The organism is Avrilella dinanensis, from assembly GCF_002807015.1.
In the GTDB taxonomy this organism is placed as follows: Bacteria; Bacteroidota; Bacteroidia; order Flavobacteriales; family Flavobacteriaceae; genus Flavobacterium; species Flavobacterium dinanensis.
This window is the reverse complement of the sequence record NZ_NIPO01000001.1, coordinates 689,992-805,334: the sequence shown is the minus strand read 5'-3', so window position 1 is coordinate 805,334 and position 115,343 is coordinate 689,992. Positions and strand designations below refer to the sequence as shown.

The 115,343-nt window shown below is 38.6% G+C and carries 102 protein-coding genes and 1 pseudogene (2 of these 103 only partly in view); 66 read left to right on the top strand and 37 right to left on the bottom strand.

The features are described from left to right. Together CDL10_RS03900 and CDL10_RS03895 are read right to left on the bottom strand one after the other, a co-directional pair. A protein-coding gene (locus tag CDL10_RS03900; RefSeq protein ID WP_100677329.1) for an aconitate hydratase crosses the window boundary here: on the bottom strand, positions 1-707 show its 5' end (the start). 1,552 nt of this gene lie to the left of the window's left edge; the window shows 707 of its 2,259 coding nt (coding positions 1-707); the start codon lies at positions 705-707; the stop codon falls past the left edge of the window. Positions 708-1,039: 332 nt separating this feature from the next. Beyond that, positions 1,040-2,392, bottom strand: coding sequence for a peptidylprolyl isomerase (locus tag CDL10_RS03895; protein WP_133119452.1), 1,353 nt, complete (start codon positions 2,390-2,392; stop codon positions 1,040-1,042). 282 nt (positions 2,393-2,674) lie between these two features. On the opposite strand from CDL10_RS03895, the gene CDL10_RS11370 reads away from it, so the two are divergent. From CDL10_RS11370 to CDL10_RS11345, 25 genes are all read left to right on the top strand, one after another. Next, positions 2,675-2,908 (top strand): DUF2683 family protein, encoded by a 234-nt coding sequence (locus CDL10_RS11370; protein ID WP_133119451.1) that lies wholly within the window; start codon positions 2,675-2,677, stop codon positions 2,906-2,908. Next, positions 2,884-3,108 carry a Txe/YoeB family addiction module toxin gene (locus CDL10_RS03885; protein WP_100677326.1) on the top strand — a complete coding sequence of 75 codons (225 nt, stop codon included), beginning with the start codon at positions 2,884-2,886 and terminating at the stop codon, positions 3,106-3,108. The genes CDL10_RS11370 and CDL10_RS03885 overlap by 25 nt, the downstream gene beginning before the upstream one ends. Before the next feature lie 90 nt (positions 3,109-3,198). After that, positions 3,199-3,891 carry an SMUG2 DNA glycosylase family protein gene (locus CDL10_RS03880; protein ID WP_100677325.1) on the top strand — a complete coding sequence of 231 codons (693 nt, stop codon included), beginning with the start codon at positions 3,199-3,201 and terminating at the stop codon, positions 3,889-3,891. Positions 3,892-3,972: 81 nt separating this feature from the next. Beyond that, the gene (locus CDL10_RS03875) at positions 3,973-4,458 is read left to right on the top strand and encodes a YkgJ family cysteine cluster protein (protein ID WP_100677324.1); all 486 of its coding nucleotides are present in this window, start codon (positions 3,973-3,975) and stop codon (positions 4,456-4,458) included. 34 nt (positions 4,459-4,492) lie between these two features. Further along, positions 4,493-5,575, top strand: coding sequence for a hypothetical protein (locus CDL10_RS03870; RefSeq protein WP_100677323.1), 1,083 nt, complete (start codon positions 4,493-4,495; stop codon positions 5,573-5,575). Between the two features lie 54 nt (positions 5,576-5,629). Beyond that, the gene (locus CDL10_RS03865; RefSeq protein ID WP_100677322.1) at positions 5,630-5,830 is read left to right on the top strand and encodes a dodecin family protein; all 201 of its coding nucleotides are present in this window, start codon (positions 5,630-5,632) and stop codon (positions 5,828-5,830) included. Between the two features lie 104 nt (positions 5,831-5,934). Next, positions 5,935-6,681 (top strand): 23S rRNA (guanosine(2251)-2'-O)-methyltransferase RlmB, encoded by a 747-nt coding sequence (rlmB, locus tag CDL10_RS03860; RefSeq protein WP_100677321.1) that lies wholly within the window; start codon positions 5,935-5,937, stop codon positions 6,679-6,681. Between the two features lie 57 nt (positions 6,682-6,738). Further along, positions 6,739-7,332 (top strand): outer membrane beta-barrel protein, encoded by a 594-nt coding sequence (locus CDL10_RS03855; RefSeq protein WP_100677320.1) that lies wholly within the window; start codon positions 6,739-6,741, stop codon positions 7,330-7,332. Positions 7,333-7,354: 22 nt separating this feature from the next. Further along, positions 7,355-9,511: a S46 family peptidase gene (locus tag CDL10_RS03850; protein WP_100677319.1), complete on the top strand. Its 2,157-nt coding sequence runs from the start codon at positions 7,355-7,357 to the stop codon at positions 9,509-9,511. A gap of 447 nt (positions 9,512-9,958) precedes the next feature. Continuing rightward, entirely contained in the window at positions 9,959-10,612 is a 654-nt protein-coding gene (locus tag CDL10_RS03845) for a hypothetical protein (protein WP_100677318.1), read from the top strand. Between the two features lie 161 nt (positions 10,613-10,773). After that, entirely contained in the window at positions 10,774-11,346 is a 573-nt protein-coding gene (locus tag CDL10_RS03840; RefSeq protein ID WP_100677317.1) for an adenylate kinase, read from the top strand. Between the two features lie 61 nt (positions 11,347-11,407). Continuing rightward, a complete protein-coding gene (locus tag CDL10_RS03835; RefSeq protein WP_100677316.1) occupies positions 11,408-12,694 on the top strand; it encodes a hemolysin family protein in 1,287 nt (428 codons plus the stop codon). Beyond that, positions 12,694-13,695 (top strand): GTPase ObgE, encoded by a 1,002-nt coding sequence (obgE, locus tag CDL10_RS03830; protein WP_100677315.1) that lies wholly within the window; start codon positions 12,694-12,696, stop codon positions 13,693-13,695. The genes CDL10_RS03835 and obgE overlap by 1 nt, the downstream gene beginning before the upstream one ends. A gap of 179 nt (positions 13,696-13,874) precedes the next feature. Then, complete coding sequence (locus CDL10_RS03825; protein ID WP_100677314.1) at positions 13,875-14,429, top strand: 30S ribosomal protein S16; 555 nt, start codon at positions 13,875-13,877, stop codon at positions 14,427-14,429. Positions 14,430-14,443: 14 nt separating this feature from the next. Further along, positions 14,444-14,971, top strand: coding sequence for a ribosome maturation factor RimM (gene rimM / locus CDL10_RS03820; RefSeq protein WP_100677313.1), 528 nt, complete (start codon positions 14,444-14,446; stop codon positions 14,969-14,971). A gap of 24 nt (positions 14,972-14,995) precedes the next feature. Beyond that, positions 14,996-15,709, top strand: a complete 714-nt coding sequence (locus CDL10_RS03815) for a tRNA1(Val) (adenine(37)-N6)-methyltransferase (RefSeq protein ID WP_100677312.1) — start codon at positions 14,996-14,998, stop codon at positions 15,707-15,709. Between the two features lie 395 nt (positions 15,710-16,104). Then, the gene (locus CDL10_RS03810) at positions 16,105-17,379 is read left to right on the top strand and encodes an O-acetylhomoserine aminocarboxypropyltransferase/cysteine synthase family protein (RefSeq protein ID WP_100677311.1); all 1,275 of its coding nucleotides are present in this window, start codon (positions 16,105-16,107) and stop codon (positions 17,377-17,379) included. A gap of 12 nt (positions 17,380-17,391) precedes the next feature. Next, entirely contained in the window at positions 17,392-18,561 is a 1,170-nt protein-coding gene (locus CDL10_RS03805; protein ID WP_100677310.1) for a trans-sulfuration enzyme family protein, read from the top strand. After that, positions 18,539-19,516 (top strand): alpha/beta fold hydrolase, encoded by a 978-nt coding sequence (locus tag CDL10_RS11480; protein ID WP_243389282.1) that lies wholly within the window; start codon positions 18,539-18,541, stop codon positions 19,514-19,516. The genes CDL10_RS03805 and CDL10_RS11480 overlap by 23 nt, the downstream gene beginning before the upstream one ends. 3 nt (positions 19,517-19,519) lie before the next feature. Continuing rightward, complete coding sequence (thrA, locus tag CDL10_RS03800; protein WP_243389281.1) at positions 19,520-21,922, top strand: bifunctional aspartate kinase/homoserine dehydrogenase I; 2,403 nt, start codon at positions 19,520-19,522, stop codon at positions 21,920-21,922. Positions 21,923-21,939: 17 nt separating this feature from the next. Continuing rightward, a complete protein-coding gene (locus CDL10_RS03795) occupies positions 21,940-23,136 on the top strand; it encodes a trans-sulfuration enzyme family protein (protein ID WP_100677309.1) in 1,197 nt (398 codons plus the stop codon). A 42-nt stretch (positions 23,137-23,178) separates the two neighbouring features. Further along, a complete protein-coding gene (locus CDL10_RS11555; RefSeq protein WP_262483253.1) occupies positions 23,179-23,301 on the top strand; it encodes a hypothetical protein in 123 nt (40 codons plus the stop codon). Between the two features lie 290 nt (positions 23,302-23,591). Further along, entirely contained in the window at positions 23,592-24,596 is a 1,005-nt protein-coding gene (locus CDL10_RS03790) for a DUF1852 domain-containing protein (protein ID WP_207760135.1), read from the top strand. Positions 24,597-24,625: 29 nt separating this feature from the next. After that, the gene (locus CDL10_RS03785) at positions 24,626-25,657 is read left to right on the top strand and encodes a methionine synthase (protein WP_100677308.1); all 1,032 of its coding nucleotides are present in this window, start codon (positions 24,626-24,628) and stop codon (positions 25,655-25,657) included. A gap of 289 nt (positions 25,658-25,946) precedes the next feature. Continuing rightward, complete coding sequence (locus CDL10_RS11345; RefSeq protein WP_117615780.1) at positions 25,947-26,126, top strand: methylenetetrahydrofolate reductase; 180 nt, start codon at positions 25,947-25,949, stop codon at positions 26,124-26,126. A gap of 70 nt (positions 26,127-26,196) precedes the next feature. On the opposite strand, the gene CDL10_RS03780 is transcribed toward CDL10_RS11345, so the two are convergent. Beyond that, positions 26,197-26,802 carry a superoxide dismutase gene (locus CDL10_RS03780; protein WP_100678627.1) on the bottom strand — a complete coding sequence of 202 codons (606 nt, stop codon included), beginning with the start codon at positions 26,800-26,802 and terminating at the stop codon, positions 26,197-26,199. A gap of 101 nt (positions 26,803-26,903) precedes the next feature. Here CDL10_RS03780 and CDL10_RS03775 point away from each other — a divergent pair, with 101 nt between their 5' ends. The 5 genes from CDL10_RS03775 (at position 26,904) to CDL10_RS03755 (ending at position 35,604) form a co-directional block, all read left to right on the top strand. Further along, on the top strand, positions 26,904-30,023 hold the full coding sequence (locus CDL10_RS03775; RefSeq protein WP_100678626.1) for a UvrD-helicase domain-containing protein: 3,120 nt from the start codon (positions 26,904-26,906) through the stop codon (positions 30,021-30,023). A gap of 21 nt (positions 30,024-30,044) precedes the next feature. Next, positions 30,045-31,238 (top strand): glycine C-acetyltransferase, encoded by a 1,194-nt coding sequence (gene kbl / locus CDL10_RS03770; protein ID WP_100677307.1) that lies wholly within the window; start codon positions 30,045-30,047, stop codon positions 31,236-31,238. Positions 31,239-31,329: 91 nt separating this feature from the next. Continuing rightward, on the top strand, positions 31,330-32,814 hold the full coding sequence (locus tag CDL10_RS03765) for an OmpA family protein (protein ID WP_100677306.1): 1,485 nt from the start codon (positions 31,330-31,332) through the stop codon (positions 32,812-32,814). Positions 32,815-32,994: 180 nt separating this feature from the next. Further along, positions 32,995-33,993: a pyruvate dehydrogenase (acetyl-transferring) E1 component subunit alpha gene (pdhA, locus tag CDL10_RS03760; RefSeq protein ID WP_100677305.1), complete on the top strand. Its 999-nt coding sequence runs from the start codon at positions 32,995-32,997 to the stop codon at positions 33,991-33,993. Between the two features lie 3 nt (positions 33,994-33,996). Next, a complete protein-coding gene (locus CDL10_RS03755) occupies positions 33,997-35,604 on the top strand; it encodes a pyruvate dehydrogenase complex dihydrolipoamide acetyltransferase (RefSeq protein ID WP_100677304.1) in 1,608 nt (535 codons plus the stop codon). Between the two features lie 73 nt (positions 35,605-35,677). Here the strand turns inward: CDL10_RS03755 and CDL10_RS03750 are convergent, their stop codons facing one another. Then, entirely contained in the window at positions 35,678-38,278 is a 2,601-nt protein-coding gene (locus CDL10_RS03750; protein WP_133119450.1) for a T9SS type A sorting domain-containing protein, read from the bottom strand. Between the two features lie 375 nt (positions 38,279-38,653). Between CDL10_RS03750 and CDL10_RS03745 the strand changes: the two genes are divergently transcribed. The 5 genes from CDL10_RS03745 to CDL10_RS03725 are packed head-to-tail and all read left to right on the top strand — an operon-like array spanning position 38,654 to position 42,548. Beyond that, positions 38,654-39,055 (top strand): hypothetical protein, encoded by a 402-nt coding sequence (locus CDL10_RS03745; RefSeq protein WP_100677302.1) that lies wholly within the window; start codon positions 38,654-38,656, stop codon positions 39,053-39,055. 52 nt (positions 39,056-39,107) lie between these two features. Then, complete coding sequence (locus CDL10_RS03740) at positions 39,108-39,788, top strand: SDR family NAD(P)-dependent oxidoreductase (RefSeq protein WP_100677301.1); 681 nt, start codon at positions 39,108-39,110, stop codon at positions 39,786-39,788. A 1-nt stretch (position 39,789) separates the two neighbouring features. After that, the gene (locus tag CDL10_RS03735; RefSeq protein ID WP_100677300.1) at positions 39,790-40,389 is read left to right on the top strand and encodes a SprT-like domain-containing protein; all 600 of its coding nucleotides are present in this window, start codon (positions 39,790-39,792) and stop codon (positions 40,387-40,389) included. A gap of 2 nt (positions 40,390-40,391) precedes the next feature. Beyond that, entirely contained in the window at positions 40,392-41,453 is a 1,062-nt protein-coding gene (locus CDL10_RS03730; protein ID WP_100677299.1) for a mannose-1-phosphate guanylyltransferase, read from the top strand. Positions 41,454-41,456: 3 nt separating this feature from the next. Further along, positions 41,457-42,548 (top strand): DUF2891 domain-containing protein, encoded by a 1,092-nt coding sequence (locus tag CDL10_RS03725; RefSeq protein ID WP_100677298.1) that lies wholly within the window; start codon positions 41,457-41,459, stop codon positions 42,546-42,548. Here CDL10_RS03725 and CDL10_RS03720 read toward each other — a convergent pair. From CDL10_RS03720 to CDL10_RS03710, 3 genes are read right to left on the bottom strand one after another with little or no spacing between them, the layout of a single operon-like run. Then, positions 42,539-43,039: a hypothetical protein gene (locus CDL10_RS03720; RefSeq protein ID WP_100677297.1), complete on the bottom strand. Its 501-nt coding sequence runs from the start codon at positions 43,037-43,039 to the stop codon at positions 42,539-42,541. The genes CDL10_RS03725 and CDL10_RS03720 overlap by 10 nt on opposite strands. Position 43,040: 1 nt before the next feature. After that, positions 43,041-43,805 (bottom strand): ABC transporter ATP-binding protein, encoded by a 765-nt coding sequence (locus CDL10_RS03715; protein WP_100677296.1) that lies wholly within the window; start codon positions 43,803-43,805, stop codon positions 43,041-43,043. Further along, positions 43,805-44,545, bottom strand: coding sequence for an MlaE family ABC transporter permease (locus CDL10_RS03710; protein WP_100677295.1), 741 nt, complete (start codon positions 44,543-44,545; stop codon positions 43,805-43,807). The genes CDL10_RS03715 and CDL10_RS03710 overlap by 1 nt, the downstream gene beginning before the upstream one ends. Positions 44,546-44,708: 163 nt before the next feature. Between CDL10_RS03710 and CDL10_RS03705 the strand changes: the two genes are divergently transcribed. Together CDL10_RS03705 and CDL10_RS03700 are read left to right on the top strand one after the other, a co-directional pair. After that, positions 44,709-45,341 (top strand): hypothetical protein, encoded by a 633-nt coding sequence (locus CDL10_RS03705; RefSeq protein WP_100677294.1) that lies wholly within the window; start codon positions 44,709-44,711, stop codon positions 45,339-45,341. 71 nt (positions 45,342-45,412) lie between these two features. Next, complete coding sequence (locus tag CDL10_RS03700; protein ID WP_100677293.1) at positions 45,413-46,024, top strand: outer membrane beta-barrel protein; 612 nt, start codon at positions 45,413-45,415, stop codon at positions 46,022-46,024. 61 nt (positions 46,025-46,085) lie between these two features. Here CDL10_RS03700 and CDL10_RS03695 read toward each other — a convergent pair whose 3' ends face one another. From CDL10_RS03695 to CDL10_RS03685, 3 genes and pseudogenes are all read right to left on the bottom strand, one after another. Continuing rightward, complete coding sequence (locus CDL10_RS03695; RefSeq protein WP_100678625.1) at positions 46,086-46,424, bottom strand: 2Fe-2S iron-sulfur cluster-binding family protein; 339 nt, start codon at positions 46,422-46,424, stop codon at positions 46,086-46,088. Positions 46,425-46,435: 11 nt separating this feature from the next. After that, on the bottom strand, positions 46,436-48,025 hold the full coding sequence (locus tag CDL10_RS03690) for a peptide chain release factor 3 (RefSeq protein WP_100677292.1): 1,590 nt from the start codon (positions 48,023-48,025) through the stop codon (positions 46,436-46,438). A gap of 110 nt (positions 48,026-48,135) precedes the next feature. After that, a pseudogene (locus tag CDL10_RS03685) lies at positions 48,136-48,333 on the bottom strand (transposase); the annotation flags it as partial. Positions 48,334-48,514: 181 nt separating this feature from the next. Between CDL10_RS03685 and CDL10_RS03680 the strand changes: the two are divergent. The 3 genes from CDL10_RS03680 (at position 48,515) to CDL10_RS03670 (ending at position 61,865) form a co-directional block, all read left to right on the top strand. Beyond that, positions 48,515-50,221 (top strand): T9SS type A sorting domain-containing protein, encoded by a 1,707-nt coding sequence (locus CDL10_RS03680; RefSeq protein ID WP_100677291.1) that lies wholly within the window; start codon positions 48,515-48,517, stop codon positions 50,219-50,221. Between the two features lie 89 nt (positions 50,222-50,310). Continuing rightward, on the top strand, positions 50,311-61,383 hold the full coding sequence (locus tag CDL10_RS03675; RefSeq protein ID WP_165772977.1) for a SpvB/TcaC N-terminal domain-containing protein: 11,073 nt from the start codon (positions 50,311-50,313) through the stop codon (positions 61,381-61,383). 11 nt (positions 61,384-61,394) lie between these two features. Continuing rightward, the gene (locus tag CDL10_RS03670; protein WP_100677289.1) at positions 61,395-61,865 is read left to right on the top strand and encodes a hypothetical protein; all 471 of its coding nucleotides are present in this window, start codon (positions 61,395-61,397) and stop codon (positions 61,863-61,865) included. Positions 61,866-62,819: 954 nt separating this feature from the next. Here the strand turns inward: CDL10_RS03670 and CDL10_RS03665 are convergent. Continuing rightward, positions 62,820-63,548, bottom strand: coding sequence for a lysophospholipid acyltransferase family protein (locus CDL10_RS03665; protein WP_100677288.1), 729 nt, complete (start codon positions 63,546-63,548; stop codon positions 62,820-62,822). 123 nt (positions 63,549-63,671) lie between these two features. Here CDL10_RS03665 and trpS point away from each other — a divergent pair, with 123 nt between their 5' ends. After that, on the top strand, positions 63,672-64,643 hold the full coding sequence (gene trpS / locus CDL10_RS03660; RefSeq protein ID WP_100677287.1) for a tryptophan--tRNA ligase: 972 nt from the start codon (positions 63,672-63,674) through the stop codon (positions 64,641-64,643). A gap of 42 nt (positions 64,644-64,685) precedes the next feature. Here trpS and CDL10_RS03655 read toward each other — a convergent pair whose 3' ends face one another. After that, positions 64,686-65,432, bottom strand: coding sequence for a uroporphyrinogen-III synthase (locus CDL10_RS03655; protein ID WP_100678624.1), 747 nt, complete (start codon positions 65,430-65,432; stop codon positions 64,686-64,688). 13 nt (positions 65,433-65,445) lie between these two features. After that, positions 65,446-66,111: a DUF4271 domain-containing protein gene (locus CDL10_RS03650; protein WP_100677286.1), complete on the bottom strand. Its 666-nt coding sequence runs from the start codon at positions 66,109-66,111 to the stop codon at positions 65,446-65,448. A gap of 47 nt (positions 66,112-66,158) precedes the next feature. On the opposite strand from CDL10_RS03650, the gene trmB reads away from it, so the two are divergent. From trmB to CDL10_RS03610, 8 genes are all read left to right on the top strand, one after another. Beyond that, positions 66,159-66,830, top strand: coding sequence for a tRNA (guanosine(46)-N7)-methyltransferase TrmB (gene trmB, locus CDL10_RS03645; RefSeq protein WP_100677285.1), 672 nt, complete (start codon positions 66,159-66,161; stop codon positions 66,828-66,830). Further along, complete coding sequence (locus CDL10_RS03640) at positions 66,831-67,460, top strand: hypothetical protein (RefSeq protein ID WP_100677284.1); 630 nt, start codon at positions 66,831-66,833, stop codon at positions 67,458-67,460. Next, complete coding sequence (locus CDL10_RS03635) at positions 67,460-67,777, top strand: MGMT family protein (protein ID WP_100677283.1); 318 nt, start codon at positions 67,460-67,462, stop codon at positions 67,775-67,777. Before CDL10_RS03640 ends, CDL10_RS03635 begins: the two co-directional genes overlap by 1 nt. A gap of 11 nt (positions 67,778-67,788) precedes the next feature. After that, positions 67,789-68,760 carry a succinylglutamate desuccinylase/aspartoacylase family protein gene (locus CDL10_RS03630; RefSeq protein ID WP_100677282.1) on the top strand — a complete coding sequence of 324 codons (972 nt, stop codon included), beginning with the start codon at positions 67,789-67,791 and terminating at the stop codon, positions 68,758-68,760. Next, positions 68,753-69,319 carry a 5-formyltetrahydrofolate cyclo-ligase gene (locus tag CDL10_RS03625; RefSeq protein ID WP_100677281.1) on the top strand — a complete coding sequence of 189 codons (567 nt, stop codon included), beginning with the start codon at positions 68,753-68,755 and terminating at the stop codon, positions 69,317-69,319. Before CDL10_RS03630 ends, CDL10_RS03625 begins: the two co-directional genes overlap by 8 nt. Before the next feature lie 203 nt (positions 69,320-69,522). Beyond that, positions 69,523-71,034: a glutamate--tRNA ligase gene (gene gltX, locus CDL10_RS03620; RefSeq protein WP_100677280.1), complete on the top strand. Its 1,512-nt coding sequence runs from the start codon at positions 69,523-69,525 to the stop codon at positions 71,032-71,034. Between the two features lie 168 nt (positions 71,035-71,202). After that, positions 71,203-71,658, top strand: a complete 456-nt coding sequence (locus CDL10_RS03615) for a hypothetical protein (protein ID WP_165772976.1) — start codon at positions 71,203-71,205, stop codon at positions 71,656-71,658. A 10-nt stretch (positions 71,659-71,668) separates the two neighbouring features. Then, the gene (locus tag CDL10_RS03610) at positions 71,669-72,634 is read left to right on the top strand and encodes an SPFH domain-containing protein (protein WP_100677278.1); all 966 of its coding nucleotides are present in this window, start codon (positions 71,669-71,671) and stop codon (positions 72,632-72,634) included. Positions 72,635-72,698: 64 nt separating this feature from the next. Here the strand turns inward: CDL10_RS03610 and CDL10_RS03605 are convergent, their stop codons facing one another. Continuing rightward, a complete protein-coding gene (locus CDL10_RS03605; protein ID WP_100677277.1) occupies positions 72,699-73,850 on the bottom strand; it encodes an ATP-binding protein in 1,152 nt (383 codons plus the stop codon). 286 nt (positions 73,851-74,136) lie between these two features. Between CDL10_RS03605 and CDL10_RS03600 the strand changes: the two genes are divergently transcribed. Next, on the top strand, positions 74,137-74,460 hold the full coding sequence (locus tag CDL10_RS03600) for an arsenate reductase family protein (protein ID WP_100677276.1): 324 nt from the start codon (positions 74,137-74,139) through the stop codon (positions 74,458-74,460). Between the two features lie 30 nt (positions 74,461-74,490). Here CDL10_RS03600 and pepE read toward each other — a convergent pair whose 3' ends face one another. Beyond that, positions 74,491-75,198: a dipeptidase PepE gene (gene pepE, locus CDL10_RS03595; RefSeq protein WP_100677275.1), complete on the bottom strand. Its 708-nt coding sequence runs from the start codon at positions 75,196-75,198 to the stop codon at positions 74,491-74,493. A 110-nt stretch (positions 75,199-75,308) separates the two neighbouring features. On the opposite strand from pepE, the gene CDL10_RS03590 reads away from it, so the two are divergent. The 4 genes from CDL10_RS03590 to CDL10_RS03575 are packed head-to-tail and all read left to right on the top strand — an operon-like array spanning position 75,309 to position 77,683. Next, positions 75,309-76,001 carry a hypothetical protein gene (locus CDL10_RS03590; RefSeq protein WP_100677274.1) on the top strand — a complete coding sequence of 231 codons (693 nt, stop codon included), beginning with the start codon at positions 75,309-75,311 and terminating at the stop codon, positions 75,999-76,001. Next, positions 75,991-76,731, top strand: coding sequence for a hypothetical protein (locus CDL10_RS03585; protein ID WP_100677273.1), 741 nt, complete (start codon positions 75,991-75,993; stop codon positions 76,729-76,731). Before CDL10_RS03590 ends, CDL10_RS03585 begins: the two co-directional genes overlap by 11 nt. A gap of 35 nt (positions 76,732-76,766) precedes the next feature. After that, positions 76,767-77,126: a Sec-independent protein translocase subunit TatA/TatB gene (locus tag CDL10_RS03580; protein WP_100677272.1), complete on the top strand. Its 360-nt coding sequence runs from the start codon at positions 76,767-76,769 to the stop codon at positions 77,124-77,126. Next, a complete protein-coding gene (locus CDL10_RS03575) occupies positions 77,126-77,683 on the top strand; it encodes a phosphatase PAP2 family protein (protein WP_100677271.1) in 558 nt (185 codons plus the stop codon). Before CDL10_RS03580 ends, CDL10_RS03575 begins: the two co-directional genes overlap by 1 nt. A gap of 27 nt (positions 77,684-77,710) precedes the next feature. On the opposite strand, the gene CDL10_RS03570 is transcribed toward CDL10_RS03575, so the two are convergent. From CDL10_RS03570 to CDL10_RS03550, 5 genes are all read right to left on the bottom strand, one after another. Continuing rightward, entirely contained in the window at positions 77,711-78,874 is a 1,164-nt protein-coding gene (locus CDL10_RS03570) for a sigma-54-dependent transcriptional regulator (RefSeq protein WP_100677270.1), read from the bottom strand. 4 nt (positions 78,875-78,878) lie between these two features. Next, positions 78,879-80,177 (bottom strand): ABC transporter permease, encoded by a 1,299-nt coding sequence (locus tag CDL10_RS03565; RefSeq protein WP_100677269.1) that lies wholly within the window; start codon positions 80,175-80,177, stop codon positions 78,879-78,881. Further along, on the bottom strand, positions 80,174-81,094 hold the full coding sequence (locus CDL10_RS03560; protein WP_100677268.1) for an ABC transporter ATP-binding protein: 921 nt from the start codon (positions 81,092-81,094) through the stop codon (positions 80,174-80,176). Before CDL10_RS03560 ends, CDL10_RS03565 begins: the two co-directional genes overlap by 4 nt. Before the next feature lie 167 nt (positions 81,095-81,261). Further along, a complete protein-coding gene (gene dnaJ / locus CDL10_RS03555; RefSeq protein WP_100677267.1) occupies positions 81,262-82,386 on the bottom strand; it encodes a molecular chaperone DnaJ in 1,125 nt (374 codons plus the stop codon). A 7-nt stretch (positions 82,387-82,393) separates the two neighbouring features. Beyond that, positions 82,394-82,942 (bottom strand): nucleotide exchange factor GrpE, encoded by a 549-nt coding sequence (locus tag CDL10_RS03550; protein WP_100677266.1) that lies wholly within the window; start codon positions 82,940-82,942, stop codon positions 82,394-82,396. A gap of 559 nt (positions 82,943-83,501) precedes the next feature. Here CDL10_RS03550 and CDL10_RS03535 point away from each other — a divergent pair. Next, positions 83,502-84,212, top strand: coding sequence for a Dph6-related ATP pyrophosphatase (locus CDL10_RS03535; protein ID WP_100677264.1), 711 nt, complete (start codon positions 83,502-83,504; stop codon positions 84,210-84,212). Here CDL10_RS03535 and rpe read toward each other — a convergent pair. Further along, positions 84,202-84,861, bottom strand: coding sequence for a ribulose-phosphate 3-epimerase (rpe, locus tag CDL10_RS03530; RefSeq protein ID WP_100677263.1), 660 nt, complete (start codon positions 84,859-84,861; stop codon positions 84,202-84,204). The two genes, CDL10_RS03535 and rpe, sit on opposite strands and share 11 nt — an antisense overlap. A gap of 58 nt (positions 84,862-84,919) precedes the next feature. Then, on the bottom strand, positions 84,920-85,519 hold the full coding sequence (locus tag CDL10_RS03525; protein ID WP_100677262.1) for a thymidine kinase: 600 nt from the start codon (positions 85,517-85,519) through the stop codon (positions 84,920-84,922). Positions 85,520-85,617: 98 nt separating this feature from the next. On the opposite strand from CDL10_RS03525, the gene CDL10_RS03520 reads away from it, so the two are divergent. The 4 genes from CDL10_RS03520 (at position 85,618) to CDL10_RS03505 (ending at position 89,817) form a co-directional block, all read left to right on the top strand. Then, entirely contained in the window at positions 85,618-86,319 is a 702-nt protein-coding gene (locus CDL10_RS03520) for a hypothetical protein (RefSeq protein WP_100677261.1), read from the top strand. Further along, positions 86,319-87,011: a 16S rRNA (cytidine(1402)-2'-O)-methyltransferase gene (gene rsmI, locus CDL10_RS03515; RefSeq protein ID WP_100677260.1), complete on the top strand. Its 693-nt coding sequence runs from the start codon at positions 86,319-86,321 to the stop codon at positions 87,009-87,011. The genes CDL10_RS03520 and rsmI overlap by 1 nt, the downstream gene beginning before the upstream one ends. A 68-nt stretch (positions 87,012-87,079) precedes the next feature. Next, positions 87,080-88,786 carry a single-stranded-DNA-specific exonuclease RecJ gene (recJ, locus tag CDL10_RS03510; RefSeq protein ID WP_100677259.1) on the top strand — a complete coding sequence of 569 codons (1,707 nt, stop codon included), beginning with the start codon at positions 87,080-87,082 and terminating at the stop codon, positions 88,784-88,786. A 41-nt stretch (positions 88,787-88,827) separates the two neighbouring features. Continuing rightward, entirely contained in the window at positions 88,828-89,817 is a 990-nt protein-coding gene (locus tag CDL10_RS03505) for an aspartate-semialdehyde dehydrogenase (RefSeq protein ID WP_100677258.1), read from the top strand. Here CDL10_RS03505 and CDL10_RS03500 read toward each other — a convergent pair. Then, entirely contained in the window at positions 89,805-91,334 is a 1,530-nt protein-coding gene (locus CDL10_RS03500) for an alanine/glycine:cation symporter family protein (RefSeq protein ID WP_100678623.1), read from the bottom strand. The two genes, CDL10_RS03505 and CDL10_RS03500, sit on opposite strands and share 13 nt — an antisense overlap. Positions 91,335-91,699: 365 nt before the next feature. On the opposite strand from CDL10_RS03500, the gene CDL10_RS03495 reads away from it, so the two are divergent. From CDL10_RS03495 to CDL10_RS03475, 4 genes are all read left to right on the top strand, one after another. Then, positions 91,700-92,002 carry a hypothetical protein gene (locus CDL10_RS03495; RefSeq protein ID WP_100677257.1) on the top strand — a complete coding sequence of 101 codons (303 nt, stop codon included), beginning with the start codon at positions 91,700-91,702 and terminating at the stop codon, positions 92,000-92,002. Positions 92,003-92,034: 32 nt separating this feature from the next. After that, a complete protein-coding gene (locus CDL10_RS03490; protein ID WP_100677256.1) occupies positions 92,035-94,383 on the top strand; it encodes a TonB-dependent receptor in 2,349 nt (782 codons plus the stop codon). A 19-nt stretch (positions 94,384-94,402) separates the two neighbouring features. Continuing rightward, positions 94,403-94,861 (top strand): DUF4625 domain-containing protein, encoded by a 459-nt coding sequence (locus CDL10_RS03485; protein ID WP_100677255.1) that lies wholly within the window; start codon positions 94,403-94,405, stop codon positions 94,859-94,861. Between the two features lie 326 nt (positions 94,862-95,187). Further along, positions 95,188-96,399 (top strand): ATP-binding protein, encoded by a 1,212-nt coding sequence (locus CDL10_RS03475; RefSeq protein WP_100677253.1) that lies wholly within the window; start codon positions 95,188-95,190, stop codon positions 96,397-96,399. 482 nt (positions 96,400-96,881) lie between these two features. On the opposite strand, the gene CDL10_RS03470 is transcribed toward CDL10_RS03475, so the two are convergent. The 11 genes from CDL10_RS03470 to CDL10_RS03420 all read right to left on the bottom strand — a co-directional run bounded on the left by CDL10_RS03470 (position 96,882) and on the right by CDL10_RS03420 (position 109,652). Continuing rightward, positions 96,882-98,447 (bottom strand): S41 family peptidase, encoded by a 1,566-nt coding sequence (locus CDL10_RS03470; protein ID WP_100677252.1) that lies wholly within the window; start codon positions 98,445-98,447, stop codon positions 96,882-96,884. Beyond that, complete coding sequence (locus CDL10_RS03465; RefSeq protein ID WP_100677251.1) at positions 98,448-98,882, bottom strand: deoxycytidylate deaminase; 435 nt, start codon at positions 98,880-98,882, stop codon at positions 98,448-98,450. It lies immediately after the preceding gene. Between the two features lie 176 nt (positions 98,883-99,058). Beyond that, positions 99,059-100,600, bottom strand: a complete 1,542-nt coding sequence (locus CDL10_RS03460; RefSeq protein WP_100677250.1) for a glycine--tRNA ligase — start codon at positions 100,598-100,600, stop codon at positions 99,059-99,061. 138 nt (positions 100,601-100,738) lie between these two features. After that, positions 100,739-101,488 carry a tetratricopeptide repeat protein gene (locus CDL10_RS03455; protein ID WP_100677249.1) on the bottom strand — a complete coding sequence of 250 codons (750 nt, stop codon included), beginning with the start codon at positions 101,486-101,488 and terminating at the stop codon, positions 100,739-100,741. Between the two features lie 4 nt (positions 101,489-101,492). After that, on the bottom strand, positions 101,493-103,304 hold the full coding sequence (locus CDL10_RS03450; protein WP_100677248.1) for a BatD family protein: 1,812 nt from the start codon (positions 103,302-103,304) through the stop codon (positions 101,493-101,495). A gap of 3 nt (positions 103,305-103,307) precedes the next feature. Beyond that, positions 103,308-104,063, bottom strand: coding sequence for a tetratricopeptide repeat protein (locus CDL10_RS03445; RefSeq protein ID WP_100677247.1), 756 nt, complete (start codon positions 104,061-104,063; stop codon positions 103,308-103,310). Positions 104,064-104,066: 3 nt separating this feature from the next. Then, positions 104,067-105,101, bottom strand: coding sequence for a VWA domain-containing protein (locus CDL10_RS03440; RefSeq protein WP_100677246.1), 1,035 nt, complete (start codon positions 105,099-105,101; stop codon positions 104,067-104,069). Positions 105,102-105,103: 2 nt separating this feature from the next. Next, complete coding sequence (locus CDL10_RS03435) at positions 105,104-106,105, bottom strand: vWA domain-containing protein (RefSeq protein WP_165772975.1); 1,002 nt, start codon at positions 106,103-106,105, stop codon at positions 105,104-105,106. Beyond that, positions 106,102-107,700: a BatD family protein gene (locus CDL10_RS03430; protein WP_100677245.1), complete on the bottom strand. Its 1,599-nt coding sequence runs from the start codon at positions 107,698-107,700 to the stop codon at positions 106,102-106,104. Before CDL10_RS03430 ends, CDL10_RS03435 begins: the two co-directional genes overlap by 4 nt. A 2-nt stretch (positions 107,701-107,702) precedes the next feature. Further along, complete coding sequence (locus tag CDL10_RS03425) at positions 107,703-108,566, bottom strand: DUF58 domain-containing protein (protein ID WP_100677244.1); 864 nt, start codon at positions 108,564-108,566, stop codon at positions 107,703-107,705. 81 nt (positions 108,567-108,647) lie between these two features. Beyond that, positions 108,648-109,652 carry an AAA family ATPase gene (locus tag CDL10_RS03420; RefSeq protein WP_100678621.1) on the bottom strand — a complete coding sequence of 335 codons (1,005 nt, stop codon included), beginning with the start codon at positions 109,650-109,652 and terminating at the stop codon, positions 108,648-108,650. A 170-nt stretch (positions 109,653-109,822) separates the two neighbouring features. On the opposite strand from CDL10_RS03420, the gene CDL10_RS03415 reads away from it, so the two are divergent. The 3 genes from CDL10_RS03415 (at position 109,823) to CDL10_RS03405 (ending at position 111,842) form a co-directional block, all read left to right on the top strand. Beyond that, positions 109,823-110,557 (top strand): metallophosphoesterase family protein, encoded by a 735-nt coding sequence (locus CDL10_RS03415; RefSeq protein WP_100677243.1) that lies wholly within the window; start codon positions 109,823-109,825, stop codon positions 110,555-110,557. Between the two features lie 34 nt (positions 110,558-110,591). After that, the gene (locus tag CDL10_RS03410; RefSeq protein WP_100678620.1) at positions 110,592-111,149 is read left to right on the top strand and encodes a DUF3575 domain-containing protein; all 558 of its coding nucleotides are present in this window, start codon (positions 110,592-110,594) and stop codon (positions 111,147-111,149) included. A gap of 144 nt (positions 111,150-111,293) precedes the next feature. After that, a complete protein-coding gene (locus CDL10_RS03405) occupies positions 111,294-111,842 on the top strand; it encodes a hypothetical protein (RefSeq protein ID WP_100677242.1) in 549 nt (182 codons plus the stop codon). Here CDL10_RS03405 and CDL10_RS03400 read toward each other — a convergent pair whose 3' ends face one another. The 3 genes from CDL10_RS03400 to CDL10_RS03390 all read right to left on the bottom strand — a co-directional run. Continuing rightward, positions 111,843-112,523 (bottom strand): LysE family translocator, encoded by a 681-nt coding sequence (locus CDL10_RS03400; RefSeq protein WP_100677241.1) that lies wholly within the window; start codon positions 112,521-112,523, stop codon positions 111,843-111,845. A 105-nt stretch (positions 112,524-112,628) separates the two neighbouring features. Then, positions 112,629-114,809: a ribonuclease R gene (gene rnr, locus CDL10_RS03395; protein ID WP_100677240.1), complete on the bottom strand. Its 2,181-nt coding sequence runs from the start codon at positions 114,807-114,809 to the stop codon at positions 112,629-112,631. 120 nt (positions 114,810-114,929) lie between these two features. Further along, on the bottom strand, positions 114,930-115,343 hold the end of the coding sequence (locus tag CDL10_RS03390; RefSeq protein ID WP_100677239.1) for a glutamine--tRNA ligase/YqeY domain fusion protein. It continues 1,275 nt past the right edge of the window; only the last 414 of its 1,689 coding nucleotides appear in the window; the start codon falls outside the window, past its right edge; it ends in the stop codon at positions 114,930-114,932.

The window sequence follows — 115,343 nt, the reverse complement described above, 5'->3', positions numbered from 1 at the left end:
AAGTATTCCACAATCGCACCTGTTCCTCCTTTTACAGTAAGGATATCGGCTACTTTCAGGATAACGTCTTTCGGTGCAGTCCAGCCGTTTAGTTTTCCGGTTAATTTTACTCCGATTAGTTTCGGGAATTTCAATTCCCAAGCCATTCCTGCCATTACGTCCACCGCGTCGGCACCACCAACACCGATAGCAATCATTCCCAATCCGCCTGCGTTTACCGTATGCGAATCGGTTCCAATCATCATTCCGCCCGGAAAAGCATAGTTTTCCAAAACGATTTGGTGGATAATCCCGGCTCCGGGTTTCCAGAAACCAATTCCGTATTTGTTAGATACAGACGACAAAAAGTCAAATACTTCTCTGGATTGTTTGTTAGCTACTGCCAAATCGGTTTCGGCACCAACTTTAGCCTGAATCAAGTGGTCGCAGTGAACGGTAGTCGGTACAGCAACCTGAGATTTTCCGGCGTGCATAAACTGCAAAAGAGCCATCTGAGCTGTTGCGTCCTGACAAGCAATTCTGTCTGGTGCAAAATCAACATAATCGCGACCTCTTTCGTATTTTTGTGTCGGTTGTTCTTCCCACAAATGGGCATACAGTATTTTTTCTGACAGCGTAAGAGGTTTTCCCACCACTTCACGTGCTTTATCCACACGCTGAGGCATTCTCTCGTACACTTTTTTAATCATTTCAATATCAAAAGCCATATTTCAAATGTTTTAGTAGATTTCTTTAAGTCGTGCAAATTTAATAAACGATTTTCATTTTTGAAAGTTTTTAATAAAACCTTAAATATGAGAAACATTTATTTATAATTATTCTATTTTACAAAGGAATAGTCATCATTACCAAACAACACCACAAAAAATGATTATATTTTTAACAAACAAACAATTAATCCAACACTCTAATTATCAATAATTATTGATTTTAGCAAAAAAATATACAGAAAATTTTTGATTTTTTATTTGGTTAGAATAGTTTTTCAACAAAAAAACCACCTGAAAAACAGATGGTTTTGTGTTTTACTTCAAACAAATTACTGCACCCAGGAATTAGAGAATTTACAGTTTTTGTACTGGTCATCAACAAATATATAGGTTTGCCCGATTTTTTTATCAATCCACTCACCCAGCTTGTCTCGCTTTTTATTATCGAGAGCGATACGCTGAATTGCCACAAAATCTTTGGAAAAATCTGCTTTGTGACTGTCAATCTTATCCAAAACTTTAATAATCTGATAACGGGCGTTATCTTTATAATTATAAGCAATTACGGGCGATATTTCTCCTTTTTTCAGATTGTAAATTGAGTTGTACAGGTTTCTGTCGGTAATTGAGTTGAGCTCAAAACGAGTATCTCCCGTACTTGGGTGCATCATGATACCGTTACTGTTTTTGTTGGTTTTGTTGGTAGAATATTTCATTACCGCCTCTTCAAAAGTCATTTCGTTATTCAGGATTTTCATTCGTACCTCATCTGCCAGATTCCGGGCTTCCTGTATAGCTTCTGCAGTAGGTTTCGGCGAAATCAGAATGTGTCTGACATCATATTTTTCGCCTCGTATCTTTTCAAGATAAACGATATGATAGCCATAATCCGTTTTGAAAGGTTCGGAAACCTGCCCTTCTTTTAAGGAAAAAGTCGCATCTTTAAACTCTTTTACAAAATCACTGTTTTTGTCGATTGAATATAATCCTCCACTTTTCACAGAGCCCGGGTCTTCCGTATAAAGATACACCTTACTACTGAATGAAGAACCGTCTTCTACTTCTTTTTTTATCTGATTCAACTGGTCAATAACCTTTTGCACCTGTCCTTCGGATATTTCAGGTTCTATCAGAATTTCTGCCAACTCCATCTGGTCGCCAATAATCGGTAATTCTTCTTCCGGAAGGCTGTTAAAAAACTGGCGAACCTCCTCGGGTGTGATTTCTACACTAGTGGCAACCGTATTTTGATACTGACTGATTTTCAGGTTATTTTCGATAATTTCTTTCAAATATTTACTTAATTCTTCAAAACTGCTTTTGCCATAAAATTTTACCACTCCGTCAATCGATCCGGTAGCCTGAACCGCCTGGTCTAACTGAGCCTGCAAGTTTTGCTCTACCATTTCGGGCATTACCTGAATACTATCTAATTCAGCATGGTACAAAAACAATTTTGATTCCATCAGCGAACCATAAACCATGCATTCGTCAAAATCCATCGGTCTGTCTTTCCTCGACATAATATCCAGCAAACTTTTCTGCACATCAGATTCCAGAACGATTTTATCGCCAACCATACCGACAATTCCGTCAATTCGTTTGTTGTCAGAAGTTTGCGACCAGGTTGTTTGCATCGTGCAAAGCAATATAGTAAAAAGGAAATAGTGTAATATTTTCATGTGTTTATTTTTATTGTTTTTCAATGGTCACATGTAACCTTTGATGTTTAAAATAATCATTTCGCTGTATGTTTAATAATTATTTTAAACATGTCGGTTTCATTTTTTGATAATAATTAATGTGGCAAAGATACTATTCTGTACCACAAAGCGTTGATTTTTATTTTAATTTTAAGATTTACCAACGCCAAAGATAAACAAAATCAGCTATTTTCTTCGTTTAATCGAAAATACAATTCGGGATATTTTTTGTATCTTTATGATTATAAAACGTGTAAAGCTATGACAACAATCACTATAAAAATAAACGAACGTACCAAAGCAGGCAAAACATTAAAGAGCCTGATTGAGCTTTTCTCGAAAGAAAACAACGGCGTTGAAATTATTTCCGACAAAAAAAGTCCATACAGCAAAGAATTTGTTGAAAAAATAAAAAGAGCGGAAAAAGATATCGAAGAAGACAATACAATTACTATAAATCCAGACGATATATGGGGAAGTATTTTGTCGAAATAACCTCTAATGCTCAGAAAGATTTACAAAAGCATTATAAGTCTGGGAATAAATCGGTAATAAAAAAGATTGAGAAAATTCTTTTTCAATTAGCAGAAACACCTTTTTCCGGAGAAGGAAAACCGGAACAACTAAAGCACGATTATCAAGGCTATTGGTCGAGAAGATTAAATCAGAAAGACCGGATTATATATCGTGTTTAAGAAGAAATCGTTATGGTTTTTGTCGTATCAGCAATGGGACATTACGAAAACAAATAAACGCTTTCGAAAAATCATCGTATTTTTAACCTTATGAATCCAAAAACTTTCGCTGAAAAAGTAATTGAATTTAACCGAAACCTTTATTATCCGGGAAAACTACCTGATGGTTTTCAGGTACTGAATCCTTATTTCGATAATCCGGAAACTATGGTGGTCATGCAAAAATTTTATCATAAATATTACCATGATACTTCGGGCAGAAAGTTTATCATCGGCATAAACCCAAGTCGCAACGGAGCAGGCGTTACCGGCGTTCCGTTTACAGACACCAAGCGGTTGGAATCGGTTTGCGGAATTCCGATGCAATCGGCTCACACGCATGAAATTTCATCTGTTTTTCTGTACGATATGATTGATGCTTTTGGCGGTACAAAAGATTTCTACCAGCAGTTTTACATCAATTCACCTTTTCCGTTGGCGATTGTCAGAAAATCGAAAGAAGGAAAATTCCTGAATGCGAATTATTATGATGATAAACAGCTCTTTGCAAACGTCAAAGATTTTATGATAGAATCGCTCGAAAAGCATATCAGTCTCGGGCTGGACACTTCAGAAGTTTTCATATTAGGAAAGAAAAATGCCGATTTTATCCAAAAACTGAATCAAGAGAAAAAACTCTTTGACAAACTGACCGTTCTTGAACACCCTCGTTTTATTCAGCAATATAAATCTAAAGAAAAGCAATTGTATATTGATAAATATATTTTGGCTTTGAGTTCATAAGAAACAATTAATTGGTTTATTCCATAGATTTCACAATTCAGTTACCTATTTTTGCAATAAGATTTTTCTTACAATCTCTTTATGAAGCTCGAAGATTACCACAAAAAAGCCCGGATAAAACAAGCGGAACACAAAAAGTTTCTCGCCCGAATCAAAAGTAAACCACCCAAGCATTTTGACCAGAAAATGCAGGAAATTCACAATGATGTTTTTAACCGGATTGACTGTCTCTCGTGTGCAAATTGCTGTAAAACCACCGGACCGCTTTTCACACAAAAAGACATCGAACGACTGGCCAAGGTTTTTCGGCTAAAACCGCAACAATTCATCGAAACTTATTTACGGATTGATGAAGATAATGATTATGTGCTACAGTCGGTTCCGTGTCCTTTTCTCGGGAGTGATAATTACTGTTCGGTTTATGAAGACCGCCCCAAAGCCTGTCGGGAATATCCACATACCGACCGGAGAAAATTCTACCAAATCAACCATCTGACGATTAAAAATACTTTGATTTGCCCTGCCGCATACGAGGTTGTGGAACAAATGAGTAAAGAATTCAAATAATTTTTTTATCTTAGTTTTTTTAATTCCTTCTTTAATGAAAAGAATAACTATTTTTTTTCTGTTTATCAGTTGCTTATTTATTGGTTGTGCCGATGACAACAACTCTTATGAAATCATTGAGAAACCAGAGCCGATTTCGGTTGATTTAGAGAATGTGCCTTATGCAACACTCTCTGAATACCATTTTTTTACCGGAAATTTGAAAAATCTTACTCCACATGAAGATTTACTGTTATACAAACCCAATAGTGAACTTTTCACTGATTATGCCCAAAAAACGAGATATGTATGGCTACCGGAAAATGCGAAAGCTAATTATACTTATGAAAATACTCCACTAAACCTACCTGTCGGAAGTGTTTTGATTAAAATATTTTACTACGATGAAACTCAGCTCAATTCAGATAAAAAAATCATCGAAACCAGATTGATGATTCTCAAAGACGAAGGCTGGATTTTTGCCAACTACAAATGGAACGAAGAACAGTCTGAGGCTTATCTCGACATGAGTGAAAGCACAATTCCGTTAAGCATCAATCACTTAAACGAAACCATTAATTTTGATTATAAAATTCCGAACGAATCTCAATGTATGTCCTGTCATTCTATCAACAATGAACTTGTTCCAATAGGTATCAAACCCATTCATCTGAATTATACACTGACCTATCCTGACGGAAACGAAAACCAGCTTAACCGTTGGATTCAGAGAGGAAAACTCGAGGAGAATTTACCCGGCGGCATCAATACGGTTGTTGATTATTCAGATATATCCAAACCGATTTCGGAAAGAGCAAGAGCCTATTTTGACATTCAGTGTGCTCATTGCCACCAAACCGGCGGAGAGGCCGTATCTACGCCTTTAAATCTTTCATATCATCAAACGACATTTCTCAAAAATATGGGCGTTTGCGTAGATCAACCCCACCCGATTCCGGGAGTACTAACGAATGGGAAAATTGTAGATCCGCAAAATCCTGAAAACTCTTTGCTTTACCTCCTGATGAATACCGACGACACTTACCTAAGAATGCCCCGCCTTGGAAGATCCACCATACACCGGGAAGGCGTTCAGCTCATCGAAGAATGGATAAATTCATTGGAAGAATGTGAATAAAATCAAACTTTTGTTTTAACTTTACGACATTATTCATCATTAAAAAATAAAGCTATGGGAGTTTTAAAAGTAATTGAAGTATTATCAAGCTCAGAGAAAAGTTGGGAAGATGCCACGCAAAAAGCCGTGGAAAAAGCATCAAAAACCGTAAAAAACATTCGTTCTGCCTATGTGCAGGATCAAAGTGCACAGGTAAAAGACAACAAAGTTGTCGAATATCGCGTGAACCTTAAACTTACTTTTGAGATTGAGTAACCTATTCAGATAGTTTCTGATTAAAAGACCGGAAAGCGAAATACTTTTCGGCCTTTTATTTTTATGTTTTCATAGACTTTCACGAAAAAACTTATCTTTGCCTCATGCAAAACGAACAACACATTTTTGGTATCCGGGCTGTTATCGAGGCGATTCAGGCAGGAAAAGAAATAGACAAAGTGTTTATCCAGAAAGAAGCTCAGGGCGATTTGATGCAGGAGCTGCTGAAAACGCTAAAGAAAAACAATATTAATTTTTCCTACGTTCCGGTGGAGAAATTAAACAAATTGAGCAAATTCAACAATCATCAGGGAGCAGTAGCAGCTATTGCCCCAATAAAGTTTGTTACGATAGAGCAACTCGTTGAAAGCGTATTGGAAGTAAAAGAAAACCCGTTGTTTATTATTCTCGACCAGCTGTCGGACGCTCGTAATTTCGGAGCCATCGTACGAACAGCTGAATGCGTTGGAGCTGATGGCATCATCATTCCCAAAACAGGCTCGGCTCCGGTTAATGCAGATGCGGTAAAAACCTCTGCCGGTGCATTATTCAACATACCGGTTTGCAAAGTTGATCATGTGAAAGACGCTGTCTTTTATTTGCAAGGCTCAGGCATTACAACCATTGCTGCCACAGAAAAAACTGAGCAATCTTTGTACGAACTCGATTTGCAAAAAGGCATTGCCATCATTATGGGATCAGAAGATAAAGGCGTAAATCCATCGGTACTGAAAATCGTTGACGAAAAAGCCAAACTACCGATGTATGGCAAAATTTCTTCCTTAAATGTATCGGTAGCATGCGGAGCATTTTTGTATGAAGCTGTCCGGCAACGATTAGGAAAAAGTTAAAGTATTCCGCTACTTTCTCAAAAAAAAGTACCTTAGCAGAAACAAACCTAAGTTACCATGAAAAATATTTTAATCGCAGTCTGCATTTTTGCAGGAACTTTCTGTGCCTCAGCACAGATCGGAATCAAAGGAGGAATGGTGTATAGCGGAGAAAGCGGTATGCTGAAATCGGCTGAAGCAACCTACAAATCCAAAGGAAGTGCCAATATCGGATGGCAAGCCGGATTAACGGGAAGAATCGACCTTGCCGTGATATACATCGAACCGGAAATCCTTTATACATCATTTAAAGACGAATACTTGACGTTACAAAATCAGGAATTTTCCATCACCAAAAACCGAGTGGATATTCCTATAAATGTGGGCATGAATTTTAGTTTTCTCAGGCTACATGCCGGCCCGGTTTTTACCTATTATTTGGACGACAAAAACACCCTGAAAGATGTTATCAATGCCAAGCAAGACAATTTTAATTTGGGTGCACAAATCGGTTTGGGTGTACAACTCGATCAATTGTACCTCAACGCGAGATATGAAATGAGCATTACCAAAACAGGTTCTGCTTTTGAGGACGCGATTTCCAATACCACATACAACACCGAAAACAGACCACATTTGCTTAATGTATCACTAACTTATTATTTTAACTAAATTTTTTAAATATTTCTATTCAATGAAGAAACTGATTTTTTTATTTACCGCAATGATTATGGTTTTGCCCACAAAGGTCAAAGCCGATGAAGGGATGTGGTTTTTAATGTTTATCGAGCGATTGAATCATCGCGATATGCAAAAAATGGGGCTACAACTCACACCCGAAGAAATCTACAGTATCAACAGCCACTCTTTGAAAGACGCTATTGTTCAGTTCGATAACGGCTGTACGGCAGAAATGATTTCATCACAAGGGTTGGTTTTGACTAACCATCACTGTGGTTATGAGCGAATTGCTCAACTTTCTACACCGGAAGATGACATTTTGACGAACGGTTTTTGGGCAAAAGACAACACCGAAGAACGCTATGCCGAAGGATTATCGGTAAGATTTTTCGTTCGTATGGACGATGTTTCCGAGCGAATTTTGTCGAAAGTAAACGACAATATGAACGAATTGGAACGCGAAAAAGCCATCAATCAGGAAATCGCTAAAATCCAACAAGAAAATGATGAAGGCGGAAAATACACTGTTTCCGTAAAATCATTTTTCCAGGGAAATGAATTCTATTATTTTGTTTATCAAGATTATACCGATGTACGATTGGTAGGAACACCACCAAACAGTATCGGAAAATATGGCGGCGACACAGACAACTGGGAATGGCCTCGCCACACCGGAGATTTCTCTATTTTCAGAGTTTATACCGATAAAGACGGGAATCCTGCTCCTTATTCTGAAGATAATATCCCGATGAATCCGAAGCATCATTTACCGGTTAATATCGGCGGTATCAAAGCTGGAGATTTCTCTATGATTTTAGGCTATCCGGGACGCACCAACCGCTGGATGCCTGCCGAAGGTGTACAGCAAAACGTAGAGTTTGCTTATCCTGCGTGGGTAGAAGGCTCAAGACTGGGCATGGACGTAATGAAAAAATACATGGACAGCAACGATAAAGTTCGTCTGGATTATGCTTCCACTTATGCCGGAGTTGCTAATTACTGGAAAAACCGTCAAGGTATGATTGATGCACTGAATGAGCAAAAAACAGCTGAAACCAAACGCAAAAATGAAGCTGAGTTCAACCAATGGGCAAACCAGATGGAAAACAAAGCCAAATATGGCAATGTGATGCAGGACATCAACGCCTATTATGCAGCCACTAACGAAAAAGCTCGTCACGACAATTACCTGATGACTACACTTCGTACAGCTGGCATGGCAGTAATCCCTTATCAATTTGGCAATGCATTGGCTAATTATGCTCAGGCGAATGAGGCTTTCAGAGCCAATATCCGTCCGAACCTTGAGGCGGCTATCGAAGAGGTTTTTGCTAATCTTTATCTGCCTATGGAAGAAGAAATGCTGGCAAAACAATTACAGTTGTACGCAACGAAATCTACCGGTTATGAAATCGCACCATACATCAAGGAGTTAGGAGAAAAGAACAACTATGATTACACCAAAATTATCAAACAAGGATTTGAAAACAGCATTTTCACTTCTGCGGAAAAACTAAAAGCATTTTTGGATAATCCGGACGCTACATTGCTTGAAAATGATGAATTGTACAAAATTTCGACCGACTTATTGACCAAATATCGCGAAGAGCCGGAAAACCTGAAAGAAGTAAACGAGAAATTCCAAAGAGCTTATCGTCTTTTTGTTGATGGTTTGAGACAGGCTAATCCAGATAAAAAATATTATCCAGACGCCAACTCCACTTTGCGATTGACCTACGGAACAGTAAGAGATCTACCTCGTCGTACTGACAGGGTAAATGATGCTTCAGACAACTGGTTTACTACGCTGAAAGGAACTATCGCCAAACATATTCCGGGTGATGACGAATTTGAAAATCCGCAAAAACTCATTGATTTATACAATGCGAAAGATTACGGACAATACGCTGACATCGACGGAACGTTACACGTGAATTTCCTGACCGACCACGATATTACAGGAGGTAATTCAGGTTCGCCTGTGCTCAACGGAAAAGGAGAGCTCATCGGCTTAGCTTTCGACGGTAACATCGAGGCAATGGCAGGTGATGTAATCTTTGACCCTGAATTGCAAAGAACCATCAATGTGGATATCCGTTATGTGTTGTTTATCATCGACAAATATGCCGGTGCAACCAACATCATCAAAGAGTTGGATATCGTAAAATAATCTAACACACATCAATACCAAAAAGCCATCCAAATCGGGTGGCTTTTGTTGTATATTTAATATTAACACAAAATTAACTTTTAGATGTATTTAAAATTCGCTTATTATTATTGCTTTATATTTAATTTAAATCAAAATCATATGAGAAAGATTTTTTTATTATTCTTTGCATTATTTTACCTATCTCTCAATGCAAGAATTTGTACTGAAATATGTTATGGACATGAAGGTACTAACAGTATGCAATTTACTGTCATCGCCTGGAGTCAAGAATCAGACGGTGATTGTGTTCGACCTGGTATAGATGGGCAGGTATATGCAATATCTAAAACAGGCTTTAGAAATCCCAGAACAGGATCTTACACTTTTCACACAAATTACAGAGGCTGGTATCCGTCCGGTGCGTCTGGTTGTTAATTTAAATCAATAAAATAAAACATAAAAGTTATGAAAAAAATATTTAAACTTACATTGAGCATTGTGTTTCTCTCATTAATCATCTCTTGTGATGGCGAGAAACAACTATCAAATGAACAAGAAAATGCTAAAAATTATCAAAAAACATTTGCATCAAACACAAATGATTTATCGCATATCCCTTTAATTTCATCTACTGATGAAAACGAGAGTGCTTTAGAATTAATTTTTGAGAATGATTTTCAAACTAAAGAAATGTCTAATCAATATGGCTGGGAATATTTTGACAAATTTCATTCTCAAGGGCTAAATAGCAGTGAAGAGCAATACGTTGCTTATGTTGTACTCAAAAGAAAAGAATTGATAACTCAATTATCAATTAAGCCACAAGACGAAGATATACTTAATGCATTTAAGAGAAACATTGATATTTTAGTAAACAATAAGTATCTTGGATATCATTTATTATATAATGCCCTAAATGTAATATCTACTATAGATGAATCATACACAAAAGAAACTGCAAGAAAAATTGTAGCTTATTCTATAGACAACGAGTATGTTTGTAATGGCTATCAAGAGTTACTGAATAATTCTAATATAGATGACCAAACAAAGGAGTCGTATAGTCTATGGATTGAGAATTGCAAATATGCTGACATTATTGCAAACTCGTTTTTATAAATTTCATCACAACACACAAAAAGCCATCCAAATCGGGTGGCTTTTGTTGTGTGAAATATTTTTTAACAATCAGATAAATAGTAAGTTGAAAATTAGTATCTTTGCGGTCTTGAAAATTAAGTTTATTCCAAAAACGGATAATCTTTAGAATTAACAGTTACATGAAATCAATAATATTATTTGGAAAACCCGGAGCGGGCAAAGGCACACAAGCAACATTTTTAGAAAAACAATACAATTTATACCATGTTTCAACCGGAGATATTTTTCGGTATAACCTGAAAAACGAAACCGAATTAGGCAAAATCGCCAAAACATATATCGACCGTGGAGAATTGGTTCCGGACGAAATTACCATCAATATGCTCAAGGAAGAAGTGAAAAAAAACATGGACAAATCCGGTTTTTTGTTTGACGGTTTCCCAAGAACGATTGCCCAAGCTGAGGCTTTGGACAACTTCCTGAAAGAACTGAACCTCGAAGTTACCGCCACGGTTGCTTTGGAGGCTGACGACGAAATTTTAGTGGAAAGAATTCTGGAAAGAGGAAAAACTTCCGGAAGAACAGACGACCAGGACGAGGAAAAAATCCGAAACCGGTACAAAGAATATAACGAAAAAACAGCCCCGCTGATTGCGTATTACCAAAATCAAAATAAATACTACGCAGTAAACGGAATAGGAGAAATACCCGAAATTACGGTCAGGTTGAGTCAGGTAATCGACCAGCTGTAATTTTTTGAATTTCTAAAAACCTTATCATTGCTAAAACGATAAGGTTTTTTATCTTTACTATATGGAAATTATCATCATACTGTTTTTAATTTTGCTCAACGGCGTATTTTCTATGTCCGAAATGGCACTCGTTTCGGTCAAAAAAAGCCGTTTGGAAATTGATGCCAAAAAGGGAAGTTCACGAGCAAAAGCAGCATTACAATTAGTAGAAAAGCCTAACAACTTTCTGTCAACAGTACAAATAGGCATTACGCTGATTGGAATATTAACCGGTATTTTTTCGGGCGACAAAATCGCAACCGACCTCAAACTGACCATAGAAAACGTTCCGGCATTAGTCCCCTATTCTTCCACCATTTCAGTAACGGTTATTTTGATAATCATCACATTTCTGACATTGGTTTTTGGCGAATTGTTACCGAAACGTTTGGGACTGAGCTATCCGAATGCCATTGCCAAAGCCATGGCGTTACCGATGAGTTTTATCTCAAAAATAACCGCACCGTTTGTTTGGTTACTGACCAAAACCACCGACAACGTACTGAGAATATTAAACATTAATTCTGCCAACGACGAACGCGTAACCGAAGAAGAAATCCGACGAATGATTAAGGCAAGTACCATCGACGGCGAAGTACAGGAAATCGAGCAAGACATCGTTGAGCGGGTTTTTAATATCGGCGACAGAAAAATCAACTCATTGATGACCCACCGGAAATCGGTTGTATTTTTGCAAATGCAAGACACTTTTCAGGAAGTAAAAAACAAGGTAGTTAATGAAATCCATTCTTTCTATCCGGTTTGCCAACAAAACATGGAAGAAGTTATCGGGATAGTATCATTAAAAGATATATTTTTGATGGTTGAGAAAGAAAATGTCGATTTTCAGTCTATCATCAACGAACCTGTTTTCATGAACGAATTTACCTCGGCATATCACGCTTTGGAAATATTCAAATCGACCAAAAATCATTTTGCTTTAGTCACAGACGAATATGGCGTGGTCCAAGGTGTACTTACACTGAATGACATTTTGGAAGCATTGGTTGGCGACGCGTCCGAATTTGACGAAGACGAATATCAACTCACACAAATCAATGACGATTACTGGGAATCTGACGGTTTTTATCCGTTACATGATTTACTTACCTATTTTGATTTGGACGAGTTTATCAACCAATACGATGTGGCAACCGTCAGCGGATTGGTCATGGAAGAATTATCATATATCCCGGTAAACGGGGAAAAACTGTACTGGAATAATCTCGAAATAGAGATTTTAGACAGTGACGGAAATAAAATTAACAAAGTAGGAATCAGGATAATAAATCCGGAACAAGAAGACTAATGACAGAAGGGAATTTTGTAGATTACGTAAAAATTTATGCGGCGTCCGGCAACGGAGGCAAGGGCTCTGCACATCTTCACAGAGAAAAATATATCGCCAAAGGAGGACCTGATGGCGGCGATGGCGGACGTGGCGGACACGTATATGTTCGTGGCGATAAGAACCTCTGGACATTACACCATCTGAAATTCGGCAAGCACATCAAAGCCGGTCACGGAGGTGACGGTGGTAGCTCACGAAGCACAGGTGCCGACGGCGAAGATGTTTATATCGATGTCCCGCTCGGAACGGTAGTCAAACATAAAGAAACCGGCGTAGTCATTTTTGAAATCACTGAAGATAGCGAGCAAAAAATATTAGCAGAAGGCGGGAAAGGCGGTTTGGGTAACTGGCATTTCAGAAGTTCAACGAATCAAACTCCGCGTTATGCCCAACCCGGATTACCCGGCGAAGAAATCGACGTTATTATTGAGCTTAAAGTTCTGGCAGATGTCGGCTTGGTTGGTTTTCCGAATGCCGGAAAATCTACGCTATTGTCGGTAATTACCGCCGCCAAACCAAAGATTGCAAATTATCCTTTTACAACACTCAAACCCAATTTAGGCATCGTGCCATACAGAGATTTTCGTTCTTTTGTTATGGCTGATATTCCCGGGATTATCGAAGGTGCTGCCGAAGGAAAAGGTTTGGGACATTATTTCCTCAGACATATCGAACGGAACTCCATATTGCTGTTTCTTATACCTGCCGACACCGATGATATCAAGAAAGAATATGAAATTTTGCTGGACGAGCTGAGGAGATACAATCCTGAATTGCTGGACAAAGACCAACTGATTGCGATTTCCAAATCGGATATGCTGGACGAAGAATTAAAAACCGAGATCAAACAACAGTTAGACAAAGAACTTGGAAACGTTGACTATCTGTTTATTTCATCAGTCGCTCAATTAGGATTAACTGAACTGAAAGACCGTTTGTGGGATTTATTGAATAAATAGCCATTAGATGTTGTTTCAGGTTTCTTTTATTTAATGCTGAAGTCTGAATTCCAAACACATAAAACATAAATTGTTCCGCAAAATAATTCCAAAATCACATACGTAATTAAAAATTAATATTTACATTTGCACCCTTAAACAACCGAGGGTCGGGTACCCTCACTAAATCAATTAAGATTATGCCAGTAAAAATCAGATTACAAAGACACGGTAAAAAAGGGAAACCTTTCTACTGGATTGTTGCCGCAGATTCGCGTGCAAAAAGAGATGGTAAATTCCTTGAAAAAATCGGAACTTACAATCCAAACACTAACCCTGCAACTATCGACTTGAACGTTGATTCGGCTGCAAGCTGGTTATTCAAAGGTGCACAGCCGACAGACACAGCTCGTGCGATTTTGTCTTACAAAGGTGCTTTGTTGAAACACCACTTGAACGGAGGTGTTCGTAAAGGAGCTATCACTCAAGAGCAAGCTGACGAGAAATTCGCTGCTTGGTTGGAAGAAAAAGAAAACAAAATTACTGCAAAATCTACAGGATTGGCAGAATCTAAAGCTGCTGCTAAAGCAAAAGCCTTAGAAGCTGAAAAAGAAGTAAGTGCAAAACGTGTGAAAGCTGCTGAAGAAGCTCAGGCTGAAGCCGAAGTTCCTGCTGTAGAAGAAGAGGTTGTAGAAGAAACTGCAACTGAAGAAACTCCTGCTGCTGAGGATAACACCGAAGAAAAAGAAGCTTAATTATTCCTGCGGTTATGCTTAAAAAAGATTGTTTTTATTTAGGTAAAATCGCAAAGAAATTTAGTTTTAAAGGCGAGGTATTACTTTTTTTGGATACCGATGAGCCTGAAACTTACGAAAATCTGGAATCAGTTTTTGTCGAACTCAACGACGAAAATCTGATTCCTTTTTTTATTGAATCTGCACAGTTGCACAGAAACCATTTTCTGCGAGTGCAGTTTGAAGATGTTTACTCCGAAGAAGATGCCGATGACATTATCGGTGCCGAAGTATATCTCCCGCTATCTATGCTACCCAAGCTGGAAGGCAACCAATTTTACTATCACGAAATCACAGATTTTGAAGTGATTGATGAAACACATGGAGCAATAGGTAAACTGAGTCGCGTGAACGACAACGGCGTGCAACCACTGTTTGTCATCATCAACAACAACAAAGAAATATTGGTTCCGGTCATTGATGATTTTATCGTTAAGATTGACAGAGAAAACAAACAACTCCACCTTCGCACTCCACAAGGATTAGTTGATTTGTATTTATAATTCGTCAAAAAATCATTTTCCGACATGTTCACTTTCAAAAAATTTACCATCCAACAAAATCGTTGTGCGATGAAAGTCGGCACAGACGGTGTTTTGCTCGGAGCTTGGACACCTTTATATAACAATCCCTACACGGTTTTGGACATTGGTTCAGGCACAGGATTATTGGCACTGATGCTTACACAGCGTTCCGGTGCCGAACAAATTGATGCCGTAGAAATCGACGAAGAAGCCTTTACACAATGTGTGGAAAATTTTGAAAACAGTCCGTGGAGCGACCGTTTGTATTGTTATTGTGCTTCATTGGAAGATTTTACAGAAGAATTTTTTGAAGAAATCACTTATGATTTAATCGTTTCTAATCCTCCTTTTTATTCAGAAAATTACAAATCAGGAGATACGCAACGCGACACTGCTCGTTTTACCGACTCACTACCTTTTGAACAACTGATTGCCTGCACCGAAGGTTTGTTGAGCGAAAACGGAATATTTGCAGTTATTATTCCGTATAAAGAAGAAGAAAAATTTATTCGTCTTTCGGCTGAATACGGCTTATGTCCTTTTAAGATTACCCAGATACGTGGGAATCAAAATGCTGAAATAAAGCGTAGTTTGATAGCTTTTTCTCGGAAACAAACTGACAAAATACCTGTTGATGAATTGGTTATTGAAACCCAAAGACACCAATACACCAAGGAATATAAATCACTTGTAGAGGATTTTTACCTGAATATTTAGAAAAAAAATCAAAAATAAATTATTTGTCAGAAAATTATTTTATATTTGCAACGTTGATTTACGACAAATATGACCAACATACAATTTACATACATGCAAGCAATGATGATGTGGAATATTCCGCAAGGCTTGTTGTGTATATAGATTAAATGAAAACTATAGATTTAATAAGCCTTTGCCAACAGCAGAGGCTTTTTTTATGAAAAAAATGAAAAACAATTTAACAAATATAATGATAATGCAGATGACGGCCATGATGATGTGCCGTCCACCAAACTTTTGCCTAAAGCAGACTGCTTATTAGACCGTCCGAGTGTCTAATCCATAAAGTCCTTTCGGCAAACCCGAAAGGACTTTTTGTTTGAATCTTAATCAATAACTAAATAAATCTTACCATGAACAATTTTAAATTTTCCACACAAGCATTACACAATGGACACGATGTACAATCTACTAACAGAGCCAGAGCTGTTCCCATCTACCAAACCTCTTCGTATGTATTTGAAAATGCTGATCATGCAGCAGGAGCGTTTAACTTATCGATACCAGCATTTATCTATACGCGATTAAACAATCCGACCAACGACATACTCGAAAAAAGATTAGCGACCCTTGAAGGAGGCATCGGAGCAGTAGTTACATCCTCAGGTATGTCAGCAATTTCTACGGCATTACTAACGTTGCTTAAATCAGATGACCATATCGTGTCGTCTAGCAGTTTGTATGGAGGTACATATAACCTGTTTAATGTAACTCTACCCAGATTTGGCATCACAACCACCTTTGTTGATCCGAATGATACAGATAATTTCAAAAAAGCTATTAACGAAAACACCAAAGCTATTTTTATCGAAAGTTTGGGCAACCCTAAATTGGATATCATTGATATTGAATCGGTGGCTAAGATAGCTCAAGAATATAAAATTCCGCTTATTGTAGATAATACCGTTGCTTCTCCATATCTGCTACGACCAATAGAATACGGAGCAAATATTGTCATTCACTCATTAACCAAATACATCACGGGTAATGGAACGTCTATCGGTGGTGCGATTATCGACGGAGGAAATTTTGATTGGAGCAGTGGTAAGTTTCCTGAATTTACCGAGCCTTCACCTGGTTATCACGGTTTGGTATATCACGAAGCTTTAGGCAATGCGGCTTTTATCGCCAAGATAAGAATCGAAGGATTGCGTGACTTGGGCGGGGCATTAAGCCCGTTTAATGCTTTTCAAACCTTACAAGGACTTGAAACCTTGCCTGTTCGAATCAAAAAACACAGCGAAAACGCTTTAATACTGGCTGAGTGGCTGGAGCAACAAAAGGAAGTAGCATGGGTAAATTATCCTGGACTCAAATCAAGTAAATACTACAAATTGGCTCAGAAATATCTACCTGAAGGACAAAGCGGTATCGTAACATTCGGATTGAAAAAAGGATTCGAAGCGGCTAAAAAAGTAGCTAACGATACACAATTATTTTCCTTGCTCGCCAATATAGGAGATACCAAATCTCTTATCATTCACCCTGCATCAACCACGCACCAACAATTATCAAGCGAAGACCAAATTACTACCGGAGTAACCCCCGATTTGTTGAGATTGTCTGTAGGTATTGAAGATATAGAAGACTTAAAGCAAGATTTAAAAAACGTATTTGACCAATTGTAAATCTATAAACCGATGTGTACACAAACTGAAATACTTAACTTAATTCCGGCCGATCCGCTTACCGGATCAATTGCAGTACCGATTTATCAAACGACAACTTTCGTGCAAGAACAGCCCGGTAAACACCAAGGGTTTGATTATTCGAGAACTAATAATCCTACACGTCAGGTGCTCGAAAATTTAATAGCCGGATTAGAAGGAGGCAATCATGGTTTTGCTTTTTCTAGCGGATTAGCCGCTATTGATGCCGTTTTCAAAACCCTGTCAGCAGGAGATGAGGTCATAGCAACCAAGGATATTTATGGAGGCACTTATCGATTACTTACGCAGGTATATGCTAAATTCGGGATTAAGTCTCATTTTGTTTGCCCGTCGGATAGTCAAAACATCATTGATGTAATCACACCCAAAACCAAACTCATTTGGATTGAAAGCCCCACCAATCCTACACTTAGAGTGTTTGACATAAGTGTTCTTGCTGATGTAGCGAAGCAGAACAATATTTTGCTTTGCGTGGACAACACTTTTGCTACTCCACTTATCCAAAAACCGATTGAATTAGGTGCCGATATCGTGGTGCACAGTGCTACCAAATATATTGCGGGACATTCGGATGTCGTAGCAGGATTAGTTATTATCCAATCAGATGAATTAGCCAAAAACATTAAGTTTCATCAAAATGCTACAGGAGCGGTACTTTCCCCTTTTGATAGTTTTTTAACGATTCGAGGAATAGAAACTTTGTCACTACGTATCAAACAGCATTCTGAAAATGCCTTGAGAATAGCTAAATTCTTAGTTAATCACTCACAAGTTAACCACGCGTACTATCCGGGATTAGAAGAACATGAAAGTCATCAAATTGCTCTCAAACAACAAAAATATTTTGGCGGTGTAGTGAGTTTTGATTTGAAACAAGATGACGAAAAAACGGCATTGAAAGTACTCAAAAATCTCAAGCAATTTAAGTTAGTGGAAGGATTAGGAGGTATAAAAAGCCTGAGTAATTACCCAAGTAAAATGTCACATGGTGCTGTTCCCAAAGAGGTAAAGTATGCGTGTGGAATCACAGACAGTCTTATCCGCTTGTCGGTCGGATTGGAAGAAGCCGATGATTTGATTAATGATTTACAACAAGCACTCGCCCAAATAGAAAATCATGTTACAGAACCAGTTAAATAAAATTTTATTTCAAGATTATCCCTTTCCGACCGGCAAGATAACAGACATCACATTGACTTATCAGTTATTCGGGCAACCTCTGCATACTTCTCCTGTGGTATTGGTCAATCATGCACTCACGGGTAATAGCGAGGTGGCTGGTAAAAACGGTTGGTGGACTCAATTAGTTGGATATAATCAAGTCATTGATTTAAATCGTTACACAATCTTGACGTTTGATATACCGGGTAATGGGTTTGGAGGAGAAAGCGAAAATTTGTTTGAGAATTATACTGATTTTTCTACAAAAATTATTGCCGATTTATTCTGGAAAGGATTAGACGAACTTAACATTAACCAGCTTTTTGCTGTTGTTGGTGGCAGCTTGGGCGGAGGGATAGCTTGGGAAATGTTATTTCAGCACTCTCAGCGTATTCAACACCTGATTCCGATAGCCACGAGCATTCAATCATCAGATTGGTTAAAAGCCAATGTTTTGGTACAGGAACAAATATTAAACAATTCGTTGCAACCTATTGAAAACGCTCGTATGCACGCGATGTTACTATACCGAACACCAATTTCACTTACTTGGAAGTTCAATCGTCAGGTTAAGGCTGATGAACAGCAATATGCCGTAGAGAGTTGGTTAAAGTATCATGGAAGAGCTCTACAATCTCGATTTGAATTACCTGCTTATCAATTGATGAATCATTTATTGAGGACAATTGGCGAAGACTTGTGTCCCGAAGACATTATTCAATTAGCCAAAATTACTTCAGCACAAATTCATCTGGTAGCCATAGATTCTGATTTGATGTTTACCCACGAAGAACAAAAGAATACTTATGAAACATTTAAAAGATATACTGAAAAAGTAAATTTTTCAACCATAAAATCAATACATGGTCACGACGCATTTTTGATTGAATACGAACAGCTTAATACAATACTAAACAACATATTTAAACAATAAGAAATGAAGATAGTAAAATTTGGCGGAAAATCGTTAGCATCAGGGCAGGCATTCCTCCCTGTGATCGATATTATTAAAAATAAAATCAGGGAAGATCAAATTGTGGTTGTCGTATCCGCAGTAGGAGACACCACCGACACACTCGAAAACATATTAGAATTGGCAAAAACCAAACAAGATTATCTTCCGGTATTTGAATCTTTCAAGAATAAAGCGTATCATCAATTGGGCGATATTCAAAGTGAACTGCAAATATTATCCAAGCTATATGAAGGCGTATCATTGGTTGAAGATTATAGCCCAAAAGTGAAAGATTATGTACTGGCTCAAGGAGAGGTAATTGCCAGTAAATTGTTGACTGAACAGCTACGTCAATCAGGTGTCCGTGCCGTGGCTGTAGATAGCCGTAAACTATTGGTTACCGATAACAACTTTGGACAAGCACAACCCAACGAACAATTGTCAAAAGAAATTACTCGGCAATATTTCTCGAAACTTAATCCAGATGAAATTGCAATAGTAACCGGTTTTATCGGGACAACCGAAAAAGACGAAACAACTACTTTAGGACGAAATGGCAGTAACTACTCAGCAGCTTTACTGGCGAATTTTTTACAGGCAGATGAATTACAAAATTACACACATGTTGATGGTATTTACACCACCAATCCCGATTGGGTAAAGGATGCTCATAAGATTGAAGAACTTCATTTTGATGAGGCCAACGAATTGGCTAATTTCGGAGCATCTATCTTACACGCTAAAACTATTCTGCCATTGGTAGAAAGTAATATCCCGTTACGGATACTGAATACACTTAATCCATCTAACAAAGGCACATTGATATCGTCCAATCCGGTTAGTAGAGGCATCAAGTCCTTAACCGCTCAGTCCAATATTGCTCTAATTCAATTTGAAGGACTTGGTTTATTAGGTGTTGTCGGTATCGATGCTCGGGTGTTTACAGCTTTGGCTAATGAAGGGATAAGTGTGAGTGTGATTTCACAAGGTACATCTGAACGCGGATTGGGCTTTGTCGTCGATGAGAAAAATGCTGACTTGGCAGTGAAAGCCTTGCAAAAAGAATTTCAAGAGGATTTTTATACCAAAGATGTGAACCAAATCATTGTTCGGCGTGATGTTGCTGTGATTTCTATCATAGGACAAGATTTGAGTACTTTCGACAAGCCTTATGCTGCCTTGGTAAAGAATAAAATTGTGCCTATCCTTTTTAATAACACCGTAAGTGGTAAAAACATCAGCTTAATTGTTAAAAAAGAGGAGGCAAAAAAAGCAATAAATGTCATTCATGGTCAAATTTTCGGAGTAACCAAAAATATAAACATTGCGATTTTTGGTCATGGATTAGTAGGTGGTACACTCATCGACCAGATTTTACAATCAGCTCAATCCATCGAAGAAAAGAAAAACATCAAGCTGAATATTTTCGCCATAGCCAACTCCCAAAAAGTATTGCTTTGTGAACACGGCATTGATGATAATTGGAAAGAAAATCTGCTCAACAAAGGCACACCATATCAATTGCAAGATATTATCCGATTTGCCAACCAATATCATCTGGAAAATTTAATTGCAGTTGATAACACGGCATCTGGCAAAATCATCGAATACTATATCCCTTTGGTTGAAAATGGATTTGATTTAATATCTTCTAACAAAATAGCCAATACGGTACACTATTCGTTTTACAAGCAATTGCGTAAGGCACTTAAGACAAATCACAAAGAATATTTGTACGAAACTAATGTTGGAGCGGGATTGCCACTGATTGATACTATCAAGTTATTGCATTTATCCGGAGAAAATATCACTAAGATTAAAGGAGTGTTTTCGGGTAGTTTGAGCTATATTTTCAATACATTTTCGGCACAAGACAAAAAGTTCAGTGAAGTATTACAAGAGGCTGTACAAAAAGGCTTTACCGAGCCCGACCCTCGTGAAGATTTATCTGGCAATGATGTAGGGCGAAAGTTACTGATTCTTGCTCGTGAACTGGACTTACATAATGAATTTGACGAGATTAATATACAAAATCTAATTTCTGCCGATTTACAAGAAATTTCTACCGAAGCATTTTTAACAAATTTAACGCAACTCGATGGATATTTTGAACAGATAAAAAAAGATTTACCCACTGGTTCGGTACTGAGATATGTGGGTGAACTATCCGGAAATTTACAAGAAGACAAAGGTTTGCTTGAGACCAAGCTCGTTCAAGTGCCCCAAAATTCTGCCCTGGGACAGCTCCAAGACTCAGATAGCTTATTTGAAATATATACCGAAAGCTACGGCGAAAACCCAATTATTATTCAAGGTGCCGGTGCCGGTGCATCGGTAACCGCAAGAGGTGTTTTTGGCGATATTCTCCGATTAGCAAATAAATAATAAAAATAACTTTAGATATGATTACATCAGACAACCCTAATGATTGCTGTTTTGAAACCCAAGCAATACGAACACAATGTCAACGAAGCCAGTATAACGAGCACACAACCCCTTTGTATCTCACTTCAAGCTTTGTATTTGACAACGCCGAAGAAATGAAAGCGGTGTTTGCGGAAGAAGTTGACAAATTTTCCTATGCCCGATTTAGCAACCCTAATCAAACCGAATTGGTTGAAAAACTATGTTTGATAGAAAAAGCTGAGGCTGGATATAGTTTTTCTACTGGCATGGCTGCAATTTTTGGCAGTATTTTTCCATTAATTAAGCCCGGCGACCATATCGTATCTTGCTTGAATATTTTTGGTTCATCGCGAACTATCTTGTCTACTATTTTGTCTGAATGGGGTGTGGATACATCTTATTTCGAGGCTAAATCGACAGATAAAATAGAAGACTTGATTCAGCCTAAAACTAAGATATTATTTGTTGAAACCCCTACCAATCCAGGGGTTGATGTGCTTGATTTAAGCTATTTGGGAGAAGTTGCCCGAAAGTATAATTTGATTTTTGTAGTTGATAACACTTTTGCAACACCTTATTTGCAAAACCCAACCGATTTTGGTGCAGATATCGTTGTACATTCCACTACCAAGCTAATAGATGGTCAAGGAAGAGTTTGTGGTGGCATTGCTGTCGGAAAGAAAGATTTAATCCGAAAAATATATTTTTTTTCTCGTACAATAGGCTCTTCCATGTCTGCTTTTGACGCTTGGGTATTATCCAAAAGCATTGAAACACTTGCAGTTCGTGTTGATAAGCATTGCCAAAATGCACTTAAGATAGCTCATTTTCTTGAAAGTCATCCGCAAATAGAATTTGTTCGTTATCCTTTCTTACCAAGCCATCCACAGTATGAAATAGCAAAAAAACAAATGAAGCAAGGAGGTAATATTATCGCCTTCGGAATAAAAGGAAGACTTGATGCAGGTAGAGCATTCTTAAATGCCTTACAGTTATGCAGTCGCTCAGCTAACCTTGGAGATAGTAGAACCATCGTTACACACCCTGCTTCTACCACACATAGTAAAGTTCCTGCAGAAGAAAAAATAGCTACAGGCATCACAGACAACCTGATTCGTCTATCTGTAGGATTAGAAAATACGAGAGATATTATCCGTGACTTAGAACAAGCGTTAACTATTACACAACAATAACCCTGTTTTACACACCAATGAAGAATGATTAAAGAAATAAATATGTCAACAATACTTATACATACTGATATCAGAAGCCTATTAAAAAAACGAACATTAGCACTCGATGCCGCTGCAGTATCTGCACCTATCCACAGAGTAGATACTTTGGATTGGAAAAAATAGAACAAGGTTAATTAGAAGACTACGCCAATAGAAGAAGTTGAGCGATAGTTATCTCCCAACTTAGCTCAAACACAACAAATTAACAACTAACGAATCATGAAAGCAACAGAACATATCCAAAAAGAAAAGGAGAAAATATTCAAGGAATATTTGACTCTATCGAAGCCGAAGTATTTTGTTGAAGATTTAGAATGTTTTAGAAATTTTAAAATTTTCAATACAAAAACACTTAGATAAGATAAATACAAGTGATTATATCAAAAAACCAAATAATAACAAAAAAGAAATACATGAAAAAAATCCATAGCACCAATATTAATGATTTTACGTTCACGCTAAAGAGCACTTGTTTAGATGAAAACTATCTCCCGGCAAGCAATACACGCCTGACAACCAATTTTGCCAATCTGGCAAGAGGAGCTAATCGTCAGCAAAACTTACGCAATGCCTTGAATATGATTAACAATCGATTCAATTCTTTGGCTCATGCGGATAATGATAAAGGTAATCGTTACCTTGTAGAACTTGAAATCATGACTGTGACGATGAGTATTGATACTAATACTAGTATTGACAATCTGCCGATGATGGAAGTATTGAAGACGAATATTTTAGATCGTAAGACAGGTATTCAGATCGAAGGTGTTGCCGGTAACAATTTCTCATCTTATGTCCGTGATTACGATTTCAGCGTTTTATTGATCGAGTACAATAAAGATAAACCTGATTTTAGTATTCCTGATTGTTTTGGTGATCTGCATGGAAAACTATACAAGTGCTTTGTGAATTCAGACACTTATAAAGAGCACTTTAAGCAATCACCGATTATCTGCCTAAGTGTATCGAGCAACAAAACATATACCCGCACCGAGTTTCACCATCCGGTTCTGGGCTTCGAGTATGTGCAGGATGCGTATTCTCTTACGGATGAATATTTCTCTAAAATGGGCTTAAAAGTTCGTTTTTTCATGCCAGCAAACAGTGTGGCACCGATGGCTTTTTATCATGGCGGAGATTTGCTTACTGATTATACTGATCTTGGACTGATCAGCTCCATCAGCACCATGGAGACTTTCCAGAAGATCTATCGCCCAGAAATTTATAATGCAAATTCAGTGGCTGGTAAAATTTATCAACCTAATCTCAAACACGAAGATTATTCACTGACTCGCGTGGAGTATGACCGCGAAGAGCGCAGCCGACTTGCTGTTGAACAAGGTAAATATTGTGAAGAGCATTTCATTAAGCCTTACAAAAGTGTTTTAGAACAATGGTCTGCCAATTTTGCTCTTTAATTAATACAACAAATTAAAATTACTTTATAATGGATAGATTATTATTACCTACCTCAATTGTGGGAAGTTTACCCAAACCTGCCTGGTTGGCACCGCCGGAGAAATTATGGTCACCCTGGAAATTAGACGGCAATCAGTTATTGGAAGGAAAAGAAGATGCTTTGCGTATCGCCTTGCAGGAACAACAATTGGCTGGGCTGGATATCATCTGCGACGGCGAACAAACACGCCAACATTTCGTAACTACTTTTATCGAACATTTGTCTGGTGTAGATTTTGAAAACCGTAAAACGGTAAGAATCCGTAACCGTTATGATGCAAGTGTTCCAGTAGTTGTAGGTGATGTTGCCCGTCAAAAAGTCGTCTTTGTTGAAGATGCTAAATTTTTACGCAAACAGACCGATAAGCGTATAAAATGGGCATTACCAGGACCATTGACCATGGTAGATACCTTGTACGATGACCATTACAAAAGTCGGGAGAAACTGGCTTGGGAATTTGCAAAAGCCCTCAATGAAGAAGCAAGAGAACTGCAGGATGCAGGGGTAGATATTATCCAGTTTGATGAACCTGCATTTAATGTATTCTTTGATGAAGTAAACGATTGGGGAATGGCAACTTTGGAAAGAGCTGTAGAAGGATTAAACTGCGAAACCGCCGTACATATTTGCTACGGATATGGAATTAAAGCCAACAACGATTGGAAAAAAACATTGGGTTCCGAGTGGAGACAATATGAAGAGATTTTCCCTAAAATTCAAAAATCTAAAATTGACGTGGTATCATTAGAATGCCAAAATTCCAATGTGCCTTTAGATTTAATGGAACTCGTTCGTGGCAAAAAAATAATGGTGGGAGCTATTGATGTGGCAACCAACATCATCGAAACTCCTGAAGAAGTAGCTGATACACTACGTAAAGCTCTGCAGTTCGTAGATATTAAAAATCTTTACCCTTCAACAAACTGCGGAATGGCACCGCTATCCAGAAACGTGGCAAGAGGTAAACTCGAAGCTTTAAGCGCGGGAGCTGAAATTATACGCAAAGAATTTGGAGTTTAATTTCAATATATTCCTTGAAAAGTATTGTGGAATCAACAGAAAAATAAAGAAAAGCAGCTTGAATAAGTTATTAAAAGTATCGAAGAAGCAGGTTTCAACGGTTTCCTGATAATGATAGGACTGATTATTCTGATGCCCTATTTTTACCTCAGGCCGGGATGATCAAAGAATCCATTTCAGTGGATAAAATTGCGAGTGGAGCCCCTATCGCTGATTTACTTTTTTTATAGCTTACGTTTAAGTGTTTAGATACTAAAGGCAGGGCTTTCTAAAACGTTTTAAGGTTGATTTGCCTGATGATTTGGTAAATGCTGTACTTCATGCTAAAGATAAACAAGCGATTAAACAAATTGGTATAGAGTGGTGTGCTGAACAAACCAGAGAGTTGAAAGCTCGCCATGTACCTATTATTCATTATTATTCAATGGGAAAATCGGATAATATTACAGCCATTCTGAAAAGCATATAGAAAATTATCTCATAAAAAACCCGTTTAAAAATTTTTAAACGGGTTTACTTTGCTTATAAAAGTAAAAAAACTACTTCACTTTGTTGTAATATTCGGTTACTTTATTCCAGTCGATTACATTAAAAAACGCATTGATGTAATCAGGTCGACGGTTTTGGTAGTTCAGATAATAAGCATGTTCCCAAACGTCTAATCCTAAAATTGGCGTTCCTTCACAACCGATACCCGGCATCAACGGATTGTCTTGGTTGGCTGTTGAACAAACTTCCAACTCGCCGTTTTTCACACAAAGCCAAGCCCAACCCGAACCAAATTGTGTAGCTGCTGCTTTGGAAAAAGCATCTTTGAATGCTTCAAACGAACCGAATTTTTTGTCAATTGCCCCAGCCAATTCACCGCTTGGTTGTCCGCCACCGTTTGGCGACATCACTGTCCAGAACAAGTTGTGGTTAAAGTACCCTCCACCGTTATTACGGACAGCTTTGTTATTCAAATCAAGGTTTTCTAAGATTTCCTCAATAGTTTTACCTTCCAAATTCGTGCCTTCGATAGCCGCATTCAGATTATTTGTATATCCTTGATGATGCTTAGAGTGATGGATTTCCATTGTACGAGCATCAATGTTTGGTTCCAACGCATCGTATGCGTATGGTAACTGTGGTAATTCAAAAGCCATAATTTTATTTATTTTTATATTAATATTATTGTCCTTCAAATTTAACAATTTTTGTATCTTTAAAAAAGTTTTCTATCGTTAATTTATTGATAAAACAAATCGTGATTCATACAGCATTTACTATATACAACGCTTCGGCAGGCTCAGGAAAGACTTTTACACTGGTTAAAGAATATCTGAAAATCATTCTGAAAGCCCCTTCTGATGAGGCTTACAAACGGATTCTCGCTATTACCTTTACCAACAAAGCTGTCAAGGAAATGAAAAATCGCGTGCTGAATACTTTGCACGACTTTTCAATTAGTCCGGTTAATCAACGTTCGGAAGCGATGCTCGGCATGCTTGTTGAAGAACTGAATCTTTCCGGAGAAAAAATTCAGGAAAAATCCAGTCGAATCATCAAGCAGATTATTTACAATTATGCCGGATTTGACATTTCTACCATCGACAAATTCACGCATCGGGTTATCCGTACATTTGCTACGGATTTGAATTTATCGCCCAACTTTCAGGTTTCACTCGACACCAAAGCGATTTTGCAGGAAGCCGTTGATGCAGTAATTGCTCAGGCAGGGACGGAAGAAGAAATCACTAAATTGTTACTGGATTTTTCGTTGTACAAATCTGAACAGGACAAAAGTTGGGACATTTCGCATGAGTTGCTTAGCATCGGCGAATTATTACTCAAAGAAAACAACATTGACGAAATTGAATCCCTAAAAAAGGTTTCTTCCGAATTATTTATACAAACCCGCGACGAATTGCACATTCGCATCAAAGAAGCCGAAAACCAAACTAAGGAACTTGCAACAAACTTAATCGAATGGCTCGAAAACCAGCAAATTGACCTTAGCGATTTCTCAGGAAAATATTTTCCGAATCACCTGGAAAAAATTTCACTCGGCACTTTTAATCCGAATAATAAGTTATACAATACTGAAGACAGCATTAAGGTTAAAAAAGGAGCCAAATCTGCTGATATTGTGCATAATATTTTGCCGCAAATCATTGAGAAAGTCAATAAAATTTACCATTCCTACGGCAAATCATCTTTGTATCAGAATATCCTGAACAATCTTACGCCTCTGGCATTGCTCAACCGTATTCATCAGGAAATGGAACGGATACAACAAGAACAAAATATTTTGTCTATCAACAAATTCAACACGATTATCCACGACGAAATCAAACAGCAGCCTGCACCGTTTATCTATGAGCGTATTGGCGAACGCTATCGGCATTATTTCATTGATGAATTTCAGGATACCTCCGAGATGCAGTGGGCAAATCTGTTGCCGTTGATTGACAATGCACTTTCGGGGCAGGATATGCAGGGCAACCCGGGTTCACTGATGATTGTCGGCGACCCGAAACAATCTATTTATCGCTGGCGGGGCGGAAAAGCCGAGCAATTTATCACATTGAGTCAGCATGAAAATCCGTTTTCCAATCCGGATAAAAAAGTGGTTCATCTCGACACCAATTACCGTAGTTACTCAGAAATTGTCGATTTCAACAATCAATTTTTTGCTTTTATTTCGGGCTTATTTCAGCAACCTGATTATAAAAAATTATATGCCGAAGACAGCTTTCAAAAAAACAATACCAAAAATGGTGGTTATGTAGAATTCCGCTTTATAGACAAAAACGATACAGACGACGACGAAACCGCCAACGATTTGTATCTCAAAGCCACGCTTGAAACCATCAAAAAAGCTTTAGCCAATGGTTTTTCCTACAAAGACACGGTGGTGCTAACCCGAAAAGTGCGGCAAGGCGTGGCAATTGCTAATTTTCTGACAGAAAACAACGTCCCGATTTTATCGTCCGAAACGCTCTTAATCAACAATTCGTCTGATGTGCAACTGTTGATTTTATTACTGAAATACAGCACACAAACCAATGATGCCGACACCAAAGCCAAATGGTTGTACCAGACAGCAAAACATCAGAACGAAATGCCGGTGCACGATTTCATTACGCAAGGTTTACCTTTGAAAGACACCGAACTCGAACAATGGCTGCATGGATTTGGCATAAATGTCAGCTTTGATTATGTCCGGAAAACAGATTTATATACCGCTGTGGAATATTTGGCCCAGCAATTTATTCCGGAAACGAAAAAATATTCTTATGTGCAGTATTTCATGGACGTGGTTCTGGAACACAGCACCCGTTATCACAGCAGTTCATCGGATTTTATTCGATATTGGGAACAAAATTATGAACGAATCAGTATTCCGGCACCGGAAAATTCTGATGCGGTCAAAATCATGACCATTCACAAATCAAAAGGATTGGAGTTTCCGGTAGTTATTTTTCCGTTTGCTAATGAAAAATTATCCGATACCCGTGATAAAATATGGGTTGACTTACCTAAAAAACAGTTCGATTTACCTAAAGGATTGATTAATCAAAGTAAACAACTTAATTTTTACGGACAGAAAATCCAGCAACATTACGAAGAGAAAAAAGAAGAATATTTGTTTGATGTCGTGAACATATTATATGTAACGCTGACCCGTGCCGTTGAACAATTATATATTATTACAGAAAATCCCGGAAAAACCATCAACAACCCAACAAAAGTATCAGATTGTTTTGCTTTGTATCTGGGAAATAAACATATTGAAATTCCTGAAGACAAAATCGTTCGTATAGGGAATCCGCAAAGAGTTTCTATACAAAAAGAAGAACAAGAACCGTTGCGAATCATTGAAAGCATTGACAATAATTTTCGTCCGGATAACATTAAAATCGCCAAACGTACTGCTTTATTGTGGAACAATGAAACGCAAACTGCCATCGACGAAGGGAATCAGCTGCACCGGATTTTAGCAAAAATATCTTCTGAAAAAGACATCGAAAAAAGCCTGCAAACTGCCTTGTTGAAAGGCGAAATCAATCCGGAAGACAAAATCTGGCTTAGCCAAATCATTCAGCAAATCGTCAATCATCAGGAATTACAGCATTATTTTGATTCCGGAAAAACGATATACAACGAAAGAATGATTTTGTCTGAGAAAAATCTCATTCCGGATAAAATGGTTTTCGACGGAAAAAATGCTTATTTGCTGGATTACAAAACCGGTCAGGAATCTAAAAAACATCATCAGCAAATCGAATCTTATGCCGATATACTCGAATCGATGGGATATTCAGTTGTCCAAAAAACATTGATCTATATCAGGCAAGATGATATAAAAGTGATACATTTGTAATCGAAAAAAAAGAAAACAATTATGTACGGTAAAATTCAACAACATTTACAAAACGAATTAGCTGACATCAAAGAAAGTGGGCTATTTAAATCAGAACGCATCATTGTGTCGCCACAGGGAGCGGAAATCAAAATAGACAATGGACAAACCGTTTTGAATTTTTGTGCCAACAATTATTTAGGACTTTCCTCCCACCCCGAGGTCGTTCAGGCAGCCAAAGACGCTCTGGATTCTCACGGTTTCGGAATGTCATCGGTACGTTTTATTTGTGGTACGCAAGATATTCACAAACAATTGGAAGCAGAAATAGCCTCGTTTTACGGAACAGAAGACACTATATTATATGCCGCAGCTTTTGATGCCAACGGTGGTGTATTTGAACCGTTACTAACTGAAGAAGACGCTATCATTTCTGACAGTTTGAATCACGCCTCTATCATTGACGGAGTTCGTTTGTGTAAAGCTGCCAGATACCGTTACGAAAACAACAACATGGAAGACCTTGAGGCTCAGCTGAAAAAAGCTGTTGCCGACAACCGACGTTTCAAAGTGATTGTAACCGATGGGGTTTTTTCCATGGACGGATTGGTTGCTCCTTTAGATAAGATATGTGATTTGGCAGATAAATATGATGCGATGGTTATGGTAGATGAATGCCATGCCGCTGGATTTATCGGTGCGACAGGAAAAGGAACACTCGAAGCCAAAAACGTGATGGGACGCGTAGATATTATTACCGGAACACTCGGTAAAGCACTTGGTGGAGCAATGGGCGGTTACACTACCGGGAAAAAAGAAATCATCGAAATGCTCAGACAACGCTCCAGACCCTATTTATTTTCCAATTCCCTTTCGCCGGTTATCGTAGGTGCATCACTGAAAGTATTTGATATACTTAAAAGAGATACTTCTTTGAGAGATAAATTAGAATGGAATACACAATATTTCAAAAAAGGCATGAAAGAAGCCGGTTTTGACATCATCGATGGCGACTCGGCAATTGTTCCGGTAATGTTGTATGATGCGAAATTATCGCAGGTTATGGCAGATAAATTACTGGAAAAAGGCATTTATGTCATCGGATTCTTTTATCCGGTTGTACCTAAAGATAAAGCACGAATCAGAGTTCAGCTTTCTGCTGCACACAGCCAGGAACATCTGGACAAAGCCATAAAAGCATTCATTGAAGTCGGTAAAGAATTAAACATTATATAAGTGTTAAATAAAAAAATAATTAACATTTATTTGATTATTAAAAAATAGTGATGTATTTTTGTTGCTATATAGCATTTGTAAATTAGTAGTTATGAAACATTTCAACAAATTATTTGTAGCTGCAGCCATGTTAGGAACAATGACAGCTGCACAAGCACAAACTGAAGACCAACCATGGGCGGTTGGCGTTGGCATGAATGCTCTTGACGGAGGTCGTTCAAGCGTAGCCACAGGATTTGGCGACAGATTTGGACAATATTTCCAAACAGACAACTGGAGTATGCTTCCATCAGTATCCACATTAAGCGTTCATCGTTATCTTGGTTCAAACCTATCATTCGGAGTTGTAGGGTCAGTTAACAAAATGACCAAAATGGTTAATCCATTAAATCCGGGAGGTTTTGACAACATCGTAATGGACGGCGGTGTCATCACAGATGCTGACTTCAACGGGCAAAGAACTGTTGACGCAGTAGATATGATGTACTATGGCATTGATGGTCAGTTCCGATACAGCATCGGCGGACTAATCGGTTCTAAATGGTTTGACCCGTCTGTTCACGTAGGTGGTGGTTATGCTTTCTTAGGAAAAGCATCTTCCGGTAACGTAAACGGAGGTTTAGGCTTGACCATCTGGTTTTCTGAAAACATTGGTTTAAGCTTGTCTTCAACTTATAAATATCAATTCGAAGACGGACAAGAAGAATTATACAGCTTCGAAAGAGGTAATGATATTTCCGTTCCTTCTCACTTACAACACATGGCAGGATTTACTTTCCGTTTCGGAGGTAAAGACACTGACGGCGACGGAGTATTAGATAAATATGACGAATGTCCTGAATTACCAGGATTAGTTGAATTAAACGGTTGTCCTGATACTGACGGTGACGGAATTATCGACCCTGAAGATGACTGTCCATTCGAAGCAGGATTACCTGAATACAACGGCTGTCCTGACGATGACGGTGACGGAGTGCCTAACCACCAAGACGCTTGCCCTGATGAATTTGGTCCTGCAGAAAATAACGGATGCCCTTGGGGAGATACTGACGGTGACGGAGTTCTTGACAATGTAGATAAATGTCCGGAAGAAGCCGGTCCTGCAGAAAATGACGGATGTCCTTGGCCTGATACTGACGGTGACGGAGTGCCTGACCACGAAGACGAATGTCCTAAAATTGCTGGTCCTGCATCTAACAACGGCTGTCCTGAAGTAGAAGAAAAACACATCAAAGAATTGAACGATTACGGTAAAACCATATTGTTCAACACAGGAAAATCAACTTTCCAAGAGCAATCTTACGCTGTGTTAAACGAGATGGCAAGAGTAATGAAACAATTCCCTACGGCTAAATTCGTAGTTGAAGGACACACTGACTCAACAGGAAGTGACAAAATCAATGACCCTCTATCTTTAGACAGAGCAAAAGCAGTACAAGACTATTTGATTTCTCAAGGAGTTAAAGCTGACAGACTTTCTGCTGAAGGATTCGGTTCTAAACGTCCTATCGACACAAACAAAACTGCTGCCGGTAGAGCAAATAACCGTCGTACTGAGGTTAGACTTGTAAAATAAGTTTTAAATATTTAAAACACTAAAAAGGTTGTCTTTTCAGACAACCTTTTTATTTATACCATAATTCTTATATTTTTAGGAGAAAATTTTTACAAATATTTTTTTCATTCGGCTTTGATAGCTTAATTTTGCTAAAATCCTAAATAGGCAAAAAACAGCCTTTTATTAAAAACAACAAAAATGAAAGAACTAACGAAAGAAGTTTATTTAGACTGGTACGAAAATATGCTCTTTTGGCGTAAGTTTGAAGACAAACTTGCCGCTTTATATATACAGCAAAAAGTGAGAGGTTTCTTACACCTTTATAACGGACAGGAGGCCATTCTTGCCGGCTGCTTACACGCTATGGACTTATCTAAAGACAAAATGATTACAGCTTATCGTAATCACGTTCAACCTATCGGTATGGGTGTTGACCCGAGAAAAGTTATGGCGGAATTGTTAGGTAAAGCTACCGGAACCTCACAAGGCTTGGGAGGCTCTATGCACATCTTCTCAAAAGAACATCGTTTTTACGGCGGACATGGTATCGTTGGCGGACAAATTCCTTTAGGAGCCGGACTCGCATTCGCCGACAAATATAAAGGTATTGATGCAGCTACTCTGACATTTTTCGGGGACGGAGCCGCAAGACAAGGTTCGTTACACGAAGCATTTAATATGGCAATGCTATGGAAACTTCCGGTTATTTTTATCTGTGAAAATAATGGCTATGCAATGGGAACATCTGTAGAAAGAACAGCCAACCACGTCGATGTATGGAAATTAGGATTAGGGTATGAAATGCCGAGCTATGCTGTAGATGCCATGAATCCGGTTAAAGTAGCCGAAGCTGTCTATGACGCAATTGAAAGAGCGAGAAAAGGAGAAGGCCCGACATTTTTGGAAATGAAGACTTACCGATACAGAGGACACTCTATGTCAGACGCACAACATTATCGTACCAAAGCAGAGGTAGAAGAATATAAAAAAATTGACCCGATTACTCAAGTATTAGACACCATCAAAGAAAACAATTGGGCAAGCGACGAAGAAATTGAAGAAATCGACAACCGCGTACGCGATTTGGTTAAAGAATGTGAGCAATTTGCAGAAGAATCGCCATATCCGGACACAAGCGTGATGTACGACGTTGTTTACGAGCAAGAAGATTATCCGTTTTTACCACATAAATTATAAATTATGGCAGAAATCATCACAATGCCCCGCCTGAGCGACACAATGACCGAAGGGACGGTGGCAACATGGTTAAAAAAAGTTGGAGACAAAGTTTCAGAAGGAGATATTCTGGCTGAAATCGAAACAGACAAAGCAACAATGGAATTTGAATCGTTTCAATCCGGAACGTTGCTGTATATCGGTATTCAGGAAGGAGAAACCGCCCCTGTTGACAGTGTACTGGCAATTATAGGTAAAGAGGGAGAAGATTATAAACAATTATTAGAAAGCGGTAACGCCGATAAAGAAAAATCAGAAGAACCTGAAACTGCTGATTCTTCTGAGTCTCAAGAAGAAGAAAAAGCATCAGGAGAAATACCCGAAGGAGTAGAAATCATCACTATGCCTCGCCTGAGCGACACAATGACTGAAGGAACGGTGGCAACATGGTTAAAAAAAGTCGGAGATAACGTTTCGGAAGGAGATATTCTGGCAGAAATCGAAACGGACAAAGCGACAATGGAATTCGAATCGTTCTATTCCGGAACATTATTACATATCGGCATTCAGGAAGGGGAATCTGCTCCTGTTGACAGTGTACTGGCAATCGTTGGTCCGGAAGGAACCGATGTTTCCGGAGTCGTAGCAACCGGAGGAAAACCTGTAGCTAAAAAATCTGAGAAAAAAGAAACCCAATCCTCATCAGAGTCAACTAAAAAAGAGGAACCGGCTAAAGAAGAATCAGCCAAAAACAATACCGGACGTATTTTTGCTTCGCCTTTAGCCAAAAAGATTGCCGAAGAAAAAGGAATCGATTTGTCACAAGTAAAAGGTTCTGGTGAAAACGGTCGTATCGTGAAAAGTGATGTAGAAAACTTTACATCGTCTGAAAAAGCTGTTGAGTCAAAAACAGAAAAATCATCTGTGCAGACATTTGTTCCGGCTGGGGAAACTCACGCAGAGGAAGTGAAAAACTCTCAAATGCGTAAGACCATTGCACGAAGACTGTCTGAATCCAAATACACCGCACCGCACTATTACCTGACCATTGAAATTGATATGGACAACGCAATTGCGTCACGAAAAACAATCAACAGTTTGCCGGACACCAAAGTATCATTCAACGATATGGTAGTAAAAGCTTGTGCAATGGCATTGAAGAAACACCCGAAAGTGAATTCTAAATGGACAGAAAATGCTACTATCATCAATCATCATGTGAATATAGGTGTGGCAGTTGCCGTAGAAGACGGATTGGTAGTACCGGTAATAAACTATACGGATTTGCTGAGTCTGACACAAATCGGTTTGACAGTGAAAGATTTGGCAGGAAAAGCGAAAAACAAAAAATTACAACCTAAAGAAATGGAAGGTTCCACTTTCACAGTTTCCAACTTAGGTATGTTTGGTATCAAAGAATTTACTTCTATTATCAATCAGCCTAATTCGGCCATTTTGTCTGTGGGTGCTATCATTGAAAAACCGGTTGTAAAAAATGGACAAATCGTTATAGGCAACACGATGACTGTAACCTTAGCCTGTGACCACAGAACCGTGGACGGAGCTACCGGAGCAGAATTTTTACAAACTCTCCGCAGTTATATCGAAAATCCGGTAACGATGTTAGCCTAATAACACGATTATCATCAACGAAAAACACCTGTAATACTCTACATTACAGGTGTTTTTTGGTATTATTACTTGATTATTCTTTAATAATTTTCTTTGTGATTTCTGTTTTTTCCGTTTTTACTTTCAGTATGTAAGTTCCACTTGCCAAGCTACTGACATTTTGTTGTACTTCAAAACCGTTAACCAATTCTGTTTTTATCAATCTGCCTGCAATATCATAGAGTTCAATTGATTGAATGATATCTTCTGATATAATATTGAAATAATCTTTAGTGGGATTTGGATAAATATCGATTAATGCTGATGAATTTTCAAAATCTTCAACATCGGCTGTTGCATCTCCATGCAAACGCAAGATACCGTTTCGGTAATGAGTATTGTATTTAATAAATGCCCCTACAACTAAAATTTTTTCATCGGTTTGAATAGCTGTTCTGTAAACATTTCCAGATGCATTAAATCCTACATCTTCCAAAAAAGAACTATCAACACTTCCATCGCTGTTGAGGCGAGTGAAATTTCTTAAAACACCACCAAAAAAACCGCCTACAATGATTTTGCCGTCGGGTTGCACAGAAATTGTTTGTATGGAGCCACCACCAGCACTAATAGCTTCTTCAAATGATGTATCCAAACTACCGTCTGGATTGAGCCTAATGATTCTTTTATAATTTAAGTTCTCTCCATTAAAAACGTGAATAGGTGCTCCAACAAGAATTTTACCGTCTGGCTGCAATGCTATTGTCAATCGATTTGTATCATTTCCAATACCTGTTCCGACATCAAAAGACGTATCTAAACTGCCGTCCGGGTTCAAACGCATAATCCTGTTTTGTGGCTGTCCATTAAACTCAGTAAAATTTCCGCAGACCAACACCTTGCCATCTGGCTGTGTCACAATAGAGCTAACAGTTCCGTTAACTCCTGTACCAATATCAAAGGTATTGTCTATACTTCCGTCTGCATTGTATCTGTAAAGATAAGGAGCCCCCTCCTGCCTGCCCACTATAATTTTGCCATCAAGTTGTGAATCAAAAGTTCGGACTGCCCAGTTATATGACGGAAGATTAAATTTTTCAAATGTTGTATCCAATGTACCGTCAGCATTTAATCGAACCATTTTGAATGTACTTTGGTCATTATAAGCAATAAAATCTCCTCCTACCAGAATTTTTCCATCAGATTGTACTTTTATCTTATACACATTAGACCTAATTCCGCCTGAACGGATAAATCCTCCTCCAACCTGAAACGAATTGTCACGGCTTCCATCATCATTTACCCGAACAATGCCTCCGACAGGATAGTTATCGTAATGGGAAAAATCACCTGCTACCAGAATTTTTCCGTCAGGTTGTATGGTTACATCATAAGCGGTTGCAATGAATTGTTTCTGAATTCCTCCACCCACATCAAAAAGATTATCTATATTCCCATTAGTATTTAACCGAGTTACTTGTTCTCGCGGTTGTCCATTATATAGGGAAAACTGACCTCCGGCAACAATTTTCCCATCAGGCTGCAGCAGTAAATCCGAAAGTCTTGCATTAAATCCCATTCCGGAATCAAAAGTAGTATCCTGCGTTCCGTCCGAATTCAGTCTGGCAATGCGTTTTACAGATTGTCCGTTTAGGTTGGAAAAAGACCCTCCTATAATAATTTTACCATCGGATTGTATAACTAAGTCTTCGACAATAACAGCTTGGTTCTCATCTTCAAGTCCGGTTCCGATATCAAATGTGCTATCTAAACTGCCGTCTTCATTAAAACGTACAATGTTAATTTGCCCCCCTTCTCCAGGTATAAATTGTGTACCACCTGCCAATACTTTACTATCAGATTGCACACCAACTGAAAACACTATTGCGTTAACACCAACCCCTTCAGTGATACCGAAAGAATTATCTAAACTACCATCAGCATTTAAGCGAACAACATTACCTACTATATCTTCATCATTAAATTTATTAAAATTTCCGCCTATTATTATCTTACCATTATCCTGCAAATGAATATCGTAAACAAAAGCTTTCAGTTGTAATACGCTATAATATTTTATCCCTGCACCGATATCGAACGAAGTGTCAATGCTTCCGTTTGCATTCAGGCGAATCAGGCTTGCTGCAGGTTGACCATTATAGGAAATAAAATAGCCACCAATTATAATCTTACCGTCTGGCTGAACGACAATTGAGTGAACAGCATTGGCATAATCAGCAGCACTAAAACCTGTGCCTATGTCAAAAGAAGTATCTACATCTCCATTGGAATTCAATCTAACAATGAGATTTTTGGACTGTCCGTTATAAGAAGTGAAGCTTCCTCCTACTAAAATTTTGCCGTCTGGCTGCACGGTTATTGCGTATATACTTGAATATTCACTTAATCCGGAACCACTATTGAAAGAAGTATCTACGGTTCCGTCTGCATTTAGACGGACAATACTATTTCGGGCGTATCCATCGTAAGAAGTAAAATTTCCTCCTACCAAAATTTTGCCGTCCGACTGTAAGGCAAGACAACGTGTAAATGCTTCATTTACGGTTACCCCGTTTCCAACGTCAAAGGACAAGTCTATATTTCCGGGAGTTTGAGCGTAAAATCCGAAAGTCACAAAAAACAAAGAGACAACTGTCGCAATGATTCTAAATTGTATTGTAAGTAATGTTTTCATAAAGTAATCTTTAAAAGTTAAGTTATATTTATAGATATGTTTGTTTTCAACCAATAAATTAATTGTTAAATATACTAAAAAAATATTCTTTACTGGATTTTATAACAGACAAAAACATTTTATATATTTGCTAAAATAAAAAACCAAAATAAATGGCTTAAAGCATAGACAATTAATATACTAAAACAGCATTTCGCTTTAAAAATTCCTGCAACAGAAATACGACCATATTTTTTTCAAAGTAGAGCAGGAAGTAAAAGTGGAAATGCCCACTAAACGCGAGCATTCCTTTTTGCTTTGTTCTACAGCCTTTGGTCGGGCTTCTGTTGCAAACTAAAGGAATTAGCCCACGTTTTGCATCAAAAATCAAAAACTATGATTAACAACAGAAAAAAAATTAACGAAAACAGTATTAAAAAAACCACCGAATCAGGCAAAAGAAATCAACAAGAAGTATTTGCAAAAGAAAAAATGTTCGAAATAGATTATTCGGAACCACTATATTTTCTGCGGGAAAACAAAACGCAATTTCCCCAAACATCAACATTGATTTCTGTACTGGAGTCCTTACAATCTGTTTCTTATTATTACAATCTGTCAAAAAACACAGACAGAGAAAAGCAGCTTTTCAGCTACATACATGAGTTTAGTGCGACAAATCCTGAAAAAGCATTGCAGGAACTGAACCCTGTCATGAATCTGATTCCTTCGGGTGTATCGGTAAGCACGGCATTAAAATTCATCATCAGCATCAAGAAACCGGCAGAGTATAACTAAGAAAACAGGAAAGGCATTTAATTTTGTATATTTGTACAAATCATACAAACCAATGAAAACCATACTTATTACCGGAACCAGCAGAGGAATTGGGCTGGAGCTTTGTCAGATTTTAGCCAAAAACGCATCAAATCAAATAATTGCCTTGTCCAGAAAAATTTCCGGTAAATTACAGGATTTACCCAATGTAAGCTGTTATTCCGTAGATTTGACCCAACCCGAATCTGTTCGGGACGTTGCGGAAAAAATAGGGAAAAAACACCCGAAAATCGACATCGTTATCCACAATGCCGGTGCTATTGTCAATAAACCATTTGCGGAAATAACCGCTGAGGAATTTGATTATGTTTACAAAGTGAACGTTTTTGGTGTAGTAGCTTTGAATCAGGCGATTTTACCCTCAATGACCGAAGGCGGTCACGTAGTAACTATCAGCAGTATGGGAGGCATTCAGGGCAGCATGAAATTTCCAGGATTGTCGGCATATAGCTCAAGCAAAGGTGCGGTAATCACGTTGTCTGAATTGTTGGCGGAAGAATACAAAGAGCAAGGTATCGCTTTCAATGTATTGGCATTGGGAGCTGTGCAGACAGAAATGCTCGAAGAAGCTTTTCCGGGCTATCAGGCACCCCTCAATCCGGAAAATATGGCAGAATATATTGCAGATTTTGCCCTGAACGGAAACAGGTATTTCAACGGAAAAGTATTACAAGTATCTTCAACAACCCCATAGTTTGACCCAGGTTTTAACCAAATATCTTCCGGAAAACAGCGTTGAGTCCGTTTTTGAGCTCATCAAGGCATATCATGTGCATCTGAAAATCGTCAATGAACGTACAACCCGGCATGGTGATTACCGGAAAAATCCGGACGGAAGCCATCAGATTACCGTCAACGCCAGCCTGAATCAATACCGTTTTCTCATTACGCTGATTCACGAAATCGCCCATCTGGTTGCTTTTCAGAAATACGGCAGAAACATCAAACCGCATGGCGAAGAATGGAAACATACATTCAAACTGCTGATGGTTCCTTTTCTGAATACCTTGATTTTCCCGAAAGAAATTCTACCGGTAGTGGTTAACCATTTTAAAAATCCGTCGGCAAGCAGTGACACCGATGCTATGTTGTCGATGGTTTTACAACGATTTGAAGACAAAGACCAAAAAATATTTCTAAATGATGTACCTTTGGGAGGGTACTTTATGTTAAACAACCAACGGATATACCGCAAAGAAAGGTTAATCGTCAAGCGATTTGAATGTACAGAAGTACGTAGTGGCAGAAAATATGCCATCAAACCCAACGCGGTTGTATATCCGGTAAAAAGATAATTATGAACAAGAATTATTATGCCATTTTGATGGCTGGCGGAGTAGGTTCAAGGTTTTGGCCGGTCAGTACACCGGAATTTCCAAAGCAGTTTCACGATATGCTCGGAACAGGAAAAACATTGATTCAACAAACGTTTTCAAGGTTAAGCCAAATCATTCCGAAAGAAAATATTTTAATCCTTTCTCATCAGAAATACAAAGATTTGATTTTACAACAAATCCCCGACGTTCAAGAATCTCAAATTATCTTAGAACCGGAAATGCGGAACACCGCACCGTGCATTTTGTATGCTTCGATGAAAATCCGGAAAATGAATCCCAATGCACTGACTGTTATTGCCCCGAGCGACCATTGGATTGAAGACGAAGTGCAGTTTGTGGCTAATCTGCAAAGGGCTTTTGACATTTGCGAACACGACAAAGTGATGATGACTTTCGGGATTTTACCGACTTTCCCGAACACCGGTTACGGTTATATTGAATACAACAAATTAGACACCCGGCAGATAAAAAAAGTGGTACAATTTCGGGAAAAGCCGGATTATCAAACGGCGAGAAAATTTATCCAAAGCCGTAATTTCTTATGGAATTCAGGCATATTCATCTGGCAGAACAACACCATTCTGGAAGCGTTTCAGACTTTTCAACCTGAAATGTATGCATTATTTGCCCAAGGCGAATCTGCTTACGGTACGCCAGATGAGGAAAAATTTGTGACAGAAAATTACGGTAAAGCCCAAAACATCTCCATTGATTATGCCATTATGGAACAAGCGAAAAATGTTTTTGTGATGCAGGCAACTTTCGATTGGAACGATTTAGGTACGTGGGGTTCGTTATATGACAAACTACCTAAAGACGACAACGATAACGCGGTGGTCAATGCACAGGTTTTTACTGAAGACGGAACGAACAACATTATCCGTACCGATGGCAAAAAGCTCGTCGTTATTGACGGTCTCAGTGATTATATTATCGTAGAAAAAGAAGATGTACTGCTGATTTTTCCGAAAAGAAAAGAACAGGACATCAAAAAAGTTGTCGCACAGATTAATCCTTTATAAGACATGAAAAACTGGTTATATTTCATCGGAATAAGTCTATTGCTTGTCGCTTGTCAGGAAAAAAAAGAAATAGAAAAAAACAGCGAAATTCAAAAACATGAACTGAATCTGGAATCGGCACAAAAGATTTTTGAATTGCCCGCACATTGTCTGACTATTGAATATCCGAACAAACTCGGACAAACGCTGGGCAGTAGTGAAGATTTAAAAACGCCGAAACAACTCAGACCGGTTTTTTACGGGTGCTTTGACTGGCATTCATCTGTTCACGGTTATTGGTCGATAGTTAGTTTAATGAAACAGTTTCCCGAACTGGACGATTCTAACGAAGTCCGCAATTTGCTCAACCAACATCTTACCCCTGAGAATATTGCTGTGGAAATACATTTTTTTCAGGATAAAAATAACCGGAATTTCGAACGAACTTACGGCTGGGCATGGCTATTTAAATTACAAGAATCGCTAAATAAATGGCAGGACGATGATGCTCGAAAATGGGCAAGCACATTACAACCTTTGACCGATTTGTTGATAGAACGCTATGAAGAATATCTACCCAAATTATACTACCCGATTCGGACAGGAACACACGACAACACGGCATTTGGTTTGTCTTTGTCGTTAGATTATGCCCGAAGTTCAGGCAACAAATCCTTTGAAAGTTTAATCACGGAACACGCAAAAAGATTATATAATCAGGACGAAAACTGTGCTTTGTACTTCGAACCAAGCGGACACGATTTCTTGTCGCCATGTTTGGAAGAGGCTTATCTGATGAGCAAAGTTTTACCCCGGGACGATTACCGAAAATGGCTGAAAGGTTTTCTGCCGGATATTTTCGCTGAAGATTTCACAATGATTCCCGCCAAAGTGTCTGACCGAACCGATGGGCACCTGGTACATTTGGACGGATTGAATTTCAGTCGAGCAGCTTGTTTATTTGGCATTGCTGAACAATTGCCAGAACTCAACCACCTGAATGATTTGGCACGGGAACATTTCTCTACTTCTTTTGGTAATATTTCTGGCGATGATTATATGGGAAGCCACTGGCTCGGGACATTTACTTTATATGCATTGCAACATCAACCCTGACAACGTAAAAACTCAAAAGCTGCATAAATCAATGTGGCTTTTTCTTTGCTATATTCCTCTGTGATGATATCTATAGCCCGGGCAGTATCATCTACCGACAAATCGGCTTGGCGAGGAGTTTCAGGAAATTCTTTTTTGAAAATCTGGTATAAAAAATCAATGTCTGAGAGGGCTGGTTTTCCGGTGGTTTTGTAATCGTGATAAATTTTATTTTTGAGAAAATCAATGTCGTATTCCGGCAGTGTAATTTGACTTACATTCAGTGCCGGCAACACTTCGTTGTCGTCAAAAGTCTGTCTGACGGCTACATTTACATTATTTTTCCCTTCTTTTTTGTGTGCCACAGATTGGTAAAAATTGTCGAGAGCCTTTTGCCACTCCGCTTTGCTCAACTGATTGTTTCTGAGCTGTCTGCGATAGTTTTTCACTATCCAGTCATAGCCCAGTTCGATCAATTTTTTCTCTGTGGGATTTTTCCTGATGAAAAACATTTTACTTGTGTTCTAAATGAAATGCTCTGATTTCTTTCAGCAAATTCGATGAATAAACAAAATCTACAATATCCGGATTATCGGTTTTCAGGATTTCCTGACTGTTTCCACTCCAAACCAATTTCCCGTCTTTGAGAAACACGATATGTTCGCCGATTTCAAGCACAGAGTTCATATCGTGGGTGTTGATGACAGTTGTGATGCCGTATTCATGCGTAATTTCCTGAATCAGCGTATCGATAACAATGGCTGTTTTCGGGTCTAATCCGGAGTTCGGTTCGTCGCAAAACAGATATTTCGGATTGTTGACAATCGCTCTGGCAATAGCAACCCGTTTTTGCATACCACCCGAAATTTCCGAAGGCATTTTTTTGTTGGCATCGACCAAATTTACCCGTTCGATAACTTCCTGTACACGTTCAAAGATTTCTTTGTTGGATTTGTTGGTAAACATTCGCAATGGAAAGGCAATATTTTCTTCCACATTCATCGAATCAAACAAAGCACTCCCCTGAAAAACCATTCCGATTTTCGTCCGTAAATCTCTTTTTTCGTCCAGACTCAGACTGGCATATCGCTTTCCGTCGAATAAAATCTGTCCGCTGTCCTGCTGATGCACACCCAAAAGTGTTTTTAATAAAACGGTTTTTCCCGAGCCGGACTGTCCAATAATCAGATTGGTTTTCCCGGCTTCATATTGTGTAGTAATCCCTTTCAGCACCATTTTGCCGTCAAAAGATTTTACGATGTCTTTTACTTCAATCATCAGGTCAGCAATATTTGAGTTAGAACATAATTCGCTATAATAATGGCGACACTCGTCCAAACGAATGATTTCGTTGCCGCCTTACCTACTTCCAGAGCTCCTCCTTGCATATAATAGCCAAAATAGGACGGAATAGACGCTAAGAGAAAGCCGAATATGGTCGATTTAATGAATGCGTAAAATACGTGAAAGGGAACAAAAGTGTCTCGCAAACCGATAACAAACTCTTCAGCAGTCAGATAATGCCCTAATGTTCCGGCGATATATCCGCCAAAAATACCGATAAACATGCTGATGGTTATCAAAAACGGATAAACCAGCGTGGTCACAAGTTTCGGAAAAACCAGATAATTCAGCGAATTAATCCCCATAACCTCCAAAGCATCAATCTGTTCGGTTACTTTCATCGTTCCGATACTTGATGTGATATATGACCCCATACGTCCCGCCATAATAATTGAAACAAATGTTGGCGAAAACTCCAGAATGATAGACTGCCTGGCTGTAAAACCAATCAGATATTTGGGAATAATCGGGTTACTCAGGTTAAGAGCTGTTTGGATAGTGACTACTGCACCGATGAAGAACGACAAAAACATAACTATCCCTAACGAACCGATTATCAACTCATTAATCTCTTTAAAAATCAGGTTTCTCATCACACCCCACTTGGTAGGACGACGGAAAGCCGCACCCAGCATAATGAAATATCTACCTATATTGGTTAGCATTTTAATCATAAACCATATTTAAACCGCTAAATTATTAAATTTAATCCAAACCAAGGTTGTATTTATGTTATTGCTGTTTTCAGATAAACAAAAAAGTTAATTTTTTTAACGTTTTATTTGGATACGGAATATATTGCCTTTATATTTGGCAGCATTAACAATTACTTTTATTATGAAAAATCTATTTTTATTACTGTTGTTCTTTTTCACAACAACAGTATTTTCCCGCCCTTGCGTGATTCATTACACAGACGGCACGACAGAAAACGTTGAAATTTCTTTCCCACTAACTGTAGGAGTTAAAAAATTTAAAGTTAAAATCAATGGCGAGAAAAAAGAAATTGACCCTAAATTAATAGAATATCTTTCTATCGATTTAAATGACGGTGCCGACAAAGCTATCTTCATGCGAGGACAAGGATATTACTTTAACGATGGCGAACTGAATAAATCAGAGAAAGCCAGCTCTTGGTTGTTGGTTAATGGGGTAACAGACAGTGGATATGTCGTGACTAACATTGGTTGGGTTTATCACATTCAAAAAGTACGTGGCGTAGAAAAAATTGTTGTGACTTATCTAAAAGGAAACATAAACTTTGGCGTGAGCAAACTTGGCGATGACGGTTATTTCAAGTTTTTGTGGACTAAAAAGAGAAGACTAAAAAAGCAATTTGCGAGAGTGCAACCACACCTTTTCCCCGACTGCCCGAATTTACCAGAACTCATTGATAATGTTGACACTAAACGAGATGAGGATTTTGTTTATTCCATTATTGAGCAATACGAAAAATGTAAAAACAATTAAGAACCTGTTTAAAATTTATCTAATAATTTTACAATACAAATTTAAACAGGCTCCAATCAAAAACTATTTTCATGAAAAAAACTTTATTTTTAATTATTACTTTGTTTGGCTTATCATTTAATTCTCAGGCCCAGTTTGGCGGAAGTTCTATCCTTTGTTATGATTGCTATTGGAGCATCGAGGCTGGTGTAAACTCAGCCACTATTTCAGGCATGGAAGGAAGCGGGCAAAAAATCGGCTTTTATTTTGGCTCTTATCGCTTCTTTGTAATTAACGATGATTTTGCCATTCGCTCAGGAGCTTCTTATAACAACTTAGGTGCTAAAGTTAAAGGAGAAAAAAAGCCATATATTCTTCATTCAATAAATCCGTCGATGAGCCTACATTATTTTATGCAAGACCAAAAATTTCAGGTTTTTGGAGGAGGCGAATTAGGTCTTAATTTTGCAGGCAAGCTTCCTTCATCAGAGAGTAACGGTTTCCTTGACAACATACTAGGTTTCAATGATACATTTACTACCGTAGATTTTAGTGTTTTTGCCGGTGCAGGCTATATCATCAATAAAAGATTAGACATTAATCTCAAATATAATTTAGGACTTACGAATGTTAGTGTTGATGATGATTTCAACTGGAAAAAGAATTGGCTTACACTAAGTGTTGGTTACTCTTTCCGACATTAATCAGGTCTATACGTAAACAAAAAAGGTCAAAATCACCGAATGATTTTGGCCTTTTTTCTTATTACTGCTCCGGAGCAATCTGTATTTTTAATCCGTCTATTTCAGGTGTAATAGCAATCTGACAGCTCAATCGGCTGTTGTCTTCCACGTGGTAGGCTTCCCACAACATGGCTTCTTCGTCCGGATTTTTTTCAGGAAGTTCAGTTACTTCATTCTCGTTCAGTACATAGCACTGGCACGACGCACACATCGCCATTCCACCACAGATACCCAAAGTCCCTTCTTCTGCCAATTCGTAAGCACGAATCAGCTCCATAAGATTCATACCCATGTCAGTCGGAGCATCAATGATATGCGCTTGTCCGTCCCGGTCAATAATAGTTATTTTGATATCATTCATAACCATATTATTTATACATTTTCAGAAACGAAAGTAAGTTTTACCGTCGGAAATTTACTTTGTGTCATCTGGATAGAAAATTCCGAATCAGCCAAAAACACCAGTTGTCCGGATTTATCCCGAGCCAGAAATTTTTGCTTTACTCTTTTAAATTCAGCAAATTCCTCGTTTTTAGCATCTTCCGGGCGTACCCAGCACGCTTTGAAAGCCGAAAAGTTTTCGTATGTACATTTGGCTCCATATTCGTGTTCCAAACGATATTGGATTACTTCATATTGCAATGCCCCCACTGTTCCGATTACTTTTCGTCCGTTCATTTCGAGCGTAAACAACTGTGCCACACCTTCGTCCATGAGCTGGTCGATACCTTTTTCGAGTTGCTTGGACTTCATCGGGTCGGCATTATTGATGTACCGGAAATGCTCCGGCGAAAAACTCGGAATACCTTTGAACTGCATTTTTTCCCCTTCGGTAAGCGTATCGCCTATTTTAAAATTTCCGGTATCCGGCAAACCAACAATATCACCAGCATACGAAATATCTACGATTTCTTTTTTCTCTGCAAAAAAAGCATTCGGGCTGGAAAATTTGAGGTTTTTCCCCAAACGAACGTGCATATAAGCCTTGTTTTTCTCAAATGTTCCTGAAACGATTTTCACAAATGCCAAGCGGTTCCTGTGTTTCGGATCCATATTTGCATGGATTTTGAACACAAAGCCGGAAAAAGCATCTTCATTGGGATTAACCGTTCGGGTGTCCGAATCTTTTGGTCGTGGTGACGGTGCAATTTCAACAAAACAGTCCAACAGTTCGCGAACACCGAAGTTGTTCAGAGCCGAACCGAAAAAAACCGGTTGTAATTCGCCCGACAGATATGCTTCCCGATTAAATTCCGGATAAATTTCTTCAACCAATTCCAATTCGTCCCGAAGTTTGTCGGCACTTGAATTTCCAACAAGATTATCCAATTCGTCTGAAGACAAATCAGAAATGGTAATCAAATCATTGATGTTTTTTTTACTGTCGGAAGAAAACAAGTTGATGTTTTTTTCCCAGATATTGTATATGCCTTTGAAATCATAACCCATTCCAATCGGAAAAGAAAGCGGTGTCACTTTCAGGTCAAGCTTTTTCTCTACTTCGTCCAACAAATCGAAAGCATCTTTTCCTTCGCGATCTAATTTGTTGATGAAAACAATCATCGGGATATTCCTCATTCGGCACACTTCAACCAGTTTCTCGGTTTGTTCCTCTACCCCTTTTGCCACGTCCACCACCACAATAACGGAATCTACCGCTGTGAGGGTTCTGAATGTGTCTTCGGCAAAATCTTTGTGTCCGGGTGTGTCGAGAATGTTGATTTTTTTGTCTTTATAGTTGAATGCCAATACCGATGTAGCCACGGAAATTCCTCTTTGCCGTTCGATTTCCATAAAATCGGAAGTCGCTCCTTTTTTGATTTTATTGCTTTTTACGGCTCCTGCTTCCTGAATCGCCCCACCAAATAGTAATAATTTCTCGGTAAGTGTGGTTTTTCCGGCATCGGGGTGGGCAATTACGCCAAAAGTTCTTCGTTTTGCAATTTCATCGGTAAAGCTCATATTCAAAATCTTTTTTGGATTGCAAAATTACCATTTTATTGCGTGATTATCGTTATTTCTGCCGGGTTTTAGTACAGAAAAATATTTAAGTAAACCCCGTTGTGTGTATTTTAAATAATTAAAACTTTTAAATGATTAATATTTCTGTTGAAATAAATTTTGTTGATATACTGCACAACTGTTAAAGCTGTTATTTTAGTTAGTATTCTAGTTTTGAATCCTTCAAAAGTTTTGGCATAATTGCGTCTAACCATAAACTGGTCACACAGTTGTGAGAATAATGTCTCAATTCTCTTTCGCTGTTTTTTTTGAAGAAATAAAGTGGCATATTAAGAAATATATTCGGGAATAAATTTTACAACGACCTAGGTTTGACACAGTCAAACCTAGGTCGTTGCTATTAAATAAAAGTCATTTTTTTCAATTAGTTTTTTTGTATTTAACTTTTTTTTGTATTTTTGAGAAGTTAAATTTAACATAAACTACATTATGACTATTTCTTATCGTATTGTTTTTCTGCTGCTTACGCTTTTTTCTGTTCATGCTTCTGCTCAATATATTGATAGTGTAAAACCAGTACTTTGGTTGCAAAACTCTTCCGAATTTGTTTCTAAAGTAGATGAATTACCGCTTAATTTTAATAATTTCCCTTTAAAAAACACAAAAACAGAAACCTCTATCCGTAATTTTTCAGGCAGTAATCACATATTTATAGTCTATAAATCAGAGGTCGATGAGGCATTACTTTCTATTATCGGTAAGGGCAACGGGGTATTTGTAGGCAGCAATAAGGTATTTAGAAATGAAAATATTTCGATGGAAGGATACAGTCAGCCTTTTGGAGAACTTGTAGATGTCAAAGTGTCCAATATTGAAAAAGGTAAACTCTGGGTACACCCGACTAAAGAAACCAAAATGTATGAAATAATGGTTTTCGATACCTATCTCAGTCCGTTAAAAGCCAATGAAATCAGGACTTATCTGGCAATTAAATATGGATTGGATTTGTCGGATACCAAGCAATATGTATATGACAGTGAAAACTTATGGGATAAAACCGGCGAATACGACAATCATATTTTCGGAATAGGCTATTTCTCTGCTTATAATTTACTGCAAAAGAAAAGTATCCACAGCAAAGATAAAGATTTGATAATTTCTTATGCCTCCCGAAAAAACAATAAAGTAAAAAGAGGCGATTATATACTGCTTGGCAGTAATGGACAAAAATTTCATTTTGATGCGAAAAGCAATTATAACAAAAAGGAATGGTTGTGCCGCACTAATGTAGAGGAGTCATTTATTGACTTGTATATCCCTTCGGAAGAAACAACATCTGCCGGCTTAAACCGTTTTGTTGTGGAAATTCATTCTGATGGTCAAAAGCGGACTTATGTCGGAGCAGTTGAAAAAGAACATATTGTATTCCGTAATATCAGATTAAGCCAGGGAGATTATACCGTTAAGCTAAAAGGGGAAAAAGCAGCCGGTAAATTTGATTTCCGGACAGATTGCGAACGCACCTACCTTACCTTTTCTAACGAGTTCAAAGATAACTTTGACTTACAGGTATTTGATGATAACGGCAAACAAGTAATCCATACGCAGGAACATAAAAATAAGATAGCACTGGATAATAATCAGTCAAAATATTTTGATGTCCGCTTGCAATCTGAAGCAGGTAAAGTAACCAGAAGAATTCATACCCTAAGCAATACTTTGGCGTATGAAGAGCTGAAAGAAAGTTATTCTCTGAACGAATCCGGAGTATTGTCTGTTCATATCGCCAACAATTCAGAAGAAGTTTCCAGACGATGGGAAAAAGACGGCGAACTGATTGCAGAAGGAAACCATGTTCAAATTACAGAACCAGGTATTTATACACTGATTTCTACTTCAGGAGATTGCTCAATCAACCAATCTTTTACTGTTGCTCAATCCACAGATTTCCAACAATGGACAGTTTATCCGAACCCAGCAAAAGAATCAGACTTATTAACAGTTAGCTTTGATTTAGAAAAAGAGCAAAATGTTAAGGTTGATATTTACCATATAGACGGTAAAAGAATAAAGACACTTTCTTTTGAGAAGGTATTAACCGATACTTTTGAGATAGGAAGATTAACAAGCGGTCAGTATATCGTTGTTGCTTATATTGACGCTTTGCCACAAATCAAAAAAATCATCATACAATAACACATTAACTTACTATGTATCAAAAACGTCTTAGCCCGCTAAAAACTTTTTTATTTTACGTTTCGTTGTTTTCGCTGATATTTAATTTTGTGAGTTATCCGGCCTATGCTGCGATAAATCATAAATATTGGGAATCAGATATACCATATTTTTTGGTAGAAGATATACGCCAAGCAGTGGAATCAGCATCAATTACTGCTATTTCAGATATTGATAAGGAAGAAGATACAGTTCTTTCGGAAGAGAAAAAAACTGCTACTCAGCAAATAGTTAGTATTCCGGTAGAGCAGAAGAAAACAATAAAAATAGAAGAAGCCCATGAATCGAGCTCTTTCGAAATTCATTCAGCAGATAAAGAAGGAGTTATCGGCTATGATAGCAAAATTAATGCAGACGACCCGGCAGATAATATATTTTCCTTTCATATCGACAAAAATCAACTTGTTGGCAAAGAAGTTTATCTGACCTATGAAGTTTACGGGATAGAGAACGTTTCCGGAATAAGTAAAAGTATTAATTACGAAAACTCTACCGGAGGATATTTTATCAAAACCAACAACAAATGGAAAGTTTTTCAAGAAAGAATTTCCCCTGCACAGCTTAAAAACGGAGAAAACCACATTATGTTTACCATACCTGAAGGGAAAAATATCCGTTACTATATCCGTAATGCCAAATTGGTTATAGATGCCGATGCCACAGGAGGATTGATTACTTTTTCAGATAATAACAAACTATACACAAAAAATAACAGAGCCTATCTCAAAGGAACTTTGATGTCTTCCGACCTAGTGTTATTTATTGATGACGAACATATTCCTGTGGATAATGAAAGTTTTGAATATTTTACAGACACTAACGAGAAAATCAAAGAATTATCTGTTCGGATAGAAGATAAAGAAGGAACAGTAATTTCCCAATTTGCCTATCCGATAGATGTGGTTATAGAAGCCGATGAAACCATCGATTTTGCCTCGCCTTTTGTCCGTCATCAGATAAAAGCCGCAGAAGATGAGCTTTATCATTTTGGATTACCCGATGTAGATTTTTTCATTCACAGAACAGATTACGAACAAGCAGACAAAATTGCGGTACAGCGTTTGCGGCAAACAGATATAGCTCCTTTGGGTAGCAGCACGGTCAATGTTACACAGAACAAGCAAGCATTCCGGTTTACTCCTGACGGAGCAGTTTTTGCTAATCCGGCCCAGCTGGTACTCAGGTATGAGCGGGATTTACTTCCGGAGGGCTACACCGACAGCGATATCAGCGTGATGTATTTTGATACGGCAGAAAGAAAATGGAAAGCAGTACAAACAGACAGCATTCAGCCGGAAAAACAGTTGATATACGCCAAAACCACCCACTTCACGGATTATATAGCTGGTATTATACAAGCACCTGAATCACCGGAAACCACTTCGTTTACTCCCACTTCGATTAGTGATATCAAGATAGCCGACCCAACAGCCAATATTGTTCAAATACAACCGCCTTCCGCCAACCAAAAAGGAGACGGAACCATAGATTTTCCTATTATTGTTCCGCCGGGGCGACATGGATTACAGCCCAATTTATCACTCAGCTACAACAATAACGGTGGGAGCAGTTTTGTAGGTTATGGCTGGGATTTATCTATACCGTATATTACCGTAGATACAAAATTTGGTGTGCCGGAATACAACACAACCAAAGAGTCAGAAAGTTATTTGCTGAACGGCGAAGAACTGATGTTGAAGAATGGCAGTAATTATTATTTACCTCATAGAGAGTCGCAGATGATTGATAGGGTAGAAGAACCTGAGGCTATTTTCTACCCTAAGGTAGAAGGTTCTTTTTCCAAGATAGAAAGAAAAGGCTCCTCCCCTTCTAGTTATTACTGGATAGTGACAGATAAATCCGGTACAAAATATTATTACGGACAAAATACCAATTCCAGATTAACATCTCCACAGGGTAACATCGCCAAGTGGATGCTGGAGAGAGTGGAAGATAAAAATGGTAACTATATGACTTATGGTTATATAACAAAAACATATAGTGAAGGAAATTTAGAAGGGGGTAAAGAGATTTTAGTTGGAAGTATCAGATATACATTACACTCTCAGGCTAATAATTATGGTGAACATATTGTAGATTTTACATATGGTAATGGTTTGAGATCAGATAGAACAATTAATTATCGTTATGGTTTTAAAGAAGTCAATGCTGTGGCATTGGATAAGATATTGATAACAAGTCCAAGGTGGGCAAAAGGATCTCAGGTCCACTATTTAGAATATACTCTAAATCACACCCAAGGAAAATTCGGTAAATTGCTATTATCATCTATTGATACCAAGAATATTTCCTTGGCAACTCAAGGCTCGGATCCGACAGAAGAAACCTACAGCCATACATTTGAATATTATGATGATACTCAAGAAGGACTGTTTGGACCGGAGATAACAGTTAACGCACATGATGATATTGACGATGAGCCTTTGGCAACTTTAGGAGGATCGGTAGTGGAAAATAGTCCGTCTATTGGAGTTAGCGTTAATGCAGGAGTATACCTAGCTTTCATTCCAACTTCTTTGATACCTATATCTAATACACTAGCTGCGACTTTTGATTTTATGGTTCCTAATAGTGAAAAGACAGAGCAATCGTTGTCATTAATAGACATGGATGGCGATGGTCTGCCAGATAAATTGGTTAAAAAAGGGGATGACTTTAAATACCGAAAAAATGTTGGAGGAGTATTTTTTAGTAATCAATTGTATGAAATTGAGAATTTTCACCAAATTTCATCTGTAACTACCCGAACAACTAGTAAACCAAGTTTTTCTTTGTCGTTGTTGGCTTGGAAAAAATCGTTTTCCAATAATAAATCAGTTTCTGAGAGCAATATATTCATGACCGATGTCAATGCAGATGGTTTGATAGATTATGTAAAAGACAAAATTGTGTATTTTAATCGTATTGATCCTAATTCTGGAAATCCTACTTTTACTGACGATAGTAGTTTAACACCAAACCGAATTATCAAAGAAAATGATGTAGACAACAATGTTTTAGCTCCTTTACCTGATTTACGCCTTGAGAATGATTTAATGGATGTGGTAAAAGTTTGGGTAGCACCGAAAGAGGGAAGGGTAGATATTACCGGAACAATCAGCAAGCAGTTTGTATCTTCAGATGATGGTGTACGTTTTTCGGTGGAATCTTCACGAGCTATACTATCAGGTATGCCGTACCCATTTGGTTCTACAGAAAATGAAGCGAATAGTACCAATTCAAACAACAATTTGCCTATTCCTATTACCAACTATATCATTGAACCATCGTTATTGATAGTCAATTCAATGCCTACGAACGCTAATAATATATTTGTTAAAAAAGGAGACATGTTATTTTTCAGGGTAAACTCAAGTCAACTTCCTGGAGAAGAACCAATAAGCGTAAATTGGAATCCAAAAGTCACCTATACAAGTCAAGATTTTGATTCTCCAAACCAGTATAAACAATACTCTTCTCAGTATAGTGATAGTTTTGTATATGGAGATAGAATGGTGCAATCATTTGTTATTAAGAAGAATATGCCTTATTCACTGATATGGGATAATTTTACTATAAATAACTCAGGAACTACCCCTCAACTTTCTGACGATGTGTCTATCTTGGTAAAAGTGTACAAAATTGCTGAATATGAAGAAGGGGATAGTTCATACGATCCGGAAGATATTTTACAACAAAACTATTATTTTATAAAGAGAAATGTTAATAATTCAATAGTTAATCCAAATCTACCTATAGCTCTTCCTTTAATAGATGAAGATGACCCTGAAACATATGTTTATGTAAAAATAGAGGTGAAATCTGATTCCCAAATTAATTGGAAAACATTAGATTCTAAGTTTAAGCCAAGAATTTATAATGCTGCTGAACAGGAAACTACTTATTTAGTTCCAGAATATCAAACGCATTCTAATCAGTTAACCTCGTATTATAAGTCGACTTTCAACGATCCTACTCAAATACAAATTAATAATTATTTTGACATACAAGGATGTACTGCTGAAGCGAACTGTGAGGGAAATGAGATATACTTGGTAGTTAAGAATCAGATGGGTAAAATTCCGAATACCACTAATGGACACTCAGCAAAATTTAAATATACGATTAATACTGCAGGGATGGTTTCTGAGGTTCAACAATATACTAATACAGGAGCTGTAATTAGCATATCTCCTTCTACCCCGAGTTATATCGACGTTGCGAGTGGTACAAGCTTATATTTTGAATATTATTCAGAGAGTAAGTATGTTGCTCATAGGTTAAAAGTTTATCAAAATGAAAATAATGATTTACTTTCTGTAGTAGGAAGCACTATTCCGCCAAAATCAGATTATATTCAGGGAGAATCAAATGATGGTTTATATAAGGCTAATATTTTTTCGAATGAGAATGTATTAGGTATTGGTTCTCTATATAGAAACTGGGGCCAATTTGCTTATAAAGGGGCTATGCCAGGCGAGGCCTTTGACCCTATTAAAAAGAGCTATATAGGCGCTTTAGGTTTAGCAGGGCTATCTACTGATGAGGATGAGGATGAAGAAGTTACCGAAGAAGATATTGATAATCAAGCAGATGGCCTTATGGATATAGACCCTGAAGAACTTGACTATGATTCAGCTACTGGAGAAGTTACAGGTGCCGGAGAGGCAGGAACTGGACTCAGCTTGCAACAAATAGAAGCGATGAAGCACTTTACTACACTTACCCCTGACCGAGTAAACAGTCGCTGGAAAGCTCATAATAAGTTGTATGCCAAATCTAGTGAGATAGGTGTTTATTTTCGTTTCGATCAAGTAGGTGATTTGTTGCCATTTTATATTCCGGACCCTCAAGGAATATCTCCGAGCGGTGCTGTGTCAATTATTCGACAATCTGTATCAGAATCGGAAGGGAGCAACCAAACCATCGGAGTTATGGGGATAACTGTCGGCAAAGGAAAGAATAGTGGGTTTTCGAAGATATTGAATGATTATCAAGATGTAAATGGAGACGGTTATCCAGATATTATGGGGGAAAAAGTGCAGCTTACCTCTTTTAGAGGAGGACTTTCCAATAAGCAGCTTAATGAAAATTTACTTTTTGGTTCTACTTCTTCAGGAGAAGGAAGGGTGAATGGTGGTTCTGTCGCTTCTTTAGCCGTAAATCAATTACTTTCTACCGTTATAATTGGAGCAAACGATAGTTTTTCATTAAATTTAAATTCTGAAAATACGTTGAAGACTGTGACAACTTCTGAAGGAATGTTATTGGACATTAATGGAGATGGTTTAGCAGACAAAGTTTTAGGTAACGGAAGTGTTGCTTTTAATAATGGAGAGGGTTTTGCCTCCTCAACATTCTCAGGTTTTAATCAAGCAAATAGAGTTGTTACAAAGTTAGAAGGAACCTCTAGTAGCTTAGGTTATACCCCGGATTTCTCTGGCCTTTTTAGTATGGATGTTAGTGCAGGTATAGCAGGAAGTGATAGTAACTCTAAGGTGTCTCATGAATTTATGGACATCAACGGTGATGGCTTGGTGGATTATATAAGTGATGGACAAATTAAATTTAATACAGGTACTGGTTTTATTTCCAGTGAGTTTAATCTTCCTAGGCAATCAAATAATATTGTTACTCAAGTAGGTATAACAGCAAATATTAATTTTAATTATGCTATTCCTATTTTTCCTGGTATAGTTGGGATTAGAATTGGAGCTGGTGGTACGGGAAGTTTAACCAATATATATAGTAGAGACAACACTAAGTACATGGATTTTGACGGAGATGGCTATATTGATATGTTGTATTCGACTAATGAGAATAATCTGAAAGTCAGGTATTCCAAAATCGGCAGAACCAATATGCTGAAAAAGGTAAACAACCCGACCGGCTCACAGATGATAATGGATTATGATACGAAAAATCCGATAACTCAAACCACCGTGGGCAACAACTACAAAATGCCGTTCAAAAAGTGGGTGTTGACCAAAGTGCGTGTACACGATGGTTTTGAGTCTGACGGAGAAGACGTACAAACCTTTGCTTTTGAATATTTTAACGGACTAAAAGACCGCCGCGAGCGTAAGTTTCTTGGCTTTGGCGAAGTGCGTACCCACCAACTCCGGGCAGACGGAGCGGCTTACCGCACTTCTACGCAAGAATATATGCTGAATGATATGCAGCCACAAGAAGTCTATTTAGCAGGAATATCTTCCGATAGTCGTAAATACCAATACATTGCTAATTTGCTGGTCAGAGAGACGGTCAAAGACGGAGCGAACCGCTTGTTTAGTATTAATGAATATGATTATGCTATTTATTCTTTGGGTACGAATGCTAACAGTAGTTTTAACACAGCCTCATCTCCTTCAGTTACTTACAGCGATGTAATGCGTATATTACCATTGATCAAAGAAAACAAAGTAACACAAAGGCATTATCAAGGAACTTCCACCACCAGCTATATGGAAGAAGTAAGCAAATATCTGTTTACCAGATATGACAAATACGGCAACGTAACCCAATACAGAGACGACCGGGAAAATCTCGATGTGGAAATCACTTATCATGATATTAATAGTAGTGGACAATATATCGTAAATATTCCGAAAAGGCATGATGTGAAACAAGGTTCGACAATATTGCGTTCGAGTGCAACGGAATTGTCTCCACAGTTTAACGTTTCGAAAATCCACCGCATTAAAACATTGGAAAATGCCGGGCAAATGGCGACCACTGATTTCCAGCATGATGCATTTGGAAACCTGATGAGGGTGGTGTTCCCGAAACCAACGCCGTCTTCTTCGGAAAGCGAGCGGTTCTTTTACCGATATGAATATAGTCCTTACAATTACTTTCAATACGCCAATGAGATAATAGATGCGTATGGTTTTGAAAGTAAGGCTGATTATACGAACTTCGGAATGCCAACTTCTCAAATAGATCCTAATGGGATTGAATTTCATTATTTCTATGATCCGGTACGCCGACTCAAGCAATTCAAAGGACCATATAACGAAAAATGGACGATCCGCAACGAATATAAAACCGCACCAAACGGATTGCGGTATGCCGTGACTACCCATAACATTACCGACGAAATCGGTTTGGGTGGCAATGTGCCGGAGCAGGATTATCAATTGCTGCACACTTCTACTTTTGCCGATGGACTGGGACGCATTATCCAGACCAAAAAGCAGCTGGATGTGTATCAGGAATGTGAGAATGCCACAGCTACAACCGGTTACCGTTTTGCCGTATCGGGCAAAGTAGTGTATGACGAATTCGGGCGAACAGTGGAAAGCTACCTCGGGCAGGAACAACTGAGCTGTAATGGCGATTTCGTACCGGCATTAGAGAGCTACGAGCCATTGCAACATGTGGAACAGGAAAAAACGTCTAATTTCTACGACAGCCAGGACAGGGTGTTGCAAAACCACGTTCACGGACTGAACGCTACAACCGAATTTGAGTACGGTTATGGCAATGACGGAAGCGGAGGCAATAAGTATTATGAAAAAGTGATATTACCGGAAGGCAATATTACCCAAACTTTTAAAGATTACAAAGGACGAACCACAGCGACCCATCAGATTGGAGATTCTGAAACATTGGTTACCGCTTTCCGGTATGACCCGCTGAGCCAGCTGATGCAAGTGACCGATGCCGAAGGAAAAATTACCGCTTACCAATACGATAGCTTTGGGAACAAAATGGGAGTAAACCACCCCGATAACGGTATTTCACAATTCAAATACGACCTGACCGGTAAGCTAGTTGAATCACGAAACCAGAATTTGATTAATGCCGGGCAAAGTATCCAATACAAATACCATTTCAATCAGTTAACCGATATTACTTATCCTTCTCATACGGTACAATATAAATATGGAACAGGCACCACACCTTATGACAAAGGCAGGCTGATAGAGGTTAGAGACCTGACAGGAGTACGTAATTTTGAATATGGTGCTTTGGGTGAAGTGGTTAGTGACAAAAGAGCTTTGGTAGCACAAAACGGACTCTTTGAGTTTAACCAGACTTTCCGTTACGACTCGTGGGGGCGTATGATGGAGCAAACCTACCCCGACGGGGAGGAATTGGCTTATACCTACAACTCCGTAGGGCAGCTGAAGGCCATTGAAAATACCGACCCGCAGGAGTCTCAGGTTTACCTGAGAGACGTAAAATACAACTTCTTTGACCAGCCGACAGAGATACTCTATGGCAACGATGTGAAAACCACCAACGAGTACGATATTACCCAACGCATACGTGCCATGCAGCTCGACCGCCCGGATGAAACCACCTTTATGCGGAATGTGTACAGCTATGATGCTAACCAAAACATCACGCAAGTGCAAAACACCTCTTCGCAGCACAATGTGTTGCATATGGGTGGAGTGTATAATAAAAACTTCTATTACGATAGTTTTAACCGGTTGAATAAAGCCAGCATAGGTTGGTCGGGTTATCAGGAAAACCATGAATATAGCTTGAACATGAAGTACAACAAAACCCATGGTATTGTAATGAAAGACCAACAGCATGCAAGGAATGGAAATCATACGGTAAACTCCTATAATGCGGATTATAAATATGAAGACAACAACCACCCGCACGCTCCAAGCACTATAAGATATAGCATGAATGCCGGAGGCAGTGGCGGTTTGGATTTCGATTATGATGCCAACGGAAATATTGAACACCTTCATGCCGGTGGAGCAGCCCAAAACCTCTTCATGATGAAAGACCGCCGTATGTTCTGGGACGAGCAGAACCGTTTGCTGGCGGTGATAGACGACAGTAGCCGTGTGAGCCATTATGTATATGACCATGCCGGTGAGCGTACCTTTAAGGCTTATGGTGATGTGAATGAAATAAACATTGGCGGAAACAATATTTACCAGGTGCTGGACGTTCATAAATATACGATGTACCCATCGGGCAATATGGTAGTGAATATTGAACGAGGAGAAGCCACCAAGCATTATTATATTAATGAAAAACGCTTTGCAAGCCGTATTGTGCCGATTGATGCGTGGATAGAGCCGGGTAATATGACACAGGGAATGATGACACAGAGGGATGCTGATATGAGCATGATAGTGGACAACACCGATATAGATTCGGAAGAGGATATCGTGTACGCAGCGATGAGCATAGGCAACCCCGACAGCAATTGTACCGCACAGCTGCAAACGATGATAAATAATTATACCGGTATCCCTACCCGCGTGCATTGTGTGCAGTATATCCAAAACCTGATGAGCACTATGAGCCCATGTGACGCTTTGGTAGCAGCTAATGAATATGTGTGTGTGGACATTGACCCGGTAACTGGCGAGGTAATTGGAGATACCAACGAAGTTGATGACACCACCCCACCCGAATATACCGAAGAGGAACAGGAACAGTTTGACTGTGTTACAGCATTGAATAATCTGATGGCGGACTATGCCGCCGCCCAGGCAGAGTGGGAAGAAGAACAGTTTGGAGCAATGACTATTTATGCAAACAATGATTATTGTTGTGGTGTATATGAAAAATGTGTTATTGAGTATTGGGAAGAAATAGATAGATTACGGTATTTTTACTGTAATCTTGTAGGTGGAGAAGGAACATATTGCGAAGGTTTGCCTGAAGAGATGGTTGTGCCTGCATATATTGAAGAAATTTTTTATGCTCACCCAGTCTGTGTTAGACAATATTTTGAAAGTGGAGATTACGAGCAAGGATTAGAGCCGGAATGTTATCCTATGGACTGTAAAGACCACTCAGAGGGCTGTGATGGTACCGGGACAGGTGTTGGCGATGACGACAACGATACAGACACCGATTATGGAGACAGTTGCTATGGCGAAGTGTTGGAATACATAGACACGCATTTGCTGGCAGATTTCAGCAATGCCTGTGAGGTGTATGACTATGTGATAGAAAACTTTGACTGCCTTGATGAGTATGAAGAAGAAACGGTTGACGAGCATGAAGACACCGAAGACGAATGGGAAGACGACGGTGGTAACGATACACCACCTGTTGAAGAAGGGTATGACGAAAGCCAGCGTAAACCAATTTGGTGGTACCATAGTGACCATTTGGGAAGTTCTTCGTATATTACCGACAACTTTGGAAGACCGTCGCATTACTACGAATATTTACCATTTGGTGAGTTAATGACTGAACACAACCAAAGTAAGTACTATTTAGAGCCTTACCCTACCCAAAATATGGACAGTTACAACAACCCATATAAGTTTAACGGTAAGGAGATGGATAGAGAAACTGGTATGTATTACTATGGAGCAAGATACTACGACCCGAGAATTAGTATATTTGTAAGTGTTGACCCGCTGGCCGAGCAAGCACCTAATTGGACACCGTATAGATATGCATTTAACAACCCTGTGATGGTTACTGATCCAACTGGACTTTTTGAAACAAAATTAGGTGCATGGTGGCATAAACAATGGAATGGTAATGATAGTAGTAGTGATATAATGTATGATGATAAACGTGAAGAATATTATTATACAAATCATTATGGTTATACAGATGAGGATGGAAATGATGCAATGCATATGGACTTTATCTACAATAGTAAGAAAGGTGATGGAGGAAGATTTGTTTTTGAAATTGAAGCCAAAGCGAGCTTAGGAGTTCAAGTTGGAGCTTCATTGCCTATTGGTAATATAGAGGCTGGTATAATTACGGCTGATATAGGAAGTATAGGATATAGTAATCAAGCCCCAGATGCCCCTATTGCGAAATGGGGAGATGGAACAGGACATAATTTTATCGGAGGAGGATTGGGATATAAAGGGATAGGTTTGTTTGGAAAGGTAGATTATGTTACAAAAGATATGGTACCTCATGGAGATATACCTACTTATTATGCTAATAATGGTTATACAGATTACGAATTGGGTATTGGTCCTACAAGATCTTTGGGGTTATCCAAAAATCCTGAAAGTTTATCTAATGCATTAGGTGCTGGCTTAGGAATAAAAGGAGGCAAACCATCGGGTAGTAACAATAAGGTTATAGATATTAATATAGGGATTAAAGCTATATTAGGGATAGATTTATCAATCAAGACAGGTTTTACAGGTAAGGATAAATAATAAATATAATTATGTATAGTGCGATTAGTAAAAATGGTAATACACACTTTTATTTTAATGGACAATTAATTTTGAAGGCTGTAACATGGAAGTACTTCTGTTTCGATAAATTTTATATTGAGGATAGTAAAGGGTCGAAATTAATCGAAATATCTATTCTAAGTATGTTTGGGTTTTGGAAAAAATATTCTATTAAAAGTCAAAATTTAAAAAATTATGTAGAATTATTTAAATTTAAAGGGCAGCTGATTTTAAAAGCAGGAAATAAAGAGATATATATAAACAAAAAAAATAAATTACGTAAATTTGAAGGAGAGTTTTTTTTAAATAAAAAAAAATATGGTTACTTTGATAATAAACTAACAATGTTTAAGTCAACTTTTACATTCCATTTTCAAACTCAAGATGAGGATACTAATACCTATTGTATTATGTTATTTTCCATTATGGTTATAGATAAGTTTAATTTTGGACCGTCGTAGGTAATGTTGGTAATGTTCCAAATGGGTAATATTCCAAATGTTTTGATGCACTGCTCAGAAAGTGTTAAGTTATCAACAGTATATTTGAAAAACATAAACAACAAAAAAAGCTTTAATAACCACCAAACTCCCCTATTAATGGGGAGTTTTTTTAGTGGGGTAAAACATAACTGTAGTTGTAAAAAAAGTAATTCGACTATTCAAAGGACACAGTCGGTTTTACCGTTGGTAAATTACAGTAAAGAAAATCAAACTACCAACACTTTTAAAAAAGTACTTATAACTACCCCAAAACCCTACTTTTTACTACGGTATTTTTAATAGACCTTTTGTAATTTATTTTGTATAATAGTGTATGATGTTTGGTTGTACAATGTTTATTTAACGTACAACTGTTTTAAAATTACTTTTGGTGTAAGTGTTTGTAAAAAAAGTAAAAGTGGGTTGTACGTAAAAAAAACTACGTATATAATTCAAAAGGTTTATAAGTAGTAAAATAGAGACGAACGAATGTGAGTTGAGTATTTTGGTAGTTATAAACCAAAGAAACAAAGAAGAAAATAATGTTTGAAGTGAAACGGAAAACATTGTTTTGTTCAAAGGAGAAACAAACTCCACTTTATTATTTTTAGTTATAACAATTAATTTATTGTTAAATGTATATTTTATACATTTTGATATTAAAATGGATTATAACTAAAATAAACAATGTTGTATGAAGTATTAAGATGATTTAAAGTTCGTGGAACGACAACTTTAAATAACTTATGATTATTCAAAAGGATTTATCGTTTTGAATAATAAAATGAAAAGATGTTTATTTTTAAGTTGTACTTAGTTTTATTTGTTCAAATGGATATTTTATTGTTTTAATTGTAAAAATGTTTATAGGTTATTTTACCTCAGAACAAGGCAAATTTTCAAAGGATAGCAGAACTAAAAAAGGTTCTAAAATCAATCCTCTAACTTAACGATAATACAATCTCTAACTTTCTGTTTTAATACAGGTTTATCTTTTTGGGTCAAACCATCGGTCTGAAAAAGCAGGTGCATATATACTTCAACTTTGCCGGGTTTACCACCCCAAAAACGATAAGGGAAATGTTGTTTGAGTCCGACGAAAGTGTAAGCGACAACCGGTATTTGAAAATCAATAGCCAAGCGGAAAGCTCCGTCTTTAAACTCGTCCAGTATCACGCCTTCGTCTGGCACCTGTCCTTCCGGAAATATGCAAATGCTCATTCCATTGCTTAGTTTTTGCCGGGCTTTTTCGATAGATTCCTTTCGGCTTTTGGAACTACTTCTGTCCACCGTTATGCTCGCTTTTTTATAGAAAAATCCGAACAAAGGCATTTTTTCCAATTCTTTTTTTCCGATAAACACAAACGGGTTTTTGTTCAAAATAAGCATCAGCATGATGTCCATCATCGAGGTGTGGTTGGCAACAAACATATAGCTGCCGTGCTTATCCAGCGGTTGTGAATCGTGCAGCTGATAACGGAATCCCATACTGTAAAACAGAATATACGCCCACAATCTCGCTAGGCGGAAGAAAAATCCGTACCATCGTTCGTTGGACAAACTGATGATTAACAGCGGAGAAAGCAACAGAATAACAACTGCCATGAGCAGATAAAACCATACTTTCCAGAAAAACCATGCGATATATTTCAGTATTTGCATAAAAACAAGCTGTATCAAAACCACGAATTTACTGAATTATTACACCCGACTACTAATTTTAAACAAAAAACTGGCAGAGAAAAAACTAAATCAATAGCTTTGTAGCTCAAAGAAAAAAGGATTATGGCAAAAATATTAACAGGCGTACAAAGCACAGGAACTCCGCATTTAGGAAATTTGTTAGGGGCAATTCTGCCGGCAATAGATATGGCAAACAACAGCGAAGACGATTCATTTATTTTCATCGCAGATTTGCATTCGGCAACCCAAATCAAAGACGGAAAATTGCTGAGAGAAAACACCTACAGCGTGGCATCGGCTTGGTTGGCGTGCGGATTGGACATCAACAAAGTGACTTTCTACCGGCAGTCGGACGTAACCGAAACCACCGAACTAACCTGGTATTTGAGCTGTTTTTTTCCATACCAAAGGCTCACTTTGGCTCATTCGTTCAAGGATAAACAAGATTATCTGACCGATGTCAATGCCGGATTGTTTACCTATCCAATGCTGATGGCAGCCGACATATTGCTGTATGATGCCGAGCTGGTTCCGGTCGGAAAAGACCAGTTACAACATATAGAAATCACGCGTGACGTGGCTTCTCGTTTTAATCATCAAATGGGCGAAACTTTTGTTTTACCTGAGGCAAAAACCGATGAAAACGTGATGATAATTCCTGGTACTGACGGAAATAAAATGAGCAAATCGAGAAATAACTTTATTGATATTTTTCAATCTGATAAAGCGTTGAAAAAACAAATCATGGGTATCGTAACGGACAACACCCCGCTGGAGGAACCAAAAAATCCGGACAGTTGTAATGTTTTTGCTTTATATAAACTGCTGGCAACACTCGAACAGACCGCTCAGATGAAAGAGAATTATCTTGGCGGAAATTATGGATATGGTCATGCGAAAACTGCGTTGTTTGAATTGATTGTAGATAAATTCAAAGATGCCCGCGAAAAATATGATTATTTTATGTCACACCGTGAAGAAGTTGATAAACTGCTCGAAACCGGTGCTGAAAAAGCGAAGAAAACTGCTCAGGCAACCCTGAAAAGAGTGAGAACAAAACTCGGCTATGAGTAGAAATAACAAAAAAATCTGACTGGTTCCAGTCAGATTTTTTTGTTATTTCTTATTCGCTTTGGCAATGTACTTATCCAAAGCCATGGTCATGGAAGGTGTTTCGGGCGTAGGAGCCATAACATCAACTCTGAGATTCATGTCTTCCGCCTCTTTTTTGGTGGTATTACCAAACACACCGATACGGGTTTTTCCTTGTTCAAAATCAGGAAAATTATGGAACAAAGAGTTGATTCCGGTCGGACTGAAAAATACCAGAATATCATATTTTACTTCTCGTAAATCAGACAAATCTGCCATTTCGGTCCGGAAAAACACACCTTGTTTCCAGTTCAGTTTCAGGTCTTCCAAAGTCTTTACCACATCATCATTTAATTTATCAGACGAGGGCAAAAGAAATTTTTCCGAACTGTATTTTTTAAACATCGGCATCATATCGGAAAATTCTTTCTTACCGACATAAATCTTTCTTTTTCTGTAAACTACATATTTCTGCAAATAGTAAGCCACCGCCTCAGATTGGCAAAAATAACGCATGGTTTCCGGCACTTTGTACCGCATTTCCTCTGCCACTCTAAAATAGTGGTCAACTGCATTCCGGCTGGTCAGAATGATTGCCGAAAAATCATTCAGGTCAATTTTCTGCTGTCTGATTTCCTTTACAGGAACCCCATTCACTTCAATAAAAGGTCTAAAATCAATTTTGACTTTGTACTTCTGCTGAATATCAAAATACGGGGAATTCTCTGCCTTGGGCTCGGGCTGTGATATCAGTATTGATTTTACTTTCATCTTGTCACTTTTTTCACTTATAATTTTCAATCCACTTGTAGAGAATTAAATATGGTGCTATTTCAAGGGTGCAAAGATACAAAATAAAATAAAATAAATTGCCTGTAATGGTTTTTCTATTTGTCTGATATATTTTTACAAACAACAGAATATTGATAAAACCTACCATTGCCAACGCTATCCATAAACCGATATTCAACAAACGTGGCTGAAAAAACATCAACATCGAAAGTGGTAGTAACACCACGCCCAGATAGGTACGGTAATTTACTTTCATCAAATTGTATCTGTCGGCAAAAACCTGAATATCAAAAAGTTCTGATATAATTTTATCAATCAAATATTTAGCTAACACAAACAGTATCAGTACATTGATGACTTTGACGAAATCTATCCAGCTGTATTGGTTGAGATAATTTTTTGCACCGAGAAAAAGCAGAATCACAAAAGAAAAAGCAATTAACTGAACGGCAAACATCGAAATCGTGAAAGAGGATTTCAGGTTTGCCGGATCCCTGTATATTTTAACATATTTATCAGAAACAGGCAATTTAATAAACTCCTCAAAGCGAAAATGATACATCAATCTGTTTATTGCCAGCACGGTAAATGCCAGCACAAAAAGTCCGATTGCCCAATCGACAGACCACAATTCTCGGTTTTGGTATAAAATATCCATATCGCAAAGGTAAAAATTATTTGTACTTTTGCAGAAATTTTTAATCTGTGGGAAGTAAAAATAAACTCAAACGATTCAGAGAAAACGAAACATTCGGAAATGTTTATCAGCCCAGCCGGGAATTATTATTGGCAGGATATGAGCTGAAAGGCAACTGGCGGGAAAAAGTTTTTGGCAACAATAATCCGGTAGTACTGGAACTCGGTTGCGGTAAAGGTGAATATTCGGTCGGATTGGCAGAAAAATTTCCGGACAAAAATTTTATCGGAATTGATATCAAAGGAGCGAGATTCTGGCGTGGAGCCAAAACCGCTGCGGAAAACAACATATCGAATGTCGCTTTTCTACGTACCCAAATCGAATTGATTGAATATGCATTTGCCCAAGGCGAAGTGGACGAAATATGGATTACTTTTCCTGACCCGCAGATAAAATACAAACGCACCAAACACCGACTGACTAATCAGGAATTTCTGGACAGATATAAAAAAATTTTAAAACCCGCTGGTCTGGTTCATCTCAAAACTGACAGTGAGTTTATGCACGGTTACACACTTGGTCTGCTGCACGGTGCAGGACACGAGGTGTTGTATGCCAACCACCACATATACAGAAATGAAGGAGCACCGGAAGAAGTAACAAGTATCCAGACTTTCTATGAGCAGCAATACCTCGAACAAGGCAAACCAATAACCTATATTCAATTCATTATCAAATAGATGGGTTGGTTTTGGATTATATTTATCGGGATTTTTACCGGAACATTTGGCTCGGTGCTACCGGGTATTCTCAATACGTCTATATTGCAGATGACCGCTCAACAAGGCAAAGCTTCTGCACTGAAATTTATTGGCGGAGCTTTGTTAATTATCTTTTTTCAGACTTTTCTGTCGGTCTATTTTGCCCGTTTTATCAATAAAAACCCGTATGTTTCTGATATCATCAACGAAATAGGAATTGTAGTTTTTGTAGCTTTAGCTATTTACTTTTTCTGTAAAAAAAAGAAATCAACACAAACAGAAATCAGTCAGACAAAAATCCGAAAAATCATGTCACAACCGTTTTTTTATGGCGTTGTTCTGGCAATACTCAATATTTTCACGATACTGTTTTACGTATTTCTCAGTTTATCTTTACGAGAAAACAACCTGTTTGATTTCTCTCCATCAAGCATACTTTCGTTGAGCGTGGGCGTGACTACCGGGGCTTATTTTGCTTTCTCGTTATATCTATGGCTGGGTCAGCAAAAAAAGGTTAATGATTTATATGTCGTACAAAAAATTTATCCTATCTTAGGCTTTTTATCCCTCATTATTGCGGGGGTAAACGCTGTAAAAGTATTTCGATAATGTCAGACGAAAAATCATTTTTTGATAAAGTTTATGAGCAAGTCAGACGAATTCCGTTTGGCAGAGTCAGCACTTACGGGGCAATTGCCCGGAAAATCGGTTCGCCGCAATCTGCCCGAATGGTGGGTTATGCTTTGAACGCCTCTCACAATCTTGAAGACGTTCCGGCTCATCGGGTGGTTAACCGAAACGGAATGCTCACAGGCAAACAGCATTTTCAGGGAACCAATCTTATGCAGCAATTACTGGAAAATGAAGGCGTAATCGTAAAAAACAATCAAGTAACGGAATTTGACAAACTCTTTTGGCACCCCTAAATTTTACACGAATGATTACAAACAATACTTTGGAAATACTTGGTCAGAAAGTGATTCCGGGCGAAACCAAAACCATTCGGCTCAATATCGCAAAACTGCACACAATGACCGAAATGGATATCCCGATTATCATTTCGAGGTCAATTCACGAAGGAGCAACTGTATTGCTCACAGCCGGTTTGCATGGCGATGAGCTGACTGGTATTGAAATTGTTCGCCAGGTTGTTCGCCGCCGGATACATCTGCCACAAACCGGCACAATCATTTGCATTCCGGTAATTAATATTTTCGGATTTGTTAACCAATCCCGGCAATTTCCGGACGGACGGGATTTAAACCGTGTTTTTCCGGGCACACCCAACGGCTCGCTCGCAGGAAGGTTTGCCTTTCACCTCATGAACGATATTGTGCCGCATGTGGATTATGTCGTTGATTTTCACGCCGGAGGAATGAGTCGGTTCAACGCCTCTCAGATTCGGATTGCCCCCGGAAATCCTGAGTTGGAAAATCTGGCAAGAGCTTTTCAGCCGCCATTTATTTTATATTCCGACAATATTGACGGTTCATTCAGAAAATCATGTGACGAAATCGGTGTGAAATATTTACTGTTTGAAGGAGGAAAATCTATCGATATTAATCACGATATTGTAGAAGACGGTGTGGCAGGAATTATGCGGTTGCTCGACAATCTGAATATGCTCAACAAAGATTTTTCTGTTGATGATATCAGGACCGAACCAATATTTATAACGGAGTCAATCTGGGTGCGTGCCCCGTATTCCGGACTGTTTCACAGTCAGACCAAACATGGTGATTATGTGACGGAAGGCGAAGTGCTGGCTACTATTTCAGACCCTTACGGAGAAGTTGAAGAACAGGTTTTGGCACCGAATTCGGGCTATATCATTAACGAAAACCAAGCTCCTATTGTCTTTCAAGGCGATGCGGTCTATCATATTTCAACCCGGTTAAAAGATGAATAAAAAAGAAATCAGAACGAAGTACAAAACATTGCGTAAACAGCTTTCTGCCGACGAGGTGGAAGAAATGAGCCTCGCAATTGCTAATCAAACTCTGAAAAGCAATATCTGGAATCATCAGACTTATCATATTTTTCTGCCGATTGCCGAGCAAAAGGAAGTGAATACTGATTATCTGTTGCAGATTTTATTCGGCAAAGACAAAAATGTGGTTATTTCCCGCACCGATTTCAGCAACCTGAGTATGCACCACGTTTTGCTGACCGATACGACCACCATTCGGAAAAACGACTACAACATTCCCGAACCAATTGACGGATTTCCTGTAGATGACCAGCAAATTGACGTAATTTTCATTCCATTGTTGGCTTATGATAAATCGGGAAACAGAGTGGGTTACGGCAAAGGTTTTTACGATAATTTTTTACAGAAATGCCGTAAAGACGTTATAAAAATAGGTTTATCGTTCTATCCGCCGGAAGAAGAAATCACAGATATCCGTCCGGAAGATATCCCGTTGGATATGGCGGTTACGCCCAATGAAATTTTTGATTTTAACTAATTAGCCAAGAGTGAAGAACCAAAAGCCATTAGTTGTTAGAACTTGAAACAAAAAGAAAACCTACGGAGTTCGCACAACAACGCATACAAACCCCTCAGGTTTCTTCCGGCATCAAACACCCAACATAAAAACAACGTCAAACAACTTTAATACGATTTTTGATTAAACATTTCATTGTATCTTTGCATTAAAATTAAAGAAGAATGACAAAATCAGTTCGTGTAAGATTTGCCCCAAGTCCGACAGGTCCTCTGCACATTGGCGGAGTTCGGACGGCTCTTTTCAATTATTTGTTTGCCAAAAAAAACAACGGCGTTTTCTATATTCGTATTGAAGACACCGACCAAACCCGTTTTGTTCCGGGAGCCGAAGCCTATATTTTTGAATCGTTGAAATGGCTGGGGATAGAACCTGACGAAACCATCGGGAAGAACGAAAAATTTGGTCCGTACAAACAAAGTGAACGCAAACATTTGTATAAGCAATATGCCCAACAACTTATTGATTCTGGCAATGCTTACTATGCTTTTGACACAGCTGAAGAATTGGACACACTCAGAAAAGATGCTGAAAAAGAAGGAAATACGTTTATTTACAATCCTTCAACCCGCAATAAACTCAACAACAGTTTATGTTTGTCTGCAGAAGAAACACAACAGAAGTTGGATTCAGGCGAACCTTATGTAATCCGTTTTAAAACGCCTGCCGATGAAGAAATCATCGTGGAAGATTTGGTGCGTGAGCAAGTGAAATTCAACACGTCACTTCTGGACGACAAAGTGCTGTTCAAATCAGACGGAATGCCGACTTATCATCTGGCAAATATCGTAGATGACCACTTGCAGGAAACCACCCACGTTATCCGTGGCGAAGAATGGTTGCCATCTTTGCCGTTGCACGTGATGTTGTACAAAGCATTTGGCTGGGACGTTCCGCAGTTTGCTCATTTACCTTTAATTTTGAAACCGGTTGGCAACGGTAAATTATCCAAAAGAGATGGCGACAAATTAGGATTTCCTGTATTTCCGCTGGAATGGAAATCATCTGAAGGGGAACATTCATCAGGATACAGAGAAAGCGGATTTTTTCCGGAAGCAGTCATAAACTTTCTGGCTTTACTGGGCTGGAATGACGGTACTGATAAAGAAATTTACTCCTTGCCGGAACTCATCGAATCCTTTGATTTGAGTCGAGTAAATAAATCCGGAGCGAAATTTGACCCGGAGAAAAACAAATGGTTTAATCATCAATACCTGATTCAAAAGTCTGACAGAGAACTGGCAGAACTTTTTTTACCTATTTTAGAACAAAAAGGCATTCAAACCGATTTGATTTATACAGAAAAAGTAGTCGGATTGATTAAAGAAAGAGCTGATTTTGTTACTGATTTTTATGATTTGGCAGATTTTTTCTTCACAGCACCAACAATTTTAGACGACAAAGCCACCAAAAAATGGAATCAAGAAACTGCTCAGTATCTCGAAAACTTAAAAAAAGTTATGGCAACCGTTGAGGATTTTAACGCACCTGGTATCGAGAAAGCAGTTAAACAATATATTTCCGAGAACGAATTAGGTATGGGAAAAGTGATGCAGCCTCTGCGTGTGAGCCTTGTGGGCAGCATGAAAGGTCCTGACGTTTTTGAAATCGCTTCCTTATTAGGCAAAGAAGAAGTGTTGAAACGAATTGATTTTAGCTTATCTGCAATTCAATAACCTCATAAAGCACAGAATAATTCTGTGCTTTTTTTATATCTTACTACTTATGGAAATACCGTTTCAGCAACAAAACTAACCTCAAAAAATACCTCACTTTTTCATTTTTTTTATTATATTTGGTGCTAATCTTATTCATCAGTTATGAAAAAAATATTTTGGCTGCTTATGCTAACACCTTTAGTGTGGTCTTGCTCATCAGACGATGACAATAACTCCGATAAATCGGAATTGATCGATACAAAATGGTCTCCCGAAAAAGTAGTACCGGTACTACCTTTTATCGGTGAAAATGAGGATTATGCACAGTATTATCCACATCAGTCCGGTTGTGACAAAGACTATTTGTTTTTTCTCGACCAGGGCGAAATGAAAACTTATGTACACGAACCGAATTGCGAAGTAACCGAACAGGTACAAAGCTGGGAAGAATCTGGCTCGACTATTACAGTGGAATACATGGGCTACAACATTACCGGCGAAGTGTCGAGCTCAACCGGCAATCAGATGATTATTGAAAGTGACATTTCGGAATATGCCGAATTAATCAACATCTATTATCCCGGGATTCCAATTCCCGAAGGATCCAAAATGAAATTATATTTAAATAAATTAAACAACTAAATCATTTACTATGGTATATCTAATTCCTTTATTAATCCTCGGACTGATTATATTTTTCAGTTCATTTTTCGTAGTTAAACAACAATCATCAGTAATTGTTGAACGTTTCGGGCGATTTCACTCTATCAGAAATTCCGGACTTCAGCTGAAAATTCCGATTATCGACCGAATTGCTGGACGTGTAAACCTGAGAATCCAACAATTGGACGTTATCATCGAAACAAAAACCAAAGATAATGTATTCGTTAAGCTAAAAGTTTCGGTGCAATTCAAAGTGATTCAGGAAAAAGTTTACGAGGCTTTTTATAAACTGGAATATCCGCACGACCAAATCACTTCTTACGTTTTTGACGTTGTACGTGCCGAAGTACCAAAAATGAAGTTAGACGACGTTTTTGAAAGAAAAGACGATATCGCTATTGCGGTTAAAGCGGAATTAAACGAAGCGATGACGACTTACGGCTATGACATCATCAACACGTTGATTACAGATATTGACCCGGATATACAGGTAAAAAGTGCGATGAACCGTATCAACGCTGCCGACCGAGAAAAAACTGCGGCAGAATATGAGGCGGAAGCACAACGTATCAGAATTGTTGCCAAAGCAAAAGCCGAAGCTGAATCAAAACGCCTGCAAGGACAAGGTATTGCTGACCAACGGCGGGAAATTGCCCGTGGATTGGTGGAAAGTGTGGACGTGCTGAATGGCGTAGGAATCAACTCGCAGGAAGCCTCGGCGTTAATCGTAGTAACACAACACTATGACACATTGCAATCCATTGGTTCGGACACCAATTCCAATTTGATTTTATTACCAAACTCTCCACAAGCCGGTAGTGAAATGCTCAACAATATGGTGGCGGCATTCACGGCAAGCAACCAAGTAGGAGAAGCAATGAAACAATCAAATAGTAATAAAAATCTATCAGGAGGAAATCGTAAAAACGACGATTTTTCGACAAACGACGAGTAAATTAATCCCCAGATTTAGCCACGAATTACACGAACAGATTTATAAAAATTAGTGAATTCGTGGCTTATTCATTCACAACCGGATAAACAATAGAAAATACCGTTTCGCTGTAAGGTACCGACTGAATCACTTTTATCTTGCCTTTGTGGTAATCCTGTACAATTCTTTTCGTTAAAGACAACCCCAATCCCCAACCGCGTTTTTTGGTAGTAAACCCGGGTTCAAATATTTTTTTGAACTGGTTTTTAGCAATTCCCTTACCGTTATCAGTCACTTTTAGCGTCACATTATTTTTGTCTGCCGTAATATCTACGCAGATTTTCCCTTTTCCTTTGATAGCATCAATAGCATTTTTAACCAGATTTTCTATCGTCCAGTGATGCAGTGCCGGATTGAGATTAACCCAAATTTCAGCATCGTTGTTCGAAAAAGAAAAGTCTATTTGCTTGGAACTTCTGGCACTCAGGTATGTCAGCGAGCTTTGGGTTGCCTCTACGATATTGATTTTTTCCAGCACCGGCACAGAGCCTATTTTTGAAAAACGGTCGGCAATCACTTCCAATCGGTGAACATCTTTACCGACTTCATCTACAATTTGTTCATCCACTTTTTGTAATTTCATCAACTCAATCCAGCCCAAAAGCGAAGACAAAGGCGTTCCTATCTGATGAGCGGTTTCCTTTGCCATTCCTGCCCAAAGTCTGTTTTCGGCAGATATTCTGTTGGTTCTGAAATAGCTGTACACCAATCCGCCAAACAAAATCAAAATAGAAATCAATGCCAACGGATAATATTTCAGTTTATTGACTAATGATGAATTGCCATAATAAATGTAAAAAGTACCACTCGGGTGGCTAATCTCAATCGGTGGATTTTGTGCTTTCAGCTGGCTAACAAACCTCTTCTTTAACTTGGTATCTTCTGTTATTTTTTCATCAACATTTGCCATCTCTATTATTCCGTTAGGATTTATCATGGCGATAGGGATAGTTGTATTTTGAGTAATGACAAGATAATTTAAATCCAAATCAACATTATCGTTTTCTCCAACCATATTAACTCCTTTTTGAGCATTCGCCCAGATTTCCATTTTGAGCCTTTCCTCCTGCTTAAATGTTTGGAAAAGCTGATAAGTATTCCACAGGATAAGGCACAGGATTCCCAGTGAAAACAAGATGATAATATAACGTAATTTTATCCGGTTGGTCAATCTCATAAAAAGTAATTTCTGATTTGTAAATATAGAAACTGTATAAAATTATCTCAGATAAGTCTTTTAAGGCTCTTTTTGGCATAACTGCGTTAAATTTTAAAACGATAGTCTGCTATCCTTTGAAAATTTGCCTTGTTCTACCTCAAAAATAGCTCATAAAATTTCTTATAAGACAAATTTAAACAGTTTCATAGTTTTTATGAGGATAACGTACAATTATTTCATTATAATATGTCCGGAAATCTTTTTTGTGTATCATGCAAAAAATGTATGTTTGTAAAAAAACATTATGCAAAAAATATATTACCTGAAAACCTGCGACACCTGCAAACGCATCATGAAACAAATACCGGACATCGCCGATTACGAATTACAAAACATCAAAGACGAGCCTGTGACCGCTCAACAGCTCGACGAAATGAAAGCTCTGGCAGGTAGTTACGAAAAACTGTTCAGCCGGCGGGCAAAATTATATGCTGAAATGGGGCTGAAAAATGAAAAACTTTCCGAAGAAGATTACAAACACTATATTCTTCAGCATTACACTTTTCTGAAACGCCCCGTTATCATCAACGGCAAAAAAATTACTATTGGTAAAAGTCCCGAAAAGTGAAAAACCAATAATAAATTAGCCATGACAAAACTAATGGCTTAAATTCAACAGGCTATCGGTAGCTTGTTCAAACGGTTCTTTGCCGTGCCGGAATATTCGTGCAGAAAGGTTTCCTCTAAGCCAGATGTCACCTTCCGAAACTTCCAGCCAGCTGCCTTCTCTCAATCCGATTACAGGCTGCATGTTGAACTGATGAAACTCTTTGATTCGGGTTTCACGGGTTTCGCCCATGTGTTCACTGTTTGGTAGCGGGTCGAGATAATGCGGATTGATATTAAACGGCACACAACCCAGCGTTTGAAAACTTGGCGGATAGACAATCGGCATATCATTGGTCGTGCTCATCGTTAAACCAGTAATATTACTTCCTGCCGACGTACCGAGGTATGGCGTTCCGGATTCAATTTTCTGTTTGAGCAACTGCATGATATCCTGCTCATATAATTGCTGAACGAGCAAAAAAGTATTTCCGCCGCCGGTAAACAGTGCTTCAGCCTGTTCGATTCCTTCTCTGGCAGATTTATATTCATGCAGTCCTTTCACGCGGATATTTATTTTCCCGAAAGCCTCAGACACCTTGCTCGTATATTGCTCATGTGTGATTCCACCCGGTCTTGCATAAGGAATAAACGTAATTTCAGACACTTGTTCGAAAAAATTTTCCAATGTTGGTAGTAAATATTCCAGATATTCTTGTCCATACACCGTCGAAGTGCTGGCAATAATCATTTTTTTCATATTCAGATATTTCTGCAAAGTTAATCAGACCTCAGCATTAACACAAATTTGTGGAGACTTTGTAGTTTGTTTAATAAAACAGCCATTAGTTTTACAAAAAACTATGAACGATGTTTAAAAACTACTTTTTTGGATTGGTTTTATTGCTGTCTTATGCTGCATTCGGTCAACAAAATTTTATGCTGAAAGGCACGGTTTCGTCGCAGGAGGAAATACCAGAAAACGTTTTTGTACTGAACAGAAATACTGACGAAATCGTAAAACTCAATCCAAAAGGCGAGTTTGAAATTCGTGTAAACCAAGGCGACAAAGTAGTCGTATTTGACGCCAACGATTATTTTGTACCAAATGTTTTTAACATTGGTTCGGAAGATGAAAACAGAATCCGGCAAATTGAATTGACCCTGAAATCAGAGGAGCTGGAAGAATTAGTTATCGATTCACAACCTACATCTGAAAGTTTAGGGATTTCAGGTTTTAGTTATGAAAAACCTAACCCGGACCAAGCTGACCTCAAAGGCATATTTGAATTGATTATCGGATTGTTTGCAAAGAAAAACCAAGCTCCCGAGCCACCAAGTTTTCATCAGCGAAAAGTATGGTTTGAATCCACTATTCCGATGGAAGAACTGACAGAAAAATATAAAATTCCGACTGAAAAAGCGGATTTATTTTATCTTTTTTTAGCGGAAGATATCTCGTTATTCAATATCTTGCAGTCCAATCCAAAACAGACAGAATTAGAATTATATGAAAAATCTTTTCGATTTTTGAACACAGAAAATGAACAGCATGAAGAATAGTATCCTGACAAGTCTTTTGTTTTTGCTCACAATTACTGCCTATGCCCAACCCGGCAGACGACCTGTTTTGGGTAAAGTCGTTGCCCGTACTACTGAGCTTTCAGGAATTTATATACAGAATAAAAACACCAAAGAAACCGTCGAAAGTGAAAAAGGTGGTTATTTCCGAATGAAAGTCCAGCCCAATGACACATTGATTTTTTCGAGTATCGAATTTGTCGGGCGGGAAAAAGTGGTTTCGTATGAGGATATGAACAAAAAAATCATGTTTGTTCCTTTGGAATTTATCGAATATACTTTGGACGAACTCTATATCGACCGTAGAGTCACAAGCGAATCGCTGGGTTTTGGAAAACCAACGTACAGAACCCTTTCCGAACGCAACCTGCATCGGGCAACTTCTCATAACCCTAGTCCTGATGCACAAATTTCTATCGGATTGGACGGAATTATCAATGCTTTGTCCGGAAGAACGAAAATGCTGGAAAAAGCACTGGCATACGAACGTGAAATGCAGCTGGCAGAAAAACTCATCGCTGTTTTTCCGAAAGAATTTTATCTGGAAGATTTGCACATTCCGGAAGAATATATTCCGGCATTTGGCTTTCATCTTTTGCAATACAACGATGTTTTGTCGGCAAGTGTAACCGGAAACGGCGAAGATTACGTAAAACTGAAATACAGCGAAAAAGTGGAAGAGTTTTTAAAAAGCATTCCTGAAGAAGAATAGAATTTCGTAATTTTGTAAAATAAAATTTAAACGATATGTTTGGTATAGGAACCGGCGAACTTGTATTTATCATTTTGATGGTGCTGATGTTATTCGGCTCAGACAAAGTTCCTGAGCTGGCGAGAGGTTTTGCCAAAACAATGACTCAGATTAAACAAGCCACCAACCAGATTAAGCACGAAATTACCAAATCTGTTGATGAAACCGGGATTGTTAATGAAGTCAAAGAAGCTATTAATCCCAACAAAATCAAAGAATCTTTGGGTGTGGACGAAATAGAAAAAGACCTGAAAGAAGCCACCAACCTCAACCCTGCTGCTGATGTGGAAAAAGAAATCAGTAAGGTCAAAGAAGATTTTGAAAACCTTACCGGACCAATAAAACGTCAGAAATAATGTGGGAACAAATCATACAGTGGGACAAAGATTTGCTGGTTTTTCTCAACGGTCTGGGCAATGAAACTTGGGATTTTTTTTGGCTCTACATCACCAAACAACTTAACTGGTGGCCGTTATTTCTGGTCATTCTCTACCTGCTGTACAGAAAACTTCCGCTCAAACAACTCATCTTGTTACTACTCACACTGACTTTATTTTTTGTTTTTACCGACCAAATGACCAATCTGGTTAAAAACACCGTTCAACGCTACCGCCCTGTTAACGACCCGGAACTCACAGACGTTATCCGAAACGTCAAAGGAAGTGCTTCATGGAGCTATTTTTCCGGTCATGCGTCCAACAGTCTGGGAGCCATTTTCATCATTTTTATGGCCATGAAAAACTATTACAAAAAAGCCTGGCTGTTGTTTTTGTTTCCGTTGATTTTTGCTTACACCAGATTATATCTCGGATTACATTTTCCGTTGGATATTTTGTCCGGCTATCTGTTTGGATTGCTTTCCGGTTATCTGTTTTTCCGGTTGTATGTTTATGTTTGTAACAGGTATGTTTGATGTTGGGTGTTGTTTGCCAACATCTTCCTACTTTGAAGCAAACATCTGTACATCGCTTTCAGAAATTTCCTGATTACCAAGGATAATCAACCTTTCCACCACGTTGCGTAATTCCCGGATATTTCCTGTCCAGTCGTAATTCTGTAATAATTTTATGGCTTTGTCTGTGAATTTTTTCTCTGCCGTTCCGTTTTCTTCGGCTATTTGTCTGGCAAAATGATGAATCAACGTTGGAATATCTTCCCTCCGGTCGTTGAGTGCCGGCACTTTAATAAGAATTACTGCCAACCGATGGTATAAATCTTCCCGAAAACGCCCTTCTTCAATCTCTTTTTTCAAATCTTTATTAGTTGCTGCGATAACCCGGACATTCACTTTGATGTCTTTATCTGACCCAACCCGGCTGATAACATTTTCCTGTAATGCCCGAAGCACTTTTGCCTGTGCCGCCATACTCATATCGCCGATCTCGTCCAGAAAAAGTGTACCGTTGTGAGCAGCTTCAAACTTTCCGGCACGGTCTTTTACTGCCGAAGTAAATGCTCCTTTTACATGCCCAAACAATTCGCTCTCAATCAGTTCTGACGGAATAGCCGCACAATTCACTTCTACCAGTGGTTGTTTGGCACGTTCGCTTTTTTCGTGCAGGTTGTGAGCCACCAACTCTTTTCCGGTTCCGTTTGGTCCGGTTACAAGCACTCTCGCTTCGGTTGGTGCCACCTTGTCAATCATTTCTTTGATTTGCTGCATTGGCTCGCTGTCGCCAATCATTTCGTATTTTTTACTGACTTTTTTCTTTAAAAGTTTGTTTTCCACTTTCAAAGTTTTATGGTCTAAGGCATTGCGAACCGTTGTGAGCAATCTGTTTAAATCCGGCGGTTTGGATATATAATCAAAAGCTCCCAAACGCATAGTGTTTACAGCGGTTTCGAGGTCGCCATGCCCGGAAATCATCACGAAATTTATTTCGGGCTTGATGCTTTTTGCATAAGCCAAAACCTCTTCGCCGTCTTTTTTTGGCATTTTGATGTCGCAGATTACCAAATCAAAATCGTCTTCGGTAATCATCTGAATCGCTTTTTCACCGTCTTCCGCTTCAAATATCTGATAGCTTTCGTCTTCTTCGCTGAGTATTTTTGACAGCACCCGTCGGATTGCTGATTCGTCTTCTACAATTAAAATTTTTGACATAAGGTTAATATTTTAGCCATTTTAATAATTCTTTCCAGGTCGGTTTTCTTCCGTAAGTCAATATTCCGATGCGGTATATTTTTGAGGCAAACCAAACCATTCCGATAAAAGTACCGAACAAAATCAATATGGACAAAATAATCTGGTAAACAGGCACACCGAACGGAATCCGCATCAGCATCACGATTGGCGATGTGAACGGAATAAACGAAAAAATGGTTGCTACTGTTCCGTGTGGCTCATTGATTACTGTGAAAAAACCAACATAAACAGCAAGCATCAACGGCATGATAACCGGAAACATAAACTGTTGGGTGTCGGTTTCGTTATCGACTGCCGCTCCTATCGCCGCGTAAATGGAGCTATACAGAAAATACCCCCCAATGAAGTAAATGATAAAATACATCAGCATTGACAACAAAGGCAATGACATGATTTCCTGTACATACATTTTAATATTTGCCAAAAAATCAGGGGATTGCTGTGCAATTTCGGCAGTTTGCGATAATGTACTTGTATTGAGTCCTAAGAAACTTTGTGCCAGCACAAACAAGATTCCGCCTACGATTGCCCATATTGCGAATTGTAAAATTCCCGCCAGCGTTGTTCCTATGATTTTACCCATCATCAGCTGAAACGGTTTTACAGAAGAAATAATAATCTCTATAATTCTCGATGTTTTCTCCTCAATCACACTACGCATAACCATGTTGCCGTAAATGATAATAAACATCATAATCATATAACCAAATCCGGCTCCGAGGGCGATTTTGATTTCGTTCAATCCTTTTACGGTTTCTTCTCCGGAAGATTTAACCAGGTTGAGATCTACATTTATCCGTGAAGATTCTATTTTCAGTGTATCGATTCCCTGAACTGCCCAATTCATTTTAGTCAGCTGGGTACTCATCACACGTTCAACTTGCGAAACAAAGCCTAAACTCGGACTGTCTTCAGAAATATACTCTACGTCTGTTTCAAAATCTTTGAGATCGTCAAGTTTCGGGATATACAATACACCTTCCCACTGTTTTGCCAGCACACTGTCGTTAATAACATTTTTAGGAATATGCGTTATATCCTTATATTGATAGGATTCGGTGTTCTTGAATGAATTCACAAATAATCCGCTTTCGTCATGCACACCGATGTGTTTTACTTCTGACCGAATATTACTGAGATAACCGATGAGAAATGCAATTCCGACAAAGATAAGTGGACTAATGAAAGTCATGACAATGAAGGATTTATTGCGGACTTTGGCAATAAATTCTCGTTTTATGATAAGGTTTAATACACTCATTGACTAACAGCTTTAATGAAAATTTCGTTTACAGAAGGAATTTGCTCTGAGAAATGAGTAACTTCTCCGAAGGTTAATAAGGTTTGTAAAAGTTCAGACGGGGATTTTTCGCCCAGTTCAACCGAAAACTGCCAGTCGTTATCCAAACTTTTGAATGTTGTTTCATTGACTTGATAATTTTGCAAAGCCTGTTTCAACTCGTCTTCCCTATCGGTTTTTACGCCAACCCAATACACAAAAGTCCTGTATTGTTTTTTAACTTCCATCAACGAACCTTCGATAATTTTCTTTGACAGGTTAATCAGAGCGATTTCGTCACACATTTCTTCTACACTTTCCATGCGGTGTGTGGAAAATATAATGGTACTTCCCTGCTCTCTCAGTTTCAGAATTTCATCTTTAATCAAATTGGCATTGACCGGGTCGAAACCTGAAAAAGGTTCGTCGAAAATCAACAATTTCGGTTGGTGAAGCACGGTCACGATAAACTGAACTTTTTGTGCCATTCCTTTAGACAATTCCTGAATTTTTTTGTCCCACCAATCCATAATACCAAACTTCTCAAACCAGGCAGTCAGCTGTTTTTTAGCATCGGCTTTGCTCATTCCTTTGAGCTGTGCCAGATAAACCGCCTGTTCGCCGACTTTCATGCTTTTGTACAAGCCTCTTTCTTCAGGCATATAACCAATGTCTTTGATATGATGAGGTTGTAACGGCTGCCCGTCGAGGAATATTTGCCCTTTATCGGGATAGGAAATCTGGTTAATGATTCGTATCAGTGAAGTTTTTCCGGCTCCATTTGGCCCGAGAAGACCATATATGCTGCCTTTTGGGATACTCAGCGAAACATCTTGCAGAGCGGTTTTCTGCCCGTAAGTTTTTGTGATGTTTTCTACATGCAAAAGAGGTTTATCCATCAATTGTTTTATTTTTTTGTAAAGATAGTAATTTCAGAATGATGTTACGAAAAAACAAACCGCATAAAAAACCAGCCCCGCACAATGTGCAGGGCTGGAAAAATTGCTATGAAAAAGAAAATCCACCGTTTTATAAGTGTACCGCAAATATAATAGGTGTTTTTTTATTACGCAAACATTTCTTTGACTTTTTCAAAAAAAGATTTGTCATCTTTTTGAGGGTCGGGTTGGAAGTTAGGATCTTCCTTCATTTTTTCAAAGAAAGCTTTTTGTTCTTTGTTTAATTTTTTCGGTGTCCAGACGTTCACATGGATAAGAAAATCGCCGTTTCCATACCGTTGTATGCTTGGCAATCCTTTTCCTTTCAATCGCAAAATTTTTCCGGATTGGATACCTTCTTCCAGTTTGATTCGTACTTTTCCAGTAAGTGTGTCTATCTCTTTAGAACCACCTAAAGCCGCTTCGGCAAAACTTATATATAAATCGTAATGAATATTTTCACCTTCACGTTTTAAGGTAGCGTGTTCGGTTTCTTCGATAACAACAATCAGATCTCCGGGAATGCTGTTTGCTCCGGGAGCTTCATTTCCTTTTCCTGAAACTTTCAGCTGGATTCCGTCAGTCACTCCCGCCGGAATTTTGATAGAAACCACCTCTTCGGCAAATACCATTCCTTCGCTATCCGCTCCTGCAGGTTTATGGTTCAGAATCTGTCCGGAACCTTTACAAGTCGGACACGGAGCCGAAGTCTGCATTCGTCCCAAAATCGTATTTGAAATTTTGGTAATATGTCCTGTACCGTTACACTGGCTACATGATTTGTAGCTCACGCCATCGGCTTGTTTCTTGCGTTTTACTTTGATTTTTTTCTCTACGCCGGCAGCGATTTCTTCCAGCGTCAGCTTGACTTTTATGCGGAGGTTGCTACCTTTCAAGCGGGCAGTCCTTCCGCCGCCGAATCCGCCAAAACCACTGAATCCGCCACCAAAAGCACCACCAAAAATGTCACCGAACTGGGAGAAGATATCTTCCATGTTCATTCCGCCACCGCCAAATCCGCCAGCTCCTCCTTCAAATGCCGCATGACCGTACTGGTCATATTTTGCCCGTTTGTCAGGGTCGCCAAGCACCTCATAGGCTTCTGCCGCTAATTTGAATTTTTCTTCCGCTTCTTTATCGCCTGGATTTTTGTCCGGGTGGTATTCTATCGCCTTTTTGCGATAAGCCTTTTTGATTGCGGCAGCATCTGCACTTTTATCAATGCCTAATATTTCGTAATAATCTTTCTTCATGCTTATATTATTGTCCTATTACAACTTTGGGATATCTGATGATTTTTTCTCCCAGCTGATAACCTTTCTCAACGATATCAACTACTTTTCCTTTCATATCATCGCCGGCAGGAATTTGTGTAATCGCCTCAGATATATCAGCATTGAAGGTATCCCCTTGCTGAATTTCCACTTCTTTCAGCCCTTTTCCTGTCAATGTATCTTTGAATTTATTAGAAATCAAGATAAAACCTTCGGTATGCTGATTTTTATCTTCTTCTTTGATTTGTGCCAATGCCCGATCAAAGTCATCAATAACCGGCAATAATGCTGTGATTACGTCTTCTGACGCTGTAGCAAAAAGCTCTAATCTTTCTTTGGCTGTTCGTCTTTTATAATTTTCAAATTCGGCAAACAGTCGCAAAAATTTTTCTTTTTCTTTCTGTAATTCTTCCTGAATATTTTCTGCGGAATTGGTTTGCTCTTCCGCATTTTCTTCCTGATTTACAGTCTCCTGTATGGTTTCATCCTCTTTAATTTCTTCCAAGTTATCCTGATTATTTTCTTGTGCTTTCATAATTCATCATAAATAAATAGTCATCAACTCACTATCAAAAGTGTTGCCATAGCCATGATTAATGCCAACTTGTCATATTTTTGGCAGAGAATGGGGTTTTGTAAATATTTTTAACTTACAGGTTCGAGGAATTTTGTATATTTGAGTTTAAAATAAATTCGTGTTATGAATATTCAAGCCGAAAAAATAGAGCTGGTTAAAATGCTATTGGATACTGAAAATCCTAAAGTTATTGAAGCTATCAAAAAGATTTTCAAGAGAGAAAATACTTCTGATTTTTGAGACGAATTGACGCAACAACAGCAGGAAGAAATAGAAAAAGCCTCTGCCGAAATCGAAAACGAAGAAATAACAGATTATGAGTCTTTCATTCAAAAACACAGATAATTGGACAGAAAAGTTGTTATATCAAAAACTGCCGAGCGAAAATTAAACCTGCTTTTTGATTATCTGATTCAAAAATGGTCTGTTAGAATCAAAAATAAATTTATAGAAAGACTTGACTCGTCAATCGAAATCATTAAAAACCAGCCCGATATATTCCCTGAATCTAAAAAAAATGCCCCAACGAAAAAAAGCTGTATTTAACTGGAGCGGAGGAAAAGATTCGGCTTTGGCACTACAAAAAGTATTACAAAGCGACGAATTTGACGTAGTTGCCCTGCTAACCACTATCAACGAAGAAACATTGACATCTTCCGTACATTCAATTCCGATTGGAATTTTGTCTAAGCAAGCTGAAAGCATCGGGATTCCTTTACACACCACATCGTTTACCAAAGACCTTTCCGACTATAACGAAAAAATGCGTAAAACAGTAGAGCATTTAAAAAAACAAAAAGTTACACATTTCATTTTTGGGGATATTTTTCTGGCAGATGTAAAAAAACACCGTGAAAAGAATCTTAATCCGTTGGGAATAGAAGTTGTGGAACCACTTTGGAACAAATCATCTGCTGAAGTGATGAATGATTTTCTGAAATCAGGAATTAAAGCAAAAATTATTGTTACCCAAGCCGATAAGCTGGATAAAAATTTTATTGGTAAAGATTTAAATGCAGATACAGTAAGCTCTTTCCCTGACAACATAGATATTTGTGGCGAAAACGGCGAATACCACACGTTGGCTTATGCCGGAAGTCTGTTCAGAAAAGATATTGAGTTTGCCGTTTTAAACATAATTCAAACGACTTATGATATCGGTTTAAGTAGTGGACAAACTAAAAATTTCGCCTATTGGCAAGCAGAAACAGAACTTGTTACTTCGTAATTTCTTTAAGGTTAGCGATGGTAGCCGCAGGATTATCTGAAGAAAAAACAAAACTTCCTGCCACCAAGACATCTGCCCCGGCTTCAACCAGTTTTCGAGCGTTTTGGTCAGTTACTCCACCATCAATTTCTATCAGTGTACTGGCATTGTTGCGTTCGATAATCGCTTTGAGCTGTGTAATTTTTTTGTAGGTATTTTCAATAAATTTCTGTCCGCCAAAACCCGGATTTACACTCATCATGCACACCAAATCGGTGTCGTTAATCACATCTTCGAGTAAGGCGACATTGGTATGCGGGTTAATCGCTATACCAGCTTTCATTCCTTCAGCTTTAATTGCTTGAAGCGTGCGATGCAGATGCGTGCAAGCTTCGTAATGCACCGTCAGAATATCTGCTCCCAGTGATTTAAAAGTAGTAATATATCTGTCTGGCTCAACAATCATCAAATGCACATCGATAGTTTTTTTGGCGTATTGTGTAATCGCTTTCAGCACAGGCATACCAAATGAAATATTCGGCACAAAAACACCGTCCATAATATCTATATGAAACCAATCCGCCTGGCTTTCATTAATCATTTCGATATCTGGTCGTAAATTGGCAAAATCTGCCGATAAAACTGAAGGTGCGATGAGCGTATTTTTCATTTTTAATGGTATTTGCTGACAAAGATACGATGTTTTTTGTTTATGATATTAATCTTGTCTATCCTTTTCTCTGCTGTTTCATCTCCTTCATCGCCTTGAAATAAGCTGCCCTGCTCAAAGGTTCATATTGGTCGGTTTCGCCAAGCAAAATTAGATTTTCGTCCAACGATTTCCGGTAGCTGTAATGAGCCAGATTTCCGGTGCGGGTGCAAACGGCATGCACTTTCGTAACATATTCTGCCGTTGCCATCAGAGCAGGCATCGGACCAAAAGGCTTTCCTTGGAAATCCATATCGAGTCCGGCAACGATAACACGAACGCCGGCATTAGCCAAGTCATTACAAACCGTTACGATTTCATCATCAAAAAATTGTGCTTCGTCAATGCCAATCACATCGCAGCCATCTGCCAAAATCCGAATGTTTGCAGCAGCCGGAACAGGCGTGGACACAATCGAAGTGCCTTGATGGGAAACGACTTCCTCATTATCATAGCGGACGTCCACCGACGGTTTAAAAATCTCTACTTTCTGTTTGGCAAACTCAGCTCTTTTCAGTCTTCTGATCAATTCTTCCGTTTTGCCGGAAAACATCGAACCGCAGATAACTTCTATCCAGCCGAATTTTTCTTGATGATTAACAGGGTTTTCTAAAAACATTTTCGATTTTTCTTATGATAAACAAAGGTTTTTGTTTTACTTTGTATGAGACAAAAATACCAAAAAATAACCTCCTAATTTTATTCATTTGAAAAGATATGAAAAAGATTATTGAATCGGATTTGATTGCCATTGCTCATCGGATACTGAAATTGAGAGATAAATCGGACATTGATTCTTTGCATTCCGAAGCACAGAAACTCTATGAAAAACTAACGGTTTTAAAGTTCTACGAAGAGAATTTTAACCGTTTTGACCAAGCTCCGGAACAAGAAAAAATTGAGGAATTACTTGTGGATATTCCTACAGATTTTACTTCGGAACGGCAGCCTAATCCAATTATACAGGAAGAAAATGTCAATGAATTGCCGGAAAATGTTTCTGAAAACCAACCTTTAGAAGAGGAAATTTCTGCGGAAACAAAAGAAAAAGCTTCGTTTGAAGTTGATGCAGTTTTTAATGTGCCTTTTGAAAAAGTAGAATTTGCTCCTGCAACAGAGCAGCATAATATTCACAAAACGAATAATTCTACCACAAAAAGCAATAAAACTACCGTCAATGATACTTTTGCAAAATCAATTACGCTGACTTTAAACGACCGGATAGCTTTCGAAAAACATTTGTTTAACAACAATACAGAAGACTTAAACCGTGTGATTTCCCAACTAAATACTATGAGCGATTGGAACGAGGTTGAAACCTTTGTCAATCAAATGGTCAAGCCAGATTTTAACGATTGGCAAGGCAAAGAAGAATATGAAAACAGATTTATGGCATTTATTCAAAAAAGATTTCTTTAATGGGAAAATTATATTTGGTGCCGACGCCTGTGGGCAATCTCGACGATATGACTTTCAGAGCAATCAAGGTGTTACAGGAAGTCGATTTGATTATTGCCGAAGATACCCGAAACAGTGGAAAATTGCTCAAACACTTTGACATTTCCACCCCGATGCAAAGCCATCACATGCACAACGAGCACCAAACCGCAGAAAAATTTACCGAAATGATTAAATCGGGGCAAAGCATTGCTTTGATATCCGATGCGGGAACACCTGCGATTTCCGACCCCGGATTTTTGCTGACCCGCACTTGTATAGAAAACGGTGTTGAGGTGGAATGTCTTCCTGGGGCAACAGCTTTTGTACCGGCATTAGTCAATAGCGGATTACCCAATGACCGGTTTGTGTTTGAGGGATTTCTGCCAGACAAAAAAGGCAGGCAAACCCGCCTGATTACCTTGCAGGAAGAATCCCGAACGATGATATTTTACGTTTCGCCGCACAAACTGATTAAAACGTTGAACGATTTCATCAATTATTTCGGAAAGGACAGACGGATTTCCATTTCCAGAGAAATTTCCAAACTACACGAAGAAACCGTCAGAGGTACAACTGAAAAAGTATTACAGCACTACACCGAAAAGCCTGCCAAGGGAGAAATCGTGGCGGTAGTTGCCGGAAAAACTAAAGAGAAAAGAGCAGTTAGCTAATAGGAAATATTAGTTAATGTGGTAATTAGTTAATTTGATAGTTAGCGGATATTCTTAAAATAAACAAAATGAAACGTCTTTCATTACAACATCTCGATGAAAAAGCACAGCAATCGGTGCAAAACCTGCAAAAAGATTTGGGGGTAGATGCACTCATTGCCCAGCTTCTGGTACTGAGAGGCGTGACTGATTTCGATCAGGCCAAACGATTTTTTCGCCCTTCTTTGTCAGATTTGCACTCGCCTTTTTTGATGAAAGATATGGATATTGCCGTGGACAGAATTTTACAGGCTATCCAACAAGGTGAAAACATTATGGTTTACGGTGATTATGATGTGGACGGAACCACGGCTGTTTCTTTGGTGTACAGTTTTCTGAAAAATTACACCCCGAATTTAATTACCTATATTCCAGACCGCTATAAAGAGGGCTACGGAATTTCGTTGCAAGGGATTGATTTTGCTTCTGAAAAAAAAGTATCATTAATTATTGCACTCGATTGTGGAATCAAAGCTATCAAACAAGTGGAATATGCCCGGAAAAAGGGCATCGACTTTATCATTGCCGACCACCACATGCCCGGCGAACAAATTCCGGAAGCAACAGCGGTTCTCAATCCGAAACAAAAAGATTGTGCTTATCCATACAAAGAATTATGCGGCTGCGGCGTTGGATTCAAACTCATTCAGGCTTTGGCAGAAAAATTATCGACACCTCAACAGCAGATTTTCGCTTATCTGGATTTGGTTGTAGTTGCCATTGCTGCTGATATTGTACCGATTACCGGCGAAAACAGAATTCTCGCCTACCACGGATTGCAGATTTTTGACCAGACTCAGCGACCGGGTTTTCTGGCAATGAAAAGATTATTCAGTCTGCAACATTTTACGATTTCAGATATAGTATTTAAAATCGCTCCGAGAATCAATGCAGCCGGAAGAATAAAACACGGCAACTATGCCGTTGAGTTACTCACAGAGTTTAACTTTGAACAAGCTGTACAAGTGGCTCGGGAGATTGATGAATTCAACACATTCCGGAAAGAATTAGACCAGAACATTACCACTCAGGCATTACAGCAAATCATTGATAATCAAGAAGAAAAAAAATCAGCAACAGTAGTTTTCCAACCCGAATGGCACAAGGGTGTTATCGGCATTGTGGCTTCCAGACTGATTGAAACTTACTATCGCCCGACACTTGTTTTTACCCGAAGCGGTGAGGTTTTGGCAGCATCGGCAAGGTCGGTTAAGAATTTTGATGTGTATGAAGCTCTTGAAGCCTGTTCGGAACATATTCTGCAATTCGGTGGACATAAATATGCAGCCGGACTGACATTGCTCGAAAGTGAGTATGAAAATTTCAAACGGAAATTCAACGAAGTGGTTGAGCAAACTTTGGCAAAAGAACATCGGGAAGAAGAAATCGTGATTGATGCAGAAATCAACCTAAATGAACTGACACCTAAAAATCTTAGAATTTTAAAACAGTTTGAACCACACGGCCCCGGAAATATGCACCCTGTATTTTTGAGCAAAAATGTGTTTGATGTTGGCGGATTTGCCAAAGCTATCGGAAAAGAACAAGAACACCTGAAAATGTATCTGAAACAGGACAATTCAAAGGTTTTTGATGCTATTGCTTTCGGCGAAGGGCATCGGTTAAACGAAATCGGCAATGAGCAACGAATGCAAATCGTCTATTCATTAAATGAAAACAGCTGGCAAGAACAAACCAACTGGCAAATGCAGATTAAAAATTTTTGTGTGCTGTAAATTGTTTTTATCTTAAATTTGTCTGTCTAAATAATAAAAAAATGAAAGTAGCAGTAGTTGGTGCAACCGGAATGGTCGGCAAAGTGATGTTAGAAGTTTTAGCGGAAAGGAATTTTCCTGTAACAGAGTTGTTGCCGGTTGCTTCTGAAAAATCCATCGGAAAAACTGTTGAATTTCGCGGAAAAAGCTATGCTGTTATCGGTTTGGAAGAAGCCGTTGAGCAACAACCTGATATTGCTTTGTTTTCTGCCGGCGGGGGGACTTCTTTGAAATGGGCACCGAAATTTTCCGAAAAAGGCAGTGTGGTTATCGACAATTCTTCCGCATGGCGTATGCACCCGGAAATCAAACTAATTGTTCCGGAAATCAATGGAAATATATTAACCAAAGAAGATAAAATCATTGCGAACCCTAACTGTTCTACCTCACAGCTTGTCATGGTTCTTCAACCGTTGCATGATGCATACACAATTCACAGAGTAGTAGTTTCGACCTATCAATCCATTACGGGAACGGGCGTAAAGGCAGTTCAGCAATTAGAAAACGAAATGACAGGTCAATCGGGCGAAATGGCTTACCACTACCCTATTTTTCAGAATGCTATCCCGCATTGCGATGTTTTTCTGGAAAACGGCTATACCCGTGAAGAGATGAAACTGACCAACGAAACCAAGAAAATTCTTGGCGATGACAACGTTTTGCTTACCGCGACGGCCGTTCGCATACCAGTCGTTGGCGGACACAGCGAATCGGTAAACATCAGCTTTGAAAAGGATTTTGACATTACTGACATTAAACGTATGCTGAGCAAAACACCGGGTATCACGCTCAAAGATAATCCGGACACAAACACTTATCCGATGCCGATTTATGCTCAAGGAAAAGACGATGTGTTCGTGGGTAGAATCCGTAGAGATGAAACCGCCAAAAACTCACTAAACCTATGGATTGTGGCAGACAACCTTCGAAAAGGTGCCGCCACCAATACGGTTCAAATCGCGGAATATCTTATTCAGCATCAATTAGTCTGATTGCGGACGTCTTCCAGTTCGTCTTCAGAACGCAAACGTTCGTTGATGTCTTTCCAGGTTTCGGCATTTTTGATACCAAGGTTTTTCGCCACAAAAATAGGGTCTTCGTGACCTTCTTTTTTTTGTCGTTGGTAATCTTTCCAGACTTTAAATACAATCCGGCTCAACAACAGTATAGCAATGAAATTGACCCAAGCCATGAGTCCTACGCCAATATCGCCGATTGCCCATGCCATATCTGCCGTATGCACAGTACCTATATATACCATAACCAGAAATATCAGCTGTAAAATCCGTAAAAACAGTTTGTTGTTTCTCTTTCCGAGAATAAAATTCAAGTTGGTTTCTGCATAATAATAGTATGCCATAATGGTCGTAAAAGCAAAGAAAAACAGAGATACGGCAATAAAAGTTTCCCCAAAAGAAGAAAAATGCTGCGAAACTGCCAATTGGGTAAAAGCTGTATAATCGTATGAACCATCAATATGCTGTACTACATATTCATTTATCTGCGGATTTTCAGCGAAATCAGGGTTCCGCACATTGTACTGACCAGTGAATAATATCATCAAACCCGTCATAGTGCAAATGAACATCGTATCCACATATACCGAAAATGCCTGCACCAAACCTTGCTGAGCCGGGTGTTTTACCGCTGCTGCCGCCGCTGCATGCGGAGCTGTTCCCTGCCCTGCTTCGTTGGAATAAATTCCTCGTTTGACTCCCCAGGCAATTGCCATTCCGAACACACCGCTGAACATCGCCTCCTGATTGAATGCTGCTGAAAAAATCAATCCAAAGACATCGGGAATAGCCTGGTAATTAATTCCGCAGATGATTAAAGCCATCAAAATATATGCCCCTGCCATAAACGGGACGATGATTTCTGCTACTTTACTCAAACGTTTTACGCCGCCGAAAATAATCAACATGAGTAAAAAAACAATAAAAAGTCCGACGAGGTTTACCTCAAAACCAAGAATGGAATAAAACCCGATTCCGGACACATTGGTTATCGCATTGGAAATACTATTACTCTGAATACCAGGAAGAAGTAGCCACGTACTAACTAATGTAGTAATAGCAAAAACCATAGCATACCATTTAACGCCTAAACCTTTCATAATATAAAATGCAGGTCCACCGAGATATTGCCCGTCTTTTTCTTCCTTATAAATCTGTGCCAAAGTCGATTCGGCAAATGCAGAGGCAGCACCTAAAAAGGCTATCACCCACATCCAGAAAATCGCTCCCGGACCACCCAACGCAATCGCTGTTGCCACACCGATAATATTTCCAGTGCCAACACGACCGCTGATTGCCAAAGCAAATGCCTGAAAAGGCGATATTCCTCTGTCTGATGATTTCTTCCCGAACAGCAGACGAAGCATTTCTTTGATAGCCGTAATTTGCAGAAAACCGGTTCGCACCGAAAAGTATAATCCAGCAAGTAAACATAAGTATATAAAATAATCACTCCATACCCAGTCACTCAGTGTTTTGATGATTTCTTCCATAAAAAAACTTCTCATTTTGAACGCTCAAGGTATGAAAACATCGACAATCTGAAAAAAAATATCGCAGAAAATGTGACTTTTTGAAAAAACGTTGTCTAATATAACAGCTAGGGAAAAGAAAATATTCTTGAATATTATTTACAGAAGGTCGGATTTGTTCCGGCTTTTTGTTTTTTTAGTTTAAAGTTAGCTGTGACTGAAATCTGATAGCTAAAATCTGACCACTTTAAAAAAAAATGTGACTTTTTGAAAAAACGTTGTCTAATATAACAGCTAGGGAACTAGAAAATACTTGACAGTGTTATTCGTCGGGGCTCATTGATTTGAGTTCCGATTTTTTTATTTAACTTTGCAAAGTGCGAGTATTGAGTAAGAAATTTTCGGTATTTATAGCCATTGCGTTATGGTTTGCCATGAGCTTTCAGACAGTTCATGTGTACAGCCATTATGTCGAAAATCAAAAGCACGCTGCTCAGCAAGACAACCACCATCACGACAAATGTTACGTCTGTGATTTTCATTTTTCGCCTTATTTATTGTCCAGTCCGGTTGATTTTCAATCTTTGGAATGGCATTTTAACAAAGTCGAATATACTTTTTCAACCAGTGGTTATCATCATTTATCCGAATTTTATTTTTCGCTTCGCGGTCCTCCGGTTTTAGGTTAATTTCTTTTTTTATTAATCTAAAATATACAATCATGCACAAATATCTATGGATTTTAATAGGTATGTTGGGCGTAAGTGTGTATGCACAACACAATGTGCAGGGCAAGGTATCAGATGAATTTCTTGAGCCACTGCCAAACATTGCCGTTAGCATAAACGAACACACAACGCAAACAGACGAACAAGGCAATTTTTCCTTAAACAATCTGCCGGAAGGAAACCTTAAACTAACCGTTCATTCGGAACAGGTACTTATTTACCAAACAGAGGTAAAAATTCCGACGGTCACTTTTGTAAACATCGTTCTGCCTTCTGAATCGGAAGAGCTGGAGGAAATGATTATTCATACCACCCACGCGAAAACCTACAACGAAACCGTTGTCAGCAACCGGAATATCATTGAAAACTATGCCGGAAGTCTGGCTTCATCTCTGAAAAATGTGGCAGGCGTACAATCTTCAGACATCGGTTCAGGAAACTCCAAACCGATTATCCGCGGGCTGGGGCTCAACCGCGTGGCTGTTAGTGAAAACGGTATTAAGCAGGAAGGGCAGCAATGGGGTGCGGATCACGGACTGGAAATGGACGCTTTGCAAACCGAAAAAGTAGAAATCATTAAAGGTGTGGGTGCGATTGCTTATGGCGGCGATGCTATCGGCGGTGTAATCCAGATTCAGAATGATTCTATCCCTGCCAAAGATGGTTTTTCGGGTTCTGTACTGATGCACGGTCAAACCGTTAACGAAGGTTTCGGATTGTCTGCCACGTCGGCTTTCAGGAAAAATAATCATTTTTTGAAAGCTAAGTTTTCTGTACAGGATTATGCCGATTTCAAAATTCCGACTGACCAAATACGATATCTGAACACTTATATTCCGGTAGATAACAACCGACTGAAAAACACTGCCGGCAACGAAAAATCAGCTTATTTGCAGGGTGTTTTTTTTAATGATAATTTTAAAAACATTCTCAGTTTGAGTTTTGTAGGTTCAAAAATCGGATTTTTTCCGGGTGCCCACGGAATACCATCGGTGGATTCTGCCCGTCAGGACGGTAATTTCAGAGACGTTGATTTTCCGTTCCAAAAGGTCAATCACTTTAAAGTAATTAATCAATCTGAATGGAAAAAAGATGCTCACACCTGGTTTTTGAATATCGGTGTACAGCATAATCATCGGCAGGAATGGAGTGAGTTTCACACACATTACGGCAATCAGCCGAGACCAACGAATCAACCTGATTTGGAACTCGATTTCAGATTAACCACTGCCGATATCCAGGCGAAAGTAGCTATTGAGCAAGGAATCTATCATCAAACAGAAATCGGGTTGCAACACAATTATCAGGTTAATCGTGTGGGCGGATACAGCTTTCTACTGCCGGAATATGACCGGAGCAATGTCGGGATTTTTGCCCAGCACCATTGGGACGTTACTCAAAAATGGCAAATTGACGCCGGCTGGCGATTGGATTATACACAAATGGATATCGCTCCTTATTTCGACGAGGTTCTGTATGAATATTTTACGCAAAGAGGCTCGGCTGATGCCACTGATTTGGCTCAGCGAAGTACAGCAATTGACCAATCGTATCTGCAACAGAATTTCGCTTTGGGAACCCGCTACCGATTCGATGATGACTGGTCGGCAAGGGCTACTTTTTCGACCAATTTCAGAACACCGACAGCGATTGAATTATCTGCCAACGGTATCCATCACGGAGCATTCAGGCATGAGAAAGGCAATCCGAATCTGAGTCCGGAAAAAGGATTTTCGTCCGAAATCGGGATTTCGTTTGAGAAAAACGACTGGTCGATAGACTGGAATCCGTATGTTTACTATTTCCGGAATTATATCTATTTAAAACCGAGCGGACAGTTTTCGCCTTTGCCTCATGGCGGGCAGACTTATACCTATGACGAGTCGAAAGCTTTGCTCTATGGTTTTGAATTTGTGGCGAAAAAAAGATTTGACAACTGGCTTGTTCAAGGAACTTTTGAATACCTTAACAACAGGCAAATTGTCAACGGAAAGATTGATTATCCGCTACCGTTTACTCCGCCGATTAATGCTTATGGTTCGGTGGAATATGTATTCGGAGACTTAAAATCTTTCAGAAACACAACGGTACAAGCCTCTTTCCGTTGGGCAAATGAACAGTCACAAATCGCCCGGAACGAGGAAATCACACCGGGTTATACCACTTTTGGGTTATTGTTTAAAACCCGAATATCTTTAAAAAACTTCTGTCCTGATATTCAGCTTCGGGTAGATAACTTACTGAATACCAAATATTACAATCACGCAAGTTTTTACAGAGCCGTAGAAATCCCTGAACTGGGCAGAAACATTCAATTAATCATAAAAATACCTTTTAGTTAATCTTTAAAATAATAATAACATGAAAAAAATAGCAATTTTAAGTATCGCAGCATTATCGTTCATTGCTTGTAATAATGATGACAACAGTTCTTTGGACCAGGAAAAACCTACCGTAGAAATCATTACCCCTACCGACCATCAGGAATATGAGCCGGGAGATAACATCAACATTCAGGCATTGCTGACGGATAATGAATCTTTGGCAAGTTATAAGATAGAAATTCATAGTGCCGGAGACGGGCACACCCACTCTCATAGCGTTTCAAGTGCAGACGACCACGACTATGTGGAATTTCATTATGAAGCTGATTATGAAATTAATGGCACTACTTATGAAGTGAACCAAACTATTCCTATTCCGGAAAATGCGGAAGAAGAGCATTACCATGTAGGAATATTCGTATTGGACAGCTCTGGTAACCAAAACCAACAATTCATAGAAATTTTTATCGGTCATGAGCATGACCACCACGATTAATCATTTTTATGGTCATAAAAAACACGGATATGAAATTTCATATCCGTGTTTTTTTATGATTCCTTTTTTTCCACACGAAAGGATTGCTTTACCAATCGCCAGCTCAAGTCCTACGGAAATCGAAGATTCGACGAAGTCAATGACAATCGTCGTGTTTAAAGAGTTTTACTGAGTTTGAAAATATATAATTATCTGATGACCTCTAAAAAATAATTTTACAAATCTAATCTTTATCAAAACCACGACAATCTGGTTTAATATACATGACAAATCCCTAAAACTTTGTAAAAATAGTAAGTTTTAGGAATTTTGTGTATCTTTGCAACATGAAAACTATAATAAGAAAAAACTATTTAAACACGCTTTCTATATTGAAAGACAGGAACCTAATTAAAGTTGCCACAGGCGTTAGACGTTGTGGTAAATCAACTTTAATGTTACAATTTCAGGATTTATTACGTACTGAAAACCCTAATGTTTCAATTTTGGCTATCAATATGGACGTGCCTGATTTTCGTTTTCTTGCCGAAAAAAATTGGAAAGAAATTTACGATTATATCGTTCAAAACCTAAAAAAGGGCCAAACCAACTATGTTTTTATAGACGAAGTGCAGAATGTCCTCGAATTTGAAAAACTTTTGGAAGGTTTGTATGTTCATCCTGATATTGACTTGTATGTCACGGGTTCAAATGCGTTTTTGTTGTCTAGCGAATTAGCTACTTTACTTACAGGCAGGGCATACGAAATCAACGTGTTGCCTTTTTCCTTTGCCGATTATTTAGAATATACTGAAAAAACAGCAAACCCCGACAGAGCATTTTCTGAATATGTACAAACAGGTGGTTTCCCGGAAGCTGTGCGACTTTCAAACGCAGGAAACAACTTTGCAAACGAATATCTGCAAACCGTTTTCAAAAATATTTACGAAAATGATATTTCTAAACGATATACAATCTATGCAGAAGATTCCTATCAGGAAGTTGTTAATTTTTTGATTGACTCCATCGGGTCAAGTGTTTCAGCAGGAAATATTTCAAAAGTTTTAACCGCTAATAAAAAGAAAATTGACAACAAAACCGTCTCAAAATATATCAATACACTTGTAGAAGCCTATTTGTTTTACAAAGTAAACCGCTACGACATTAAAGGAAAACAACATTTGGCAACACAAGAAAAATACTATTTGGTTGATTTGGGCTTTCGTAATGCCTTACTTGGAAAAGAACTGGCTTCGGACGGGGGTCATTTGCTCGAAAATGTGATTTATCTTGAGTTAAAGCGAAGAAATTATCAGATTTGGATAGGAAAAACCGATAATTTAGAGGTTGATTTTGTAGTACGAAATAGTGAAGGCTACACGCAATATATTCAGGTTTCACAAACGGTGCAAAACGCTGCAACGCTCGCTCGTGAATTAGCACCATTTGACCGTATTCCCGACCATAATGAGAAAATTCTCATCACAATGGATTACGAAACAGGAACGCATAACGGCGTAAAACAATTAAACGCAATTGATTGGCTGCTAAACTCGTAAAATAAGGTTCACTTCTCTGCGTTTTTGTTTTACAAATAATCGTATTGAATTCATATTTATACCATTTCGGGTATAAAATAAAATTAAACCAAGTCATTATACCCTTAAAGGTATATTCAGATGTTGTCAGAATAAACGTCAGTTCGAGTAACGAAACGAAGTGTAGTGTATCGAGAACTTCTCGACACAATTTATCTTACAACTCGCCGTATTTTTCCTTATATCTCAGAAGTTCATTCTCGGTAACATGCAATAATCTCTCCAGTAAATTGATTTTGTCTTCGTATAGTTTCGTAATCAGTTCGGCATCTCCATTAATAACACTTCCATTATTACTTCCTTTTACATTATTAAAACTATTAAAATAACGTTGGCTATTGGATGAAAAATAATCAACCCGAAACAGCTATCAGTCAAATCATAGATTTCAATCTGGATGAAACAAAATTACTGTCCGAAAAGGGCATACGTAATATTAGGAATTAATTAAAAGACTTCTCCACCATCGGGTCTTGCTGTAATAACCAAAGATAATAATCCTCCGCTGTTTTTAACTGATTGATATATTCTGCAGTGAGGTAAAACAAGATGTTTTGTTTATGGCGGTCGAGGTTAAAGGTCAATCCGTTTTCTTTGAGATATATTTTTAGCTCATCAAAATACATCGGATTTTCACTCAACCTGTCAGCGATTTCCTGTGAAGAAAGCTTTTCTAACTGATTTCTTTCGGTATCTATCTGCTGAAAAACAAAATGACTAATCATGGCTGTTTTCATCAAAAGCTGAATGGCGTCTTCTCCGTGTTTGTTTTTAACCGGCACAAAAACATCTGGTACAATTCCACCACCACCATACACAATTCGTCCCTTCAAAGTACGGAACTGTAAACTATCTGCCAGGTGAATACTATCTCTTTCATACAGTTCTCCGGTTTCAAAACGATGTGCAATTTCGGTCTGATAGCTGTCAGATTCGTGATAAGGCTTTTGGATAGAACGCCCGGACGGTGTGTAATATCTGGCGGTCGTCAATCGTACTGCCGAGCCATCACCCAGATAAATTTCTCTTTGTACCAATCCTTTTCCATAAGAACGTCTGCCGATAATCGTTCCGCGGTCGTTGTCTTGTACTGCACCGGCGATAATTTCGCTCGACGAAGCTGTATTCTCATTAATCAAAACAAACAATTGCCCTTTTTCAAACATACCGCTTTCGGTAGCAATATGTTGAGATTCTTTACCTTTTTTGTTAATCACTTTGACGATTTTACGCCCCAAAGGCAAAAATTCATCTGCAATTTGAATAGCAGGTTCCATATATCCGCCTCCGTTATCCCGCAAATCGACAATCAATGTTTTGATGTTTCTTTTGATGAGCTTATCCAATCCGTCGGCAAATTCGGTATGCGTTGTTTCAGAAAACCTGTTTACTTTGATATAACCGATAGTATCACGGACAACAACTGCCACATCTACGCTTTTAATAGGTATGGCTTTCCGGGTAACTTTTGTATTGAATGTTGTGTTATTCTTTTTTCTGAAAATTTTCAAATCAATAGATGAATCTTGCTCTCCACGCAAAACTTCCGTAATAGAATCTGATGAAATATGGTTCCCGAATATTCTCTGATTACCGGCATACAATATTCTGTCGCCCGCCTCGATACCAGCTTCTTTCGCCGGGCCTTCCGGCAATGATTTAATCACGGCTAATGTATCATTAAAAATATTGAAAGTGATGCCGATACCAACAAAAGAGCCTTTCATGCTTTGCTCCACATACTCCAATTCGTCTTGGTTGATGTAAACCGAGTGCGGATCCAATTGCCCGAGTATATTATTAATAGCCAAATCGACAACAGCATCAGTATCAACATCATCTACATAGTCTGTTTCAATCAAATCCATCAGACGGTTGATTTTCACTCTCGCCTGATTGTCTGAAGAATAAGTAGGGTTGATTTTCTTCTGCAAAAAACTGCCCAACCACAGACCGACAATCAAGGCTATGGCAAGAAGTAGTGGTAATAAGTAGTTGTTTTTTTTCATTTAAATATCAGGATATTGTAGTACCTCCACACCGGCTTTTTTCAAAAAATCAATTCCGGAATTATCTTTGTAGTCATAGATGTAAACCACCCGGGTAATTCCAGCCTGATGAATCAGTTTGCTGCATTCTTTGCATGGCGACATTGTGATGTACAAAGTGGCTTTGTCACAGCTCTGGGTGGACTTGGCAACCTTGAGTATCGCGTTAGCTTCGGCATGCAAAACATACCATTTGGTTACTCCGGCATCATCTTCACAGCAATTTTCAAAACCGGAAGGCGTGCCATTGTATCCGTCCGAGATAATCATGCGGTCTTTGACGATAATCGCCCCGACTTTTTTTCGCTGACAATAAGACAACTGACCCCACTCCTTCGCAATCCGAAGGTAGGCAGTATCGTATCTTTTGGTCTTATCTGTTGATTGTGAACTCATCTTTTTATTATAGCATTCTTCCTTGTAATGAAATGGCAAAATTAATCAATGGTTTGATTAAAAAACATTTTATCCGAATTTATTTTTTAAAGACCTAACATTCTAAGTCAGAAAAAGTTTGACTCGCTAAAAATCTAACAATCATTCCATAAAAAAAGTGGCTTCAGCCACTTTTATCAAATATTTTTCAACCAGTTTCGCACGGCCACTTTTTTATTCAGTAAATCGGTCAAATTATCAATAGACACGCGTTCCTGCTGCATGGTATCTCTGTCTCTTATCGTTACTGTGCGGTCTTCTTTGGTCTGGTGGTCAACCGTAATGCAGAATGGCGTCCCCAAAGCATCTTGCCTGCGATAACGACGCCCGACAGCGTCTTTTTCATCATACGAAACGGCAAAATCCCATTTCAATTCATCAATGATTTCACGGGCAATTTCAGGCAAACCGTCTTTTTTTACTAATGGCAGAATCGCTGCTTTGTTTGGTGCTAAAACCGCCGGTAATTTTAATACGGTTCTTGTCGAACCATCTTCCAAGGTTTCTTCCTGCAATGATTTAGAAAACACTGCCAGAAACAAGCGGTCAAGCCCTACGGAAGTTTCTACCACATACGGCACATACGACGAATTGGTTTCCGGGTCAAAAAACTGTAATTTCTTGCCTGAATGTTCTTCGTGTGCTTTCAGGTCGAAATCGGTACGGGAATGAACTCCTTCCAACTCTTTAAATCCGAATGGGAAATTAAATTCAATATCGGTTGCTGCATTGGCATAATGGGCTAACTTTTCATGGTCATGGAAACGATAATTTTCTTTTCCTAATCCTAATGACAAATGCCATTTCAAACGAGTTTCTTTCCAATGTTCATACCATTTCAGCTCATCACCGGGTTTGACGAAAAACTGCATTTCCATCTGTTCAAATTCTCTCATTCTGAAAATGAACTGTCGAGCAACGATTTCGTTACGGAATGCTTTTCCGGTTTGGGCAATCCCGAAAGGGATTTTCATTCGTCCGGTTTTTTGCACATTCAAAAAGTTAACAAAAATTCCTTGTGCTGTTTCCGGACGTAGGTATAAATCCATCGCGGTATCTGCCGACGCACCTAATTTGGTACCAAACATCAAGTTGAATTGACGAACGTCTGTCCAGTTTTTGGAACCGGTTTCCGGATCGGCGATTTCCAACTCTTCAATCAAGGCTTTCACATCTGCCAAATCTTCATTTTCCAAGCCTTTTGCCATTCTTTCCAGAATTTCTTTTTTCTTCTGCAAATAGCCGACAACTCTTGGGTTGGTATTGACAAACTGTTCTTCGTCAAAATCATCACCAAAGCGATTTCTGGCTTTTTCGATTTCTTTCTGTGCTTTTTGGTAGATTTTTTCACAATAATCTTCGATAAGCACATCGGCTCTGTATCTTTTTTTGGAATCTTTGTTGTCGATTAACGGGTCATTGAATGCATCAACGTGACCAGAGGCTTTCCATGTGGTCGGATGCATAAAAATAGACGCATCAATACCTACAATGTTTTCGTGTAGCTGCACCATCGCTTTCCACCAGTATTCTCTGATGTTCTTTTTTAATTCTACACCATTTTGCCCATAATCATATACGGCTCCGAGTCCGTCGTAGATTTCGCTGGACGGAAATATATATCCGTACTCTTTCGCATGCGAAATCACATTCCTGAAATTATCTTCTTGTTTTGCCATGGTGCAAAAATAGCAAAAATCCGGAGATTTGAGGTAAAAAGCAATCAGATTTCAGCCATCAGCTACAGTTTTCAATCGCAGCTAACTTTAACCCTGAAACAAAAGAAAACTAAAACAATATCAAACACCCAACACAAATCATATCTCTTTAATGCGACTGAGTAAAATCCAGCCTTCGGTTGCGTCGGGAAGTTGGACCTTTACCCATTTTCCTTCTGTTTCTTCGATAAAAACTTTGGTTCCTTCATTGATGATTTTGATGGTCTTGGAAATGCTTCTGCCCTCCGCTTTGATGGCAGTTTCGTTGTTCATCACGATAGCATATCTTTGAGTTTGCTTAAATTTATTTTCCTGATAGGCAAATAAAATTCCCAGCAAGGCTACGAAAACAGCCAATGTCATTCCTGTAAAAAACAATCTTTTTCTGTTGCTGTTTTTAGCAAAATAAAACAACAGGAAAAAGATGGCTCCTATCCACAAAAAAGCAATAGCAAAAAAAGCCCATTCTTCTGTCGTGAAGAAACCTATCGTTTGATGCCAGATATCTGTAGATGTGTATATTTGCTGATTTTCAAATTCATCTAACCGTGTTTTTTCGGCAAACTTCAGGTTGTTTTTTGCCTCGGCAAAATCAGGGTCTGCCTTAATGGCTTTTTCGTAATAATAAATACTGTTTGCTGTATTTCGTTGCTGGTAATAAGCATTTGCCAGATTGAAATATACTTCTTTTGGTGTTTCTTCATTCAACAGAGATTCATATACCTCTATGGCTTTTTCATAATTTTTCTGTTGATAGAACTGATTGGCTTGATGAAACAAACTATCAGCCTGAGCAAACAAAACAGAACTATGGATTAGTGTCAGCAAAAATAATATCAGTTTTTTCATTTCACTAAGCTTTTATTTGTTTGTCTAAACTATCAATAATTTGTACGGCATGTTCAAAATCCTGTTGCATATTCTGAATATCAAACGGCGAATAACGTGCCATTTCACAGGTGTTTTTCAACGTAATAAACTGATTGATATCTTCTTCGCCAACTTCATTTTGCACTAACAATTCAGAAATATTATCCACACTCATTTCCGAGGTTTCTATGTGTAATTTTGCTTTTAGGAAATTATGCAGACATCTTTCCAGTGCTTCATAAAACGGTTCTTTGTCTCCCATTTTCTTACGAGCTTCGCTGAGATATTTTTTAGCTAAACGCTGATGCCTTTTGTTTTTGATTCCTTCTGTGTCTGACAGCATTTTGTTTCGCCATCGGGTAACGCCAACAACAGCCGGAGCCATGACTATCGGCAAAAACAACCAAACATAAAATCTGGTTGATTGCCAGAAATCATCACGTTGGATTTCGACCCAATCGGCCTCTTCAATAATGTCGATAAATTCATCAGCATTTTTCAGTGCATCTTCATCTGAAACGTTTGACGGCAAATCGGGTCCTTCCGGTACGTCAATCACAATTTCGTCGGTAGTAACGGTTTTGTATTGTTTGCTTTTCGGGTCAAAATAGCTGAAAGTCATCGGTTGAATAGTGTATTGCCCTTTGTATTGCGGAACAATCACATATTTTTCGGTTTTTGACCCGCTCATTCCCGACGAAAAGTTTTTATTAATGTTTTCAATCAGCTCAGGTTCATACATTTCCAAACTTGCGGGTGCAACAGGTTTAGGTAGAGAAAACAATTGCAAATTACCGTTTCCTTTTGCCGTAACCGTTAATTCGACAGGTTCGTTGGCATTAACAGTAGTTTGACTGACTGTTGCCGTAAAATCAAACTGCCCGACCGCTCCGGTGAAATCAGTCGGCTGATTGTCTAACGGCAAAGGTTTGACCTGTATTACTTGCGTGCCTGTTGAATATTTTTTCTTGTTTACAGTTACTTCCGGTCTGCCAAATCTATCATAATTTCCGGTAGCTTCTTCCACCAACATATCAAATTCCAGTGGGTCGATGGTCAATCGTCCATCTTTTTGTGGCATCAATACTGATTTTTGTATAGTTGCCACTCTAAATTCTTTGCCTTGATAAGTTGTTGTAGCAATATTTAATTCTTTCTCGCTTACCGTATGATTCCAAAAACCATCAAACTGTGGTGTAGTTAGCAATTCCATTCGTCTGATTCCGGCAAGGTGGCTTACATATAATTTATAAGTCACTACAATTGGCTCATTGACGTAGGGGCTATTGTTGGAAACCTCAGCCACCAAATGGATACCTTTCCCCCAGTTTTCCTGATTAACCGGAGGTTGTTGTTGTCCTCCAAAAAAATCGTCCCAAAGGCTTCGCGGTCTTTGTCTTTGCGGGCGTGGTGGCTCTTCCACAGCATCGCCAACTTCAATGGTAATTGGCTGAGATTGATATTTTTTACCTTCGTACTCTATGGTAGCTTTTCCAATGGTTAGTTTTCCTTTTTTCTTGGGTTTGAGATAAAAACTGTATGATTTTTCATAAGAATATCTGCCATTAATAATCGTTTGGCTGGAAGATTGCATCGGTCCGGCTACAATTTCAAAATCTTCCAAATCGGGTAAAGATAAATTATCGCCATCGGCATTCATTACCAGACGCAACTCAACCGCCTGATTAATCCCTATAGATTGACGACTCACTTCTGCCCGAAACTGAAACTGAGCCATCGAAGCAAAGCTGGTGCATAATGCTAAAAACGTATATATCAAATGTTTTGTGTGCATGGTTTACCAATCCTTATTATTCGGAACGCGAACAGGTTGTCCTTCTTCTTTTCTATCTTTTTCTCTTACTCTTTTTCTGACCTCTTTTTCGTGGTTGTCTAATGCCTGAAGCATATTATCCATCTGTTGTTTTTGCTGGTCTTGCTTTTGCTGTTCAGGGTCTTTGGGTTGATTATCTTCTTTCTTATCCTGTTTATCTTGCTGATTGTCTTTGTTATCTTTTTTATCCTGATTTTGGTCTTTTTTATCTTGATTTTTTTGGTCGTCTTGCTGGTCTTGATTCTGATTATCCTGTTGATTCTTATCGTCTTTGTTATCCTGATTTTGGTCTTGTTGGTTGTCGTTATTCTGCTGATTATCTTTCAACATTTGTTTTGCCAGAGCATAATTATACCTTGTTTCGTCGTCATACGGATTATTTCTGAGTGCATTTTTATATGCTTCAACTGCTTGCTGGTAGTTTTTTTGTTTCATCAAAGCATTACCCAGATTATGCAAAATCCGATGTTTTTCTTCCTTGGTTGTTGCCGATTTCAATGCTTGCTGATAGTGAACAATCGATTCGTCCGTTTGATATTGCCGATAAACAGCGTTGCCTGTATTATATGCTGATTGCGACTGTCTGTATTTTTGCTCAGCATTGGCATATTTTCTGGTGTTGTATAATTTATTTCCGTTAACCAAATCTTTTTGTCCGCTTTGTGCCAAAAGCGGTAACGAAAAGAACAACTGTACCATAACTACTAATAATACTCTCATCGCTTATGATTTATCGTTAAACAAATTTCGTTTTTGCACCCAAGCTGTTTTGCGTTCCGTCATAAAAAGCTGAACGATAATCAACAGCAATGCTATTGCCAAAAACCATTGAAAATATGACTGGAATTCGGCTATTTGTTGAGATTCAAAATCAGTTTTCTTGATATCCCGAATGTTGTTTTCCACCAAGCTGACTACTTCTTTGGTATGATTACCGAGAATAAAAGCTCCGCCTGTTTCTTCTGCAATTTCCTGCAAAGTTTCCGAATTCATTTTGGTAATAACCGTATTACCTTCTGCATCTTTTTTGTAATCTGCTATCCGCCCATTTTCACGAATCGGAATATTCCTTCCTTCTTCCGTACCAACAGCAATCGTGATGATACTGATATTTTTGTCTTTGGCGATATCCACTGCTTCGGCAATTCCTTCGCCGTGGTCTTCGCCGTCTGAAAAAAGTATAATGACTTTGCTTGTATTCGGGTCGTCAAAAAAACGACTGCTTACCTCAATCGCATCAGACAAAGCCGTCCCCATTGACGACACCATATCGGTATTCATCTCTCTCAGATACATTTTTGCCATATTGTAATCGGTGGTAATCGGCAACATCGGAAAAGCCTGCCCTGCATAACCCACAATGCCGATTCGGTCTGTACCCAGGTTATTGATAATCTGTGTTGCCAGCTGTTTGGTTTTCTCCAAACGATTGGGTGCGATGTCTTCTGCCAGCATACTTTTGGACACATCAATAGCAAAAACAATGTCTATTCCTTGTCGTTTTACGGTTTCTGTTTTGGTGCCTATTTTCGGATTGACTAATGCCAGAATTAGCATTAACAGTGTTATCAATGCAAATATTGTCTTCAGAACAACTTTGTGGCGGGATACTTCGGGAGCTAATTTGGTCAGATATCCGTCTGTTCCGAAAGTTTTTTGCTTTTTGTCCTGCCAGCGAAAATACCAAAATGCCAGTAATCCCAAAACGGGAATTACAAGCAAAAACAAAAGATAATATGTATTGTCTAACTGCCACATAACTATATAAAACCTTTAAAAAGCGTTCTTTTTAAAACGAAATTCATCGAGAGCATAATTAATGCAAAAATGACAAACGGACGATATAATTCATCTTTTTGCACATATTTCAATTCATCGATTTTTGTTTTTTCCAGCTGATTAATCTCATCATAAATTTCTTGCAACTTATTGCTGTCTGTCGCTCTGAAATATTTTCCACCTGTGATTTGAGCAATTTCTTTGAGCAAATCTTCATCAATAACCACTGGTGCAGGTCGATAACCTATTTGTCCGTTTGACATAAAATAAGGCGATTCAGCCACACCATTTGTTCCAATCCCGATTGTATAAACTTTAATACCGCGTTCTTTCGCAATATCTGTCGCCATCATCGGGTCGATTAACCCTGAATTGTTGACTCCGTCGGTAAGCAAAATAATCACTTTGCTTTTTGCCTGACTGTCTCTAAGCCTGTTTACTGCTGTGCCTAATCCCACACCGATGGCTGTTCCGTCCTGGATTACCTGGTCGTATTTGATGTCATTCAACGCACGAAGCAACGTGGTCTTGTCGCTGGTAACAGGTGTTTTAGTATATGCCTCAGCAGCGTAAACCACCACCCCGAAACGGTCACTGACACGTTCTTCAATGAAATTTCCGGCAACTTTTTTCAGTGCCTCTAAACGGTTTGGTTTCAAATCTTTGGCAAGCATCGACCCGGAAACGTCCATTGCCATGACGATGTCAATACCGTGTGTGGACAACACTTTTGTCTGATTGGTTATACTCTGCGGACGTGCCAATGCTATCACAATGGCGGTAATCGCTAAAGCATTCAACACACAGAACACAGGCATCAGTTGTTGTAATCTAGATTTCTTGTTGCCAAATCCTCGCAAGGAACTCATGGTCAAAGCTGGATTTTGCTTGTTTCTGTTTTTGAACCAAAACCAGATATATAGTGGCACGAGCAGTAATAACCACAGAAACAACGGACTGAAAAAGCTAATATTCTCTATCATTCTTGATTCGGGTTAAATTGAACTGACTCCAGGATTTTATCCGCTATCTTTTGCCCGTATTCATCGCCTTTTTTAAACATCACAGACAATTCCTGAATACCTTCTTTCTGAATAAAAATAAATAATTCAAATTCATAATCTTCTTCCGGGGAATCATTCGCCAATTTCCCATTAAAGCTGCCTTTAGCATGAATACCTTCGATTCCGTGAACCATTACCTTATCACTATCGACCTGCACATCTGTTGCAGAAAAAGCCGTATTCAGTGTACCTAATTTATTCTTTAGCAACCCATTAACATCTATTCCTTCAGTAGATTGAGTTATCGTAGTGCTAAGCACAACCGACAACTTTGTGGATAAGTTCTGATAAATAAAACTAGCGATTGGCGATTGCAAATTTTCGGTTTTTGTAGCAGAAGTTTCTACACGCAACAAAGCTTCTGGTGTCTGTATTTTTATGGGTGGATAGCCATAATTGCTTGTTACCCATTCCTGCTGATACAATTTTTTATTAGATGCAAACATGGAAAGATTGATGTTATCCATCAGCGAAGAATACGCATAAACGCTGCCCACCAAAAGCAACAATACTGCTGAAACGCCGACGGGAACCCATGTACGAATTTGCTTTCGTTTGCGATAGCGTTGTTCTCTTTTTTTTACCCTTTCAGATTGTTCTTCTGAAAATTTAGGAATAGCTTTATCTGTAATACTGGTAATATCTTCAATCACTTTACGGTCTTTTTCAACCTCGCTAATGGTTGGTTCTGATTTGGCAAATTTCACTAAATCAGCTGTTTGTAATACCGTTTGTAAATCTTTTATCGTTTGCGGACGAAGTTTTATTTTTTTATTCTTTACGGTTTGTTTCAGCAACCTGATTAAATCTGAAGAAGTAGATTCTTTTGCCGGAATTTCAAAAACTTCTTCGATATATTCTCTGGCTATATCGGTCAGTTCAGAATAGTAAGACTTGATATTTCCGTCTGTCACCCATCTTTTTTCATCTAATTGTTGCAGTTTGGCAGTCGCTCTTTCTAAAGGTGTGCGGAACAAATCATCTTCTGTCAGATTTTTATTCTGCTGTTTTCTGATAAGCCAAAACACCAGTAAACCAATTAGAATACACACAACAACGGCAATAATGTAGTATATGAGATAGGACGTATCCACCGACGAGCCAACAACGGTTTTTATATCATACATCGGTTGCTTGAGCGTATCAACCGCCACGGGTAAAACGTCGATTTTATGCAAATCGGTTTGGTAATTTTTTCCATCGATATATACCGATTGTCTGGAAATATGGTAGCTTCCCGAATCGAATTGAGTCAGTAAATATTTTTTGGTATAAGCGGTATGCTGTTCCTGAATCAGCGTGTCTGCCGGAAAAGATTCCAATACTTCAAAATCACCCATTTGTTCTCCTTCGGGGAAAGTGATTTTAGCATCATTTTTTCCTTGAGCCTCAATGGTGTAAGTAAAAGCAGAACCGATATGAATGGCTGTGGAATCCACCACTGAACTGACTGGTTTCTGGGCAAATAAACCAAAAGATATGAATAGAAAAATGTAGTTGATTATTTTGTTCATTCTTAACGTGATTTAAAATATGCCAAAAGCTTTTTCACATAACTTTCATTCACTTCACAGCTGATTATTTCTGCTCCTGATTTTCTGAAACTGCTTTGGAAACCTTGCTGCTGAGCAGAGAAATGCTCGTCGTATTGCTGCCGGATCTGCTTGTCGGAAGTATCTACGTAAAGTAATTCTCCGGTTTCCGCATCTTTCATCATCACCCAGCCGATGTCTTCCATATTTTTCTCTCTGTTATCGTAAACCTGTATACCTGTGATGTCGTGTTTTTTGGCAGCAATTTTGAGTTTCTGGTCAAAAGTAACATTTACAAAATCCGAAATCAAAAATGCGATTGTTTTCTTTTTCATCACTTGCAGAAAATATTCCAAAGCCGCATTGATATCGGTTTTATTACTTTTAGGCTGAAAGCTAATCAACTCACGGATAATCCGCAACACGTGTGATTTGCCTTTTTTTGGCGGAATAAAAAGCTCTACTTCATCACTGAATAAAATCAGTCCGACTTTATCATTATTATTGATAGCGGAAAAAGCCAGCGTCGCTGCGATTTCGGTAACCACATCGTTTTTGAACTGCTTGCTTGTTCCGAATTTTTGCGAGGCACTGATATCCACCAAGAGCATTAAAGTGAGTTCCCGTTCTTCTTCAAAAATCTTCACGTAAGGTTCCTGATGCCTTGCCGTCACATTCCAGTCGATAGATCGGATATCATCGCCATACTGGTATTGCCGGACTTCAGCAAACGACATTCCTTTTCCTTTAAAGGAAGTATTGTATTCCCCGGAAAAAATATGGTCACTAAGCCGCTTGGTTTTAATCTCGACTCGTCTTACCTTTTGTAAAATATCTTTTGTATCCATTTTCTTTTTGTTTCAGGTTTCAGGTTTTTCTTTGTTTCAGGCTCATATCTTAACTTGAAACACTAAACTTGAAACAAAAAATTAAGGCACCTCTACCTCATTGACGATTCTGCTGATTAAATCTTCGCTGGTTACATTTTCGGCTTCCGCTTCGTAGGTAATTCCGATACGATGACGCAACACGTCTGTGACAACAGCCCGCACATCTTCCGGAATAACATAGCCACGACGACGGATAAAAGCATAACATTTTGACGCCAATGCCAGATTGATACTACCCCGAGGTGATGCTCCATAACTGATTAGTGGTTTTAATTCAGATAGTTTAAATTGTTCCGGATATCGGGTAGCGAAAATAATATCCAGGATATATTTTTCTATTTTTTCGTCCATATAGACCTCTCTCACTGCCTGCTGGGCACGCATAATCTGGTCTAAACCAACAACGGGGCGAATCGGCGATGACTCTGCATTCAGATTTTGCCGAACGATTAATCTTTCTTCTTCTAATTTCGGATAATCAATTACTGTTTTGAGCATAAACCTGTCCATTTGTGCTTCAGGTAAAGGATAAGTTCCCTCCTGCTCTACCGGATTTTGGGTTGCCATGACCAAAAAAGGCTGTGGCAGCTTATGCGTGCTTTCGCCGATAGTCACTTGTCGCTCTTGCATCGCTTCCAGCAAGGCCGATTGTACTTTTGCCGGAGCACGGTTAATCTCATCAGCCAGAACAAAATTGGCAAAGACCGGTCCTCTTTTAATAGAAAAATCATTTTCTTTGACGTTGTAAATCATCGTACCGACAACATCTGCAGGAAGCAAATCGGGTGTAAACTGTATTCGGCTGAATGAACCATCTACTGCCTTTGACAAAGTATTTATCGCCAATGTTTTAGCCAATCCGGGAACACCTTCCAGCAGAATATGTCCCTGACCGAGTAACCCAATCAGCAATCTGTCAATCATGTGTCGTTGCCCAACGATTGACTTGTTCATCTCATTGACCAACAAATCAATAAAAGCGCTTTCTCTTTCTATTTTTTCATTAATCACTCTAATGTCTGAGGTGTGAGTGGCAGTTTCCATCATAGTTTTCTCTAATCTTTTTTGATTACCATGACAAATTGATAAATTAATTTTTATTATCCTTGTTAATGAATGGTTAAATGTAAATTGAGCACCACATTTTTAAGCACTGTTTAGGATTTTTATTATTTTTTTAAGGTTGTAAAAAAACAAATGACTATCTTTAGGATATGCAAAAAACGTATGTCATAGGAGATATTCATGGAGGATTCAAAGCTTTGATTCAGGTTTTGGAGCGAGCCGGTGTGTCATCGTCAGACACTTTGATTTTTCTGGGCGATTATGTTGATGGTTGGAGTCAGCCGGTGGAAGTCGTTGATTTTCTGATTAATCTGAGTAATAAACAACCTTGTTATTTTATTCAGGGAAACCATGAAGAACTCTTGCTGCAATGGCTCAAAAACCAAAAAGATAATCCGCTTTGGCGACAACATGGTGGCGAATCTTCTATTAAAGCATACCAAGATGCTAGCGATGCGACCAGACAGAAACATATTAAATTCTTCGAAAACCTACAACCTTATTATTTGGACGAACAAAAAAGGTTGTTTGTCCATGCGGGATTCTCCAATCTGAAGGGCGTCGATTATGAATATTTCACTAATTTTTTCTGGTGGGACAGAACGCTGTGGGAACTGGCTTTGGCAACAGATAAACAGTTATCAGTAAGTGAATCGGCATATCCGGCAAGACTGAAAATTTATCACGAAATTTTTATCGGTCACACTCCCACAACCCATTTTGGCGAAACTGTTCCGATGAATCGACAAAATGTCTGGAACATCGACACCGGGGCAGCTTTTGACGGCAAACTGACTATTATGGACGTGAACAGCAAGCAACTCTGGCAAAGTGATTGCTTGCAGGATTTGTATCCTGATGAAAAAGGAAGAAATACCGGATAAAGCAAAAATATGTATATTTGCAAAAAATTTTTATATGAAGAAAATACTATTTTCCGCAGCACTTTTGTTCGGAATGGCGTCAGCGAACGCACAGGCTCTCAATGAAGTAAAGCTAAATATTTTCAATACGATTGCTATTCAATCTGTTGAAGTCGGCTATGAACATTTTATTGACACCAACCAGTCTATTGGTTTTGAAGCACATATCAATGACAGATTTTCTTATTTTCCGGAAAGCAAAAAAGAAGGTAAAATCAAGAAATTCAATACCAACAGCCTCGTTGCCAATTACAATATGTATTTTGGCGGACGGGACGGCGAACACGCTTCCGGATTCATGGTTACACCTTTTTTGAAATATCGTTTCGGAAATTATGAAAGAGATCGCGAAATTGATGGAGAAATCCGACCGGTAAAAACAGACATGAACTCTTTCATTATCGGTATCGGAGGTGGTTATAAATTAGTAAAATTTGATTCGTTTACTGTAGCTCCGTTCGTAAGTATTGCCCGAAACTTTAGCGAGGAGGTAAGTAAGGAATTTATGGGAGTCGAAGTCAATGCGGGTGTAACTGTTGGTTACCGATTCTAATTAATTATAGTAGCTGTCTGAGAAATACTACGCTGTCAAACTGAATTGGCTTCAGTTTCTGTTAATCTAATAAATTCTGAAGCAATTTCAGCATAATGGAGCGTATTTCCCAGACAGTTTTCTTTTTCATTAAACCTAAAAACTATGCGTTATTTCTTGTTTTTATTCGGATTTGCATTTCTTGTTTCTTGCCAATCAGATGGGCTGTCTGTGAAACAGGCTCAGAATTTGGTGGCAGATTATATAGAGAATTATCCGGTGTATGAATCGGAAAATATCCGGATTGGAGAAGTAAAACTCAGCTATCGGAAAGATGCGGATAAAATCAGGTTAATACAACAACTCGCGGACGAAGGTTACCTGTCGGTGGAAGAATCCAAAAACAAGAAAAAATTTCTGTCTAAAGATTCGTTGTGGGTATCGACAATCGGTTTGGAACGCCCTGCGTCAAAATATGTAATCACACAAAAAAAGAACAAAGTTGAGTTACAAACCTATCGCTACGTTTTGCAGGAAGACAGTGAAGTGAGCCTGAAAATGAACCGAAAAAACAAGGCTACCGTAACTGCCAAACTCGTCAAAGAACCCACACCATTTGCCGGATTGGGCAAGGACAAAAACCCTAACACAACGTTTATTACGAGAGGTTTCGACCTGAAATATCATCAGGACAGAGGTTGGGAAGTGAAATAATTATTCAGAAGGCTGTGCCGGCAGATGAATATTTTCACGGATAAACTCCGGTTCTTCTTTGAACAGTGATTTGGACATAATCACGATACCGAAAACAATCAAAATCACACAACTGATTTTTTTGACTTTCAGAATATTTTTTGTGGTAAGTTTTTGCCTTAACTGCTTAGCTAATAATATTTTGAATATATCGGTAAGCACATAAGCTGAAATCACACTGCCAAAAAAAGTAAGCAAACGACTGTGTTCCATATCGAGCTGAGGGCCAATAGTAATGATGATTGCCAGCCAAAAACCCAGTACGCCTACATTAATAAAATTGAGCAAAAAACCTTTGGCTGCCAGAGAAAAGTAATTTTTCTTGTACACATCTGATTCTACATGTACCTCGGTGCGTTTGAGTTTGTTGAGCCGGACGAATGAAATCAGTCCATAAGCTGCCATCACACCTCCTCCGAAAATGTACAGAGCCGGGTCGTCTTTGATTTTTGCCACAAGGCTGAAACTACTGAAATAAGCAATGGCAATAAAGCAAATATCAGCCAGAACAACTCCCAAATCAAATGACAAAGCTGCCCGGAATCCTTTGGTAATGCTGGTTTCGATTAGTATAAAAAAAACCGGACCAATCATAAAACTCAGAAAAAAGCCGAAAGATGCACCTGTTAAAATATCGTCCATACTGATAGGTAATTTTCGATTTGTCCACCCCGACAAATACAGACTCGCAAGATACTACAATTTATCGGGAATGGAAAAAGGCGGACTGAAAATGTTAAAATTATTCTATTTTTTCACTTTCCCTACCAAGGAGAAATCTAAGTGTTTTTGAACCAAATCGGTGTTTTTTACTTTGACGATAACTTCATCGCCCAACTGATAAGTATTGCCGGTTGCTTCGCCTACCAAAGCATATTGTTTTTCGTCAAAAGTGTAATAATCATCTCTGATTTCTCTGGTTCTAATCATTCCTTCGCATTTGTTGTCGATGATTTCCACATAAATCCCCCATTCGGTAACCCCGGATATCACGCCCACAAATTCTTCCCCGATATGCTCCGACATGAATTTCACTTGCATATATTTGATACTGTCACGCTCGGCATTGGTCGCCATAACTTCACGGTTGGAGCAATGTCCGCATTTTTCCTCATATGTTTCTGCATTAACTGATTTCCCGCCGTCGAGATAGTGTTGTAAAAGTCGGTGCACCATCACGTCCGGATAACGGCGAATCGGCGAAGTAAAGTGCGAATAATAATCAAATGCCAAGCCATAATGCCCAATATTATCTGTAGAATACGCCGCTTTGCTCATACTTCGGATTGCAAGCGTGTCCACCATGTTCTGCTCGCCTTTTCCACGTACATCACTCAACAACTGATTCAGTGAATGACTGATGGTTTTTGGCGATTTGAAATTGAGTTTATAACCGAATTTACTGACAATTCCCTGCAGATTGAACAATTTTTCCTGGTCGGGTTCATCGTGGATTCGATACACAAAAGTTTTCTTTTGCTTACCGATAAATTCTGCTACCTTTCTGTTTGCCAGCAACATAAATTCCTCAATCAAATGGTTGGCATCTTTCGCCTCTTTGAAATATACCCCGACTGGGTTATTTTCTTCATCGAGGTTAAACTTCACTTCTACTTTATCAAAAGAAATCGCCCCATGTGCCATTCGCTTTGTTCTCAACTGCACCGCAAGATTATTTAATGTCAAGACAGCCTGGGCAACATTTGAATCAATTTGCTGAGTCTCGCCGGTAATAGAAATTTCCTCAGGAATGGTCGTGTCTTCCGTTTCGATAATATATTGTGCCTCTTCATACGCCAATCGTTGGTCAGACAAAGTTACTGTGCGACCGAACCATTGATTAATGATTTCCGCTTTATCATTGAGTTCAAAAACAGCCGAAAAAGTATATTTTTCTTCATTTGGACGCAATGAACAAGCAAAATTCGACAACACTTCGGGCAACATGGGCACCACTCTGTCCACCAGATAAACCGATGTACCCCGCTGATAAGCCTCGTTGTCGAGAATCGTTCCTTCTTCAAGATAATGAGAGACATCTGCGATATGCACACCAATTTCATAATTACCGTTATCTAACTGACGGAAAGACAAGGCATCATCAAAATCTTTGGCATCTTTCGGGTCTATCGTGAAGGTAAGCACATCACGCATATCTTTGCGTTTGCTGATTTCCTCTTTTGTGATAGACGTATCAATGTTCTGAGCATAACTTTCGACCTCAACCGGAAACTCAACCGGCAATCCGTATTCTGCCAATATCGCATGTATTTCGGTTTGGTGTTCTCCAGGTTTTCCCAACACTTTTTTTACAACGGCAAATGGGTTTTTGGATTTTTCCGACCAATCGGTCATTTCAATCAGCACCACTTCGCCGTCTTTGGCATCGCCCAATTTATCTTTCGGCACAAAGAAATCTACATATACTTTATTTTGCATCGGAACGACAAAAGCAAAATCTTTGTGCATCTGCACCACGCCGGCAAATTCTGTACGGTTACGTTCAATAATTTCCACGACTTCCGCCTCCGGTTTTTTAGATTTCCGGCGTTGATAAACATACGCCCGAACCAAATCGCCGTTAAATGCTTTGTTGAGATTATTGGTGGAAATATATACATCGTCTTCCAAATCTTCGCAAATCAGATAAGCAGACTTTTGCTGCGTCATATCAATGATTCCTTCGTAGTAATTGGTTTGTTCGTTGATGATATATTTTCCTCTTTCCACTTCCTCCAGCGTTTGTTGGGCAGCCAGTGTTTTCAGGTTTTTAATAATCGTATTCCGCCCGTTGGTATCTGTGATATCCAAAGCAGCGGCAATTTGTTTGTAGTTAAAACTTTTAGCTGTATTTTTTGATAAAAATTTCAGTATTTGATTGGAATAATCTTTCGATTTTTTATTCCGGTTTTTGGTTTTTTTTGTCATAATTTCAGATTAACCTTCACAGGTTTTATTTCCGCAAGGTACAAAAATTAAGCCAGTTACGGATATGCCAGTGAAATATTTGACATATCCGTAACAGGTAAAATTTATGAAAATTATTTTCTATCCCTCTTTTTGTTCCAATTTAGCCCAGGTATCTCTTAGTCCCACTGTTTTATTGAAAACTAATTTGTCTGCGGTAGAATCTTTGTCTGCGGTAAAATATCCCATGCGCTGGAACTGTAATTTATCTTCGGGCTGAACGGTTTTCAGGCTTGGCTCTACATAAGCCGTAATTACCTGAAGTGAATCTGGATTGATATATTCCTTAAAATCAATTTCTTTGTTTCCGTCAGGGTTTTCATGAGTAAACAATCTGTCGTACAAACGAACCTCAGCCTCCAAAGCATGAGCCGATGATACCCAATGAATCGTTCCTTTCACTTTTCGTTGCGATGCCTCAGTACCGCTACCAGATTTAGAATCGGGGTCGAAGGTAACATGAATTTCGGTAATGTTACCTTCTGCATCTTTCAC

Coding starts and splice junctions, on each gene's coding strand:
- CDL10_RS03895 (WP_133119452.1), bottom strand. CDS start 2,392: ATGAAAATATTACACTATTTCCTTTTTACTATATTGCTTTGCACGATG.
- CDL10_RS11370 (WP_133119451.1), top strand. CDS start 2,675: ATGACAACAATCACTATAAAAATAAACGAACGTACCAAAGCAGGCAAA.
- CDL10_RS03885 (WP_100677326.1), top strand. CDS start 2,884: ATGGGGAAGTATTTTGTCGAAATAACCTCTAATGCTCAGAAAGATTTA.
- CDL10_RS03880 (WP_100677325.1), top strand. CDS start 3,199: ATGAATCCAAAAACTTTCGCTGAAAAAGTAATTGAATTTAACCGAAAC.
- CDL10_RS03875 (WP_100677324.1), top strand. CDS start 3,973: ATGAAGCTCGAAGATTACCACAAAAAAGCCCGGATAAAACAAGCGGAA.
- CDL10_RS03870 (WP_100677323.1), top strand. CDS start 4,493: ATGAAAAGAATAACTATTTTTTTTCTGTTTATCAGTTGCTTATTTATT.
- CDL10_RS03865 (WP_100677322.1), top strand. CDS start 5,630: ATGGGAGTTTTAAAAGTAATTGAAGTATTATCAAGCTCAGAGAAAAGT.
- rlmB (WP_100677321.1), top strand. CDS start 5,935: ATGCAAAACGAACAACACATTTTTGGTATCCGGGCTGTTATCGAGGCG.
- CDL10_RS03855 (WP_100677320.1), top strand. CDS start 6,739: ATGAAAAATATTTTAATCGCAGTCTGCATTTTTGCAGGAACTTTCTGT.
- CDL10_RS03850 (WP_100677319.1), top strand. CDS start 7,355: ATGAAGAAACTGATTTTTTTATTTACCGCAATGATTATGGTTTTGCCC.
- CDL10_RS03845 (WP_100677318.1), top strand. CDS start 9,959: ATGAAAAAAATATTTAAACTTACATTGAGCATTGTGTTTCTCTCATTA.
- CDL10_RS03840 (WP_100677317.1), top strand. CDS start 10,774: ATGAAATCAATAATATTATTTGGAAAACCCGGAGCGGGCAAAGGCACA.
- CDL10_RS03835 (WP_100677316.1), top strand. CDS start 11,408: ATGGAAATTATCATCATACTGTTTTTAATTTTGCTCAACGGCGTATTT.
- obgE (WP_100677315.1), top strand. CDS start 12,694: ATGACAGAAGGGAATTTTGTAGATTACGTAAAAATTTATGCGGCGTCC.
- CDL10_RS03825 (WP_100677314.1), top strand. CDS start 13,875: ATGCCAGTAAAAATCAGATTACAAAGACACGGTAAAAAAGGGAAACCT.
- rimM (WP_100677313.1), top strand. CDS start 14,444: ATGCTTAAAAAAGATTGTTTTTATTTAGGTAAAATCGCAAAGAAATTT.
- CDL10_RS03815 (WP_100677312.1), top strand. CDS start 14,996: ATGTTCACTTTCAAAAAATTTACCATCCAACAAAATCGTTGTGCGATG.
- CDL10_RS03810 (WP_100677311.1), top strand. CDS start 16,105: ATGAACAATTTTAAATTTTCCACACAAGCATTACACAATGGACACGAT.
- CDL10_RS03805 (WP_100677310.1), top strand. CDS start 17,392: ATGTGTACACAAACTGAAATACTTAACTTAATTCCGGCCGATCCGCTT.
- CDL10_RS11480 (WP_243389282.1), top strand. CDS start 18,539: ATGTTACAGAACCAGTTAAATAAAATTTTATTTCAAGATTATCCCTTT.
- thrA (WP_243389281.1), top strand. CDS start 19,520: ATGAAGATAGTAAAATTTGGCGGAAAATCGTTAGCATCAGGGCAGGCA.
- CDL10_RS03795 (WP_100677309.1), top strand. CDS start 21,940: ATGATTACATCAGACAACCCTAATGATTGCTGTTTTGAAACCCAAGCA.
- CDL10_RS11555 (WP_262483253.1), top strand. CDS start 23,179: ATGTCAACAATACTTATACATACTGATATCAGAAGCCTATTAAAAAAA.
- CDL10_RS03790 (WP_207760135.1), top strand. CDS start 23,592: ATGAAAAAAATCCATAGCACCAATATTAATGATTTTACGTTCACGCTA.
- CDL10_RS03785 (WP_100677308.1), top strand. CDS start 24,626: ATGGATAGATTATTATTACCTACCTCAATTGTGGGAAGTTTACCCAAA.
- CDL10_RS03780 (WP_100678627.1), bottom strand. CDS start 26,802: ATGGCTTTTGAATTACCACAGTTACCATACGCATACGATGCGTTGGAA.
- kbl (WP_100677307.1), top strand. CDS start 30,045: ATGTACGGTAAAATTCAACAACATTTACAAAACGAATTAGCTGACATC.
- CDL10_RS03765 (WP_100677306.1), top strand. CDS start 31,330: ATGAAACATTTCAACAAATTATTTGTAGCTGCAGCCATGTTAGGAACA.
- pdhA (WP_100677305.1), top strand. CDS start 32,995: ATGAAAGAACTAACGAAAGAAGTTTATTTAGACTGGTACGAAAATATG.
- CDL10_RS03755 (WP_100677304.1), top strand. CDS start 33,997: ATGGCAGAAATCATCACAATGCCCCGCCTGAGCGACACAATGACCGAA.
- CDL10_RS03750 (WP_133119450.1), bottom strand. CDS start 38,278: ATGAAAACATTACTTACAATACAATTTAGAATCATTGCGACAGTTGTC.
- CDL10_RS03745 (WP_100677302.1), top strand. CDS start 38,654: ATGATTAACAACAGAAAAAAAATTAACGAAAACAGTATTAAAAAAACC.
- CDL10_RS03740 (WP_100677301.1), top strand. CDS start 39,108: ATGAAAACCATACTTATTACCGGAACCAGCAGAGGAATTGGGCTGGAG.
- CDL10_RS03730 (WP_100677299.1), top strand. CDS start 40,392: ATGAACAAGAATTATTATGCCATTTTGATGGCTGGCGGAGTAGGTTCA.
- CDL10_RS03725 (WP_100677298.1), top strand. CDS start 41,457: ATGAAAAACTGGTTATATTTCATCGGAATAAGTCTATTGCTTGTCGCT.
- CDL10_RS03720 (WP_100677297.1), bottom strand. CDS start 43,039: ATGTTTTTCATCAGGAAAAATCCCACAGAGAAAAAATTGATCGAACTG.
- CDL10_RS03715 (WP_100677296.1), bottom strand. CDS start 43,805: ATGATTGAAGTAAAAGACATCGTAAAATCTTTTGACGGCAAAATGGTG.
- CDL10_RS03710 (WP_100677295.1), bottom strand. CDS start 44,545: ATGATTAAAATGCTAACCAATATAGGTAGATATTTCATTATGCTGGGT.
- CDL10_RS03705 (WP_100677294.1), top strand. CDS start 44,709: ATGAAAAATCTATTTTTATTACTGTTGTTCTTTTTCACAACAACAGTA.
- CDL10_RS03700 (WP_100677293.1), top strand. CDS start 45,413: ATGAAAAAAACTTTATTTTTAATTATTACTTTGTTTGGCTTATCATTT.
- CDL10_RS03695 (WP_100678625.1), bottom strand. CDS start 46,424: ATGAATGATATCAAAATAACTATTATTGACCGGGACGGACAAGCGCAT.
- CDL10_RS03690 (WP_100677292.1), bottom strand. CDS start 48,025: ATGAGCTTTACCGATGAAATTGCAAAACGAAGAACTTTTGGCGTAATT.
- CDL10_RS03680 (WP_100677291.1), top strand. CDS start 48,515: ATGACTATTTCTTATCGTATTGTTTTTCTGCTGCTTACGCTTTTTTCT.
- CDL10_RS03670 (WP_100677289.1), top strand. CDS start 61,395: ATGTATAGTGCGATTAGTAAAAATGGTAATACACACTTTTATTTTAAT.
- CDL10_RS03665 (WP_100677288.1), bottom strand. CDS start 63,548: ATGCAAATACTGAAATATATCGCATGGTTTTTCTGGAAAGTATGGTTT.
- trpS (WP_100677287.1), top strand. CDS start 63,672: ATGGCAAAAATATTAACAGGCGTACAAAGCACAGGAACTCCGCATTTA.
- CDL10_RS03655 (WP_100678624.1), bottom strand. CDS start 65,432: ATGAAAGTAAAATCAATACTGATATCACAGCCCGAGCCCAAGGCAGAG.
- CDL10_RS03650 (WP_100677286.1), bottom strand. CDS start 66,111: ATGGATATTTTATACCAAAACCGAGAATTGTGGTCTGTCGATTGGGCA.
- CDL10_RS03640 (WP_100677284.1), top strand. CDS start 66,831: ATGGGTTGGTTTTGGATTATATTTATCGGGATTTTTACCGGAACATTT.
- CDL10_RS03635 (WP_100677283.1), top strand. CDS start 67,460: ATGTCAGACGAAAAATCATTTTTTGATAAAGTTTATGAGCAAGTCAGA.
- CDL10_RS03630 (WP_100677282.1), top strand. CDS start 67,789: ATGATTACAAACAATACTTTGGAAATACTTGGTCAGAAAGTGATTCCG.
- CDL10_RS03625 (WP_100677281.1), top strand. CDS start 68,753: ATGAATAAAAAAGAAATCAGAACGAAGTACAAAACATTGCGTAAACAG.
- gltX (WP_100677280.1), top strand. CDS start 69,523: ATGACAAAATCAGTTCGTGTAAGATTTGCCCCAAGTCCGACAGGTCCT.
- CDL10_RS03615 (WP_165772976.1), top strand. CDS start 71,203: ATGCTAACACCTTTAGTGTGGTCTTGCTCATCAGACGATGACAATAAC.
- CDL10_RS03610 (WP_100677278.1), top strand. CDS start 71,669: ATGGTATATCTAATTCCTTTATTAATCCTCGGACTGATTATATTTTTC.
- CDL10_RS03605 (WP_100677277.1), bottom strand. CDS start 73,850: ATGAGATTGACCAACCGGATAAAATTACGTTATATTATCATCTTGTTT.
- CDL10_RS03600 (WP_100677276.1), top strand. CDS start 74,137: ATGCAAAAAATATATTACCTGAAAACCTGCGACACCTGCAAACGCATC.
- pepE (WP_100677275.1), bottom strand. CDS start 75,198: ATGAAAAAAATGATTATTGCCAGCACTTCGACGGTGTATGGACAAGAA.
- CDL10_RS03590 (WP_100677274.1), top strand. CDS start 75,309: ATGTTTAAAAACTACTTTTTTGGATTGGTTTTATTGCTGTCTTATGCT.
- CDL10_RS03585 (WP_100677273.1), top strand. CDS start 75,991: ATGAAGAATAGTATCCTGACAAGTCTTTTGTTTTTGCTCACAATTACT.
- CDL10_RS03580 (WP_100677272.1), top strand. CDS start 76,767: ATGTTTGGTATAGGAACCGGCGAACTTGTATTTATCATTTTGATGGTG.
- CDL10_RS03575 (WP_100677271.1), top strand. CDS start 77,126: ATGTGGGAACAAATCATACAGTGGGACAAAGATTTGCTGGTTTTTCTC.
- CDL10_RS03570 (WP_100677270.1), bottom strand. CDS start 78,874: ATGTCAAAAATTTTAATTGTAGAAGACGAATCAGCAATCCGACGGGTG.
- CDL10_RS03565 (WP_100677269.1), bottom strand. CDS start 80,177: ATGAGTGTATTAAACCTTATCATAAAACGAGAATTTATTGCCAAAGTC.
- CDL10_RS03560 (WP_100677268.1), bottom strand. CDS start 81,094: ATGGATAAACCTCTTTTGCATGTAGAAAACATCACAAAAACTTACGGG.
- dnaJ (WP_100677267.1), bottom strand. CDS start 82,386: ATGAAGAAAGATTATTACGAAATATTAGGCATTGATAAAAGTGCAGAT.
- CDL10_RS03550 (WP_100677266.1), bottom strand. CDS start 82,942: ATGAAAGCACAAGAAAATAATCAGGATAACTTGGAAGAAATTAAAGAG.
- CDL10_RS03535 (WP_100677264.1), top strand. CDS start 83,502: ATGCCCCAACGAAAAAAAGCTGTATTTAACTGGAGCGGAGGAAAAGAT.
- rpe (WP_100677263.1), bottom strand. CDS start 84,861: ATGAAAAATACGCTCATCGCACCTTCAGTTTTATCGGCAGATTTTGCC.
- CDL10_RS03525 (WP_100677262.1), bottom strand. CDS start 85,519: ATGTTTTTAGAAAACCCTGTTAATCATCAAGAAAAATTCGGCTGGATA.
- CDL10_RS03520 (WP_100677261.1), top strand. CDS start 85,618: ATGAAAAAGATTATTGAATCGGATTTGATTGCCATTGCTCATCGGATA.
- rsmI (WP_100677260.1), top strand. CDS start 86,319: ATGGGAAAATTATATTTGGTGCCGACGCCTGTGGGCAATCTCGACGAT.
- recJ (WP_100677259.1), top strand. CDS start 87,080: ATGAAACGTCTTTCATTACAACATCTCGATGAAAAAGCACAGCAATCG.
- CDL10_RS03505 (WP_100677258.1), top strand. CDS start 88,828: ATGAAAGTAGCAGTAGTTGGTGCAACCGGAATGGTCGGCAAAGTGATG.
- CDL10_RS03500 (WP_100678623.1), bottom strand. CDS start 91,334: ATGGAAGAAATCATCAAAACACTGAGTGACTGGGTATGGAGTGATTAT.
- CDL10_RS03490 (WP_100677256.1), top strand. CDS start 92,035: ATGCACAAATATCTATGGATTTTAATAGGTATGTTGGGCGTAAGTGTG.
- CDL10_RS03485 (WP_100677255.1), top strand. CDS start 94,403: ATGAAAAAAATAGCAATTTTAAGTATCGCAGCATTATCGTTCATTGCT.
- CDL10_RS03475 (WP_100677253.1), top strand. CDS start 95,188: ATGAAAACTATAATAAGAAAAAACTATTTAAACACGCTTTCTATATTG.
- CDL10_RS03470 (WP_100677252.1), bottom strand. CDS start 98,447: ATGAAAAAAAACAACTACTTATTACCACTACTTCTTGCCATAGCCTTG.
- CDL10_RS03465 (WP_100677251.1), bottom strand. CDS start 98,882: ATGAGTTCACAATCAACAGATAAGACCAAAAGATACGATACTGCCTAC.
- CDL10_RS03460 (WP_100677250.1), bottom strand. CDS start 100,600: ATGGCAAAACAAGAAGATAATTTCAGGAATGTGATTTCGCATGCGAAA.
- CDL10_RS03455 (WP_100677249.1), bottom strand. CDS start 101,488: ATGAAAAAACTGATATTATTTTTGCTGACACTAATCCATAGTTCTGTT.
- CDL10_RS03450 (WP_100677248.1), bottom strand. CDS start 103,304: ATGCACACAAAACATTTGATATATACGTTTTTAGCATTATGCACCAGC.
- CDL10_RS03445 (WP_100677247.1), bottom strand. CDS start 104,063: ATGAGAGTATTATTAGTAGTTATGGTACAGTTGTTCTTTTCGTTACCG.
- CDL10_RS03440 (WP_100677246.1), bottom strand. CDS start 105,101: ATGTGGCAGTTAGACAATACATATTATCTTTTGTTTTTGCTTGTAATT.
- CDL10_RS03435 (WP_165772975.1), bottom strand. CDS start 106,105: ATGATAGAGAATATTAGCTTTTTCAGTCCGTTGTTTCTGTGGTTATTA.
- CDL10_RS03430 (WP_100677245.1), bottom strand. CDS start 107,700: ATGAACAAAATAATCAACTACATTTTTCTATTCATATCTTTTGGTTTA.
- CDL10_RS03425 (WP_100677244.1), bottom strand. CDS start 108,566: ATGGATACAAAAGATATTTTACAAAAGGTAAGACGAGTCGAGATTAAA.
- CDL10_RS03420 (WP_100678621.1), bottom strand. CDS start 109,652: ATGGAAACTGCCACTCACACCTCAGACATTAGAGTGATTAATGAAAAA.
- CDL10_RS03415 (WP_100677243.1), top strand. CDS start 109,823: ATGCAAAAAACGTATGTCATAGGAGATATTCATGGAGGATTCAAAGCT.
- CDL10_RS03410 (WP_100678620.1), top strand. CDS start 110,592: ATGAAGAAAATACTATTTTCCGCAGCACTTTTGTTCGGAATGGCGTCA.
- CDL10_RS03405 (WP_100677242.1), top strand. CDS start 111,294: ATGCGTTATTTCTTGTTTTTATTCGGATTTGCATTTCTTGTTTCTTGC.
- CDL10_RS03400 (WP_100677241.1), bottom strand. CDS start 112,523: ATGGACGATATTTTAACAGGTGCATCTTTCGGCTTTTTTCTGAGTTTT.
- rnr (WP_100677240.1), bottom strand. CDS start 114,809: ATGACAAAAAAAACCAAAAACCGGAATAAAAAATCGAAAGATTATTCC.